The following is a 114,807-nucleotide window of genomic DNA, read 5'->3' as shown; positions in this document are numbered from 1 at the left end:
CAGCGCGTGCTCGACATCCTGCGTGAGACCTTCGAGCTCCACGGGTTCGGCTCGATCGAGACCCGGGCTGTCGAGCCGATGGACGTGCTGACCCGCAAGGGTGAGATCACCAAGGAGGTCTTCGTCGTGCGCCGCCTCCACGCCGATGAGTCGGACGCCCGGAACAACAGGGACGGTGGGGCCGGAGACATGGGCCTCCACTTCGACCTGACCGTGCCGTTCGCGCGCTACGTGCTGGAGAATGCCGGCCACCTGCAGTTCCCGTTCCGCCGCTACCAGATCCAGAAGGTGTGGCGCGGCGAGCGTCCGCAGGAGGGCCGCTACCGCGAGTTCTGCCAGGCCGACATCGACATCGTCGCCCAGGACACGCTCGCCGCACACTTCGACGTCGAAGCGCCGCTGGTGATGCTCGCGGCGCTCGAGCGTCTCCACACCGAGCTCGGCCTGCCGCAGGCACTGATGCACGTCAACAACCGCAAGCTGGCCGAGGGCTTCTACCGGGGTCTCGGCATCGAGAACACGCTCGACGTGCTCCAGCGCGTCGACAAGTTCGACAAGATCGGCGGCGAGAAGGTCGCCGGCCTGCTCGTGGACGAGTTGGGCCTGTCGCCCGAGGTGGCCGTCAAGTGCGTGGCGCTGGCGGGCATCTGCACGCCCGACACGTCGTTCGTCGAGCAGGTCCGCGCGCTGGGGGTCGAGCACGAGATGCTCGACGAGGGCCTGGCCGCGCTGGCCGAGGTCGTCGAGGCGGCCAACGCCGTCGTGCCCGGTCGCATCCTCGCCGACCTCAAGATCGCCCGCGGTCTCGACTATTACACGGGCACGGTCTACGAGACCGAGCTCGTCGGTCACGAGAAGCTCGGTTCGATCTCGTCGGGTGGCCGCTATGACGCGCTCGCCAGCGACGGCAAGACGACGTTCCCGGGTGTCGGCATCTCGTTGGGCGTCACTCGCGTGCTCGCCCCGCTGATCGCGAAGGGCGAACTGACCGCGTCACGCTCCGTGCCGACGTGCGTGCTCGTCGCGCTCGACAACGAGGCCCAGCGCCCGCGCGCCAACGCGACCGCCCAGAGGCTGCGTACGCGCGGCATCCCCTGCGAGGTCGCCCCGAAGGCCGATCGGTTCGGCAAGCAGATCAAGTACGCCGACCGCCGCGGCATCCCGTTCGTCTGGTTCGAGCACGTCGACGACGAGACCGGTGAGCCTCTGGGCAGCGAGGTCAAGGACATCCGCTCCGGCGAGCAGGTCTCGGCGCACGCCGACACGTGGTCGCCGCCCGTGGGTGACCTGCGCCCGGCGGTGGTGTCGTCGTGAACCCTCTGGTCTTCTCGTTCGACACGCCCGAGGAACGGCTCGCATCCGCCCGGTGGCGCTGGGTCGTCCTACCCGTACGCGGCATCGCCGCGGGTCTCATCGGGCTGTTCGGGTTGTTCGTGCTGATTGTCCACCTGCTCATCGGCAGGTTCACGCCTCTGGCGATCGTCGGCGCGCTGCTGCTCGTCGTGGGCGTCGGTCTGCTGGTCGTGTGGCGGTTGCGCAACCGCCAGTCGGTCGCCGGGCGTGGGCGCACGAAGGTGGTTCTGGACGACCGGGGGATCGCGACACACACGAAGTCCGGGACGACTGCGCTGGCCTGGGAGCGCTTCGAGCGCTGGCAGGAGGACGATGACGACTTCGTAGCCGTCTCCCGCGTCGACAAGGCCCGCGGGGTGGTGCTGGTGCCCAAGCAGGACATGGACGAGCCCACACAGGAGGAGGTCCGCATGTTGCTCGACGAGCGCATCGACCCCCACGCCGAGGCCCTGGAGGACGCGTTCGTCGAGGATGACGACGACAACGACGACGCGGGTGCTGGAACCGGCGCCTAGGCTGGGGGCATGGCTCTGACGAACAGGCATCACCGGCCCGTGCTGCGCGACCCCGCCGTACTCGAGGAGTTCGGGCGTTCCAGCGACCCCGTGGCCGAGATGCACGCGGCCCACGAGACCGCCGCGGTGCTGGTCCATGCAGGGCGGGCCAGCGACGACCCAGCCACGGTCGATCGGCTCGTCGAGCTCGTCGACGAGATCGGCCTGCCCACGGTGGCCGACCTGTGGTCGCAGCGTCCCGCCCGCTCGCTGCCCGGCGCGCTGTGGCGCCTGTACGCCCTGCGGGAGTGGGTTTCCCGCCATCCCCACGAAGCAGCCCACGAATACGCGGCCGGCATCCCGATCACCGAGCCCGACCACGCCGTGGCAGGTGTCGAGCCGCCCGGTCCCGACGAGATCCGCCGTGTCGCCGACCTCATCCTGCGCGGCGTCTACGCGGGCGACCTCGCCTTCGCGTTGGAGCGTGCGGCGGCGTTCTGCCAGGTGGTGTCCGCGGGGCGGGGAGACCTCGCCCAGGGGCGTACCGATCTCGCCCACGGCACCACGGCACTGGCGAGCTCGGCGAAGCTTCGAGAGGCGGGACGCGATCTCGCCGCGTGCGCCCGGATGTGGCGGGCCGGCGACCTCTCCTGATCTCCCCGGATTGGATTCGCCCGGGACGACGCCTAAACTTGGACGAGCGTCGAGCCGCGGTAGCCCCGGGCTCCAAAAATAGCCGCTGCGAGCGGCCCCGCGCCGAGAGGCGCTCCCGGCTCGGCGCCCCAATCCCTCAAGCTGTCGAGCACACCCCGCCAGTCTCCAGCACTGTCTCGACGTCGGGGGCGACACGGCTCGCGCCACGGGTGGGTCGAGCGCACAGGGGAACTCGTTCGACGGGAGGCGTACGCCCCCCTAGGATCGACGACGGACCCCGCACCGTCTATGCGGGGCCGACGACGAGAGGAATATCTGTGCTCCGCACCCATGAGGCCGGCACGCTCCGGGCCGAGAACATCGGCGAGACCGTCACCCTGGCAGGGTGGGTCGCCAAGCGACGTGACCATGGCGGCGTCGCCTTCATCGATCTCCGCGACGCCTCGGGCGTCTGCCAGATCGTGGTCCGCGACGAATACCTGGAGTCCGCCGGCATCCACGACCTCCGCAACGAGTTCTGCATCAGGGTCACCGGTGTCGTCGACGGACGTACGCCGGAGAACGTGAACCCGAAGATCCCCACCGGCGAGGTCGAGGTCGCCATTCGCGAGCTCGAGGTCCTGAACCCGGCCGCGCCGCTGCCGTTCCAGATCGACGAGCACACCACCGTCGGTGAGGACGCCCGCCTGAAATACCGCTACCTCGACCTGCGCCGCCCGCGGCTGCACGAGGCGATGGTGCTGCGCTCGAAGGTCACCCAGACGATCCGCGACACGCTCGCCGGGCGCGACTTCTACGACATCGAGACGCCCACGCTGACGCGCTCGACGCCCGAGGGCGCCCGCGACTTCGTCGTGCCGGCCCGCCTCCACCCGGGCTCGTGGTATGCGCTGCCGCAGTCGCCCCAGCTGTTCAAGCAGCTGCTGATGGTCGGCGGCATGGAGCGCTACTACCAGATCGCGCGCTGCTACCGCGACGAGGACTTCCGCGCCGACCGCCAGCCCGAGTTCACCCAGCTCGACATCGAGATGAGCTTCGTCGACCAGGACGACGTCATCGAACTCGCCGAAGAGGTCATGGCCGCCTGCTGGAAGCTCATCGGCGTCGACATGCCCCGCCCGATGCCGCGCATGACGTGGCACGACGCGATGAACGACTACGGCTCCGACAAGCCCGACCTGCGCTTCGACAACAAGATCCGCGAGGTCACCGAGCTGTTCGCCAACACGCCGTTCCGCGTGTTCCAGGCGCCCTACGTCGGCTGCGTCGTCATGCCCGGCGGCGCCTCGCTGCCGCGGCGCCAGTTCGACGCCTGGCAGGAGTGGGCCAAGCAGCGCGGCGCCAAGGGCCTGGCATACATCACCGTGGCCGATGACGGCACGCTCGGCGGCCCGGTCGCCAAGAACATCTCCGAGGACGAGAAGGCCCAGATCGCCGAGGCCGCCGGCGCGAAGCCGGGCGACGCGATCTTCTTCGGTGCCGGCGAGCGCGAGCAGTCCCAGGAGCTCCTGGGCGCCGCCCGTCTCGAGATCGGCAAGCGCTGCGGCCTGATCGACGAGGACGCCTGGTCGTTCGTGTGGGTCGTCGACGCCCCGATGTTCAAGTCGACCGCGCAGGCCCAGCGCGAGGGCGACGTTGCCGTCGGTGCCGGCAAGTGGACAGCCGTCCACCACGCCTTCACCTCGCCCACGCCCGAGTGCCTCGACACGTTCGACACCGATCCCGGGTCGGCGCTGTCCTACGGATACGACTTCGTGTGCAACGGCAACGAGGTCGGCGGCGGATCCATCCGTATCCACCGCCGCGACGTGCAGGAGCGCGTGTTCAAGGTCATGGGCCTGTCGGACGAGGAGGCCCAGGAGAAGTTCGGCTTCCTGCTCGACGCCTTCCAGTTCGGCGCCCCGCCGCACGGCGGCATCGCGTTCGGCCTCGACCGTCTCGTGATGCTGCTCGGCGGCTTCGAGACGATCCGCGACGTCATCGCCTTCCCGAAGTCCGGTGGCGGCTTCGACCCGCTGACGTCGGCTCCCGCGCCGATCACGCCGCAGCAGCGCAAGGAGGCCGGCGTCGACTTCAAGCCCGAGAAGAAGGACGAGAAGGACGCCAAGGCCGCCCCGAACGGCGAGGCTCCCGCCGAGGCCCTGTCCGCCGACAACTCCTGACGACGCACGAGGGCCCCGCCCGGTCGATGACCGGTGCGGGGCCCTCGTCGTGGGCTCAGTGACCGAACCGGGTCTGCAGGACCGCGCGTCCGATGACATGCTCGAAAGCCATGAAGCCGACCAGCGCGGGCGTTGCCGACTCGTCGACATCGAGCTTTTCGACATCGAGGGCCTGGACCACGAAGACGTAGCGGTGGTCGCCGTGGCCCTGCGGCGGCGCGGCACCCAGGTATCCGGGGAAGCCCGCATCGTTGTTGACCATGAACGCCTCGCCCGGGAGACGGTCGGCGTCCTGGTCCCCCGCGCCCGTGACGAGCTCGGTGGCATCGGCGGGCAGGTTGGCGACCGTCCAGTGCCACCAGCCCGACTGGGTGGGGGCATCGGGGTCGTACATCGTGACCAGGAACGACTTCGTCTCGGCGGGAAAACCGCTCCAGGACAGCTGCGGCGACACGTCCTCGCCGCCGCGGACCTGCATCTTGCCGGACCGCTGGGCCTCCGGCATGACCTCGCCGTCGGTCACGTCGGTGCTCGTCACCTGGAAGGACGGGACGTCCTTCAGCGCGGCGAACGGGTCGTTGCTCGTGGGCATGGTTCCTCCTTGGCTCGCGTACGCCCCGAGTCTAGGAAGGGGCGTACGCGAGCCCGCGAGGGGTGGGGTCAGCGTCGGCGGGGCGTGGCAAGGGCGGCGACCAGAGCGAGCGTGAGTGCCGCGGGGATGCCCAGCGACGCCGCGGCCCACGGCCCTTCACGACCACCCAGCCCCAGCGGGCCGAGGAGGTAGCCCTCCCACGCCAGCGCCGGGGTCCCGTTGCTGGTGACGAGCCCGAAGCCGAGGGCGCAGGCGGCGGCCATGATGGCCAGGGAGGTCCAGCGGACGCTCCCGTACCCGGTCGCGGACGCGTCGAAGAGACGGCTCTCGTCGTAGCCCGTTCGCCAGCGTCGGATCATGTCGGCGCCGAAGACGCCGGTCCACGCCGCCAGGGGGACGCCGAGGGTGATCAGGAACGCCTGGAAGGGCGTCAGGAAGTCCGGCGCCATCCAGACCACGTAGACGGTGCCGATCGTGGCGAGCACCCCGTCCAGCGCCACGGCCTGCCAGCGCTGCAGCGGCAGCCCGATCGCCACCAGGGCCAGGCCGGAGGAGTAGATGTCGAGGACCGCCGAGGCGATGAGGGCACCGAGGGTGATGGCCCAGAACGGGACGACGAACCAGCCCGGGAGCAGCCCCAGCAGCGCCCCGATCGGATCCTTGACCACGGCGTCGGACAGCGCCGGGTCGGAGCCGCAGAGCAGCAGGCCGTACCCGAGCAGGACGACGATCGGCAGCGAGCCGCCCAGCGTGGTCCACCCGACGATCCCGGCCTTCGAGGCGCTGCGGGGCAGGTAGCGGGAATAGTCGGCCGCTGCGCTCGTCCAGCCCACGCCGAATCCGGCGAGGACCATGACCGTCGCCCCCACCACGGCGGCGGGCGAGCCGGAGGGGTGTGCGAGCAGCGCGTCCCAGCGGACGGCGTGCAGGGTGAGTGCGATGTAGGCCGCGGTCGCGACGAGGATCGTGATGCTCAACCACTTCTGCGCGCGCATGACGGCGTCGAAGCCAAGGATGCCGAGCGTCATCACGACGCCCATGACGACCGCGAGCACGACCACCCGTGCCCCCGTCCCGACCTGTACGCCGAGGCGGGCCGCGATCGCGTCGGTCGACAGCACCGCCAGGGAGCACAGGACGATCTCCCACCCGATGAGCAGCAGGTAGGACACGATCCCGGGAACGGTGTTCCCGCGTACGCCGAACGCCGCCCGCGACAGGACCATGGTGGGCGCCGAGCCGCGCTGTCCGACCAGCGACACCACGCCGACCAGCGCGAAGGAGCCGACGGCACCCAGCACGACAACAAGCACCGCCTGGACCAGCGACAGACCGTACGCGAAGAGATATCCACCCCACGCGACGTTGAAGACCGACAGCTGGCCCGCCGCCCAAGGCCAGAACAGCGAGCGTGGGTGACCCCGGCGCGCCGACTCCTCGATGACGTCGATGCCGTTGGTCTCGATGCGCAGGCCCTGCTGCGCGCTGGATGCTTCAGACACGTCGGGTCAGTCTGCCAGTGGTTGCGGATAGGCTCGTGCGGTGACCGAAGATCTGTTCGGCAACGTCTCGCCGACCGACGCGCCCGCCGCGACCAGTGGGGGGTCGCTCGCCGACACCGACCACAGTGGTGCGCCGCTGGCCGTGCGCCTGCGCCCGCGCAGCGTCGACGAGATCGTTGGCCAGCAGCACCTGCTCGCCGCGGGCTCGCCGCTGCGCCGGCTCGCCTCTGGCACCGCGTCGATGTCGGTGTTCTTGTGGGGTCCGCCCGGTGTCGGCAAAACCACGATCGCCTCGGTCGTTTCGCGCTCGACCGATGCCAAGTTCGTGGAGATCTCGGCGGTCACCGCCGGCGTCAAGGACGTGCGTCAGGTCCTCGACACCGCCCGCAAGGATCTCGCCAAGGGCATCCACACGGTGCTGTTCGTCGACGAGGTGCACCGCTTCTCGAAAGCCCAGCAGGACGTGCTGCTGCCCGCCGTCGAGAACCGGATCGTCACCCTGATCGCCGCCACGACGGAGAACCCGAGCTTCTCGGTGATCTCGCCGCTGCTGTCTCGCTCGCTGCTGCTGACGCTCAAGCCGCTGACCGACGCCGACATCGACGCGCTGATCGACCGCGCGCTGACCGACGAACGTGGCGTACGCACCTCGGACGGCGGTACGTTCACCCTCGACGACGACGCGCGGGACACGCTGCGCCAGATGGCCAGCGGCGATGCGAGACGCGTCCTCACCTATCTGGAGGAGGCCGCCGCCGGCGCCGACTCCACGGGGGCGACGGTCATCGACGTCGCCACCATCGAGCGGGCGGTCGACCGGGCGGCGGTGCGCTACGACAAGGGCGGTGACCAGCATTACGACGTGACGTCGGCGTTCATCAAGTCGCTGCGCGGCTCCGACGTCGACGCGTCGCTGCACTACCTGGCGCGCATGATCGAGGCGGGGGAGGATCCACGCTTCATCGCGCGGCGGCTGGTGATCCTCGCCAGCGAGGACATCGGCATGGCCGACTCGTCGGTGCTCCAGACGTGCGTGGCGGCCGCGCAGGCGGTCCAGCTCATCGGCATGCCAGAGGCCCGCATCAACCTCGCCCACGCCGTCGTCGCGTGTGCGACGGCGCCGAAGTCGAACGCGGCGTACATGGGGCTGAACGCCGCATCCGCCGACGTGGCCGCGGGCAAGGTGGGGGAGGTGCCGATCCACCTGCGCGACGCGCACTACCCGGGGGCGAAGGGCCTGGGGCACGGCAAGGGATATATGTACGCCCACGACGCCGACCACGGGATCGCCCGGCAGCAGTACCTGCCCGACGTGCTGAAGGATGCCCGCTACTACGTGCCGACCGACCACGGGCACGAGGCCGCCATCGCGCGTCGCCTCGAGATTATCAACGACCTTCTCGGCAAGTAGCTTGCACAACAGGCCGACAACTTCACCGCGGGCGTTGGATCGCCTGTTGTGGAGTTTTCGGCCTGTTGTGTCAGCCCGTGCCGGCGCGGTTGATGACGGAGACGAGCTCGCCGACCTCGAGCTGCCGCGTGGCGCTCGTACGCGTGACCGGGATGGTGCCGCTCTGGCCGAGCGCCGACCAGGTCGCCGTCCACTCGCTCGTGGCCGACACCGGATAGGTCGTCCCGCGCCTCGGCTTCCGCTGGTACCGGTGGCCGCACGACGGCGACGGGGTCCCGGGCGGCGCCGCGCGGGTCCAGCGGTGCGTCGTGGCGCAGGTGAGGGTCGTGCCATCACCCATGCTGAACCTCGTGGTCGTACGCGTGGCCGTGATGGTGATGCTGATGCCTTGTGCCGTCACCGTGGTCGACGTCGTCACAGGGTCGTCGGTCCACAGCCAGATCGGGTAGCCCACCGCCACCATGTTCCACTCGTTCACCGACGGATCTGGGCCGACCTGTGGCGTGCCCGCCGGCAGTCGGAGCTCGGCCACAGCCTGCGCCGCGACCACCCTCGGGTCTGGGGGAGGCGGTGGAGCGACTGCACCGGCCGGTGCCTCGTTGTAGGAGACGCAGAGGGCATTGAGTCCTGGGTCGTTCCTGATGCAGGGTGTGGCGGCTGTCGCGCGGGCGCTGTTCGTCTCGCCCCGCCCCATGGGGCTCTGCGCGGAGCCTTGGCTCTGAGGGGCGCCCTTGGTTTGGGTCTGAGCCGTGACGACCGGACCGGTCGGGGTGGTCGTTGTGTTCACGCCGCCACTGCCATCAACAGCCGCGTGGGCGTGCGATGCTGCCAAACACAGACCGGCGGCCACTGCCGCGCTCCTCAGAAGTCGCACTGTGACACCTTGTTGATCTCCGCTTCGATGATCTTGATACGACCATCGGTAGGAGCCGCATACACCTTGCCCGATGCCAAGGTGTTCTCGACGACGCCTCCATCGCCAAGCTTCGCTCGGGATCCACGGCGGTCCTCACAGACCTCGAGCACAATCCGGGTTGAAGCCGCTGACACAACGCGGCTTCTCGCGGATGGCTTCTTCCCTTCGACCTTGTTGGCGCGCTTCTTCTGCTCCCGCAGGACGTACTCGAGTTCACTGAGATAGGTACCCGCGGCCACCTCTCGGAGCTGGGCGCTCGCTTCGTCGGCCCCGCCTGCCCAGGAGAGCCGTTCATACTCGTCGAAGGCTGACTGATAGGCGGCCTGCGCCTGGCTGAGGAGGTCATCCGTCGACGGCGTGGGGGACTCCACGGGAGTGGGAATGCCCTGGGTGATGCCCGGACCAGGGTCGGTGGCTGGAGGTTGCGGCGTACACGCGGTGGCGCCGCACACCGTGGAGACGCACAACATGGCGACGCAGGGCAGGGGCGAGAGTCGGGCGGGGGTTCCTGACCACGGGTTCAACACGTGCCACATTGTGGCGGCGGCCATGGCCCGGTCGCCATGTCAGGAGGGGAAACCTTCCGAGAACGCTGGGTGAACCCCGTGGCGGAGGGTTGTCGTCAGGGGGCGGGGGCGGGGGTGCGCTTGCGGCGCAGGCGCAGGCGAGACTCACGCTGGGCGCGGGGCACCGGCTGGGGCAGCAGCGCCGGCGGCGGGGGAGCCTCGGGGTCGGGATCGACGTGGAAGCGTGCCATCTCCAGCAGCCCGAGCACGAGGGCGAACAGCGCGTACCGTCCCATGACGAGCATGCCCTGCACGCTGCCGTTCTCGAGGTCGAAGGCGCCGGTGTCGCTGCCGAACCCGACGACCACCGAGGCGGTGCCGGCGGTCAGCAAGTGGGCGGCGAACAGCAGTGCGCGAGAGTCCATCGGGAAGCTGGGCGTGCCCTGGCGGGTGTACGCGCCGTCGGTGAGGACGCGCCACACCAGGCCGAACACCAGCGCGCCCGTGGCGCCCTCGCCGAACCCCGGGATCAGGTTGATGGGCTCCGCCAGCTCCTGGCGGTACGGCCACACCAGGACCGATGCCAGGCCGATCGACACGGCCACCCAGTGACCGGTGGTGAGGCGGTGGCGTACGCCCCACCAGACGAGCGCACCGACGAGGACCGCGGCCAGCACCGGGCCGTTGACGACGTCGCGGACGATGTTGGCGCGGAACCACACGAGCTGGTGCAGGAATCCCACGGCGAACACGGAGTGCAGCAGCGCGGGCGCCGTGCGCCCCGCGCGGATCGCCCGCACGCAGAAGACGAGGCAGACCAGCGTGACGACACCGTTCCACAGCCGGATGACGGTGTTCGTGTCGGGATACCACAGGAACAGCATCCAGCCGGCGGACACCAGCCCCAGCTGGAGTGCGGCCGCGCCGAGCGCGGTGGCGATGTCCTCCGGGCGCGGGGCGTCGACGGGCCCACGGGACCGGGCGAGCTGCAGGGCGAACCATCCGACGGCGAGGGTGGCCACGGCGATTCCGGCGGCAGCCAGGATGGGGCGGAGGTTGGCCGGGGTCACCGCGATCTGGCGCGTGGCGCGCCAGCCGATCACCAGCGCGAGCACCACGGTGTTGACGCGCCAGAACCAGGCCGGGACGGCGTCACGGAGCGCGACCATCGACCACGACACCGCTCGCGTGATGATCTCCGAGAACGCCACGCCCGACGCGATGGAGATCGGCATGGCGGCCAGGTGGAGGAGCGTGACGGTCAGGAAGATCATGAGCTGGCTCGTGTCGCCCTGATCGGGGTCGAGCACGATCGCCCACGCGTTGGGCAGGCCGTACGCGAGCAGCATCAGCACCGCGGACACGCAGAGGAATCGTCCGCTGAGGGGGCGACGACGCTGCCGGAACGCCAGCACCACCAGCAGCACCCACACGACGACCGACAACGGCGCCAGCACGAGGAAGAACAGCGTGGGGCCGATCCGACCCAACGCGTTGCCGACCATGAAGAGCGCCGCGAACGCCACCGCGATCGGCCCCGAGATGAACAGCCCGATCAGCAGCTGCAGCCACAGGCGCAGGTGCACCGAGGCGACGTACAGGCAGTACAGGACCATCGTCGTCCCGGCTGCGGCGAGCCAGCGCCCCGGGGGGGAGAGCTTGAACGTGCCCCGGGGCGGTTCGGGCCCGAAGTCCTTGAGCAGGGTCGCGACGGTGAGTGCGGCGAAGACGAGGGCCGCGAAGCCGACCACCACGCGAACCGGTCTGGCCCAGCGGAACGGCTGCGGACCCCCCTCGCGGACGGGGTCGATCACGACGTGGAGCAGGAACGTACGGACGGCGTACCAGACGGCGAAGACCACAGAGACCCGGGAGGTGCGGTCGTGCGTCATGGCGGAACAGTACAACCGCCCGGAGGCACTAGTCTTGGTCGAGCACGTGCCCGGTCGCGCCCGGGCCCAACACCACAGGAGCACCGCCATGACCGCAGGAGAGATCGCCGGCCTGATCGCCGCAGGCGCGTTCCTGGTGCTCGTGGGCCTGTGCGCCGTGCCCCTGGTGAAGCTCGGCCGCGTCTTCGACGAGCTGCGCGGGGTCGTCCGCGAGCTCGGTGACGGCACGACCCCGATCCTCACCGAGCTCCGGGGCACCGTCGAGGCGGCCAACGCCGAGCTCGAGAAGCTTGCCGTCGTCACAGAGGACGCCGCGACGGTGTCGGGACATGCGACCGCGGTCACCGAGCACGCGGCCCAGGTGTCGTCGCTGGTGTCTGCCGCGGTGTCGGTGCCCCTGCGGCCGCTCGCCGCGGTCGGCCGACGCCTGGGAGCCACCTCGGTGTCGCCGCGTACGCGCCGCACACCCCTATCCGGGCGCACCTCCAACAGCTCGACCACGACCACCACGAGAGAGCGAGACCGATGATCCGCAACCTGTTCTTTTTCCTGCTGGGCCTCGGGACGGGCGTGTACGCCACGCTGAAGACCCAGAAGAAAGCCCGTGAGGTCACGCCCGAGTCTGTCGGGCAGAAGGTCGGCCGCCAGGCCGCCGACCGCGGCGCCGACGTCGCCAAGCAGGCGTTCGCGTTCCTGAAGGCGGCCACCCAGGGCGCCCAGCAGCGCACCTCCGAGATGCTCGACGAGCACAACAAGTCCACCGGCACGCCCGCCTCCTGACCCCCCACCGAAGGAACACCATGAAGACCGCCGACATCCGACGCCGGTTCCTCGACTTCTTCGCCGCGCGCGGCCACGAGGTCGTCCCGTCCGCGCCGCTGCTGCACCACGACCCGACGCTGCTGTTCGTCAACGCCGGCATGGTGCCGTTCAAGCCCTACTTCTCCGGTGCCGAGGACGCGCCGTGGAAGCGCGCGGCGAGCGTCCAGAAGTGCGTGCGCACCCTCGACATCGAGGAGGTCGGCAAGACCACGCGTCACGGCACGTTCTTCCAGATGAACGGCAACTTCTCCTTCGGCGACTACTTCAAGGCCGACGCCATCGCGTACGCGTGGGAGCTCGTCACCGGCTTGCAGGCCGACGGCGGCTTCGGCTTCGACCCCGACAAGATCTGGGTCACCGTGCTGGGCCCGGGCCACCACCCCGACTACCCCGAGGGCGACACGAAGGCCATCAAGCTGTGGAAGAAGGTCGGCGTGCCCGCCGCCCACATCCAGATGCGTGGCTTGAAGGACAACTACTGGCACATGGGCGTTCCCGGTCCTGGCGGACCCTGCTCGGAGATCTACGTCGACCGTGGCCCCGAGTACGGTCCTGACGGCGGCCCCGAGGCCGACGAGGACCGCTACTTGGAGATCTGGAACCTCGTGTTCCAGACCGAGGAGCTCTCGGCCGTCCGCGCCAAGGACGACTTCGACATCGTCGGCCCGCTGCCCAGCAAGAACATCGACACCGGCATGGGTCTGGAGCGCGTGGCATACCTCCTGCAGGGCGTGGACAACCTCTACGAGATCGACGAGGTCTACCCGGTCATCGAGCGGGCCTCCGAGCTGTCGGGCAAGGCGTACGGCAAGGACGCCGACGACGACGTGCGCCTGCGCGTGGTCGCCGACCACGTCCGCTCGTCGCTGATGCTGATGACCGACGGCGTCACGCCCGGCAACGAGGCCCGCGGCTACGTGCTGCGCCGCCTGCTGCGCCGCTCGGTGCGTGCCATGCGGCTGCTCGGCGTGCAGGACCCGGTGCTGCCGGAGCTGCTCCCGATTTCGCGCGATCTGATGTCGGACTCCTACCCCGAGATCGCCGCCGGCTGGGAGCGCGTCTCCCAGGTGGCGTACGCGGAGGAGGAGGCGTTCCGCCGCACCCTCCAGGCCGGTACGCAGATGTTCGACCTCGCCGTCGCCGACGTGAAGAAGCAGGGCTCGAAGGAGCTCTCGGGCGACCGGGCCTTCCAGCTGCACGACACCTACGGCTTCCCGATCGACCTGACCCTCGAGATGGCTGCCGAGCAGGGCCTCAGCGTCGACCGCAACAAGTTCACGACTCTCATGCAGGAGCAGCGCGACCGCGCCAAGGCGGACGCGAAGGCGAAGAAGGGCGGCACGGTCGCCGTCGACGCCTACCGCCAGCTGCGCGCCCACGGCGAGACCCGCTTTCTGGGCTACAGCGATCTGACGGTCGAGTCGTCGGTGCTGGGCCTGGTCCGCGACGGCCAGCTCGTCGACCGCGCCGCCGCCGGTGACACCGTGGAGCTCGTGCTGTCCGAGACGCCGTTCTATGCCGAGTCGGGCGGCCAGGACGCCGACACAGGCACCATCACGACCGCCGATGGCGTCGAGCTGAAGGTCGTCGACGTCCAGAAGCCGATCCAGGGCCTCCACGTCCACCGCGTCGAGGTCGTCGGCGGTGAGCTCGCGACCGGTGCCGGTGTGACCGCCCAGGTTGACGCGTTCGCCCGCATGGGTGCCTGCCAGGCCCACTCGGCGACCCACATCGTGCACGCGGTGCTGCGCTCCCAGCTCGGCCCCACGGCCGTCCAGGCCGGCTCCTACAACAAGCCGGGCTACCTCCGCTTCGACTTCAACGCCACGTCCGGCCTGAGCGCCGACCAGCGTGCCGAGATCGAGGGCCTGTGCAACGAGGCCATCCGCGACGACCTGCAGGTCACGTCCCAGGAGCTCCCGCTGGCGAAGGCCAAGGAGATGGGGGCGATGGCGATGTTCGGCGAGAAGTACCCCGAGATCGTCCGCATGGTCGAGATGGGCGGCCCGTGGTCGCGCGAGCTCTGCGGCGGCACCCACGTCCAGCACTCGTCGCAGATCGGCCTGATGACGTTGCTCGGCGAGCAGTCCGTCGGCTCCGGCGTACGCCGCGTCGAGGCCTTGGTATCGACCGATGCCTTCCGTCACATGGCCGCCGAGCGCACCATCCTGAACAATCTGGCCACCGTGCTGAAGGTCCAGCCCGACCAGGTCTCCGAGCGCGTCGAGCGCATCATGGCCCAGCTCAAGGACGCCGAGAAGCAGATCGCGGCCTTCACATCGAGGGAGGTCCTCGGCAACGCTCAGGGCCTGGTCGACGCGGGCAAGGACATGTGGGGCGTCCAGTTCGTCGGCCGACACGTCGAGGGCGTGGGTGGCGGCGACCTGAGGACGCTCGCGATGGAGGTCCGCCAGCGCTTCGGCGACCGTGCGGCCGTCGTCGCGCTGATCGGAGGCACCGCCGAGAAGCCCGCTGTGGTCGTCGCGACCAACGAGGGTGCCCGTGGCCGCGGACTCAAGGCCGGCGCGCTGGTCAAGGAGGCCTGCGAGAAGCTCGGCGGCAAGGGCGGCGGCAAGGACGACCTGGCCCAGGGCGGCGGTTCCGACGGCTCGGCCGTCCCCGCGGCGCTGACCGCGGTCGAGCACGCCGTCGGCCACGTCGTCCAGTCCTGATGGGTGACCTGAGGCCCGGCGTACGCCTCGCGCTCGACTGGGGCGATGCCCGCATCGGTGTCGCCGCGTGCGACGCGATGGGGGTGCTGGCCTATCCGGTGGAGACGGTGCAGGCCGGGCCGCAGTCGCTCACACGTCTGCTGGCGCTCGTCGCGGAGTACGAGCCGGTCGAGATCATCGTCGGCCTGCCACGGAACATGAACGGGACCGAGGGCGGCTCCGCGGCCAAGATCAGGGAACACGCTGGATCGCTCGCCCGGGCCGTTGTGCCGGTTCAGGTACGCTTGCTCGACGAGAGACTGACCACCGTGACGGCCTCGCGCACCCTCACCCAGCAGGGGCGAAAGGCCAAGAAGCAGCGATCGGTGATCGATCAGGTCGCCGCGGTGACGATCCTTGAGCACGCGCTCGAGGCGGAACGTCGCACGGGGACGGCCCCGGGCGAGGCGGTCACCGAGAGCGGCGCCGAGGAGAGGAACGAACGTTGAGCAGTCTGCTGAGCCCCGACAAGGAGCCGCGCAACTGGGGCGACTACTCGCGCCTGGCGAAGAACGTCTTCGCGGTCGGTCTGTCGCTGCTGATCCTGGTCGGTGGTGGCCTGTACGCCTACAACAAGGCGTCCGCCGCCATCAGCGGCATCTTCGTCGCCGAGGACTACCCGGGCCCGGGTGAGGCCGACGTGACCGTCGAGGTCCCCGACGGTTCGACGGTCGACGAGATCGGCGGCATCCTCCACGACGCCGACGTCATCGCCTCCACCGACGCGTTCGACCAGGCCAAGGAGGAGTTCACCAACATCAACGACCTCCAGGCCGGCACCTACTCGCTCAAGACGAAGATGAAGGCGCGCGACGCGATCGACCAGATGCTGAAGGCCGGTCTCAAGGGCGGCAAGACCTTCACCGTCATTGAGGGCCTGCGCATCGCGGAGCAATACAAGGCGATCTCCGACAAGACGGGCATCCCGCAGGACAAGCTCGCCGAGGCCGGCGGGAAGGGCGCCGAGTACGGCCTGTCGCCGTGGGCCAACGGCAACCCCGAGGGCTTCCTGTTCCCCGACACCTACCAGGTGGCCGGCGAAGACCCGAAGGCACCGCTGAAGATCATGGCGTCGACCTTCCAGCGACGCGCCAACGAGATCAACCTCGAGGAGCGCGCCAAGGCCCTCGGCAAGTCGCCGCGCGACGTCGTCATCGTCGCCTCGATCATCGAGGCCGAGGTGCGTCGCCCCGAGGACCGGCCCAAGGTCGCCCGCGTCCTCTACAACCGTCTCGCCAAGGACATGCCGCTCCAGCTCGACACCACGGTCGACTACGCCAACAACCGCCAACGCGGCACGGGCGCGACGACGACCGACGAGCAGCGTCGAAACCCGTCGCCCTACAACACCTACGTCCACAAGGGTCTGCCGCCCGGTCCGATCAACGCCCCCGGCCGTCAGGCGCTGGAGGCGGCGGCGAACCCGGTGGAAGGAAACTGGCTGTACTTCGTAGCCATCAACCTCGACACGGGTGAGACCGCGTTCGCCGACGACTTCAACGGCCACCAGGCCAACGTGCAGCGCTGGCAGCAGTGGTGCAGCGCCAACCCGGGCAAGTGCTGACGCGCTGCGCCGTCCTCGGCTCGCCGATCGCCCACTCGCTGTCACCGACGCTCCACAACGCCGCGTACGCCCGCCTCGGTCTGACCGACTGGGACTACAGCGCGCGCGAGGTCGCCACGGGCCCCCAGCTCAACGCCCTGCTGCCTGAGGTCGGGCCGCAGTGGCGGGGGTTCTCGCTGACGATGCCGCTCAAGGAGGTCGCGGTCCACCGGGCCGCGTACGACGACCTCGTCCTGCAGGCTGGCTGCGCCAACACCGTGATCGTCCACCGGCCCGAAGGCAGGGACCCTGCCTTCGAGATGTTCAACACCGACGTGCTGGGCTTCGAGGACGTGCTGCGGGCCGGGGGAGTCGTGCCCGACCACGCCGTGCTCCTCGGCGGCGGTGCAACGGCGCGTGCGGCGTTCGTCGCGCTCGGCCGCCTCGGCGTCCCCCGCGTGTCGGTCGTGGCGCGTACGCCGGCCCGCGTACGCCCGTGGCAGCCCGTCGCGAAGAAGCTCGGTGTCGCGCTGGAGGTCGTGGAGTGGGGGAGCGTCCCCACCGGTGACCTGCTCGTGTCGGCGGTGACCGCCGGTGTCGTCGACGACCGCGCCGACGAGCTCGTGGCCTCGACCGGTGCGGTGTTCGACGTCATCTACGACCCGTGGCCGACGCCGCTCGCGGCCGCCGCCGAACGTGCGGGCCTGCCGACATTCTCTGGGCTCGACCTGCTCGTCGGCCAGGCGGTCCACCAGGTCCGGCTGATGACCGGGCGCTACGTCGACCCCGAGGTGCTGCTGACCGCGGGGCGAGAAGAACTGCGCCGCCGTGCAACCGACTGACAGGATGACCCCATGCTGCGCTGGATGACCGCCGGAGAGTCCCACGGACCCGCCCTCGTCGCGACGATCGAGGGCCTGCCCGCCCACGTGCGCGTGACGAGCGACGACATCGCCGACGCGCTGGCACGCCGCCGGCTCGGCGCGGGGCGTGGCGCACGCATGAAGTTCGAGCGCGACGAAGTGACATTCCTCGGGGGGCTGCGCCACGGCGAGACCCTCGGCTCCCCGGTCGCCATCATGATCGGCAACACGGAGTGGCCCAAGTGGGAGAAGGTCATGTCGGCCGACCCGGTCGACCCCGACGTGCTGGCCGAGCAGGCGCGCGCCAAGAAGCTGACTCGCCCCCGCCCCGGGCACGCCGACCTCGTCGGCATGCAGAAGTTCGACTGGGATGAGGCCCGTCCCATCCTCGAGCGCGCCTCGGCCCGTGAGACCGCCGCCCGCGTCGCGCTGGGCGCCGTGGCCATGGCCTTCCTCGAGCAGACCTGCGGCATCACCGTCCTGTCCCACGTCGTCGAGCTCGGCCCGGTGAGGGCGTCCTCCGACGTCGTGCCGACGATGGCCGACCTCGAGCGCATCGACGCCGACCCCGTGCGCTGCGCCGATGCCGAGGCGTCGGGGCGCATGGTCGCCGAGGTCGAGGCCTGCCACCGTGACGGCGACACGCTCGGCGGGGTCGTCGAGGTCGTCGCCCATGGCTGCCCGCCCGGGCTCGGCTCCCACACGCAGGGCGACCGCCGCCTCGATGCGCGTCTAGCGGGCGCGCTCATGGGTATCCAGGCCATCAAGGGCGTCGAGGTCGGCGACGGCTTCGACCTCGCCCGCAGCCGCGGCTCGCAGGCCCACGACGAGATCGTCCCCGGGGCCGACGGCATCGCCCGCGCCGGCCGCCGCGCCGGGGGCACCGAGGGCGGCATGTCCACCGGCGAGGTGCTGCGCGTACGCGCGGCCATGAAGCCGATCGCGACCGTGCCGCGGGCGCTGCGTACGCTCGACACGACCACCGGCGAGGAGGCCGTGGCCCACCACCAGCGCTCCGACGTGTGCGCCGTGCCCGCCGCCGGCGTGGTGGCCGAGGCGATGGTCGCACTGGTGTTGGCGGAGTGCGTCCTGGAGAAGTTCGGCGGTGACTCGGTGGGGGAGACCCGCCGCAACGTCGAGGCCTACCTGACCGACGTCGAGGCGCGCGGCCTGCGCATCGCCCCGCGCGGGGAGAACGCGTGATCGCCCTCATCGGTGCCCCCGGCGTCGGCAAGTCCACCGTCGGCGCGCGGCTGGCGCAGCGACTCGGCCTCGAGCTCGTCGACATCGACGGGCTGATCGAGCAGCGCGAGCAGATGGCCATCGCCGAGATCTTCGCCAACCATGGCGAGCCCCACTTCCGTGCCCTGGAGCAGGACGCGACGTGCACGGTGCTCGCCGAGCCCGACGAGTGCGTGGTCTCGCTGGGTGGTGGTGCTGTGATGAACCCCGCCATCCAGGAGGCCCTTCGCGGTCACGACGTGGTCTGGCTGGAGGCGTCCGCCTCGACCGCCGCCAACCGCGTCGGCCTGAACGTGGCGCGTCCGCTGCTCATCGGCAACGTCCGCGGCCGGTTGGCGAAGCTGCTGGCCGAGCGGCTGCCCGTCTACGAGCAGGTCTCGACCGTGCGCGTGAAGACCGACGACCTGACGCCCGAGCAGGTGTGTGACCGGGTGCTGGAGGAGCTGGGCCGTGGCTGAGATCCGTGTGAACGCCGAGAAGCCGTACGACGTCGTTGTCCGCGCGGGTGCGCTCGACCGCCTGCCTGGCCTGATCGAGGCCCGCGACCGCACGGCGATCTTGCACGCGCCGGCGCTGCGCGAGGTCGCCCACCGGTACGCCGACCTCCCCGGCGTCCTGCTCGTCGAGCTGCCCGACGCCGAGGCCGCGAAGACCGCCGACGCGCTCGTCGACTGCTGGGACCGCCTCGCCGACGCCGGGTTCACCCGCTCCGACCTCGTCGTCGGCATGGGTGGGGGAGCGACCACCGACCTCGCGGGCTTCGTCGCCGCGTCGTGGCTGCGCGGCGTCGACCTGGTGACCGTCCCGACCACCGTGCTCGGCGCCGTGGACGCGGCCGTGGGCGGCAAGACCGGCATCAACATCGCCGCGGGCAAGAACCTCGTCGGCGCGTTCCACGAGCCGATCGCCGTGCTGTGCGACCTCGACGTGCTCACCACGCTGCCCGACCGGGACCTGCGCGCCGGTCTGGCTGAGGTCATCAAGTGCGGCTTCATCGCCGACCCCGAGATCTTGCGTCTGGTCGCCGAAGATCCCGCCGACGCGTGCGACCCGCGCTCGCAACGGCTGGCCGAGCTCATCCGCCGCGGCGTTCAGGTCAAGGCCGACGTCGTGTCCGGTGACCTGCGCGAGTCCACCTCGGTGGGCTCGAAGGTCGGCCGCGAGCTGCTCAACTACGGCCACACGCTCGGGCACGCGATCGAGAAGCGCGAGGCCTACCGCTGGCGCCACGGCGACGCCGTGGCGGTGGGATGCGTGTACGCCGCCGAGCTCGCCCGCGGCCTCGGTCTCATGGCTGACGACCTCGCCGACCGCCACCGCACGGCGTTCGCATCGGTCGGGCTGCCCGTGGCGTACGACCCGGAGGCATGGACCGACCTGCGCGCGGCAATGAGCCTCGACAAGAAGGCCCGTGGCTCCCAGCTGCGGTTCGTGCTCCTGTCCGACATCGGTGCGCCCCGGGTCGTCGCCGGCCCGGACGAGCGCGAGCTCGAGGCGGCGTACGTGCGGCTCGGATGAGATCGATAGTCCCTGCTCGGCGATGACACGCCCAACATTGGGCGTGTCATGGCCACGTCTGGACAATTCGTCTCCGCTGACCGGCGGGCCTCCAGCATCCGGGCGCATGCAGCGCCAACCCATTCTGATGGCCTGAGCGGCCCTGGTCGGGCTGGTTCTCACACTGTGGCGCGGCCCGTCCCGGCCAGGCACAGCCCGCTCGACCAGACCGCCTAGGCGGGCTCGGCGTCGGTACGGCGGCCGGCGAGGAACCCCGACAGCACGAGCACACCGAGGGTCGCGGCCGGCATGACAATCAGGGCCACGCGGAAGCTCACGACGTCGGACAGTCGGCCGACCAGCGGCGGGCCGATGAAGAACGCGGCACGGAGCAGCCAGTTCACGACCGCCAGGCCGGCTCCGGGCGGTAGCCCGGGCAGGTGATGCGCGGTGTAGTAGACGCCGGGCACGATCGTCGCGACCCCCCAGCCGGCGCACGCGAACCCGACCATGGTCATGGGGATCGACGGGAAGAGCAGCGCCAGTCCCATACCGAGGGTGGCGACCCCACAGCCGAGACGGGCGGCCCCGCGGTCGCCGAGGGCGTCGACGAGCCGGTCACCGGTGAAGCGTCCGATGGTCTGGGCACCCACGACGCACACGACGCCGAGGCCTGCGATGGCGGGGGCGGCGTGCAGCGAGTCGCGCAGGTAGAGCGCACTCCACGTGAACCCGGCGTCCTCGATGCTCGCGCCGAAGGCGGCGACGAGGCCGAGGGCCACGAGCGGCACGAGCATGCCGCGCGGGATCTTGGTGGGTGGCCCCTCGTCCCCCTCGAGGGCGTCCGGGGTGTCGGGTCCCTTCAGCAGGAAGCGTCGTAGCGTCAGGTTGATCGTGAGGAAGATGGCGGCGCTGATGGCGGCGTGCAGCGGCAGTGCGAGGTTCATGCCGGCGAAGGTCGCGCCCAGCAGACCGCCGCACACGGCACCGAGGCTCCAGAACGCGTGGAAAGAGTTGTTGATCGAGCGCCCATACAGCTTCTGCACGCGCAGGCCGTGCACGTTCATCGCCACGTCGGTGTAGACGTCGGTGGTGCTCATCAGCACTATGCAGGCCGCGAACAGCGCGGGATGAGGCGCGTTCAGCACCAGACAGAACGCAAGGATCTGCATGACCTGGGCCCACGTCGCCACGCGCCCGGAGCCCCAGCGCTTCATCGCCCACGTGGTGAACATCCCGCCCACGAGACCGCCCAGGGGCCCGGCTGCGATCGCCAGACCGAGCAGCGAGTTGGACATCTCGAGGTTGTCCCGGATCTGGGGATAGCGCGGCACCAGCGAAGCCATGGTCGCGCCGTTGAGCCAGAACAGCGTCGCTACGGCCCAACGGGCCCGGCGTGCTTCGAGAGTGGGGCGGCTCATGCGCTCACCCTATCCATACCGTCCGGTAGGTGAAGAGTACGCGCTGGGTGTCCATCCCGCAGACGAGACCTGTGGATTCCTGACCACCGGGTAGAGTGCAGGACATGTCCCTCCCGTCCCGCCTGACCCGTGCCGTACGCTCCGGCATCGCCACCGACCCCGGCCACCGGGACGTCATCCCGCCGGTTCACCTGAGCACCAACTTCGCGTTCGAGGGCATCGACGGGCGGCCGGACCACGACTACAGCCGCTCGGGCAACCCCACGCGAGACGTGCTCGCCGACGCGCTCGCGACGCTGGAGGGCGGCGCCTCGGCAGTGGCGACCTCGTCCGGCATGGCGGCGGTGACCACCCTCGTCATGTCCGTGGTCGGGCCCGGGGGCCGCGTGATCGCCCCGCACGACGCGTACGGCGGGTCGCTGCGCCTGTTCCGCACGCTGGCCGCGCGCGGCTGGTTCACCCTCGACGTGGTCGACCTGACCGACACCGATGCCGCCACGGCCCACATCGCCGGGACGAGCCCCGACCTCGTGTGGGTCGAGACCCCATCGAACCCGCTGCTGCGCATCACCGACATCGCCGCGGTCGCCGACGCCACCCGAGCTGCCGGTGGTCACGTCGCCGTGGACAACACGTTTTGCACGCCGCTGCTGCAGCGTCCGCTCGAGCTGGGCGCCCACTCGGTGGTCCACTCGACGACGAAGTACGTCAACGGGCACTCGGACGTGATCGGGGGAGCGGTTGTCGCCGGTGAGGCAGGGCTGGGCGAGGAGCTCGCCGTCACGGCCAACTCCCTGGGCACCACCGCTGGTGCCTTCGACTCGTGGCTGACGATGCGGGGGCTGCGTACGCTGCCCGCGCGCATGCGCGTCCACCAGGACAACGCCGCGGTGATCGTCGACGCCCTGTCGCGTCACCGGGGCGTACGCGCCGTGCACCACCCGGGTCTGCCCGACCACCCTGGCCACGATCTCGCCGCCCGGCAGCAGTCGGGCTTCGGTGCCATGCTGAGCTTCGAGCTGCGCGACCGCTCCGCGGTCGATCGGGCGCTCGAAGGCCTCACGTGCTTCACGCTCGCCGAGTCCCTCGGCGGCACCGAGTCGCTGGTCTGTCACCCGGCGACCATGACGCACGCGTCGATGTCGCCCGAGGCCCAGGCCGCCGCCGGCATCACTGACGGGTTGATCCGGATGTCTGTGGGGCTGGAGGAGGCGGACGACCTCGTCGCCGACCTGCTCGAGGCGCTTGACCGGGCCGCCTGATGGCCGCACGCCCCGCCACCGGGCGCCCGCGGCCCCTCCGCGTCTGGGAACGTTCGTCGATCGTGGGCTGGGCCCCGACGACGTCACCGACGACCTGCTGCTGAGCGACGCCCGGACCCGCACAGACCTCACCGGCAGCCAGCGAAGCGGGGCCACACGTCGAGGACGTCGAGCTGATCGGCTGCCGGCTCACCGGTACCGAGATGTCCGCAGTCGGGGGCGGTCACCCGCGCACGCCTGGTCGGTGCGAGATCGCCGGCATGTCGAGACGGTCGCCTGCGCGGCGTCTTTGACGGCATCGACCCGCTGGAGATCGCCGAGCGGCTGGCGGTCGAGGCCGGGCCGCGGCTGGAGTGACCGTCAGCCCAGCGTCGCCAGCCGGCGTGCGGCCTCGTCGAGGATGTCGTGCTGCTTGGCGAACGTGAACCTCACGAGGTGGCGGGCGGTCGTCGGGTCGGCGTAGAAGACCTGCGCCGGGATCGCGGCCACGCCGATCTTCCCGGGCAGCATTCGGCAGAACTCGTAGCCGTCCTCGAACCCGAGCGGGCGGATGTCGGTCATCACGAAGTAGGAGCCCTCCGAGGGGTGCACGCACAGGCCGGCCGCCTCCAGGCCGGGGACAAGTCGGTCGCGTCCGTCCTCGAACTGGCGGCGGATCGCCTCGAACCGCTCCTTCGGGAGGCGGAGCCCGGCGGCCACGCCGTGCTGCAGCGGCGTGCCGTTGGTGTAGGTCAGGTTCTGCTTGACCGTGTGGATCGCCGCCAGCAGGCCGGCCGGGCCGGTCAGCCAGCCGATCTTCCAGCCGGTCACCGAGAACGTCTTGCCCGCCGACGAGATCGACACGGTGCGCTCGAACATGCCGGGCAGCGTCGCCAGCGGGGTGTGCGCGCGGCCGTCGAACGTCAGGTGTTCGTAGACCTCGTCGGTGAGCACGACGAGGTCGCGCTCGACGGCCACGTCGGCGATCGCCTGCATCTCTGCGGCGGTGAGCACGTGACCGGTGGGGTTGTGGGGCGTGTTGATGATGAGCAACTTCGTCCTGTCGTTCACCGCGGCGCGCAGCTCGTCGGTGTCGAGCGCGTACGTGGGCTCGTGGAGGCGTACGCGGCGCAGCACGCCGCCAGCGAGTGCGACGGCCTGCTCGTAGCAGTCGTAGGTGGGCTCGAGCACGACGACCTCGTCGCCTGCCTCGCACAGCGCGAGGATCGAGGAGGTCATGGCCTCGGTGGCGCCGGCCGACGCCATCACCTGGGTGTCCGGGTCGAGCTCGATGCCGTAGAACGCGCGCTGGTGGTGGGCCACGGCCTCGCGCAGCGCGGGTACGCCGATCCCCGGGGCGTACTGGTTGTCGCCACGTGCCATGGCCTCGGCGGCGGCGTCCAGCACCTCCTCGGGGCCGGCGGAATCTGGGAATCCCTGACCCAGGTTGATGGCGTCATGCTGCACCGCGAGACCGGTCATCTCGGCGAAGATGGTCGTGGTGAAGCCCTGCATGCGATGGATCAGCGGGTTGTTCATGGTCGTCGAGCCTAATCAACGGGGTAGAGTGAGCGGCCGTCGGTCCCGACCAGTGAACGAACAGCGAAAGGTACGCACGTGGTTGCCTCCACCAATGACATCAAGAACGGCATGGTCCTCGACCTGGACGGTCAGCTCTGGCAGGTGCTGTGGTTCCAGCACCACAAGCCGGGCAAGGGCAACGCCGTCGTGCGCACCAAGATCAAGAACGTCATGACGGGCAAGACCGTGGACAAGACCTTCAACTCCGACACGAAGGTCGACACCGCGACGGTCGACCGTCGCGAGATGCAGTACCTCTACCACGACGGCTCGGGCTTTGTGTTCATGGACCAGACGACCTACGACCAGATCACGATCCCCGACGACATCGTCGGTGACGCGAAGGACTACATGCTCGAGGAGCAGGTGGCCCAGGTCGCGCTCCACGAGGGCAATCCGCTGTTCATCGAGCTCCCGGCCTCGGTCGAGCTCGAGGTCACCTATACCGAGCCGGGCCTGCAGGGCGACCGCTCCACCGGCGGCACCAAGCCCGCGACGCTCGAGACCGGCAAGCAGATCCAGGTCCCGCTGTTCCTGACCCAGGGCGAGAAGGTCAAGGTCGACACCCGCACCGGCGACTACCTCGGTCGCGTCGGCAGCAACTGATGCAGCACGACCTCCCCGAGTACGAGCTCGTCGGGCCAGCCCCTGACCAGGGGCCGGCCCGCGTGCACGGCTCCCGCACCAAGGCCCGCAAGCGAGCCCTCGACCTGCTGTTCGAGGCCGACCTCAAGGGCGTCCCTGTGACGCGCGTGCTCGACGAGCGCCGCGCCGGCGAGCACCCGCTGCGCGAGTTCACCCTCGACCTCGTCGAGGGCATCGCCGACCATCGCGAGGAGATCGACCGCGCGCTGGTCGACGTCCTTGCCCAGGGCTGGACGCTGGAACGCATGCCGCGGGTCGACCGCAACGCGTGCCGCCTCGGCGCGTACGAGTTGCTGTTCACCGACATCGACCACCGCATCGCGATCTCCGAGGCCGTGGCGCTGGTCGAGGAGCTCTCCACCGACGACTCGCCCGCGTTCGTCAACGGCGTGCTGGCCAAGGTCGCCGAACGCCGCAAGGCCTGATCCCGACCGGGCGGTGGCCCCCCATGGTGGAGTGGGGCCATGCTCCCACGCGGAGGACGACGACCTGTTCGAGGACTGAGCCGGACCGCGCGGTGGCAGAATCGATCCGTGCTCCCCATCGACATGCCGCTCGCGCCGATGCTGGCGCGGCCCAGCGCGACGATCCCGCGCGGCATGGCGTACGAACCGAAGTGGGACGGTTGGCGCGCGCTGCTGGTGCGTGACGGCGACGAAGTACGCCTGTGGTCGCGCCACGGCACCGACCTGACCGTCTACTTCCCCGACCTGGTGGCCGCGGGCCGGTGGCTGCCCGAGCGCTGCGTCCTCGACGGCGAGTGCGTCGTGATCTCCGGGGACCGGCTCGACTACACCAAGCTCGCGTCCCGCCACGCCACCGCCGCGCGAGCCCACCAGCTGGCGCGAGAGATCCCGGCGTCGTTCGTGGCGTTCGACGTGCTCTGCTTCGACGACACGTCGCTGCTCGACCAGCCCTGGCAGGTGCGCCGCAGCGTGCTCGAGACCCTCGCCGACCACTGGGAGCCGCCCATCCTGCTGTCGCCGGTCACCTACGACCACGACGTCGCGCAGGAGTGGTTCGAGAACTTCGAGTCGGCCGGTCTGGACGGGGTGGTCGCCAAGCCGCTCGAGGGCAAGTACCTGCCCGGCGCCCGGGCCATCACGAAGATCAAGCACCGTCGCACCGCCGACGTCGTCGTGGGCGGCTTCCGCTACGACCGGAACTCCACCGAGGCCCACCCCAGCCTCGGGTCGCTGGTGCTGGGCCTCGTCGACGACGACGGGGGCCTCAACTGCGTCGGCGTGGTCTCCGGGTTCCCCGGTTCGCAGCGCAAGGAGCTCGCCCAGATGCTCGCCACGCTCGAGGTCGAGCGGGGCACGCCCGAGTTCCACGGACACCCGTGGTCGCCGGGGTCCGGGCGCGCCACCGGCGTACGCATGCCCGACGGCGTGGAGCGCTGGTCGGAGCCGCGGGAGCAGGTCCACCTCATCTCACCGCTGCTCGTGTGCGAGGTGACGTTCGACTACCTGCACGACGGCATCCGGTTCCGCTCGAACGCCGACTTCGTGCGTTGGCGTCCCGACCGCGAGCCCGCGAGCTGTGGCTTCGACCAGGTCGACACGCCTCCGGGGCTGAAGCTGAGCGACGTGCTGGCCCCCGAGTGACTTCCTTCCCCGTTAGCCTGCTGCGCATGACGAATCCGGGGAACCCGTGGGACCAGAACCAGGGCCAGTACGGCCAGCAGCCCGGCCGGGGCTACGGCCAGCAGCAGCCTCCCTACGCTCAGGGCGGCTACGGCCAGCCCGACCCCTACGGGCAGCAGGCCGGCCCCGGGCAGGCGGGTCAGGGCGGCTACCAGCAGGGCCCTTACGGCGCGGTCGGCCAGCCGGACCTGTTCGGCGGGCAGCGCCCGCTGGGTGCCCAGGACCAGCAGCAGAACCCATGGGGCCACGCTGACATGGGCCACAAGGGCATGGGCCCGCAGGGGATGAGCCAGGCGCCGATGGGCGGGCAGTTCCAGGCCTACGACCGTCTCGCCATCCGTCAGAAGCTGGCGCTGACGGTCAACCGCTACGAGGTCAGCGGCCTCGACCCGCAGGGCAACGCCGGCCCGGTCCTGGCCTTCGCCGAGCAGAAGCGCCTCGCGTTCAAGGAGCTCGTCACCTTCTTCACCGACGAGTCCCGCACCGTGCCCGTGTTCTCGTTCAAGGCCCGCCAGATGTTCGACCTGGGTGCGACGTACGACGTTTTCGACGCGAACATGCAGCCGATCGGGTGGTTCCGCAAGGACTTCGGCAAGTCGCTGATGCGCTCGACGTGGTATCTGGGCGACATGATGGGCAACGAGTTCCGTGGGACGGAGCGCTCGGCGTTCATCGCCATCCTGCGCCGTCTGGGCGACAGCGCGATCTTCGACACCTGGTACCACTTCGACTTCTCGACGCAGGACGGACAGAACGTGATGCACCACTCGCGTGCAGCCACGTTCCGCGACATGTACGCGGTGGACCTGCCGATGTTCAACGGTGGCCAGCGCCTCGACTGGCGCCTCGCCGCCGCGATGGGCGTGGCGCTCGATGCCCTCCAGGCGCGGTGACGGCCGGGAGTGGGTGACCTACCCCGGGCCGGGCGGCGGGCCTGACACCCCGCACCGTCCCGACACACCGGCGTGGCCGGTCTACTCCGGCGGCGACGGGGAGGTCTCGCGCCATGCGCGCATCCCGCCCGGTGCCCGCCGGCCGCTCGTGCGTACGCGCCCGGGTCCCCGCGACGTCGTCCAGATGGTCGTGCGCCTGCTGGCCGACGGGACGTACGAGGTCGACGGGTGCACGAGCAGGGGTGCCGAGCTGGACCCGCTCGCGGACGGGGTCGAGGCTGACGACGGCGCCCGCCACGAATTCGTCACCGTCCCGGCCGGACGATCGTTCACGGTTCGCGATGCGTGCTCCGACGACATCGAGCTCACCGTGGTCCAAAGCGGCGGCCCGCAACTGGGTGGGGTCGCCCGCCTCGGCGGGCCAGGCGCCGGCCAGCTGTGGGTCATCACCGACCGCTCCCGGGTCTGGCGGGAGCACGGTCCCGACCTGATGGAACGGCTCCTGGGCCTGGGCGACGACTCGCTCCGGTTCGCCGCCCACCCGTCCCACGTCGCAGAGGTCCGTGCCGTGCCCGTCCCGGGTTGCCGCACGTACTCGGTGGAGTTGCCGCGGGTCGACGGCTTCCGCCTCGACTGGCGCATCGGCGTGGCGCTGGCCATCGGCTGGGACGCCGGGCGCGGCGGTCGGCGCTGAAGGTCCCCGAGGGCACACCTGCTGCGGTCCCGTTCCCGACCAGCAGCCGCGACATCCCGCCCAGACGCGCATCCTGTGGATGCTCGGCGTGGCCCAGATCCTCGCCGGGCTCGGCGTGGGCATCTCGAACTCGATGGGGTCGATCGTCGCCCACCAAGTGATCGACGACGAGGCGGCGGCCGGGCGGCGGACAGCGAACCCGCTGGTAATGTCTGGCGTCGACAACCCAACCAACCTTTAAGTCCTGTCCAGTGAGGCAGGAAAGGACGGTCACATGAACGAGTCAGCAACCGCGGCCCACGAGTCGGGGGCCATCCTCGTGCTCGAGGACGGCCGCACCTTCCGCGGCAGCCGCTTCGGCGCCGCCGGCGAGACCTTCGGCGAGGCGGTGTTCGTCACCGCGATGTCCGGCTATCAGGAGACGCTCACCGACCCGAGCTACCACCGCCAGGTCGTCGTCGCCACCGCACCCCACATCGGCAACACCGGGTGGAACGACGAGGACGACGAGTCGCATCGCATCTGGGTCGCCGGCTACGTCGTCCGGGACGCGGCCCGCGTGCCATCGAGCTGGCGCTCCACGCGTACGCTCGCCGACGAGCTCGACAGCCAGGGGATCGTCGGCATCGGAGACGTCGACACCCGTGCCCTCACCCGTCACCTGCGTGACCGCGGCGCGATGCGTGTCGGCATCTCCACGACCGAGACCGACCCGAAGGCCCTGCTCGAGCGAGTGCTCCAGCAGCCGAAGATGTCCGGCGCCGACCTCGTCGCCGACGTGACCACGGCCGAGACCCGCGTGGTTCCGGCGGTGGGGGAGAAACGCTTCACCGTCGCCGCGATCGACCTGGGCATCAAGGCGATGACGCCCGAGCGCCTGGCTCAGCGCGGATGCGAGGTGCACGTGATGCCCGCCTCATCGACCCTCGACGACATCCGTGCCGTCGCCCCCGACGGTGTGTTCTTCTCCAACGGTCCGGGCGACCCCGCCGCCGCCGACGACGCCGTGGACCTGCTGAAGCAGGTGCTCGAGGCCGGCCTGCCCTATTTCGGCATCTGCTTCGGCAACCAGATCTTCGGCCGCGCCCTCGGCCTGGGCACCTACAAGCTGAAGTTCGGCCACCGCGGCATCAACGTGCCCGTGATGGACCTGACGACGCGCCGGGTCGAGATCACGTCTCAGAACCACGGCTTCGCCGTCGACGCCCCGATAGGTGAGGACATCGAGACGCCCTACGGCACCGCCCGCGTCTCCCACGTCTGCCTCAACGACGACGTCGTCGAGGGCCTCGAGCTGCGCCGTGACGGCGAGCTCGTCGGCTTCTCGGTCCAGCACCACCCCGAGGCCGCGGCCGGCCCCCACGACGCCGCGTACCTCTTCGACCGGTTCAACCAGATGATGCTGAGCGCGAAGGAGAACCGCTGATGCCCAAGCGCACCGACATCAAGACCGTCATGGTGATCGGGTCCGGCCCGATCGTCATCGGCCAGGCCTGCGAGTTCGACTACTCCGGCACCCAGGCGTGCCGCGTGCTGCGCGAGGAGGGCTTCCGCGTCGTCCTCGTGAACTCCAACCCGGCCACGATCATGACCGACCCCGAGTTCGCCGACGCGACCTACGTCGAGCCCATCACGCCCGAGTACGTCGAGAAGGTCATCGCGAAGGAGCGCCCCGATGCGCTGCTGGCGACCCTCGGCGGCCAGACCGCCCTCAACACGGCCGTCGCCCTGGCCGAGAACGGCGTCCTCGAGAAATACCACGTCGAGCTGATCGGCGCCTCGATCGAGGCCATCCAGCGCGGCGAGAACCGCGAGGAGTTCAAGGAGATCGTCCAGAGGCTCGACGTCCCCGGCGGGGCCGCCGAGGTGGCGCGCTCGGTCATCTGCCACTCGATGGACGAGGTGCTGGCCGCCGCCGACGAGCTGGGCTACCCGGTCGTCGTGCGCCCGTCGTTCACCATGGGCGGCGTCGGTTCGGGCTTCGCCCACACCGAGGAAGACCTGCGCCGCATCGCCGGCACCGGTCTGGCCGCCTCGCCGGTCACCGAGGTCCTCATCGAGGAGTCGATCCTCGGGTGGAAGGAGTACGAGCTCGAGGTCATGCGCGACAAGGCGGACAACGTCGTCATCGTGTGCTCCATCGAGAACTTCGACCCGATGGGCGTCCACACCGGCGACTCGATCACCGTCGCCCCCGCGATGACCCTGACGGACCGCGAGATGCAGCGCATGCGTGATGTCGGCATCGGCATCATCCGCGCCGTCGGCGTCGACACCGGCGGCTGCAACATCCAGTTCGCGATCAACCCCGTCGACGGCCGCATGATCGTCATCGAGATGAACCCGCGCGTCTCGCGCTCGTCGGCGCTGGCGTCGAAGGCGACCGGCTTCCCGATCGCCAAGATCGCCGCAAAGGTGGCCGTCGGCTACACGCTCGACGAGATCCGCAACGACATCACCCGCGAGACGCCGGCTGCGTTCGAACCGACGCTCGACTACGTCGTGGTGAAGGTCCCGCGCTTCGCCTTCGAGAAGTTTCCCGCGGCCGACTCGACGCTGACGACCCACATGAAGTCGGTCGGCGAGGCCATGGCCATCGGCCGCAACTTCACCGAGGCCCTCGGCAAGGCGCTGCGCTCGCTGGAGGACCCGCGGGCACGCTTCGACTGGTCCGCGCAGCCCGACCAGTCGGTCGAGGAGCTGCTGGAGATCGCCGGTCGTCCCCACGACAGACGCCTCCAGGTCGTCCTGCAGGCACTCGTCGCCGGGGCGACGGCCGAGCAGGTGTTCGAGGCCACGAAGATCGACCCGTGGTTCGTCGACCAGCTCGTGCTCCTGCACGAGGTTGCCCGCGCCGTCGGCGAGGCCCCCGAGCTCACGCCGGAGCTCCTGCGCCGCGCCAAGCGCCACGGCTTCAGCGACCCCCAGATCGCCCAACTGCGCCAGCTGCCCGAAGACGTGGTCCGTGGCGTACGCCACGCCCTGGGGGTGCGCCCCGTCTACAAGACCGTCGACACCTGCGCCGCCGAGTTCGCCGCCAGCACCCCGTACCACTACTCGTCCTACGACGAGGAGACCGAGGTGAGCCCGCGCGACAAGCAGGCCGTGATCATCCTCGGCTCCGGGCCCAACCGCATCGGTCAGGGCATCGAGTTCGACTACTCCTGCGTCCACGCGTCGATGGCGCTGGCCGACGCCGGCTACGAGACCGTGATGGTCAACTGCAACCCCGAGACGGTCTCGACCGACTACGACACCTCCGACCGCCTGTACTTCGAGCCCCTCACGCTCGAGGACGTGCTCGAGGTCGTCCACGCCGAACAGCAGGCTGGCCCGATCGCGGGCGTCATCGTCCAGCTGGGCGGCCAGACGCCGCTGAAGCTCGCCCAGGCGCTCAAGGACGCCGGCGTACCCGTCGTCGGCACGAGCCCCGAGGCGATCGAGCTGGCCGAGGAGCGCGGCGCGTTCGGACGCGTGCTCGCCGACGCCGGCCTGCCGGCGCCGAAGCACGGCATGGCGCGCTCGTTCGACGAGGCCCGCGCCATCGCCGACGAGATCGGCTACCCGGTGCTGGTCCGCCCGTCGTACGTGCTGGGCGGCCGCGGCATGGAGATCGTCTACGACGAGGCCTCACTCGAGGGCTACATCCAGCGCGCCACCGAGGTCTCGCCGGAACACCCGGTGCTGGTCGACCGCTTCCTCGACGACGCCGTCGAGATCGACGTCGACGCCCTGTACGACGGCGACGAGCTCTACCTCGGCGGGGTCATGGAGCACATCGAGGAGGCCGGCATCCACTCCGGCGACTCGGCCTGCGCCCTGCCGCCCATCACGCTGGGCGCGGAAACCATCGAGAGGATCCGTACCTCGACCGAGGCCATCGCCCGCGGCGTGGGCGTACGCGGCCTGCTGAACATCCAGTTCGCGCTGGCCGCCGACACGCTCTACGTGCTCGAGGCGAACCCACGCGCGTCGCGCACCGTGCCGTTCTCGTCGAAGGCGACGCACACCCAGCTGGCAAAGGCCGCGGCGCGCATCATGCTCGGCGCGACGATCGCCGAGCTGCGTGGTGAAGGCATCCTGCGCGCCGAGGGCGACGGCTCGGACACCCCTGACGGCGCACCGCTGGCGGTCAAGGAGGCCGTCATGCCGTTCAACCGCTTCCGCACGCCGGAGGGTTTCAACGTCGACACGCTGCTGGGCCCCGAGATGAAGTCGACCGGCGAGGTCATGGGCCTGGCCGACACGTTCGGCGTCGCGTTCGCGAAGTCCCAGGCGGCCGCGTTCGGCTCGCTGCCGCGCGAGGGCCGCGTCTTCTGCTCCGTCGCCAACCGCGACAAGCGCCACGCGATCTTTCCCATCAAGCGGCTGGCCGACATGGGCTTCGAGATCGTCGCCACGGCGGGCACCGCCTCGGTGCTGCGCCGCAACGGCGTCCCGGTCACGCAGGTGCGCAAGCACACCCAGGGCCGCGGCCCGGGAGGCGAGCCCACGATCGTCAACTTGATCGACGACGGCGAGATCGCGCTGATCTTCAACACCCCGCAGGGTGCGAGCTCGGCAGACGGGGCGCCGCGCAACGACGGCTACGAGATCCGCAACGCCGCGATCATGAACGACGTGCCGTGCGTGACGACCGTCCAGGGCCTCGCTGCCGCCGTCCAGGGCGTCGAGGCGATCCGCGGCGGCAACATCGGCGTACGCTCCCTGCAGGACTGGGCGAGCGCCCTGCAGGCCTGACGGCAGGACGAGGTGGCCCCAGGGCCCGGAGGAGGACCGATGAACGACCCACGTGACGTGCTGTTGGCAGCCGGCTACGAAGGAGTGCTGCAACGGGTGCTGTTCTCCCTCGGCGGCGGGGACGCCGAGGTGGCCCACGAGCGGACCCTCGGGGCCGTCAAGGTCCTCAACGACGTGCCCGCGCTGCGGGCGCCCGTCGCGGCCCTGCACGCGGGTCCGCGCGCGGTCGTCTCGCTCGCGGGGATCACGTTCCCCGGACGTGTCGGCCTGGCGGCCGGCCTCGACAAGTTCGCGGTCGGCCCCCGGGCGTGGGGGAGCCTCGGCTTCTCCCACGTCGAGCTCGGCACCGTCACCGCGAAGGGACAACCCGGCAATCCGAAGCCGCGGCTGTTCCGCGCCCGCTCGTCCGAGGGCATCCTCAACCGGATGGGCTTCAACAACCCCGGCGCCGACGCGATGGCGGAGTCTCTCGAGCGCAACGGCGTCCGGCGTGGCAACGGCGTGGCCGGCATCCCGCTGGGCATCTCGCTCGGCAAGTCGAAGGTGACCCCGCTGGAGGACGCCGTCGACGACTACCGCTACTCGTTCGACCGGCTCTCCCCGTACGCCGACTACGTGGCGGTCAACGTGTCGTCACCGAACACTCCGGGCCTGCGCAAGCTGCAGGACGCCGACGCGCTCGGCGAGATCGTGCGCGCGCTGGTGGCCGCCGCCGACGAGCAGGCCAAGGCCACGCGTACGTCGCCGGTGCCGCTGTTCGTCAAGATCGCGCCAGACCTCACGTTCGACGCCATCGACGACGTGCTCTCCGTATGCGCAGAGTCCGGAGTACGCGGCCTCATTGCGACCAACACCACCCTGTCGCGCGACGGCCTCGTGGGTGCCGACCAGGTGCTCGCCGACGAGGCCGGGGGCCTGTCCGGCGCACCCCTGACCCGGCGAGCGCTGGAGGTCGTCACCCACGTGTGCCGAAGCACCGACCTGCCCGTGATCGGGGTGGGCGGCATCATGACCGCGACCGACGCCGAGCGCATGTTCGACGCCGGGGCCCGGCTGGTGCAGGTCTACTCCGGCTACATCTACCGCGGGCCGGCGCTCGTGCGTGACATCAACGCGCTGCCGCTGCGCGCCGAGCTCGACGCCTGAGACCAGGAGGAACCATGACCGAGTCCTACGGAGCGCGGCTGCAGGCCGCCGTCGCCGCACGCGGCAACCTGTGCGTCGGCATCGACCCGCACCCGTCGATGCTGGAGGCCTGGGGTCTCGCGCTGGACCCGCCCGGCCTGGAGCGCTGCGCCCGCGGCATGGTCGAGGCGCTCGGCGACCGCGTGGCGGTCTTCAAGCCCCAGTCGGCCATGTTCGAGGCCTTCGGCTCGGCCGGCATCGCCGTGCTGGAGCGTGTCGTCGCCGACTGCCGCGAGGCGGGGGCGATGATCCTGCTCGACGCCAAGCGTGGTGACATCGGCTCGACCATGGCGGCGTACGCGTCCGCGTACCTGACGCCCGCCTCACCGCTCGAGGTCGACGCGCTCACGGTCAACCCGTTCCTGGGCTTCGGCTCGCTGCAGCCCGCGGTCGATGCGGCGAACGCCCACGGCAAGGGTCTGTACGTGCTGTGCCGCACCTCCAACCCCGAGGGTGGCGAGGTCCAGTCGGCCGATGCCGGTGGGCGCACCGTCGGCCAGGTCGTGGTCGACTCGTGCCGCGCGGCCAACGGTGACGCCGAGGTGGGCCCGTTCGGCCTGGTCGTCGGAGGCACGCACAGCGAGCTCGACGTCGACCTGTCCGGGTTCAACGGCTCGATCCTCGTGCCCGGGATCGGCGCGCAGGGCGGAACGCTGGAATCGTTGCAGGCCCTGTTCGGTGACGCGTACGCCCGCATCCTGCCGACCACCAGCCGCGACATCATGCGCGCCGGCCCCGACGCCGACGCGCTCCGCGCGCGGTTCGCCGAGGTGCTGGGCGCCTGAGATTTCTGCCACCCCGGCGGCCCCGACGAACGCGGCACTCGCGGCGCCCGGTGTCGCGGGTGCGACCGTGGCCTGCGGCGCGGACCCACGGCCGGTCACCGTCCGTCGACCCCCTTTCTCGTCGCCGGTCCCCGGCGGCGAGCCCGACCGGTTGGCCCAGCGGCAGGGGTATGGGTAGGTTGGCGTCGAATCGCAACCGATGAGGAGCCCTAGCGTGACGATCCCGCCGCTGAGCGACGAACAGCTCCAGGCCGCCCGCCAGGCGGCCACCCGCGCGCGCCGCCGTCGCGCCGAGGTCAAGGCCCAGCTGCGCACCGGCGAGCTCACGTTCGCCCAGGTGATGGAGGTCGCGGCGATCGACGACGTGGTCGCCCACATCAAGGTCGTCGACGTGCTCAAGACGATGCCCAGGGTGGGGGAGAAGCGCGCCGTCGACCTCATGGAACGACTCGACATCGCCCAGAACCGACGTCTGCGCGGCCTCGGCCCCCACCAGATCCGCGGGCTCATGGACGAGTTCGCCAAAAAGGGCCTGTGATGGCCGGTGTGTTCGTCGTCTCGGGCCCCGCGGGGGTCGGCAAGGGAACCGTGGTCGCCGGACTGATGGCACGCCACCCGGAGGTCTTCCACTCGGTCTCGCTGACCACGCGCGCCCGGCGTCCGATGGAGGTCGACGGCGTCCACTACCACTTCGTCGACGAGTCGCGGTTCGCCGAGCTGAAGGACAACGACGGCCTGCTCGAGTGGGCGTACGTCCATGGCGCGGCCTACTATGGCACCCCGCGCGAGCCGGTCGAGGAGGCGCTCGCCGCTGGCAGGAACGTGCTGCTGGAGATCGAGATCCAAGGCGCACGCCAGGTGCGCCAGACCATGCCCGAGGCCACCTCGGTGTTCATCGCCCCGCCTTCGTGGGCGGAGCTCGTACGCCGCCTCGAACTGCGCGGCACCGAGACGCCCGAGCAGGTGCAACGCCGCCTCCAGACGGCCCACGAGGAGCTGGCGGCCCAGTCGGAGTTCGACCACACCGTCGTGAACGACGAGATCGGCGATGCGGTCGACGAACTGGTAGGCTTGATGGGCTTGTAGGGTATTCGTCGAATCACCCTGTACTTTTTCCGTTCCCTGAGCGAAGGCTTGACTTGAGCACCAACATTCCCGAGGGCATCACCAACCCGCCGATCGACGAGCTGCTGACGCACGTCGACTCCAAGTACCGACTGGTCCTGTTCGCCGCCAAGCGCGCGCGCCAGATCAACGCGTACTACTCCCAGCTCGGCGAGGGCCTGCTCGAGAACGTGGGCCCGCTGGTCGACACCGGAATCCAGGAAAAGCCGCTGTCCATCGCCCTGCGCGAGGTCAACGCGGGCGTCCTGGAGTGCCACGAGGTCGATCCCGACGCCGAGCCGCAGGTCCACGCCGACGTGGTCGACCCGCAGTTCGGCTCTGACGACCTGGGCGACCCCGAGATCCCGACCGCCTGACCCGACGATGAGCCGCATCGTCCTCGGCGTGGCCGGCGGCATCGCCGCCTACAAGGCGTGCGAGCTGCTGCGTCGTCTGACCGAGGGCGGCCACGAGGTCACCGTCGTCCCGACGGAGGCCGCACTGAACTTCGTGGGCCGCACGACGTGGGAGGCCCTGTCGGGCAACCCCGTCGCCACCGCGGTCTTCGACGACACCCACGAGGTGCGACACGTCCGGCTGGGTCAGGAGGCTGACTTGGTGGTCGTCGCCCCGGCGACCGCCGACCTCCTAGCGCGCGCCGCGACGGGGCGTGCCGACGACCTGCTGACCAACGTGCTGCTGACGGCGCACGGCCCGGTCGTGATGGCCCCGGCCATGCACACCGAGATGTGGCACCACCCGGCGACGCGGGCCAACGTGGCGACGCTGCGCGAGCGCGGGGTGGTCGTCATGGATCCCGCCAGCGGGCGCCTCACCGGTGCCGACACCGGGCCCGGACGGCTCCCCGACGCGGCCGACATCCACGCGGTCGCGCTAGGGGTCCTCGGCGACCCGGCCACCGCGGCCGCGGCCAGCGCCCAGACCCTCGCCGGCCAGCACGTGGTGGTCTCCGCGGGTGGCACCCGCGAACACCTCGATCCCGTCCGATTCCTCGGCAACGACTCGTCGGGCCTGATGGGCCTGTCGATCGCTCGGGCCGCGCGTCTGCGCGGGGCCCGGGTGACGATCGTCGCCGCCCACGTCGAACACCCGTTCCCGTCGGGCTGCGACGTCGTACGCGTCACCTCGACCGGCGACCTGGAGCGCGAGATGACCCGGCTCGCCCCCGAGGCCGACGTGATCGTGATGGCCGTGGCCGCCGCCGACTTCACGCCGCGTACGGCTTCGGAGACGAAGATCAAGAAGCAGAATCCCGACGACGAGCTCGAGCTCGACCTCGTGCAGACCACCGACGTGCTCAAGAAGCTCTCCCACGAGCGTGCGCGCACCCAGGTGATCGTCGGGTTCGCCGCCGAGACCGCGGCCGACGACGCCGACCTGCTCGATCTCGGCCGCGCCAAGCTGTCGCGCAAGGGCTGCGACCTGCTGGTCCTCAACGACGTCTCCGGGGGTCAGGTCTTCGGCGCCGACGACAACCGGATCGTGATCATCAACGCCGACGAGATCGTGGGCCGCCACGCCGGAACCAAGAACGCGCTGGCCCATCGCATCATGGACGCCGCCGTGTGCGTCACACCCGCTCGCTAGAGTCGGACACCCCACAACAACGCCCCACGAGGGCTGCACGCGCAGCCGCGCAGAGGAGAACCAGTGCCGCACCACCTGTTCACGTCCGAGTCGGTCACCGAGGGCCATCCCGACAAGATCGCCGACGCGATCAGCGACTCCGTCCTGGACGAGATGCTGCGCCAGGACCCGCGCTCCCGCGTGGCCGTCGAGACGCTCGTCACGACCGGTCTCGTCGTCGTTGCCGGAGAGGTCACCACCAAGGCGTACGCCGAGATCCCCCACCTCGTGCGCGAGAAGGTCGTCGAGATCGGCTACGACTCGTCGAAGAAGGGCTTCGACGGCAACTCGTGCGGCGTGTCGATCTCGATCGGCCAGCAGTCGCCCGACATCGCGCAGGGCGTCGACACCGCGTGGGAGAAGCGCCTGGAGTCGTCGTTCGACGCGTACGACCTGCAGGGTGCCGGCGACCAGGGCCTGATGTTCGGCTACGCGTGCGACGAGACGCCCTCGCTGATGCCGCTGCCGATCGACCTGGCCCACCGCCTGTCCGAGCGCCTGACCGCCGTCCGCAAGGACGGCACGATGGACTACCTGCGTCCAGACGGGAAGACCCAGGTCACGATCGCCTACGACGACGACCGCCCGGTCGGCCTCGACACGGTCGTCGTGTCGTGCCAGCACCGCGACGACGTCGACCTGCAGGCCACGCTCGACCCCGACATCCGCCGCAACGTCATCGAGCCCGTGCTCGAGGCCTACGACCTGGCCCACCACGACTACCGCTGCTTCGTGAACCCGACCGGCAAGTTCGTCATCGGGGGCCCCATGGGTGACGCCGGCCTGACGGGTCGCAAGATCATCGTCGACACCTACGGCGGCATGGCCCGCCACGGTGGTGGCGCCTTCTCCGGCAAGGACCCGTCCAAGGTCGACCGCTCGGCCTCGTACGCGATGCGCTGGGTTGCCAAGAACGTCGTCGCCGCGGGCCTCGCGCGTCGCTGCGAGGTCCAGGTCGCGTATGCGATCGGGCGCGCCCACCCGGTGGGCTTCTACGTCGAGACGTTCGGCACCGAGAAGGTGCCCGTCGACCAGATCGAGGCCGCGATCCGCGAGGTCTTCGACCTGCGACCGGCCGCGATCATCGCCGACCTCGACCTGCTGCGCCCGATCTACGCCCAGACGTCGGCGTACGGGCACTTCGGCCGCGAGCTGCCCGACTTCACCTGGGAACGCACCGACCGCGCCGACGCCCTTGCGGCAGCCGTCAAGGGCTGACGATGGGGTGGCTGCGGGACATGATCGGCTGGCCGTCGCCCGACGGTCCTGCCGAACCCGCAGCCGACGAGCCCGCGGCGGTGGCCGCCGACGATGAGCGTCTCGTCGCCGCGACGGTCGGGTGGCTCGTCGACATGGGGCTGGAGCCCCGCCAGATCCCGCACGCACGCCACTTCGTCGCAGAGCTCGACGCACTGCGGGCCGAGCCCGAGCGCACCGTGCTGCGCGGTGGCGCGCTCGGTGACGACGTGTGGAGCCACCAGCTGTGGGTCGACCACGAGATGGTCGCCGACGACGACTCCTACCCGTCGCTGGTGCGCCGGCTCGCGCACGCGACGGGTCGCACCGCCGCGCTGGGCGAGGTCACGTCCCAACTCGACCACTGTGTCGGCACCGGCACGCTCGACTTCGTCCTCGACGGACGCGAGGTCCACCACGACATCACCCTCGACCGCGACTGGATCGACCCGCTGGTGCTGGTCGAGCTGACGATGGGCGACTTCTGTCCCGACGGGCGCGAGGTCGTCACCGCCCGCGAGGGCGACCTGGGGGGCCACTGGTGGGTGTGGTCCGACAAGGCCGACGAGTTCCGTGGACGTCTGCGGCTCGGCTGAGCCCCGAGACGCGACCGCTGCTAGGCACGCGGGCGGCGTACGCGACGGGCACGCTTGCCCGCCCGGACGACACCCCGTGCTACCGCCGAGCCCACGAGCAGGCCCAGCGCGATCGCGCAGATCACCGCTGCGACGCCGATCGTGGTCGAGATGGCCATGCCCGGGTCGACGCCGAGCTGGCTGACCGACATGAGTCCGAGGGTGCCGGGGACGAGCAGCCAGAACGACGGCAGGAACACGACCATGCGGGGCAGCTCGGGGCGCATGTGTTGGGCGAGCGCGGCACCGCAGGAGGCCACCGCGGCGCCGACGAACGCGCCGAGGGCGGGGGAGTCGGCGTACACCTGACCTGCGACCTGCACGGCGAACGTGGCGGCGAGCACCGCCACGACCCACGGCCACAGTCGTGGGCTGACCGACTCCATCAGCATGATCCCGATGCTGATGGAAAGCAGGCCAAGCGGGGCGAGCCACCAGCCGGGGGAGGTCACGCGGAAGTTCGCGTACTGCTCGGGTGGGACGTCGAGGACGAGCCCGGCGGTGACCACACCGAGGGTGAACAGCAAGAGCTGGACCGCGCCGAACACCAGCCGGGACGCGCCCGCGACCATGGCACCGGCGGCGAGCTCGGCCATGCCGGTGACCAAGAGTGCGCCGGGCAGCAGGATCGCGAGCGGGGGCAGGAGCGTGCGCAACGGCCCGAGCAGCAGGCCGTGCTGGGCGGCGGCGAAGATGATGAGGCCCACGATGAAGGCGGCCGTGGACGGGAGCAGCGTCTTCAGCAGCGGCCGTCGTGAGGCCAGGCGCGTCATCACCATCACGACCAGCCCGCACAACGCGGCCGCGAGGATGTTCACCCACCCGGGCTGCATGATGGCGGCGATGCCGGCGGGGACGGTGACGAAGCCGACCAGATCGCTCCAGTCGCCGTAGCGCCGCGGCCGCGTCCGCAGCAGCGAGAGCTCGGTGATGGCGTCGTCCTCGCTGAGCTCGCCGCTGATCAGACGGCGCCGGATCCGGTGGACCTCGGTGAGCTTGTCGAGCGACATCGAGCTGCGGACGTTCTCGTGCGTCGCCGCCTCACCGCTGCTGAGGCTGAGGGTGATGTTCGTCGGCAGCGGGGAGACCTGCAGGTCGGGGTAGCCGAGGAACCGCGCGACCTCGCGGAGGTCGTCAGAGACCTCGTGGGCGGGCTGGCCACCGGCGAGCATGGACGCGCCGAGGTATGCCAGCAGCCGCCGGCGGCGGACGTGGACGTCCTCGGCGCGATCGGTGGTCACGTCCCCGAACCCTAGCGCGCATTGCGGAGCCGGCCGCCGGTCGTGCCGGCGGCGCGGGCGGAACCTGTCGGAGGCGTTCCCTAGGATCGTCCCATGGTCGAGGCCCTGATCCCCCTGGAGCCCGTGCGCGTGGCGCGCGTGGCCGTGGAGGTCGCGCTCCCACACCTCGACCGGTTGTTCGACTACGAGGTGCCCGACGACCTCGACGTGGCCGCCCAGCCCGGCACGCGGGTGCGCGTACGCTTCGCCGGGCGCACCGTCGACGGCTTCGTGGTCGAGCGCGCCGAGGTCACCGACCCCGAGCACTCCCTGTCGCGCCTCGAGAAGGTCGTCTCCCCCGAACAGGTGTTGACGCCCGAGGTCGTCGCTCTCGTCCGCGCCGTGGCCGACCACTACGCAGGCGTCTTCGCCGACGTGGTGCGCCTGGCCGTCCCGCCGCGCCATGCCGCGACGGAGAAGGATGAACACCCCGATCATCCCGCTCCGGCGGCGGCCCTGCCGCAGACCTCGCCGTGGGACGACTACCCGACCGGCTCCGCGCTCGTCTCCGCGCTGGCGGAGGGCGGTTCACCGCGCGCCGCGTGGCAGGTCGTGCCGACGGCCGGCAGGGCCGGTGACTGGGCGACGGGTCTGGCTGTTGCCGCCCTGGCCACGATCCACTCGGGGCGCGGGGCCCTGCTGCTCGTGCCCGACGCCCGCGACCTGGCCCGCCTCCAGTCGGCCTGCGACGAGGTCGTGGGGGTGGGGGCGTACGCGGTGCTGTCCGCCGACCTCGGCCCAGCCGCGCGCTACCGTGCCTTCCTCGCCGCGCTGCGCGGCGACGTGCGCCTGGTCATCGGCACGCGTGCGGCCGCGTACGCGCCGGTGCGCGACCTGGGGCTGGTGGCGATCGTCGACGACGGTGACGACCTGTACGCCGACCCTCACGCGCCCTACCCGCACGCCCGCGAGGTCCTTGGCCTGCGGGCGCAGCAGGCCGGGGCGGCGATGATCACCGCGGCGCACGCCCGCTCGTGCGAGGTCCAGAACCTCATCGACCACGGCTGGCTCCGCCCGCTCGGCCTCGGGCCGCCCGATGCGCGGCTCGTGGCGCCCGCGGTGCGCATCGCGGCCGACTCCGACTGGTCGCTCGAGCGCGACCCGCTCGCCCGCTCGGTCCGAATCCCGCGCGAGCTGTTCCCGGTGATGCGCGGCGGCCTCGCCCAGGGGCCCGTGCTCGTCCAGGTGCCGCGCGCCGGATATCTGGTCGTGCTGACGTGCCAGACGTGCCGCGAACCCGTCCGCTGTCCCCACTGCGGCGGCCCGGTGCGGGCCGGCACCGACCGAGTGACGTGCGGGTGGTGCGCGCGCCCGGTCGTGAGCTGGCGCTGCGACGAGTGCGGCGGCTCCCGCTGGCGCGCCCCCGTCGTCGGCGCCGAGCGCACCGCGGAGGAGCTCGGTCGCGCCTTCCCCGGCACGAAGGTCGTCGCATCCCAGGGCAACCGCATCGTCGACGTCGTGGGCCCAGAACCGGCGCTCGTCATCGCCACGGCCGGGGGAGAGCCCCGCGCCGAGGGCGGATACGCCGCAGCCGTCCTGCTCGACACCGAACAGCTGCTCACGCGCCTGGACCTGCGCGCCGCCGAGGAGGCGTTCCGGCGCTGGTCCAACGCCGCCGCGCTTGTCCGCCCGGCGTCGGAGGGCGGCACCGTGGTCGCCGTGGGATCGACCCAGGCGGTGCCGCTGCAGGCCCTCGTGCGCCTCGACCCCGCGGGCTTCGCGTTCCGCGAGCTGACCGAGCGGCGCGAGACCCACCTGCCCCCGGCCGCACGCATGGTCACCGTCGAGGGAGACCACGCGGCGCTCGACGAGTTCCTGGCGCTGGCCGAGCTTCCTGAACACTGCGAGGTGCTCGGCCCGGTCGACGTGCCCCGGCCCGGGGACGTCCCGCTCGGCCGCGTCACCCTGCGTGCCCCGCGCGCGGAGACGAAGGCCCTCATCAAGGGCGTGCGCGGCGCGGTGGGCGTGCGCTCGGCGCGCAAGTCGGAGGGGGCGCTGCGTGTACGCGTCGACCCGGTTGTGCTCGGCTGGTGATGCTCCTCGTCTTGCTGGCGCTCGCTCGACGCAGGGGAAGGGCGCTTGATGCGGGTTCTGCTCTCCGAGCGAGGCAGCCCGCGGCCGAGACGGGGAGCACGTGACGCCGAGTAGCATGCCGGGGTGCGCCTCGTCTTCGCCGGAACGCCGGATGTCGCCCTGCCCAGCCTGAACGCCCTCGTGGAGTCCGATCACGAGGTCGTCGCCGTCGTCACGCGCCCGGATGCGCCCGCCGGACGTGGCAAGAAGTTGGTCGCGTCGCCGGTCGCGCAGCGCGCCGACGAGCTCGGCCTCGAGGTGCTCAGGCCCGAGAACCCGCGTGACCCGGAGTTCGTGGCACGCCTCACCGAGATCGCCCCCGACTGCTGCCCGGTGGTCGCGTACGGCGCGCTGGTGCCGCAGCACGTGCTGGACATCCCGCGTCTGGGCTGGGCCAACCTCCACTTCTCGCTGCTGCCCCGCTGGCGTGGCGCGGCACCCGTCCAAAGGGCGATCATGGCCGGCGACGCCGAGACCGGTGCCTGCGTTTTCCGGCTGGTCAAGGAGCTCGACGCCGGCGACGTGTACGCCACCTTGCGTACGCCCGTCGAGGCCGGCGACACCTCCGGCGACCTGCTGGGCCGCCTCGCCGAGTCGGGTGCCGGCCTGCTCGTCGAGGTGATGGACGCGCTCGCCGCCGGGACTGCGACCGCCACGCCGCAGCCCACCGACGGCATCACCCTCGCGCCGAAGATCACCGTCGCCGAGGCCGAGCTCGACCTGACCCACGACGCGACGGCCCTCGACCGGCTCGTCCGCGGCTGCAGCCCGGCCCCCGGCGCGTGGACCACGTTCCGCGGCGACCGGTTCAAGGTGCTGGCCACACGTCGCCTGGGCACGAGCGACCTCGCACCCGGCGAGCTGCGCGCCACGAAGAAGACCCTCGAGGTCGGGACGGGCGGGGGAGACCTGCTCCTCGACCAGGTCCAGGCCCACGGCAAGAAGCCGATGCGCGGCGCCGACTGGGCGCGCGGCGTCCACATCGAAGCCGGCGAGACGCTCGGGGCACAACGATGAGCGATCGCCGACGAACCCGCGGCGGCGGGCGCCCGAAGCGGCGCATCGATCCCGCGCGCCGGGCCGCGTACGACGGGTTGCGCGCGGTCAACGGGCAGGGCGCGTACGCCAACCTGGTGGGCCCCGACCTGCTGCAGGAGCGCCACATCTCCGCGCGTGACGCCGCGTTCGCGACCGAGCTGCTGAACGGCACCTGCCGCCTGCAGGGCACCTACGACCGCATCATCGAGGCCGCCTCCGGGCGCGCGCTCGGCTCGCTGCAGCCGAGCGTCGTGGACGTGCTGCGGCTCGGCGCACACCAGGCGCTGTCGATGCGCGTGCCCACCCATGCCGCCGTGACCGCCTCGGTAGATCTCGCCGGTGCGGCCATCGGCGAGCGCGTCACCGGCGTCGTCAACGCCATCACCCGCAAGGTCGCCGCACAGGAAATTGACACGTGGATCGCCCAGCTGTCCGAGGGCCTCGACGAGCGCGATGCGCTCGCCCTGCGCACCCACCATCCCCGGTGGATCGTCGACGCGTACGCAGAGGTGCTGCCCGCCGACGAGCTGGAGACCGCGCTGGAGGCCAACAACGTGCCCCCGACAACGGCGCTGGTCGTGAGGCCGGGGCTGGCGACGATCGACGAGCTGGTCGCGGCGGGTGCGGAGGCCGACCCGGCGGTGCCCATGGGCGCGTACCTCCACGGCGCACCCGGCGACATCGCCGCCGTGCGCGAGGGGCGTGCCGGCGTGCAGGACCCCGGCTCCCAGCGCGTGGCGCTCGCCCTCGCCGCCGACGAGCTCGAGGCTCCCGAGGGGCCGTGGCTCGACCTGTGCGCCGGCCCCGGCGGCAAGGCCGCGCTGCTCGCGGGCCTGGCGATCGAGCGCGGGACCACTCTGGTGGCCAACGAGGTCCAGCCCCACCGCGCCGACCTGGTACGCCGCGCCCTGCGCGCCTACACCGGCGACCTGGCCCCGACCGTCGTGTGCAGCGACGGCACCGAACCCCAGTGGGAGCCCCGCAGCTTCGCCCGCGTCATGGCCGACGTCCCGTGCTCGGGACTGGGCTCGCTGCGTCGGCGGCCCGAGTCGCGCTGGCGGCGTACGCCCGCCGATGTCGCCGATCTCGTCCCGCTGCAGCGTCGCCTGCTGGCCTCGGCGATCGGGTCGGCCGTCGACGGGGGCGTGGTGGCGTACGTGACGTGCTCACCCCACCGCGACGAGACGGCTGCCGTGGTCGACCACGTCCTGGCCGAGCGTCCCGAGGCGACCCGGGTGGCCGACGACACCCAGCTGTGGCCCCACCGCGACGGCACGGACGCGATGTTCTGCGCACTGCTGCGCGTCGCCCACTGACGACCGGCCGACCCGCCGCGTGCGCGCGGGCGACGACGGGGTTCTTCGCGGGCTAAGATCCGCCCGTGAAGATCACGCCGAGCGTCCTGAACTCCGATTTCGCCAACCTCGCCACCGAGATCGGGCGCATCCCGTCGTCGGACGCGCTGCACATCGACATCATGGACAACCACTTCGTCCCGAACCTGACCATCGGTCTGCCAGTCGTCGAGTCGATCCGGAAGGCCACGGACAAGATGCTCGACATGCACCTGATGATCGAGGACCCCGACCGCTGGGCTCCGGCGTACGCGGAGGCTGGTGCCGAGTCGGTGACCTTCCACGTCGAGGCCGCGAAGGCGCCGATCCGCTTGGCCCGCGAGCTGCGCGCGAAGGGTGCCCGTGCGTCGATGGGCCTGAAGCCGGCGACGCCGATCGAGCCGTACGCCGACATGCTTGGCGAGCTCGACATGGTACTCATCATGACGGTGGAGCCCGGCTTCGGCGGTCAGAAGTTCCTCGACCTGTGCCTGCCGAAGATCCGGCGCACGCGTGAGCTGCTCGGCACGCTCGACAAGGACATCTGGCTCCAGGTCGACGGCGGCGTGTCGGTCGAGACGATCGAGCGCTGCGTCGACGCCGGCGCCGACACGTTCGTCGCGGGGTCGGCCGTGTTCAACGCCGAAGACCCCGACGCGATGGTCAACACGCTGCGTGACATGGCCGTCGCACGCTGCCGCCACTGACGGCTCCGGCCGCCGCCGGGCACGCCTAGCGGTCGCGGCGGCGCAGATAGCGCTCGAACTCCTTGGCGATCGCATCGCCGGAGGCCTCGGGCAGGCTCGTCTCGTCCTGCTCGGCCTCCAATCCCTCGACGTAGTCGGCCAGCTCGTCGTCGGTCTCGACGAGCTCCGCCACGCCGCGCTCCCAGGCCCGGGCGAGCTCGGGGAGCTCGGTGAGGTCCACGTCGAGGCCCGCAGTGTCCTCGAGGCGCTGGATGAGGGCGAGCGTGGCCTTCGGGTTGGGCGGGGACGCGACGTAGTGGGGGACCGCCGCCCACAGGCTCACGACGTCGAAGCCGGCGGCGGCGCAGTCGGCCGCGATGACGCCCACGATGCCCGTGGGGCCCGCGTAGGTGCCGACCTCGACCTCCCGGCGATCGGCGATCCCACGCGTTGGCGCGGACGCCGAGACGGGGATGGGCCGCGAGTGGGGCGTGTCGGCGAGGAGGGCGCCCAGGACCACGACCAGCGACGGCCCCGTCGAACGGATCGCCGACAGCAGGGCGCGGCTGAACGATCGCCAGCGCATGCTCGGCTCGGGGCCGGTCACCAGCACGAGGTCGCGGCCGCCGATGTCGCCGACGAAGACGCGTGCGGTGTTCCACTCGATGGCGCGACCGCCGTCGTCGGTGGCGACGGACATGGGCCGGTTGACCTGGAAGTCGTAGTAGTCCTCGGGGTCGAGCTCGAACGCGAGCTCGGCCTGTGCGTTGTCGATGAGGTGGTTGACCGCGTCGGTCGCCGCCGATCCCGCGTCATTCCATCCGTCGAAGGCCATCACGACGACGGGGTCCGTGAGGCCGCGGAGGTCCGCGGCAGGGGAGTAGGGGTCGACCATGCGGGCCACTGTAGTCCGGCGGGGTTCGCGGGCGCGTCCAGTTGGGTCGCCGCGCGAACGTTTGAAAAGATGTGGGCGCTATGACTGCTCCCGAGACGTCCCCCGACACCACGCGTACGCCGGTGCCCGCCGCGGCCCTGTGGGACTTCGACGGCACTCTCGCCGACACGGAGCCGGTGTGGATGCGCGCGGAGTATGCGTTGGTCGAGTCCCTGGGCGGCCAGTGGAACGACGACCTCGCCCACCAGATGGTCGGCAACTCGCTGATCGACTCGGGCCAGATCGTGGTCGACCACCTGGGGCGCGACGACATCTCGGCCGAGTGGGTCGTCGAGAACCTGGTCCGCACGGTCGACGACGTGCTCCGCAGCGGTGACATCCCCTGGCGGCCCGGCGCCTTGGACCTCCTGGAATCCTTCCGTGCCGCCGGTGTGCCGTGCGCGCTGGTCTCGGCCTCCTATCGGTCGACCCTCGAGGCGGTCACCCAGCGACTTCCGGGCGCCTTCGACCTGGTGGTCGCCGGTGACGAGGTCGACCACGGCAAGCCCCACCCCGAGCCCTACCTGCGCGCCTGCCGCACCCTCGGAGTGGACCCGCGCGACTGTGTGGTCCTCGAGGACTCGGTGCCCGGCACCACCTCCGGCAACGCGTCCGGCGCGGTGGTGTTGGCCATCCGCAACCACGTCCCGCTCGAGCCGGCCCCGCGGCGCGTGCTGCTGGACACGCTGGTCGGGATCACCGCCGCCGACGTCGCGGGCCTGGCCGCCGGAGCGGCCGGGTGACACCGGGCCGCGGGGGCGTGCGCGCGCTCGCGGGGGCGTGCGCACTGCTGCTGGTGGCCGGGTGCGCCGATGCGCCCGATCCCCGCCCGCCGGGCCGACCACTGACGATCGTCACCTCGCTGCAGTTCCCGACCATCGACCCCGTCCTGGCGGCCGACGAGGGTTCGGCGACCCTGGCGTACCACGTGTTCCAGCGGCTGCTCACGTTCGAGCCCGGCACCGACACGGCCAAGCCCGACGCGGCCGAGTGCCTGTACACCGCGGCGCGCGTCTACACCTGCACGCTGGAGCGACGCGTCGCGTTCTCCGACGGCACCCCGGTCGTGGCGGCCGACGTGAAGTTCTCGCTCGACCGGGCCCGGGCGCTGGCGCGCCCCGGCACGCCCGCCTGGCAGCTGCGGACCATCGAGCGTGTCGAGACCTCGGGTCAGCGCGTCGTGCGCCTTCACCTGGGCGAACCCGATGCGAACCTCGCCCACGCGCTCGCCTCGCCGGCCGGGTCGATCGTCCGGGCCAAGGACTTCCCGGCCGACGGCCCGCGCACCGATCCCAGCCCGCCCGTGGGCTCGGGGCCGTGGTCGATCGCGGCGTACGCGGTGGACCAGGTACAGCTGGAGAGATGGGACAAGTATGTGGGGCCGCTGCCGGACGACCGCGCCGGGAGCGTCATGTTCCAGTCGGCCGTGAGCCCCGAACTCGTCCAGCGCTACGTCGCGACCGACACCGCCGACGTCCTGTGGCAGGTGAGCACCCCGACGCCCGAGCCCGGCACGACGTCGCGGTGGCACTCGATCACCTATGCCGGCGCCCGGCGCAGCCGGCTCTCGTGGAACCCGGACTCGACCCGGCGCGGCGACGCCGCCCTGCGGGCCTGGGTGCGCGACGCGACAGCGGGCCTGCGCACGCAGCCGTCGAACAGGCCCGCCCCATTGACCCCCCAGCCGCGCGAGCTCCCAACCGGTGCCGACGCGCCGGCCACCCCGCCCGCCGAGGGGGTCACGCTCACCCTCGGTCACCCGGCCCGGGACGCGCGGGCCGCCCTGCTCGCCGACCGCGTACGCCAGGCCCTCGAGCGTGCGCCCGGCGTCCACGTCGATGTGCATCCCGACGACCGTGGTGCCGACCTGTGGCTGACGTACGACCACGTGGCCACCACCGGCCAGCTCGGCCTGCTGCAGCCGTGGACCGACTTCCCGCTGCCGGGCCGGGAGGAGGCCGTACGCGGCCTCGTCGAGCAGTACCGGCGGGCACGTACCGCCGCCGAGCGGGACACGGCCACCACCGCCCTGCTCGAGGGGGCCGCCCACGACGCCGTTGTGGTGGCACTCACCCAGGACGACCAGACCTTCACCGCCCGCAAGCCCCTCGCCGCCCGGGGCGAGGACGTGCCCGCCGCGGGCCCTGACCACCAGATCGGAAGTTGGAACCTCACATGGTGAACGACGAGCACTCCGCCGACCTCTCCGGCGTACGCACCGGAGCCCTGCGCGAAGGCGAGTGGGTGACATTGACCGACCCCAAGGGCAAGCGCCACTCGGTCAAGCTCGTGGCCGGCAAGTCCTTCCACACCACCAAGGGCGGTGTGGCCCACGACGACATGATCGGCGGACCCGACGGCTCGGTCGTGACGTCTGTGGGCGGCATGAGCTTCCTGGTGCTGCGCCCGCTGCTGAGCGACTACACGGTGACGATGCCGCGCGGTGCGGCGATCATCTACCCGAAGGAGGCCATGCAGATCGTCGGCCTTGCCGACGTCTTCCCGGGCGCACGCGTGCTCGAGGCCGGCGTGGGCTCGGGCGCCCTGTCGCTGTCGCTGCTGCGCGCCGTCGGCCCGACCGGCCGCCTGGTCTCGGTCGAGCGACGCGAGGACTTCGCCGAGATCGCCGGCAAGAACGTCGAGAGCTGGGTAGGCGCGCCCCACCCGGCCCACGAGATCGTCGTCGGCGACCTCGTCGACGTCCTGACGCGCACCGGTGACGACGACGTCGTCGGCGAGGTCGACCGTGTAGTGCTCGACATGCTCGCGCCCTGGGAGTGCGTCGACGCCGTCGCCGAGCGCCTGGTGCCCGGCGGCGTGCTGCTCTGCTACGTCGCCACCACCACCCAGCTCGGCCGCACCATGGACCAGATCCGCGTCCACGAGGGCTTCACCGAGCCGGAGGGCCTCGAGACGACGATCCGCGGCTGGCACGCCGAGGGGCTCGCGATCCGCCCGGCCCACGGCTCAACCTCCCACACGGGCTTCCTCATCATCGCCCGCCGCCTCGCCCCGGGCGTGACCACGCCGATGCGCAAGCGTCGCCCGGCGCCGGGGGCGTACGGCGCCGACTACACCGGCCCGCGACCGGCCTGGGCGATCGACCCCAACGCCGGCCGGCTGCCCGTCGAGTAGTCTCGGAGAATGACGAACGACGCCGTCGACCCCCGCGAGCTCCAGGCCCGCGTGGCGGCGCTGCGCGAGGAGGTCTCCGACCTGCGCGGGCGCGTCGCACGCCACCCGGGCGACATCGCCCGCCTCGAGAAGCGCCTGTCCGAGGCCCGTCAGGACGCGCGCTCGGTCGCCGCCCAGAACGAGCGGCTTTCCCGCACGCTGGCGGAGGCCCGCACCCGGCTGGTTGACATGAAGGCCCAGCTCGACGCGCTGGGCGACCCTCCGCTGACCTTCGGCATTGTGGAGAAGGTCATCGCGCCGTCGCGTCCGGGAGAGACACTCCAGGCTGACGTCCAGGCCGCGAGCCGCCGCGTACGCACCGTCGTCCACAGCGACATCGCCGTCGGCCACATCACCGCCGGGTCGCAGGTGCTCGTCAACGACTCGATGATCGTCGTCCACGTCCTCGACCGGCCCGAGCAGGGCGAGGTCATGGTCGTGAAGGACCTGCTGGCCGACCGCCGCCGCGCGCTGGTGGTCGCCCGTTCCGACGACGAGCTCGTCGTCCGCCTCGCCGACCTCCTCGACCCCGAGACCGTACGCCCGGGCGACCAGCTGCTCGTCGAGCGCAAGACGGGCTTCGCGTACGAGGTCGTGCCGAAGCTCGACGTCGAAGAGCTCGTCCTCGAGGAGGTTCCCGACATCGACTACGGCGACATCGGCGGCCTGACCAGCCAGATCGGGCTTATCCAGGACGCCGTCGAGCTGCCGTTCCTGCACGGGGACCTCTACCGCGACTACGAGCTCGCGCCGCCGAAGGGCGTGCTGCTCTACGGCCCGCCAGGCTGCGGAAAGACGATGATCGCCAAGGCCGTCGCGAACTCGCTGGCCCGCAAGGTCGCCGAGACCACCGAGGAGGAGGGGCGGGCGTACTTCCTGAACGTCAAGGGCCCCGAGCTGCTGAACAAGTACGTCGGCGAGACGGAGCGCCACATCCGCCAGATCTTCCAGCGCGCCCGTGCTAAGGCTTCGCAGGGCATGCCGGTGATCGTGTTCTTCGACGAGATGGATTCGCTGTTCCGCACCCGCGGCTCGGGCGTCTCGTCCGACGTCGAAACGACGATCGTGCCGCAATTGTTGTCCGAGCTCGACGGCGTGGAGGGGCTGGCGAACGTCATCGTGATCGGCGCCTCCAACCGCGAGGACATGATCGACCCGGCGATCCTGAGGCCCGGACGCCTCGATGTGAAGATCCGCATCGAGCGGCCCGACGCCGAGGCGGCGCGGGAGATCTTCGCGAAATACCTGACGCCGTCACTCCCGCTCCTGGACGCCGACCTGGCGGAGTTCGACGGCTCGGCCGAGCGCTGCCGCCGCGCGATCGTCGACGCGGTGGTCGACCACATGTACGCGGCGGTCCGCGAGAACGAGTTCCTCGAGGTGACGTACGCGGGAGGCGACCGCGAGGTCCTGTACTTCAAGGACTTCGCCTCCGGCGCGATGATCCGCAACATCGTCGACCGCGCCAAGAAGGCCGCGATCAAGGACCGGATCGCCGGCGGCTCCGGCGGCATGGGCATCGACCTGCTGCTGCGGGCGTGCGACGACGAGTTCGCGGAGAACGAGGACCTGCCCAACACCACCAACCCGGACGACTGGGCGAAGGTGTCTGGCCGCAAGGGCGAGCGGATCGTGAACATCCGTACGATCTACACGTCGAAGAAGGCCACCGAGCGGGTCGAGACCGCCTCGGCCCTCGGCCAGTACCTCTGAGGCGTCCATGGACGGGCGAGCGCTGCAGAGGCGCGCGGCGGTGCGTACCGACGAGCTGCCAGCCTCCGTGCTCACCCGGGCCGTTCGGGTTCGGCTGGGACGTGCAGTGGGTCTGCGCAAGGTGTTCATGCTGCAGAGCTCCGGGCTCTTTGACCCGCGCGGCGATCCGGCCGCGGGCTTGACGCTTGGGTAGTGTCACGTGGGTGAAGAAGGTGATCGCGGTGCTGCTCGATCTGGCACTGGTCGTCGCGTTCATCGGGATCTCCCGCATCTCCCACCAGCGATCCCTGACCCCCACGGGCGTCTGGGACGACGTGTGGCCGTTCCTCGTGGGCGTGCTCGTCGGGTGGCTCGTCACGCGAGCGTGGCGCGACCCGCTGACGGAGGTCTCGGCGTTGGGTGTCTGGGCCTGCACGATGGTCGGCGGCTTCATCCCGCGGTTCTTCTCACCACCCCACCCGCGGTTGGCCGACACCGTCGTGGCGGGCATGGTCCTGGCGTTCGTGCTGGGGGGCTGGCGCCTGTACGCGTTCCTGGTCCACTCGCTGAGGCGGCGCCGGGCCAACGGGCTCCCGGTGGACTGACGGCGCCCTGGCGGGGGTGGCGGCGTGGGCGAGGTGTCGGATCGCTGGCTAGGGTCGGACCATGATCTCCCTGTTCGGCCTCGAGACGGAGTTCGGCATCGCCGTGAGCGGCGAGGGACCGGCGAGCGACCTGCACCCCCTGCACTGGTCGAACGCGGTGGTACGCGCCTACCAGCGCCTCACCGACAGCGAGGCGGGCTGGGATTACGCCACGGAGGCACCGCTCGACGACGCGCGGGGGTTCACCGTCGCCCGCGAGGAGGCCCATCCGAGCCAGCTCACCGACGACGAGTCGATGGCCAACCTGGTGATCGCCAACGGCGCGCGGCTCTACGTCGACCACGCCCACCCCGAGTACTCGGGGCCCGAGACCACCTCCGCGCGCGAGGCCGCCCGGTTCGACGCCGCGGGTGACCGGATCGCCCACCTCGCGGCCACCGAGGCCTCGCGCATACTTGGACAACCGCTGCGCCTGTGGAAGAACAACACCGACGGCAAGGGCCAGTCCTACGGCACCCACGAGAACTACCTCGTCGCCCGGTCGACGCCGTTCTTCCACTTCGTCACCCAGTTCACCGGGTTCCTGGTCACGCGCCAGGTCTTCACCGGCGCGGGCCGCGTCGGCATCGGCCAGCGTTCCGAGACCGCCGGGTTCCAGATCGCCCAGCGCGCCGACTTCTTCGAGGCCGAGGTCGGGCTCGAGACGACGCTGAACCGGCCGGTCATCAACACCCGCGACGAGCCGCACGCCGACAAGCACGTCCACCGGCGCCTCCACGTGATCACCGGCGATGCGAACCAGTCGACCTGGCAGACCTGGCTGAAGGTCGGCACCGCGGCGTTGGTCCTGCGCGCGATCGCGGCGGGGGAGTGCGACAACGGGTGGCGTCCCGTCGACGCCGTGCAGGCCATGCACGACGTCAGCCACGATCTGGGCCTGACCCATGCTTTCCTGCTGGAGTCCGGCGACACGACGACCGCACTGGGCCTGCAGGAGTCGTACGCGGAGGCGGTGGCCCGCACGCTGGACCGCGAGGGCGGCACCGACGAGGAGCGTGAGCTCCTGGCCGCATGGACCGACGCGATCGACGTTCTGCGCCGCGACCCCATGGAGCTGGCTGACCGGCTCGACTGGGTCGCCAAGCGCGCCCTCATGGAGCGCTACCGCGAGCGCGACGGCCTGGTCTGGGACCACCCCAAGCTCGCCCTGGTCGATCTCCAGTACGCGGAGCTCGACCCTGCCCGCAGCCTGTTCCACGCGCTGGTTCGGACCGGCCGCATGCGGACGCTGTTCACCGAGGCCGAGATCGAGGACGCCCGGCTCAACCCGCCGGTCGACACGCGCGCATACTTCCGCGGCGAGCTCATGAAGCGCCACGGCCACCACGTCCGTGCCGCCAGCTGGGACTCCGTGATCCTCGACGTGCCGGGCCGGCGGGCCCTGCTGCGCCTCCCAATGCCCGACCCGCTGCGCGGCACGCGCGAGCACGTCGGCGCGGCCCTGGCTGCCAGCGCCGACCTCGCGGACCTCGTCCGTCGGCTCGGCGTCGACTGATGCGTACGCCATCCGGCACGCCCGCGTGCTGTCGGAGCGGCGGGATAGGCTGGTCCGCATGAGCGAATCGCGTCAGGAACGCCACTCCCGTCACGAGGAGGAGCAGGAGGTCGAGGCCCCGCAGGTCCAGGCCCACGGCGAGCAGGTCGAGATCGACGACATCCTCGACGAGATCGACGGGGTGCTCGAGACGAACGCCGAGGAATTCGTGCGGTCGTTCGTGCAGAAGGGCGGCCAGTGAGCTCCCGCGACTTCGGCATCCCCGCGCCCTACCTCCGCGCCGGCACCTCGTCGTTCACCGAGTTCCTCGGCCAGGTGGCACCCGAGCTGCTGCCACGCACCGGGCCCGGTGACGCCTCGGGGCTCGCGCCGCACGGCACGACCATCGTCGCCGCCACGTTCCCCGGGGGCGTGATGATGGCCGGCGACCGCCGCGCCACGATGGGCAACATCATCGCCCAGCGCGACATCGAGAAGGTCTTCGCCGCCGACGAGTTCTCGCTGGTCGGCATCGCCGGCACCGCTGGCCTGGCCGTCGAGATGGTCCGGCTGTTCAAGGTCGAGCTCGAGCACTACGAGAAGATCGAGGGCGCACCGTTGTCGCTGGACGGCAAGGCCAACCGCCTGTCGGCGATGATCCGCGGCAACCTCGGCATGGCCATGCAGGGCCTGGCCGTCCTCCCGCTGTTCGCCGGCTGGGACCACGCGCGTTCCGAGGGTCGCATCTTCTCCTACGACGCCACCGGCGGCCGCTACGAGGAGACCGCGTTCGACTCGGTCGGGTCGGGCTCGATGTTCGCCCGCGGTTCGCTGAAGAAGCTCTACCGCCCCGACCTGTCGCCGATGGAGTGTGCGACCGCGGTCGTCCAGGCGCTGTACGACGCCGCCGACGACGACTCCGCCACGGGCGGTCCCGACCTGCAGCGCCGCATCTTCCCGGTCTGCATGACCGCCACCGCCGAGGGCATCCACCGCCTCGACGACGACGAGATCGGCGACCTCGTCGACCGCATCGTCGAGGGACGCCGCGTACGCCCCGACGGGCCCGCCGCACCGCTCACCTGAGGCCTGCTCGCCCGAGCCGCCCGACCCACCGCAACGAGGAGATCCCGCGATGAGCATGATGTACGTCGCCCCCGAGCAGCAGATGAAGGACCGCGCCGATTTCGCGCGCAAGGGCATCGCCCGCGGTCGTTCGGTGGTGGTGCTGCGCTATGCCGACGGCATCTGTTTCGTCGCCGAGAACCGGTCGCAGGCGCTCCACAAGGTCAGCGAGATCTACGACCGCATCGGTTTCGCCGCCGTCGGCCGCTACAACGAGTTCGAGAACCTGCGCATCGCGGGCATCCGCCACGCCGACACCCGCGGTTACTCCTACGACCGTGCCGACGTCACGGGCCGCGGTCTGGCGAACGCGTACGCCCAGCTCCTCGGCACGATCTTCTCCTCCAGCGGCGAGAAGCCCTACGAGGTCGAGCTGATCGTGGCCGAGCTCGGCCACGACGCTTCGGGTGACCAGATCTACCGGCTCACCTACGACGGCTCGGTCGGCGACGAGCAGCACCTCGCCGTCATGGGCGGCACGGCCGACGAGATCGCGAAGCTGATCTCCGAGGGCCACCGCGACGACATGTCTCTGGGCGAGGCCGTACGCCTGGCCGTGACCGGCCTGTCCAACGGGGGCGAGCGTCTCGACGTGAACGCCCTCGAGGTCGCCGTGCTCGACCGCGCGCGCACCAGCCAGCGCAAGTTCCGCCGCCTGTCCGCCGACGCCCTCGGCGAGCTCCTCGGAGCGGGGGAGTGAGCGACGAGCTGGGCCCCGTCCTCGTCATCGGCGCCGGTCTGGTCGGCGCGTCGCTGGGCTGCGCGCTGGTCGCCGCCGGCGAGGAGGTCCACCTGCGCGACGCCGTCGCGGCCCACGTCCAGGTCGCGGCCAGCCGCGGTGCGGGCGTGCCCGAGGACATCCCGCCCGAGGCGGTCGCCCTCGTCGTCGTCGCCGTGCCCCCGCGCGCACTGGCCGACGTCGTCGCCGACGCGCTGGCGGAGTTCCCCAACGCGGTAGTGACCGACGTGGGCTCGGTGAAGCTTCGCGTGCTGACCGCCCTGCAGGCCCGCGGCATCGAGCTCGGCCGCTATGTCGGTTCGCACCCGATGGCTGGCTCCCACCTGGCGGGCCCCGTCAGTGCGCGTCCCGACCTCTTCGTCGACCGCACCTGGGTCATCGCACCCCAGCCCGCCGCCACGCCGGGAGCGGTCGAGACCGTCCACTGCCTCGCAGTGACCTGCGGCGCGCGGGTGGTGACGATGCCGGCCGACGAGCACGACGTCGCCGTCGCCGCGGTCTCCCACCTGCCGCACGCCGTCTCGGCGCTCGTGGCGGCCGGGCTCAACGACGTCGCCTCCGACCACCTGGCACTCGCGGGGCAGGGCGTACGCGACGTCACCCGCATCGCCGGCGGCGACCCCGGGCTGTGGGAGCAGATCCTCACCGAGAACGCCGAGGCGCTCGGCCACCAGCTCGACGCGTTGTCCACGCGTCTGACCGACCTGGCGACCGCCCTGCGGCGCCGGGAGGTACGACCGCTGCTCGAGGCCGGCGTCGCTGGCACGCGCATGATCCCGGGCAAGCACGGTGCGGCCGCGGTCGATTATGACCACGTCGTGATCGAGATCCCCGATGCCCCCGGCATGCTCGCCAAGCTGTTCTCCGACGCCGAGACCGAGGGCGTCAACATCGAGGACATCGCCATCGAGCACGACCCGGTGCGTCACGTCGGCCACCTCCAGCTCGCCGTCGACCCGAAACGGTCGGACGAGCTCGCCGAGACCATGCGCGGTCGCGGCTGGGTCGTCGACCTGACGCGTGGATGACGCGTTCCAGACGCAGAAGTGATGCGGCGTGAACGCTGCATGACATGTTGGTGTGCGCGGCGCCCGCGGGCGCGGCGGACCGGAAAGGGATGATTACTGTGACCAGCGTGAACACGGCCCGCGAGACGAGCACCTCCCTGGTGATCGCCATCGACGGACCCAGCGGTTCCGGCAAGTCGAGCACGTCGCGCGGCGTCGCCGAGCGCCTCGGCCTGGCCTACCTCGACACCGGTGCGATGTATCGCGCCGCCACCTGGCTGGTGCTCCGCGACGACGTCCACGACGCCGACGCGATCGCCGCCCTCGTCGTCTCCACGCCCATGACGTTTTCCACCGATCCGACCGCGTTCGCGATCAGCGTCGACGACACCGACGTCACCGAGGCGATCCGCGAGCCCCGCATCTCCGCCGCCGTCAGCCGTGTCGCCGGGGTCCAGGCCGTCCGCGACCACCTCATCGCGCTGCAGCGGTCCGCCATCGCCGGGGCGTGCCGTCGCATCGTCGTCGAGGGACGCGACATCACGACCGTCGTGGCGCCCGAAGCCGAGGTGCGTGTGCTGCTTGTCGCCGATCCCGCCGCCCGCGTGGCCCGCCGCCAGGCCGAGCTCGGCGATGCGGTGGACGCCGCGCAGGTCACCGACCAGGTCATCCGCCGCGACCGCGACGACTCCGCCGTCACCAGTTTCACCGAGGCGGCACCCGGCGTGACGGTCGTCGACTCCACCCATCTGGACCTCGCAGAGGTCATCGACGTCATCTGCGGTCTCGCCGAGGAGCCCGCCTCCACCACCCCGGGGCACCAGCCCTAGTCCGAGAAGAGAGTGCCGTGACCGACAGCCTGGACCTGAAGCCCGCACCGAGCGCCACGCTCGCCACCATCAGCCCCGACCTGCCGCACGTCGCACTCGCCCACACCCCCGCCCGCGCTCAGGTGCTCGGCGGCGTACGCCGGTTCGGTGCGTGGCTGTTTCGGCGCTACTACCGGGTGCAGGACCACGGCTTCGAGAACGTCCCCGACGGCCCGGTCATCCTGGCCGCCAACCACGTCGGCGTGCTCGACGGCCCGCTGCTGGTCGCCATGACCCGTCGCCTCACGTTCGCCATGGCGAAGAACGAGCTGTTCTCCGGCGCGGTGGGGGAGTTCCTCGAGCTGGTCGGCCAGATCCCCGTCGACCAGAACCACCTCGACACCCACGCGCTGAAGCGGGCCATCACGGTCCTGCGCGAGGGGTACGCGTTCGCGATCTTCCCCGAGGGCGGGCGCGACGACGGCGAGATGGAGGTCATCAAGGGCGGCGTGGCCTACATCGCGATGGTCACCGGCGCCCCCGTCGTGCCGGTGGCGATCCTCGGCTCCCGCGAGCCCGGCCACAACATCCGCCAGCTGCCGCGACGTGGATCCACGATCCACATCGTGTACGGTGAGCCGGTTGACGTTCCGCAGGTCGCCTGGCCGCGTACGCAGGCCGCGGTCGCGGAGAAGACCGAGGAGCTGCGTCAGGTCATGGTGGGCCACCTGGCCCGCGCCCAGGCCGAGTGCGGGATGCAGTTGCCGGGCAAGCCGGCGTCGCTCGAGCTGACGGCGTGAGCGCGCCTGCCCGGTGGTCCACGAACCGACCGGGCAGGATGGAACCATGAGTGAGCACGAGGGCATCGCGTCGAACGACCCCGAGGGCGCGGCGATCAAGCCCGTCGTCGCCGTCGTCGGGCGGCCGAACGTCGGCAAGTCCACCCTGGTCAACCGCATCATCGGCCGCCGCGAGGCCGTCGTCCAGGACACCCCTGGGGTCACCCGTGACCGCGTCTCCTACGACGCGACGTGGAACGGCAAGGACTTCGTCGTCGTCGACACCGGCGGCTGGGCGTCCGACGCGCAGGGCATGGCTGCACAGATCGCCGAGCAGGCCGAGCTGGCCATCGCCGCCGCCGATGCCGTGCTGTTCGTGGTCGACGCGACCGTGGGCACCCTCGACGAGGACGAGGCCGTCGTGCAGGTGCTGCGCCGTTCGAAGAAGCCCGTCGTGCTGGCCGCCAACAAGGTCGACGACGCCCGCACCGAGGCCGAGGCCGCGTCGATGTGGAACCTGGGCCTGGGCCAGCCGTGGGCGGTCTCGGCGATGCACGGCCGCGGCACCGGTGACCTGCTCGACGCGCTGCTGGAGGTGCTGCCGGACGCACCCGACGAGGCGTACGACACCGTTGGCGGGCCCCGCCGCATCGCGCTGGTCGGCAAGCCGAACGTCGGCAAGAGCTCGCTGCTGAACAAGCTCGCGGGCCAGCAGCGTGTGGTGGTGGACAACGTCGCCGGCACCACCGTCGACCCGGTCGACGAGCTGGTCGAGGTCGACGGCGAGGTCTACCGGTTCATCGACACCGCGGGCATCCGCCGCCGCGTCAAGGAGGCATCGGGCCACGAGTACTACGCGAGCCTGCGTACTCAGGGGGCCATCGAGCGCGCCGAGCTGTGCATCATGGTGATCGACTCGTCGGAGTCCATCACCGACCAGGACCTGCGCATCCTCACGATGGTCGAGGAGGCGGGCCGCGCGCTGGTGATCGCCTACAACAAGTGGGACCTGACCGACGAGGAGCGCCGCCACTACCTGGAGCGCGAGATCGAGCGTGACGTGCAGGCGTTCGGCTGGAGCGAGCGGGTGAACATCTCCGCGCTGACCGGCCGCAACGTGAACCGCCTCGGCAAGGTCATCGAGCAGGCGCTGGGCGCGTGGGAGACCCGCATCTCGACCGGCAAGCTCAACGCGTTCCTCGGACGTGTGGTCGCCGCCCACCCCCACCCGGTGCGTGGTGGCAAGCAGCCCCGCATCCTGTTCGGCACGCAGGCCCAGAATTGCCCGCCGACGTTCGTGCTGTTCACCTCGGGCAAGCTCGACGACGGCTACGTGCGCTTCGTGGAGCGTCGCCTGCGCGAAGAGTTCGACTTCACGGGTACGCCGGTGCACGTGGAGGTACGCGCCCGCGAGAAGCACAAGAACCGCTCGTGAGCGCCGCCGTCGAGCAGGCGCCGACCCGGCGCTGGCTGTGGCCGGCGCAGTTCATCGCACTGTGCCTGGTGTGGGGTTCGAGCTTCCTGCTCATCAAGGTGGGCCTGTCCGCGCTGCACCCGCTGCAGATCTCGACGATGCGGATGATCTGCGGCGCGCTGGTGCTGATCGGTTTGGCCGCCGCCATGCGTACGCAGTGGCCGCGTGAGTGGTCGACTTACGCGCACATGTTCGTCACCGCCGCGATCCTGTGCTCCATCCCGTACTCTCTGTTCGCGCTCGCGGGCCAGCGGGTGCCCTCCGGTCTGTCGGGCATCGGCAACGCGTCGACACCGCTGTGGACGGCCGTTCTGTCGACGTTGTTCCTGCCGTCGGACCGGTTGACCCGGCGCAAGGCGTTCGCGCTGCTGGTGGGCATAGTGGGCGTGCTGGTGATCCTCCAGCCGTGGGCGACCATCGGCAAGCCCGACCCATCGGCTTCGGCATGGTCCTCACCGCGTCGTTCTGCTACGGCCTGGGCTGGGTCTACAACCGTCGCTTCGTCGGGCACCGCGACCTCGGCGGACTGGCGCAGCCCACGATCCAGCTGGTTCTCGCGAGCGTGCAGATGGTGCTTGTCTACACCGTCGCGTACGCGCTGCGGATCGTCCCGCCGCCGTTCTCGTTGGCCGCCGGGGGAGCGACCGCCCGCAACGCGCTGATCGCGATCCTCGTGCTGGGCGCGCTGGGCACGGGTATGGCCACGTGGCTCCACTACGACATCATCCGGGCCGCAGGGCCGACCGTCGGCACGATGGTGACCTATGTCATCCCTGTGGTCGCCGTCGTGCTGGGTGTGATGCTCCTCCACGAGCGGCTCACGCCCATGGAGGTGCTGGGCTCCGTGCTGGTGATCTCCGCACCGGTGATGATGTACCTCAGCCCACGCAGACGCGAAACGTCGGAGAACAACGGCTGAACGTTCGGTGGCGGCCACCGGGGTTGTCCACAGCCGGCGCGAGTGGTTCTTCCGTGGCCTGCTGGTCGCCGGTTGGCTGGGTGGCATGAGACGTTCTCGCGCGCTGGCCGCGCTGATCCTGCCATTGACCGCATGCACCGTGGACCTCTCTCCCGGATCGGCCGCTCCCACGGGTACGCCGGCCACGACGGTGCCGCCTGTGACCACGACGCCGTCGCCCGGCCCGAACCAGAATGCCCCCACCCCCGCAGCCACGTCGATGGAGACCCTGCCGACGTTGGCGCCGGTGGCTCGCAGTGAGGCCGTCGTGGGCGAGACGCGGACCGCGGTGGAGGTGTTTCCCGTCAACCGGGAGCCGAAGGCCACCTTGGTCACAGTGCGGGTGAGCGTGCTGGACGGCAACGGAACGCTGGCCCACCTCGCTGCCGGGCCGCTGCATCGGACCGTGGCGGGGCAGGTGCGTGTCGTGGACCACGCAGCCGGCCAGATACTCATTCCGTCGTTGGTGGACGGCGATCCGGCGTGCAGCCCGCGGTTGCCGACGAGCGTGAGGAGCGGCGACGTGATCTGGTCGTCGTGCGTGTTCGGCCCGCTCTCGCCGGCGGCCACGAAGGTGTCGGTGCAGGTCGGGGGCTACGGGGGATTCGATGACGTCCCGGTCCGCTGAGGCAGCCGCCGTGCTGGCGGTGTTGCTGGCATCGGCCTCGAGCCCGGCGTACGCGCAGACCTTCTTGCCGGAGCCGTTGCCGCGGGGCGGGCGGCCCATGGCGTACGCGGTGGGACCGAGGCATGATCCTCGGCACCGCTCGGAGTCGCTCGACGGCACCAGACAGATGGACGAGGACTCGAAGCAGGTCGATGTCGTGGTTGAGGCGAGCGTGCTTTTCGGCAAGGACTCCGACGTGCTTCAGCCGCGGGGTCTGGACGAGCTGGACCGGATCGCCGCGCGGCTGGCCCCCAGGCAGAAGGGCTTGCTCGAGGTGGTCGGCCACACCGATGACCTCGGTCCGTCCGAGCACGGCCTCGACCTGTCCCGCAGGCGCGCGGCCCGGGTCGCCTCCCATCTGCGCCCGCGGCTCCCGGCCGGAATCACGCTGAAGGAGAGCGGGATGGGGGAGGCGCAGCCCCGCGTACCCAACGACTCGGAGGTCAACCGGGCGAAGAACCGGAGGGTGGAGCTGCACCTGCGGTGAGTCGATGCGACAAAGCGGAACGGATCCGCTAGTGTTCTTCCTCGGCTGGCCTTCTGGCCAGCCGGGGTAAGAACGGGCTGTAGCGCAGCTTGGTAGCGCACTTGACTGGGGGTCAAGGGGTCGCAGGTTCAAATCCTGTCAGCCCGACAGAGCAGGGGCCCCGCCGCGAGGCGGGGCCCCTGAAGTTCTCATCGAGATGATGACTCCTCCAGCGTCACCCCGTCTTGTCGAGCGACCTGATCGGACGCCGGTCGAACGCGCCTTGATGCCCCGCGTGCCCGCCTACCTGCTCGTCAGCGGCGCGCTGCGCCGGAAGCCAAGCCTCGGGCCCTGGCCGTGTTCGTCCTGGGCCTCGCCGCCGTGCTGGTCGATCGCAGGGGAGGCGAAGCTGATGGCGATTCTGAGGGTTGTCAACGACAGCGCGTCGCGCCCGGACAGCTAGAGGCCACCCGCACAGATGGGGAAACCGTACGGGTGGCCTCGGACCGGGGAATCAGGCCGCGCGACGGAGGTGCCCGAGGATGCCGGGCAGGTCAGCCTTGAAGTTGATGATCAGGTTGGCCCCGTGCCCGCCGGGATGGACCACGTGCGAATGGGCGATCCCCGCGCGGGAGAGCGCGGCGGCGAACTCGTACTGGCCGGCACGCACCTGGTTCTCCTGCGGGTCATTCGCGGAGCCGCAGTACAGCGAGACGCGCTTGTGGCGGTAGCGCTCGATGTTCTCCATCGGGTTGTCCATCGTCACCCTGCGCTCGTCCCACGGGGCGCCGTAGATACCACCGACGACGCCGTTGTCGACCGCTCCCGTCGAGTTGATGTAGTGGGTGAGGAAACCGAAGTCGCGGCGCAGGCTGGCGGGTCCCGAGAACGAGGTGACCGAGCTGAAGTGGCCGTAGTACTTCGCCGTGTACTTCAGGGCGCCGAAGCCGCCCATCGAGAAGCCGGCGATGGCGCGACCCGCGTACTCCGCGTGGGTGCGGTAGGTCGCGTCGACCCAGGGGACCAACTGGGCCATGTGGAACGACTCCCAGTTGCGGGGGCCCACCGTCGAGCGGACCGGGTTGCAGTACCAGCCAGCCTTGCCGCCGTCGGGCATCACGACGATCACGTCGGCGTTGGCCGTGGCCTCGATGACCCCGCTGCGGTGCCACTGGATGAAGTCGCCACCGCCACCGTGGAGCAGGTAGAGCACGGGGTAGCGCTTGCCGGAGCTGTAGCTGCTGGGGAGCAGCACGTTGACACCGGGGTTCCAGCCGATGTTGGCGGTGCGGAAGCGCCAGTAGACCAGCCGACCGTTGACCTGGGGGACGCCGGGGATGGGCTCGAGGCCGAAGCGGGAACTGGCGCGGGCGACGTCGAGGCCGGCCAGCGACGCGGCTCCAAGCGTGGCGGCACCGGCCGATCCAAGCAGGAGCGAGCGGCGGGAGATGCTGGTGGACATGGGGTTTCTACCTCTCGGTTTTCTTGGGGGGGGTCCTCCTGACCATAACTCAGCTGGGTTCTTCACAGCCGCGTGATCGTGGACGAACATTTCACATTCAACTTGGGTGCGGGGACATGCCACGATGTGCGCATGACCGTCGTCGACCACGTCTTCTTGGGTGCGCTACGCCCCCTGCCGCCCGAGGGTCAACAGACCGGCATCTACAAGCAGCCGGCCGAGGGGCAGGTGCGTGTCGAGCACGAGGGGATCGTCGGCGACCACCAGGGGGACCGACGCGTCCACGGCGGCCCCGAGAAGGCGCTCCACCTGTTCCCGGCCGACCACCACGCCACGCTGGCCTGGGCCCGGCCCGAGCTCGCGCCGATCCTCGCCCCGGGCGTGCTGGGGGAGAACCTCTCGACCCGGGGCCTGCTCGAGTCCGACGTGTGCGTAGGTGACGTGTACGCGCTCGGCTCCGCCACCATCCAGGTCAGCCAGCCGCGCCGGCCCTGCTGGAAGATCGACAACCGCCTCGCCTCGCCCGGGGCGAACCGGCTGCTCGTCGAGCACGGCTGCCCCGGCTGGTACTTCCGCGTCCTCCAACCGGGCACCATAACCGCCGGTGACGAGCTCGACCTCATCGAACGGCTGTCGCCGGGACTCACCCTGTCTGGCCTCCTCGCGATCGACCGCGAGCACCGTCCGGACCCCGAGCGGGCCATGGCGTACGCGGCCGCGCCCGGTCTGAACCCCGACTGGGCGGCCCGCCTGCGCCGCCGCGCCGACTGGCTCAGCGCCCGCTGATCTCCGCCGCGACCAGGTCGCGCAGGCGTTCGTCGCGTACGACGACGCGTACCTCCTCGACCGAGGTGGGAGTCACGGCGACCGTGCCGACGGCACAGGCGATCGCGTCGTCCATCGGCCAACCGTAGACGCCCGCGCTGATGAGCGGGAACGCCACGCTGGTCGCGCCGAGCTCGTCGGCGACCGCCAGGCTCCGGCGATAGCACGACTCGAGCAGCGTCCGGTCGGTCTGGCCAGCGCGATGGTTCGGGCCGACGGTGTGGATCACCCAGCGCGCCGGCATGGCACCGGCCGTTGTCCACCCGGCGTCGCCGGTGCGCAGTCCGTCCGGGAACCGTCGTACGCAGTCGGCCAGGACCTCTGGGCCACCCGCCCGGTGATCGCGCCGTCGACCCCTCCGCCACCACGCATCGCGTTGTTCGCGGCGTTGACGACGGCATCGACCTCTTGGGTGGTGATGTCGCCCAGGACGGGCACGATGTGCGGGGACATGGGCCTAGGGTACGCACCGGCCTGTCACCCAACGCCGACGTGGGCTGGAGCCATCAGCCACAGGCCGTGGCCGGCGTACACCCCGCCGCCTCGTCGGAGGTCCCCCAGCGATCGTCGTCGAGGGTGACGACCCGGGGCACTGATCATCAGCAGTGCCGGTCCCTCGTCGACGGCGACCTGCAGGTGAGCTGCTGATCCCCCTCAGTCGTGCCGCTCGAGCCCGAGCATGCGCGGGAACAGGCGGTGGCGCCAGGCCGTACGCAGCGTCACGAACCACAGGGGCACGGCCACGGCGTACACCTCCCACTCGGGGCCGTGGGGCGTCAACAGACCGAAGTACGACGCTGTCACCTCCACGTGCAGCACGACGAGGTAGACGACCGCCAGGGCAAGCGCCAGCCAGGCGGGTCGCTTGTCGGGGCTGACCCCGCTCCAGCCGGTGAACAGCTTGATCGGGGGTTCGACGAACAGGATGAGCCCGAAGGCGCAGAACGCGACGAACGTCGACATCGCGGTCTGGGCGATGATCGTCGCGGCGGCCTCCCTGAAGTCGGCGGTGTCCACCGCGACCCCCGTGTACGCCGACCATGCCTCCGCCGCGCCGGGCGGGATGTGATTCGACTCGATGCTGGTGGCGATGATCTCGTGGAAGAACGCATAGATCGATGTGGCGAAGATGGCGGTCACGATGCCAGCCGGCAGCGCGAACTCCACGATCCTCCGCAGCACGTGGGGCCGCACCGGGTCGGGGCGCGCCCACGCGGTCAGCGCGAGCGACGGGATGCCGACCGTGAACAGCGTCAGCGCGACCTGAGCGGGGGAGTAGGGGAAGCCGAACCCGAGCATCGTGGTGAACACGATGACAAGGATCGACGTGATGACGCGCGGCAAGAACAGGAAGACCGACTTCGTCAGCCCGTCGACGATGCGGCGGCCCTCGACGATCGCCGGCCCGATGGCTGCGAACGAGTCCTTGAGCAGCACCATGTCGGCCACGTTGCGCGTGATCTGGGCGCCGGACTCCATGGCGATACCGACGTCGGCCCGCTTGAGCGACAGCGCGTCGTTGGTGCCGTCGCCGAGCATGGCGACGCTGCGCCCCTGCGCCTTGAGGGCCAGGACCAGCCGCTCCTTGTGCGCGGGGGTGGCGCGGCCGAAGATCGTCGCCGTCTTCGCGGCCTCGGCGAGCTCGCCGTCGCTCATGGCGTCGAGCTCGGGGCCGGTGACGAGCCGGATGTCGGGGCCACGGTCGGCCTGACGGGCGAGCGCGGCGACGGTTCGTGGGGAGTCGCCCGAGATGATCTTGATGTCGACCCCTCCGGTCTTCAGCATCTGCAGCGTCTCCAGCGCGTGTGGGCGCAGCTCGTCCTTCAGCGCGAGGAGGGCCACGGGCACCAGGGCGCGCGGGGTGAAGCCCTCAGCGGCCCGTTCCGTGCTCGCCGCCAGCAGCAGCACGCGCAGGCCCCGGTCGCTCCACTCGCCCTGACGTACGCCCCCCGCGGCGGCGAAGCCCGCAGGATCGGCCAGCAGGGGAGCGAGGACCTCCGGGGCGCCGAGCACCAGCGTGGCCCAGTCGGCGGCGCGGTCGCCGAGCACCTCGGCGGGCAGCGACTGGGCCGACCACTTCGTCGCCGACGTGAACGGGACCTCGACGACCTCGACGGCCGTACCGGGCAGGCCCGTTGCCAGGGCTTCGGACGTGCCGTTCGGGGCGGTGGTCGAGTGGGCGTACGCACCGAGGACGCGTCGGACCTCCTCGTCGGTGCCACCGAGGGCGACGAGCTCGGCGAGCTGGAGCCGGTTGGTCGTCAGCGTGCCGGTCTTGTCCAGACAGATCGTGTCGATGTTCGACAACGCCTCGACCGCGTTCGTCTGCTGGACCAGCGCCCCCTTCTTCGCCAGGGTCGCCGCGCCGACCGCGTACGCCAGGGCGATCAGGAAGAACAGCCCGTAGGGGATCTGCCCTGAGAGCACGGCGACCACCTGCACCACGCGCGTCAGCGAGAACCCCTCCAGAGCGGCCTGGAACAGGATCGCGAACGACATGAGCGCTACGACGAACGTGATGACGCGTACGACGATGTCGACCTGCCGCTGCAGCGGGGTCTGCGTCGGGACGAACTGCCGGGCCGAGGCGGTGAGGGCGTGGGCGTAGGAGTCCTCGCCCACGCCCGTCGCCACATAGCATCCCTCGCCCTTGACGACCACGCTGCCGGACAGCACCGACGCCCCCGGAGCCTTGACGAGGACGTCCGCCTCGCCGGTGAGCAGCGACTCGTCAAGGCCCAGGACCGCGTCACCGGTCACCTCGCCGTCGACCAGGACCTGGTCTCCCGGACCCACGACGAGCACGTCGCCGAGGACGATCTCCTCCGGGGGGATCTGCTGGCGTACGCCTTCCCGAACGACGGTGGCCGGGACCCGGGTAGTCAGCGAGATCTGGTCGAGCTGGCGCTTGGCGCGCACCTCTTGGGCGGTGCCGATCAGCGCGTTGACCAAACCCAGCCCCACCGACGTGAAGGCGTCGTTGTAGCGGCCAAGGGCGACGAGCCCGGCGCCGATGACGAACAGGATGTTGTTGAAGAGGTTGAACAGGTTCGTGCGCAGGATGGTCCAGACCGACCGCGTCGGCCCAGCTGCGCCGGCGTTGGTCTTCCCCTCGGCCTGGCGGGCACGGACCTCGTCTGAGGTGAGACCCGTGAGGGCCGTCACAGGTGCGGTCGGTGAATCCATGGAGGAACTGTAATGGTCACTTACCGCTCACAAAGGGGAATCCGACACGGGCGTAGGCTTGAGTCATGAAGCGTGCCGAACCGCAGTGCCCCGTGCGGGCCGGGGACGCCTGCAGCCTTTGCTACCCGGGGGCCACCGGGCCTCAGGACTGCGGCCTGGTCTGGCTCGTCCGCGAAGACCCGGAGCTCTTCGCCGAGATGCAGCGCCTGCGCCGCGAGGAGCGCAAGGAGCGGAACGCGCGCGCGTCCGCCGACCGCTGACTCGGACGCCCGAACCGCCGATAGCACCTCAGTTGTGGGAAAGAGCGGGGTTGGCTCAGGGAGCGGCCAGGACGTCGGCGATCGCGTAGGGGGCGGGACGCTCGAGCTGGGCGAGGGTGCAGCTGGCGGGGTCGCGGTCGGGGCGCCACCGCACGAATTGCGCCGTGTGGCGGAACCGGTCGCCCTCCATGAAGTCGTAGCGCACCTCGACGACGAGCTCGGGGCTCAACGGCACGAACGAGGCGTCCTTGCCCGCGCTCCAGCGTGACTGCGCGGCCGTCCCGGCACCCTCGGCCCAGGCCCACGGGTGACCGGCGAAGTCGGTGACCAGCGGCTGCAGCTCAGTGAAGAGCTCCTCGCGGCGCCTGGCGGTGAACGCACCGATCACGCCGACGGGTCGGAGGTTCCCCTCGTCGTCGTGCAGCCCGAGCATGAGAGACCCGACGCGGCCGGGACCCGACTTGTGGACGCGGTAGCCGGCCACCACGCAGTCGGTGGTGCGTACGTGCTTGATCTTGGTCATGACGCGCTTGTCGGGCTGGTACGCCAGACCGGGGTCCTTGGCGATGAGCCCGTCGAGGCCCGCCCCCTCGAAGTCGGCGAACCACCGGGCGGCGGCCTCCTCATCGGAGGTCAGCGGGGTCAGGTGCACGGGTGCCCTCACCTCGGCGAGGCCCTCCTCCAGGCGGGCGCGTCGGACGTCGAACGGCTCGGACATCAGATCGTCGTCCCCGAGGGCGAGCAGGTCGAAGGCGATGAACGAGGCCGGGCTGGCCTCGGCCAGCATGCGTACGCGGGACTCCGCCGGGTGGATCCGCTGGCCCAGCGCCTCGAAGTCGAGCTCGCGGCCCGTCGCATCGATGCAGACGATCTCGCCGTCGACGACGCACCGCTGCGGCAGCTGGGCGAGCACCTGGTCGACGACCTCCGGGAAGTAGCGCGTCAGCGGCTTCTCGTTGCGCGAGCCCAGCATCACCTCGTCACCGTCGCGGAAGATGATCGTGCGGAACCCGTCCCACTTGGGCTCGTAGCGCCACCCCGGTGGCAGCTTCGCCGCGGGCTTGGCGAGCATCGGCTTGAGCGGCGGCATCACGGGCAGGTCCATGGCCGAGAGCCTAGGGCGTACGCCCGTCTGTTCGCGCGTCAGTCGCGCAGGCCCGAGACGGTCTGCATGAGGGCCCGGTCAAGCGCGTCGATGCTGCGCCAGGGGGCGTACGCCGACCTGTCGAACGCGCCGAACAGCAGGGCGCCGAGGTAGGAGACCGCGACCGACTCGAGGTGCTCGTCGTCGGGCTCGAGCCGGGTTGCCCCGGACGCGCGTCGGTCGGCTTGGACCTCGCGGAGGATGTCCACGAGCGGGCTGAGCAGTGACCGGCGCAGCGCCGGCAGCTCGGCCTCCCACGGGCGGCCGCGGCGGAACATCTCGGTCGCGAGCACCTGACCGAGGTCGGGGGAGGTGTCGAACAACGACAGCAACGCCAGCGAGACCGCGTCGAGCGCGTCCCAGCCACGGTGGCCGTCGCGCGCGGTGGCGATCGCGTCGACGATCTGGTCGACGCCACTTTGGACGACAGCGCGGCAGAGCGCATCCTTCGACCCGAAGTTGTAGAAGACCGATCCCTTAGCGACACCGGCCCGCGCCGCGACGTCGTCGATGGTGGTGCCGCTGATGCCGCGGTCGGCCATCAGCCCGGCCGCGGCGGTGAGTATGCGGGCGCGGGTCTGCGTACGCCGCGCCGTGCGTCCGTCGACGCGGTCGGGAGACGTATGTGTCATGGGGGAGTCCTTCGAATCGTGGCGGGTCACAGCGAGATGGCGGGGTGCAGGCGACTGATCGACCACACGCGCTTGCGGGCGGCGGCGGCCGTCGAGACAGCCAGCGCGGCGAGCGCGAGCACCACCAGATACGCCACGGCGTACCAGAACTGGTGGTTGAGGTCACCGGTGATGGAGCATCGCAGGCCGTTCACGACCTGGGTGAGCGGCAGGGTGGCGTTGAGTGTCTGGAAGAACTGGGGCGTGGTCTCGGCGGGATAGGTGCCGCCCGACGAGGTGATCTGCATGGTCAGCACGACCAGCGTCACGACGCGGCCGACCGACGAGCCGAGCACGACGTTGAACGTCTGCTGCAGCGAGACGTACGCCAGCGAGACCAGCGCGGCGAAGGCGAGGGTGACGAGCAGGTGGACAGGCTCCAGGCCCAGGCCGAAGATCAGCACCGCCAGCAACAGCATGGCCTGCCCGAGTCCGAGCACCACGGCCGGCAGCCAGTTGGACAGCACGACGCGCAGGGCGGTGACGGGCGCGGCGAGCGAGCGGTTGGAGACCGGGCGCAGCAGCATCCACAGGATCATCGCGCCGACGTAGAGCGCGAGCCCGATGAAGTAGGGCGCGAAACCCTCGCCCTGGCTCTCGGCCTGGTGCTGCCACGACTGCTCGAGGCTGACCGGCGCCGAGATGACCTTGGCGTTGGCCTCGCGTTCGGTGTCGCTCAGGTTCGGCACCTTGTCGACGGCCTCGCCGAGCTTGGTGGCGAGCTCGTGGGCGCCGTCGTCGAGCTTGACGATGCCGTCGCGCAGCTCGACCGCGCCGTCCTTGAGTCGGCCGGCCCCGTCACGCAGCTCGCCGGTCTTGGTCGCCAGGAGCGATGCCCCGTCGCGGAGCTGGCCCATGCCGGTGTCGAGCTGGGCGGCACCTTGGTCGAGGGTCACGAGTCCGCTGGCGAGCTGGTCGGCGGCCGACGACAGCTTCTGTGCGCCGTCGCGCAGCTCACCGGTCTTCGTGGCGAGCGTGGAGGCGCCGCCGGACAGGGTCTTGAGGCCCGTGTCGAGCGACGAGGCCCCCGTGGCGGCCTGCTGGATACCGCTGGCCAGCTGGGGTGTGGCGTCGGCCAGCGCCCGGTTGCCCTGGGCGACCTTGTCGGCGCCGTCGGCGAGCTGGTTGACCTGCGACTGGACCGACGTCGAGCGGCCCCGGGCCGTCTCGAGGCCCTGCAGGATGCGGGCCTTGTTGGGGTCGGAGTCGGGCAGCTGCTCGGCGATCCGCTTGACGTCGTCGAGGCCGGTGTTCAGGGTCGTGGTCACCGTGGTGACCTTCGTGGCGATCTCGCGGTCGCCCGCGGCGACCTTCTCGGCGCCGTCGGCGAGCTGCGCCGTCTTGGTGGGCAGGTCCTTCGTGCCCTGCGCGAGCTGCGAGAGGCCGTCGTTGAGCTTGGTCGCGCCGTCGGACGCTGACTTCGCACCCGTGGCGAGCTGGGCCGCACCGGTCGCGAGCTGCGACGAGCCGGTGGCGAGCTGGCCAGCGCCGGTGGCCAGGGTCTTGGCTCCCGTGGAGGCCTGGGTGGTCCCGTCGTGGAGCTTGTGAGCGCCGTCGGCGGCCTCACCGGTCTTGGTGGCGAGCGTGGTCGCGCCGGTGGCCAGCTGGGCCGAGCCATCGGCGAGCTGGGTGGCCCCGTCGGCGAGCCCCGCGGATCCGTCGCGGGCCTTGGCGGTGCCGTCGGCCAGCTCATTGGCGCCGTCGTGGGCCTGGACGAGGCCGGAGTGGATGTCGCTGAAGCCGACGAAGAGCTTGTCGACGGCTTCCTCCCCGATCGCATCGGCGGCGGCCGTGCGCACCTCGCGCATGACGGAGGCCAAGATGGTGCGGGCCGTGTAGCCCTGGGCGTCGTCGTAGGTCACCTCGAGCGGGGCGTGCACCGGGTTCTCGGTCCCCATGGTCGTGACGGCCTTCGAGAAGTCAGCCGGGATGGTGAGGACGGCGAAATAGCGTCCTTCTTCCAGGCCCTGCTGGGCCTCGGTGGGAGAGGTCTTCGTCCAGGCGAGGTTGTTCTTCTTGACGAGCTCGTCGGTCAGGTCGTCGCCCGCGGTGACGCGCGTGTCGTCCTTCGTCGCGCCGGTGTCGACGTTGACGAGCGCGACGGGGACGCGGTCGAGGTGCTCGGTGGGGTTCCAGAACGCCCACAGGTAGAGGGCGCCGTAGAGGAGCGGGATGCAGATCGCGGCGATGATCGCGAGCCGCGTCATGCGGGTGCGGCCGAAGCGGCGCAACTCGGTGCCGAAGCGGAAGGTCCTGAACACGGTCGGGTTCCTCAGATCGCGTGGGTGGGGGAGTGGTGGTCGAGGTGCTCGCCGGTGGCCAGCGCGTACGCGCGGGCCTCGGGCGGCACGGCGTCGACGGTGGTCGAGGCGGCCACGACGGTCGTGCCGGCGGTGCGGGCGACGCGAGCCAGGCCGTCCCAGACGACGCGCTGCTCGTCGGGGTCGGTGAGCGTGTCGATGTCGTCGACGACCAGCAGCCGGGGGCGCCCCATGAGGGCGAGCGAGATCTGGAGGAGGGTCACGTCGAGCGGTGCGAGGTGCCAGATCTTCTCATTGGCCGGAGGGGTCGTCCGGGTGCCGAAGACAGGCCGGCAGATCTCCTGGATGCCCTCGTCGTCGGTGGCCGGGGGACGGCGCCACAGCGGGGTTATGAGGCCCGCGCGCTCGGCGAGGACCTCGTGGACCGTCAGGCCCTCGTCGAGGTCGTCGATGCCCGCGAAGTGGGCGAGCGTGGACTCCTTGTGAAGCGTCCGCCGCCCCCGCGGGAGGTGGTGGTCGAGGACGACGAGGTCTCCGGCGGTGGGAGCCATCCGTCCGCAGAGCGTCAGGAGCAGGCACGTGCGACCCGAGCCCTCAGGTCCGGCAAGGACCGCGAGCCCCCCGTACGGGAGGTCGAGGTCGAGGGGTCCGAAGACTGGGCCACGGTCGCCGGTGAGGCGGAGGCCGCGGGCGAGGATCGCAGAGCCGGCGTCCCGCGGCGGCGCGGGGTCGCCGGGCCCATCCGGGCTTTCGGGCCCGTCCGGCCCGGGGCGGACTGCGTGGGTGGGGAGATCGTCGGACAGGTCATCGCTCACCCATCTATTTATACTGACCGGCCAGCCCAAAAACAAGTCGGCTCGCCGTGGGACGATGGTGACCATGGGTTCACGAATCTTCGCCGCGGTCTATCCGACCCCGGCCGCACGAGAAGAGATGGAGGAGTTCTTCGCGCCCCGCAGGGATGCTGACGTCCGCCTGCGCTGGGTGCCCGACCACCACTGGCACCTCACGACCCTGTTCTGCGGTGACGTGGCCGAGCACGACGTCGAGCCGCTCATCGACGAGCTGGCCGGGGTCGCGGCCGGTGTGCCGACGTTCGACGTCCGGCTCGCCGGGGCGGGGGCCTTCCCCGACCCGATCGCCGTCAGGCTGCTCTACCTGGCCGTGACCGAGGGTGGGCAGGGGCTGGGCCGGCTCGCCCGCAACAGCCGATCAGCCGCCAGCCGCGTGGGCGCCGAGCCCGACGGCTCGCGCTTCGTTCCCCACCTCTCGCTCGCCCGGACGTCGGCACGCTTCGACGCCACCCACTGGATGCGCGTGGTCGACGCGTTCCCCGGCGTGAGGTTCGCCGCCGACGAGCTGGTCGTGGTCGAGTCGTTCACCACCGAGGGGCGGGGCAATCGCGTACGCCACGAGATCCTGGCCCGACATCCGCTCGCGCCGAGGAATGAGACGGGGTAGTGGCAAATCGAATAGGTCGTTAGGTTTAGCCTATGACTTTTCGACCTGAGACCCTCGCCGTCCATGCCGGGCAGGAGAACGCGGACAGCGCGACAAACGCCCGGGCCGTCCCGATCTACCAGACCTCGTCGTTCGTTTTCGACGACTCCCAGCACGCGGCCGACCTGTTCGCCCTCAAGACCACGGGCAACATCTACTCCCGCATCATGAACCCGACCCAGTCGGTGTTCGAGGAGCGCATGACGGCGCTCGAGGGCGGTGTCGGGGCGCTGGCGACCGCCTCGGGAGCCGCCGCCATCACCTACGCCGTCCTCAACGTCGTCAACGCCGGTGACAACATCGTCGCGCTGTCGACGCTCTACGGCGGCACGTTCGCCCTGTTCGCCCACACGCTCAAGCAGTTCGGCGTCGAGGCCCGCTTCGTCGATCCCGAGAAGCCCGAAGAGCTGGGGGAGGTCGTCGACGAGAAGACGCGGCTGGTCTTCGGCGAGACGCTGTGCAACCCGAAGATCAACGTCATCGACCTCGACGCGTGGTCGGAGGCCGCCCACAGCCACGGCCTGCCGTTCATCGTCGACAACACGGCGCCCACGCCCTACCTGTGCCGCCCCTTCGAGCACGGCGTCGACGTCGTCGTCCACTCCGCCACCAAGTACATCGGCGGCCACGGCACGAGCATCGGCGGCATCATCGTCGACTCCGGGAGGTTCGACTGGACCGCCCACGCCGAGCGCTTCCCGGGCCTGACCGGGCCCGACCCCGCGTACCACGGCGTCGTGTGGACCGAGGCTGCCGGCGAGGCGGCGTACATCATGCGCGCGCGCACCGTGCTGTTGCGCAACACCGGCGCGACCTCGGCACCGATGAACACGTGGCTGTTCCTGCAAGGGCTGGAAACGCTGCACCTGCGCATGCAGCGCCACTCCGAGAACGCGCTCGCCGTCGCACGGCACCTCGCTGACCACCCGGCCGTCTCCTGGGTCAACTACCCGGGCCTCGACGACTCGCCCTACAAGGAGGTCGCCGACCGCGTACTGTCCGGCGGCTACGGCGGCCTCGTGTCGTTCGGCCTGAAGGCGGGCCGCGAGGGTGGCTCGAGATTCGTCGAGTCGCTACAACTGTTCAGCCACCTGGCCAACATCGGCGACGCCAAGTCGCTGGTCATCCACAACGCGACCACCACCCACTCGCAGCTGTCCGACGAAGAGCTGGTCGCCGCCGGTGTCCCGGGTGACATGGTCCGGCTGTCAATCGGCATCGAGCACATCGACGACATCGTCGCCGACCTCGACCAGGCACTGGATGCCGCTTCGGCCTGAGTCTGGACTGCGGCAGAATTGAGCGCGTGGATGATCGAGGAGTGGGCACGGTCAAGACGCGCTCGGTACGCCTGTTCACGCCCGAGGCGCCGCTGGAGCTGACCAGCGGCGCCCGGTTGGGCACCGTGGACGTGGCGTACGAGACCTATGGCGAGCTGTCGCCCGAGCGCGACAACGCCGTGTTCGTCTGCCACGCCCTGACCGGCGACGCCCACGCGGCCGGCTTCCACGACGGGGCGCGCAAGCCCGGGTGGTGGGACAACTTCATCGGCCCCGGACGCCCCCTCGACACCGACCGCTTTTTCGTGGTCTCGGCCAACCTCCTGGGCGGTTGTCAGGGCACGACCGGGCCTTCATCGACCGATCCGGCCACCGGAAAGCCGTACGGTCTGGACTTCCCCTTGCTGCAGATGCGCGACTTCGTCACCGTCCACCGGGCGCTGGCGCGCCACCTGGGTGTTGAACGGCTGCTGGCCTGCGTGGGCGGGTCACTCGGCGGCATGCAGGTGCTCGACTGGGCGCTCGAGTACCCCCACGAGGTCGCCAACGCCGTCGTGATAGCCAGCTCGTCGCGGCTCACCGCCCAAAACATCGCCTTCTCGGCGGTCGCGCGCGAGGCGATCATGCGCGACCCCGGCTTCCACGGCGGCCAGTACGCCGTCGCCGGCACCAGCCCCGAGATCGGCCTGTCCATCGCGCGGATGATGGCCCACATCACCTACCTGTCGGAGGAGGCGATGTCGGAGAAGTTCGGCCGCCGCTTCCAGGACTCCGAGACCCCACGCCACGGCTTCGGCGTCGACTTCGAGGTCGAAAGCTATCTCGCCCACCAGGGCGAGGTCTTCCTCAACCGGTTCGACGCGCTGAGCTACCTTTACCTGACACGCGTCATGGACTACTTTGACCCGTTCTCGGCGTACGAGTCGCTCGACCACGTGGTGGACGCGGGTACGCGTTTCCTCGTCGCCAGCTTCGACACCGACTGGCGCTTCGACACCAGCCATTCACGACGCATCGTGCGGCTCCTGGAGGCCGGGGATGTGCCCGTGAGCTTCCGCGAGATCTCCTCGCCGTGGGGCCACGACTCGTTCCTGCTGGAGCTGCCCGAGTACCACCGCACGGTGCGGGCCTTCCTCGACCGTGCCGCCTCGGAGGTGCTGTGATGCTGCGTACCGACCTCGCGCTCGTCTCCGACCTGGTTCCGCGCGGTTCTCGGGTGCTCGACCTGGGCTGTGCCTCCGGCGAGCTCCTCGACCACCTGATCACGCTGAAGGGTTGCACCGGCACCGGCGTGGACACCGACCCCGACGAGGTCGTGCAGGCGATCCGGCGAGGGGTCCCGCTGGTGGAGCTCGACATCGACTCCGAGCTGGGGGAGTTCGCCGATGGGTCCTACGACACCGTGGTGCTCTCGCGGACGCTGCAGACCTTGCGCCACCCGGCACGCGTGCTGCGCGAGATGGGGCGCATCGGCGGCCGCTGCATCGTGTCGGTGCCGAACTTCGGCCTGTGGCGCAACCGCCTGTCGGTGGTCCGCGGCCGCATGCCCGTGTCGAAGGACCTGCCGCACTCCTGGCACGACTCGCCGAACGTCCGCTACACCACGCTGGCCGACCTCGAGGACTTCTTCGACGGCGAGGGGTTCGTCGTCGAGCAGCGCATCCCGCTCGATGACCGCGGCCGGGTGCTGAGCGGGCGGCGCGCCCGGGCGTACAACCTGTTCGCGGGTGCCGCGGTCTACGTCCTGCACCGCTGAACGCGTCGGGCGACGAACCGGCCGGTGTCGTCGTGCCAGCGGCACCTCCACGTCGGGCAACGGTACGCCGAGCAGGATCACGATGGCGCGGGACGACGACTCGGCGTGCGCCTGATCGACGCCCCCAGGATGAACCTCGACGGACGGCTCCGGTCCGCTATCCCGCCGGACGTGCCACAGCGGCAACACCCGGTGGGCTCACCCGCGCAGACACGACTCACCCCTGCGCACGGGTGTGTCCCGCAGACAGGGGTGAGTGCGCTTCAGCGGGCATTGAGCTCGGCGCGCGAGGGGGTGTACGCGCGGAACCGCAGGGCCATGCCGGCCTCCTCTGGCGTGCGGTCGGCCTTGGCCAGGTTGCACGGACCGCACGCGGCGACGGTGTTGGTCCACGAGTTCGGACCGCCGCGCGAGCTGGGCAGCAGGTGGTCGACCGTGCTGGCGTACGCGCCACAGTAGGCGCACGTGTGGCGGTCACGCTTCAAGACGCCCCGCTTGGTCCAGCCCGGGGACCGGCCGTACAGGAACGCCGTCTTCACGTAGCGCACGAGACGCAGGACGAGGGGCCAGGGGTAGGGGCCGATCGCGCGACCCTCCTGGGCCTCCTCCACGATCGCGACCTCACGGACCAGCATCCCGATGGCATGCTGGACCGAGACACGGTGCAGCGCCGTGTTGTCGGCGTTGAGCACGAGCACTCCGCTCATGGTGTTCCTCCCTCCCTCTGACGAGCCGACACAAAACAAAGACCGCCCCGCGCAGGCAGCACGCAGGACGGTCCGGGGTCGATCGCTGACCGGAGGGCTCAGCGACGACATCCGTCGATCGTGCGCCTGCGCAGGCACGGACGGAACGGGGCCTCCGCGAGGGCGGCCCAGCTGGTGTGGCACTTGTTCACGTCGGCTCCTTTCCTGTCTCGAGGTCCTGCGTCGCTGGTTCAGCGTCCTGCGTCGCCGTGGCGCGACGGAGAACAGATTAGTTGCGTTTCGGCAAACTGTCGTGGAATTTTTGGGGCGAGGCCTCAGGCGGTGAGGGCCGCCACGACGCGCTCGCCCGCACTGCCCAGACCCAGCCTCTCGGCAAGCGGGGCGAAGGCCGGGGTGGGGGAGCCCTCCAGCGAGAGGTCGTCCAGCGTCACGCCGAGGTCGAGGTCACGGCGCGTGCGCACCACCTCCATCGCCACCGCCAGGTAGTCGGCGGCCCCGTCGAGCTTCCTGCGGATGGTCGGGGACAGGGCCGAGGTCGGGTCGAGCGCCGCGGCGACGATCTCGTCGAGCCCACCCCACTGCTTTACGAGCGTGGCGGCCGACTTCTCGCCGATGCCCTTGACGCCCGGGATGCCGTCGGACGTGTCGCCGCGCAGCGCGGCGAGGTCGGCGTAGTGGCGCGCGTCGACGCCGTACCTCGCGTGCACCCACGCCTGGTCGACCGACTCGAGGTTTGCCATGCCCCGGCCGGGGTAGAGGACGCGCACGGGCTTGGCGTCGTCGACCAGCTGGAACAGGTCACGGTCGCCGGTGACGACGTCGACCGGGCAGTCCATCGTCGTCGCCAGCGTCGCGATCACGTCGTCGGCCTCGAAACCGTCCGCCCCCACGATGCGCACGCCCAGCGCGTCGAGCGCCTCGATGATCATGGGCACCTGGATGCCCAGGCCGTCGGGGGCTTCCTCGCCGACGCCCGACTGCGCCCCCACGCCACCGGCGCCCACGATGGTGGAGGGGGCGGTCTCGGCGACGCGATGAGTCTTGTAGGACGGCAGCAGGTCGACGCGCCACTGCGGCCGCCAGTCGTTGTCCCAGCACGCGGCCAGGTGGGTGGGCCGGTGTTCGGTCACCAGCCGTCCGATGAAGTCCATGAGTCCGCGCACGGCGTTGACGGGCCGGCCGTCCGGCGTCTTGAGGGGGGCCCGGATCCCGTAGTACGCACGGAAGTACAGGCTCGCCGTGTCGAGCAGCATGAGACGTGTCATGGCCACAGTCTGCCGCGTGAAACCATCGACGCCATGGAAGACCTCGACGTACGCATCCTTGAGCTCCTCAGCAAGGACGGGAGGATGTCCTACACGGAGATCGGCCGCATCACCGGGCTGTCCACGTCGGCGGCCCAGCAGCGCGTACGCCGCCTCGAGCAGCGCGGCGTGATCGAGGGCTATGGCGTTCGCATCAACCCCACCGCGTTCGGCCACCTGCTCACGGCGTTCATCGCGATCTCGCCGTTCGACGCCTCGCAGCCCGACGACGCTCCGGAGCGGCTGGCCCACCTGCACGAGATCGTGTCGTGCTGGTCGGTGGCCGGCGAGTCGAACTATCTGCTGAAGGTTGAGGTCACCTCGCCGGAGCACCTGGAGAACCTGCTCGCCGAGATCCGCGCCGCTGCACACGTGTCCACGCGCACGACGCTGGTTCTGTCGGTACCCTTTGCCGACCGACCGAACCTGCATCCCGGACAGAACAGAAGTGACATCGACTGACCCCACGCCAGCACGGGTCGCCCTCACCGGCGTCGCCCTGCTCGACCGCCCCGGAAGGTGGGCCGTCGCCATCTCCCACGGCGCCGTCGTCGCCGTCGTGCCCGCCGCCATGGCCGGCACCCTCGGCCTGCCCGTCGCCGACGTCCGCCCACTGGTAGGTGAGCGGGCACTCCTGACCGCCGCCTTCGTCGACGCACACGCCCACGTGCTGCTGACGGGACGGGCGATGGCGGGCATCGACCTGGCGGCCTCGCGATCGGTCACCGACCTGCTGGCCGCGGTCGCGGCACGCCGGGCCCGTGACGGCCAGGTGCTGATCACCGGCCAGGGCTGGGACCACACCGACTGGCCCGAGGGCCGCCCGCCGACCATGGCGGAGATCGACCGGGCGGCGGCCGGCGGCCCGGTCTTCCTCACGCGCGTGGAGGTCCACTCTGCCCTCGTGTCATCCGCTCTGGTCGACCGGGTGCCGGGGCTGCGGGACGCCGACGGCTTCGACCCGTCGGGCTGGATCACGCGCGAGGCGTACGGCATGGCCGGCCGGGCGGTCGCCGGGATGTTCACAGACGGCCAGCGTGGCGACCAGGTCGAGGCGGCGCTCCGAGCCGCGGCGGCCCAGGGGATCGCATCGGTCCACGAGATGGGAGCGCCCCACCTCAACACCGTCCACGAGCTCGAGCTCACCCGCCGGGTGGCGGCCGGGCTCGGCATCGACCTGCCCGCTTACTGGGGCGCCGAGGCCACCGACGAGATCATCGAATGGGCGCTGGCCGAGGGCGTACGCGGCCTCGCCGGCGACCTGAACGCCGACGGCGCGATCGGCTCGCGCACCGCCTCGGTGTCGACGTGCTACCACGACGCCACCGGGGCCGACGGCTACCTCTACCTCGACGAGGACCGGGCGGCCGCCCACGTGATCGCGTGCACGCGCGCCGGCCTGCAGGCGGGATTCCACTGCATCGGCGACCGCGGCGTGACGACCTCGGCACGTGCCATGCGACGCGCCGCCGACGAGCTCGGCGCCGGCGTGGTGCGCCGTGCCCGGCACCGACTCGAGCACGTGGAAATGGCCTCCGACGAGGCGATCGCGACGATGGCCGAGCTTGGTGTGTGGGCCAGCATGCAGCCGCTGTTCGACGCCTGGTGGGGCATGCCCGGGGGTCTGTACGAGCAGCGGCTGGGCGAGCGCTACAGCACGCTCAACCGGTTTCGGACGATGCAGGAGGCCGGCGTACGGCTCGCCTTCGGGTCGGACTCGCCGGTGACCCCGTTCCACGGCTGGGATGTCGTCCGCGGCGCCGTCCACCACTGGCAGCCCGAGCAGCAGCTCGACTGGCGTGACGCCTTCCACCACACGACCGCCGCGGCCCGCGTGCTGGCCGACGGGCCGGCGCCCGCCGCTTATCCGGGCCACGGCGAGATCGCCGTGGGTGCCCCCGCCGACCTGGCGCTGTGGGCGTGCGAGGAGCTCACCGACGACGGCTGGCCGGTGCTCGACAAGTACGCCACGCTGCCCGCGTGCGCCGCCACGCTATCGGGTGGCAGGCTGGTCCACGACGACCGAGGGCTGGGCGAGGAGCTGGTGTGAGCACGACCGTCGACGACGCCACCACGACCGCCGCCGGCCCCACGGTCGCGTGGCCACGACTCCTCCGACCGCTGGCGACCTTCGTCGCCGGCGCCCTCACCGGCCTCGCCTTCGAGCCCACCAACCTGTGGCCCCTGGCCGTTCTCGGCCCGGCCGTGTTCCTGTGGCTGCTCCACCCGGCGAGCGGTGCACCCGCGCACGGGGCGGGGGAGCGCTGGTTCCGCCATCGCGGGCTCGGCCCCGGCTACCTGTTCGGCCTCGGACTGTGCGCGGTGACGTTGAGCTGGTTGCAGGTCCTCGTGCCGGGAGCCGGGCCGGTCATCGCCGCCGTGCTGATCGTCTTCGAGGCGGTCTTTTTCTCCCTGCTCGGCGCCGTGGTGCGCCTCGTCCAGCACGTCCCCTGGTGGCCGGTCGCAGTCGCCGGGGTGTGGGGGAGCATCGAGTGGCTCTACGGCCACGCGCCCTTCGGCGGTTTCGGGTGGATCCGGCTGGCGTACGCGGTCGTAGACGCTCCGTACGCGGGGCTCCTGCCCTTCCTGTCGGTGTCCGGCGTCTCCGTCGGCGTCGCCCTCGTCGCCGCCTCCCTCGCCTGGGCGGCGCTGCACCGGACGCGGGCCGGGACGGTCGTGGCGCTGGTGGCCGTCGTCGTGCCGGCGCTGCTCGGGCTGGCCGGCCGGTCGTGGACGCCGGCCGGCACGGGACAGAACGGCACCGTCGCCATCGGCATGGTCCAGGGCAACGTCGACGGGGTCGGTGTGGGCGGCATGGGTCGCGCCCGCTCGGTGACCAACAACCACCTGTCGGAGACGGTGACGCTGATGGCGCGCTCGCGGGCCGGCGTCCAGCCCATGCCTGACTTCGTGCTGTGGCCCGAGAACTCGACCGATATCGACCCGCTCCAGGACGCCGAGACGCGCCGGACCGTCAGTGCTGCGAGCGCCGTCGCGGGCGTGCCGATCTTCGTGGGTGCGGTGATGGACGGGCCGGGCACCGACGAGCGGCAGACCTCCGGCCTGTGGTGGATGCCCGACCAGACCGTCGCGGCCCGCTACGACAAGAGCAACCTGGTGCCCTTCGGCGAATACATCCCTTTCCGCGCCCAGCTCAAGCCGATGCTGCCGATCCTCGAGCTCGTGGGCGCCCAGTCGGTCGCGGGGACGACCCCCGGCTCGCTCGACGTGCCGCTCGCCGACGGCCGCCGCCTGCGCGTGGGTGACGTGATCTGCTTCGAGCTCGCGTACGACTCCACCGTCCACGAGGCCGTACGCGGGTCCGAGGTGGTCGTGGTCCAGTCGAACAACGCGACCTACCGGGGGACCGCGCAGCCGCGGCAGCAGTGGGCCATGACCCGCGTACGCGCCATGGAGGCCCGCCGCGACATCGTCGTCGCGACGACGAACTCGCTCTCGGGCCACATCGACGCCCGTGGCCGGGTCCTTGACCAGACCCGCGAGATGGTCCCGGCCTCCCGCACCTATGTGGTGCCGCGGCAGACGGGGATCACCCCCGCCATGCGATACGCCGGGCTCGTCGACCTGGCCGTGGGTCTGGCGGCGCTGGCCGGCCTCCTGGCGGCCTTTTCCGCGAAACGCGGACGCCCCAAGGCCGAGTGCCGGGGGTGATGCGCGATGATGGATCGCGCAACGAAGACTGCACCCCTTTGCACATCGACGAAAGAGCGACAGTGACCAACGACAACGAGGTGTACCCCGGCCTCGGCCGAGTACTGGTGATCATTCCCACGTACAACGAGGCCGAGAACGTCCCGTTGATCGTGGGTCGGCTGCGCACGGCGGTCCCGGCCGCCCACGTGCTCATCACCGACGACAACTCGCCCGACGGCACCGGTGACATCGCCGACCGGATCGCTGCCGACGACGACCATGTCCACGTCCTCCACCGCAAGGGCAAGGAGGGCCTCTCGGCCGCCTACCTCGCCAGCTTCCGCTGGGGCCTCGACGAGGGCTACGACGTGTTGGTCGAGCACGATGCCGACGGCTCCCACCAGCCCGAACAGCTCCACCGCCTGCTCGACGCGCTCGCGGCCGGGGCCGACATGGTCAAGGGCTCGCGTTGGGTCAAGGGCGGCTCGGTCATCAACTGGCCGATGCAGCGCGAGCTCCTTTCGCGAGGCGGCTCCCTCTACACGCGCCTGATGCTGGGCATCCCGATCAAGGACATCACCGGCGGCCTCAACGCCATGAGGGCCGAGCTGGTTCGCGCCATCATCGACGACATCGCCGCCAAGGGCTTCGGCATCCAGCGCGACCTGACGTGGTTCGCCTACCGCAAGGGGTTCAAGGTCGTCGAGGTCCCGATCGACTTCAAGGAGCGCGAGATCGGCAACTCGAAGCTCGGCAAGGACGTCTTCGTCGAAGCGCTCAAGCAGACCACAGTCATGGGCCTGCAGCACCGCGGTGGCCAGCTCAAGGACCTGGTCTCCAAGGGATCGTCCGCCGTCAAGAAGCGCAAGGCCGGCTCGAAGCGTTGATGGTCGACACTCCGTCGCGTCGGCGCTGGCTCATGCCGGCGCTCATGGTGCTGTTCGTCGCGGTGCCGCTGGCCGAGGTGTGGCTGCTGCTGCGCGTCGGCGACCTGCTGGGGCTGTGGCCCACCGTCGGGCTCCTCGTCCTGGCAGCGGTCGCGGGCTCGTGGCTGTCGAAGCGGGAGGGCACGAAGACCTGGCGTGCGCTCAAGGATGCCATGCGGTCGGGTCAGATGCCACAGGGCGAGCTCGCCGACGCTGGGCTCGTGCTGGCCGGTGGCATCATGCTCGTCTTCCCGGGTTTCTTCACCGATGTCGTCGGCATGTTCTTCCTGCTGCCGTTCACGCGACCGCTCGCGCGGAGGCTCCTGGGATGGCTGCTCAAGGCCCAGCTGGCGAAGATCAAGCCGGCTGCCCCCCTGGGCACGGGCCCGATGGGCATGCCCTACGGCGAGCAGCCGCAGCGACCGACGAGCCGCGACGGACGCATCGTGGTCGACGGCGAGGTCATCGACGTCGACCCCGACCAGCCCTGAGCCGGACGGGTCCCCAGGACATGACAGCGCCCCCGCCTGATGGCGGGGGCGCTGTCGTCGGGACTCACTTGGAACGGAGCAGGTCCAGGCGCTCGGCCAGGAGATCCTCCAGCTCGGCGATGGAGCGTCGTTCGAGGAGCATGTCCCAGTGCGTACGCTGGGGCTTGGTCTCCTTCACCTCCATCGGCACCCCGTCGGCGCGGACCGACTCCTGACCGCACCGTGGGCACTCCCAGCTGGTGGGGAGCTCCGCCTCTTCGGAGAAGGCACACGTGAAGCGGTGGCCTCGAGGACAGTCGAAGCCGATCTCCTGGCGGGGTGCGAACTCGATGGACTTCTCGTCCTCGAAGCTCTTCGCGCCCAGCCCGGAGCCGCGCAGTGATCGATCGGCCATGGTTTACCTCCGCTGTAGGGACATCCATCAGAACGCTCTTGCGGGTGGACTTGTTCCCACGACCTTAGCGGGCCTTTGACAACAGGCCTCCGCCGGGGTTAGAAATTGCGTTTCCGACATGGCGGAACCCCGTCGTGGCTGGCCCCGGACGGATATGGTGACCGCGTGACCGCCACCACCGTCGACCCCGCTGCACGGGGTCGCACCGCGCCGATGCGTACGCTCCTGTCGTGGATCTCGTGGGACTTCGGGTCCAACGCGTTCAACACCGTCATGTGGTCGTTCGTGTTCAGCGTGTACGCCACGTCCGGCCTCGTCGCCCCCTCCAAGGAGGTGGGCCAGCAGGTCTGGGCCAACATGCAGACCGCGAGCGGGTTCCTTCTCGCCGTGCTCGCCCCGTTGATGGGGGCCTGGGCCGACCGCGTGCAGAACCGCCGTCTCATGCTGACGGTTTCCACCCTGATCGTCGTGGTCTCGATGGCCTCGTGCTGGTATGTGCGGCCCGGCCACTCGATGTTCTACGTCGTGCTCGGCACCGGACTGCTCGCCCTGACCAACCTCGTTCAGGAGATCGCGGGCGTGTTCTACAACGGCATGCTGCTGGAGATCTCCAGCCCGCGCACCATCGGGCGCATCTCCGGAGCGGGCTGGGGTGCCGGATACTTCGGTGGCGTGCTGTGCCTGGCCATCGTCCTGTTCGGCTTCGTCCAGGGTGGTCCCGGCGGCACCGGCCTGCTGGGCCTGCCCGGGGACGACTCGCTCAACCTGCGGGCCATCGCCCCCTTCTGTGCACTGTTCCTGCTGGTGTCCTCCCTGCCCATCATGATCTGGGGTCCGAAGGGGGCCTCGGTGGTCCGCGCCGACCCGTTCAACCCGGTTCGGGCGTACGCCGACATCTTCCAGCGCATCATCCGCATGTGGCGCGACGAGCGCTCCCTGCTGCACTTCCTGCTCGCCTCCGCCGTCTATCGCGACGGGCTCGCGGCGGTGTTCGCGTTCGCCGGCACGATCGCCGCGAGCGAGTACGGCTTCAGCCCGGCCGAGGTGATCGTCTTCGGTCTGGCCGCCAACTTCATCGCAGCCGTGGGGACCTGGGTGCTCGGCCTGGTCGACGACCTCGTCGGCCCCCGCACCGTCATCATCGGTGCGCTGGTCACCATGGTGACCGCGGGTGTGGTTGTGGTCGTCGCCCACGACAAGCTCGTGTTCTGGGTGGGCGGCATGGTGATCTCGTCGATGGTCGGTGCCGTCCAGTCCAGCTCGCGCACGCTCCTGACACGCGTGATCCCGCCGGGCGAGGAGAACGAGACCTTCGGCCTGTACGCGACCGTGGGCCGCGCCGTGTCATTCATCGCTCCGGGGCTGGTCGCCATCATCACCGCGGTCGCCGGGGCGCGCTACGGCCTCCTGGGCGTCGTGCTGACGCTCCTGCTCGGGCTGGCGCTCTTCGTGCCGCTGCGCATCGACGGCGTCACCCACGGGCACCGCCGGGACCGCGACCGCGACGCGGGCTGAGCCCAGGCTCAGCCGGGCCAGATCCCGCGTTCCCGACAGACTTCCCGCAGGGTGTCGGTGCGATCGGTGACGATCCCGTCGACGCCCATGTCGATGAGGTCATGCATGACCTCGGGATCGTCGATCGTCCAGACATGGACGACCTTGCCCGCGGCGTGGGCCCGGTCGACCATCGCCGGGGTGAGTACGCGTACCTCCAGGCCGCCGAGGCGATGGGTGATCGGCATCTGGAAGGCCACGCCCGCATCGTTCAACAAGGCCGGGACCACCGGCACGAAGGAGGTCCAGGCGACTCCGAGCGTGCTGACAGACGTGGCGACCCGTGCCCCCATGAGGCGACGGAACGCCCGGATCCGGTCCATGCCGAACGAGCCAACGCACACCCGGTCGTGTGCACGGTGGGCGACGATGGCGTCGACCAGCGGCTCGACGGCCCCGGGCGCCTTGATGTCGATGTTGAAACGCACGTCGGGAAACGTCTCGAACAGCTCGTCCAGCGTGGGGATGGCGTCCTGGCCGCCGATGCGTACGTGCTCCAGCTCCGACCAGGGGAGGTCGGCGACGAGCCCCGTCGCCTCGCTGACGCGGTCGAGGCGGTCGTCGTGGAAGGCGATGAGCCGGCCGTCGGCGGTGGCGTGGACATCCGTCTCGAGCCACCGGTAGCCCAGCGCGACCGCCTGGGCGAACGCGTGCACGGTGTTCTCGCGACCCACGTTGGGTTCGTGGAGGGAGCCGCCGCGGTGGGCGAGCGGGATGAAGGGGGCGTCGAAGTAGGCGAAGTCGGACGCTCGGCGGCGCTGGTTCATGGCGCCAGTCTGGCAGGGCGCGCGGTCAGAGCCCCGGCAGGTACGCCAGCCACTCCCGGGCCACGGCCGGCAGCCACGGCGGGGGCCCGAACACGAGCATCATCAGGTAGGCCATGAGCCAACAGCACAGCGCGAACACGACCCAGAACAGGAGTCGCTGTGGCCAGCGCCAGCCCCGGTAGCGGCGGAACTGGGCCTTGAACCACAGCATGAGGTCCTGTGCCCACTCGAACTCACTGGCCCAGACCGCCAGCCCGAGCAGGAACAGCGGGATGCCGCCGGGCCCCGGCAGCGGACCCGTCAGGGCGGCGCCGACCATGAGCAGCAGGCCGACGACGGCCACGCCGATGCGGTAGAAGAACAGCTGGGTGGGGTTGCGCCGGATCTTGGCGCGCCACCTCCAGCGGTCCTCGTCGGCGTCGATGAGGTGGGGATGGTGGTCGTGCCGCAACGGGGTCGAGCCGGTCGGCTCGTGTTCGTCTACCCGGGGCATGGGGGCATCCTAGGCCCACCGGTCAAGTGTGGCGACTCAGGAGACGAGGAGGATTCCCCCCAGCGAGACCGCGGAGATGAAGACGGTGGCTGCGGCCCCGGTGAGGATGGTCCGTCCGCCGGTGGTCACCAGGTTGCGCAGGTGTACGCCGGCTCCCAGCGCGAACATCGCCAGGGCGAGGAGCAGGGTCTGGGCGACCTTCACGGTGTCGAGGACCTGGGCCGGGACGGGGACGAACGACCGGACGGCGACGGCGACGAGGAACCCGAGGACGAACAGCGGGACGAGAGGGGGACGCGTACCATCGTCGGCGCGACGGCGGTTGAGGGCGGTGACGCCCGCGACCATCGGGGCGAGCAGCAGGACGCGGGTGAGCTTGACGATCACCGCGACCGACAGCGCCGCACCGCCGACCGTGCCGGCGGCCGCCACCACCTGCGCGACCTCGTGGATCGAAGCCCCCGACCACGCCCCGAAGACCTCGGGCGGGAGCCGGAGGAGACCTGACAGCAGAGGGATCGCGGGGATCGCGAGGAGACCGAAGAACGTGATGATGCCGACGGCGGAGGCGACGTCCTCCTCCTCGGCGTCCACGGCACCGTTCATGCCGGCGATGGCCGCCGCGCCGCAGATCGAGCAACCGGCGGCGACGAGCAGGCCGAGCTCGGGCCGCAGCCCGAGGCGGCGCGCCAGCACGGTGGTGAACAGGAACGTCAGGAACGTCGCCACCACCACGACGCCCAGCAGCGGCAGCCCGAGGGCCCACACCGCGCCGAACGAGATCTGCAGACCCAGCAGGACGATCCCCAGACGCAGCAGGGGCTTGGCCGCGTACATCAGACCCGGCTTCAGCCCGTCGGGGAGGCTCAGGAGGTTGCCGGCGAGGATACCGAGCACCAGCGCGATGAGCAGGGGACTGAGCAGCGGCACGTAGCTGGTGACGAGCATGCCCGCCACCGCGACGGCGAGACACAGGAGCACACCCGGCGCGCGCTGGATCCAGACGGAGGTGCGGTCGGTTGTCGTCACACCTGCGAGTCTAGGGCGATCGTCAGCCGATGCCGATGACGTCGAAGCCCGTGGACGGCTCGGCGATCTCGTCCTGGGCGCCGACCACGTGGAGCTCGGGATCGCCGACCTCCACCGTGCGGCGCAGCACGCCGTAGACGATCGACGCCGTGCGTCCCAGCGCCTCGGCCGGAGATCCCGTGTCGAGGAGACCGGTGAGGAACATGGCGGCGGTGAGGTCACCAGAACCGGTGAAGCTGCGCTCGAACCGCGGCGTGGTGACCTTCCAGGCACCCGTGCCATCGACGGCGACCATGTCGATGGTGTCGGGCTCGGCCGCATCGTGGACGACCGAGGTGACGAGCACTGTCTCGGGACCACGCTCGCGAAGGGCCCGGGCTGCCGCGACGACCTCGTCGAGCGTCGTGCTCTCGGAGGCCGTGAGGAAGTCCAGCTCGAAGTGGTTGGGCGTCATCACATCGGCGGCCGGCGTGACGCGGTCGCGCATGAGCTCGGGGATGCCCGGGCGGCAGTAGAACCCGCGTCCCACGTCGCCCATGACGGGGTCGCAGCAGTAGAGGGCCTTCGGGTTGCGCTCCTTGACCAGCGCGACCGACTCGAGGATCGCTCCGGCGACGTCCTCACCACCCTGGTAGCCAGACAGCACGGCGTCGGCTCGACCCAGCACCCCGCGGTCGTCGATGCCTCGCACCACGTCGGCGATGTCTGCCGCCGCCAGCAGCGGCCCGCGCCAGGCGCCGTAACCGGTGTGGTTGGAGAACATCACCGTGTGGACCGGCCACACGTCATTCCCGCGCCGCTGCATGGGGAAAACGGCGGAGGAGTTACCCACGTGACCGTAGGCGACCGCGGACTGTATCGAGAGAATCGTGTGCACCGGGGAAGACTAGCGCTGCCGTCCCTGCTCCCGTGGCCCGTGTCGTCCCACGGAAGGGATCAGGTCTCGCTCTCGCCAGACTTGGTGCGCTGGGTCATCCGATGGTGGGCACGGGCGAGCATGTGGGACGACGCCGGGACGGTGAAGAGCTGGAACACCCCGACCAGGAACAGCATCCCCAGGTCGAAGGGGGAGCGAAGGCGCAGCGCCAGGCCCGCAAGGACCAGCAGGACGCCGAGCACCTGCGGCTTCGAGGCGGCGTGCATGCGCATGAACAACCCGTCGAGGCGGACGATGCCGATGGCGGATGCCAAGCACAGGAGGGCGCCGAGGAAGAGGAGGGCCAGGCCGACGACGTCGGCGACGCCGGTCCAGGAGAGGGTCGTGAGCACTGTCATCGGTCCTCCTGGTCGCGTCCGACGAAACGGGCGACGGCGACGGACGAGAGGAACCCGACCAGCGACAGCGAGACGAGGATCGGAACGGTGGAGACGTGTCGGGTGATCGCCGCCTCGACGCCGAGCGCGCAGATCATGGTCGCCACGAGCACCTCGTTGGCCACCGCCCTGTCGGCCACCGACGGGCCGCGGACGATGCGGTGGACGGTGAGCGCGGCGGCCACGGTCAGCATCACCCCGATGACCACGAGCACGACGTCTTCGATCATGCGTCCCCCTCCTTCGTCGGCCCCTCGTCCATCAGCTCGGCCGTGATGGCCGGATCGGGTTCCGGGGCGGGCTGGGCCACCAGCTGGTCGTAATGGGCGGCAAGCGCCTTCAGCACGCGCTGCTCCTGCGCCAGCACGCGTTCCCGCACCCGGTCGGACTCGTCTTCGTCGCGCAGGTCGAACACGTGCAGGAGAAGGTGGCGGCGCTCGGGATCGAGGTCGATCACGATGGTGCCCGGCACCAGTGCGGTCATCTCCGCAGTGATGACGGCGAACAGGTCGTCCGAGCACCGCAGCGTCACCGGCACCAGTCCGCCGCGCGGGTGGGACCACGGTGCGACGGCGGCGTACGCCACCCGGCAGCTGGCCACGACCAGGTCGACGTTGAAGCGCAGGAACAGCACCAGCAGCGACCACGGGCGTACGCGCAGCCCCAGCGACAGCGGCGGCAGCGGGAACACGACGAGGATCGCAGCGCCCACGAGCAGACCCCCGATGGCCGTCGCCCAGGTGAGGCGTCCCCACAGGAGCACCCAGACGACGGCCAGCAGGAACATCGGACCGGGCTGGAGGCGGCGCAGCGTGCGCGTCAGCGGGCTCATTCGATGCCTCCCGGGAACACGGCGCCGATGTAGGTGTCACGGTTGCGCAGCTCGGCGGCGGAGCGCTCGGTGATGGCGTACAGCGGTCCCGCGACGACCGAGAGCGCGATGCCGACCGCGACGAGCACCATGGTGGGCACGAGCATCCCGCGGGGGATCCGGCGCTCGCCGTGGCGTTGGAGCTCGCGCAGGCGTGCGGGGTCGAGGTCGGACTCGGTGAGCTCGGCGACGGGCTTGCTCCAGAAGGCGCGCGCCCACACGCGGGCTACCGCGTACAGCGTGAGCAGGCTGGTCAGGGCTGAAGCGGCCACGAGCGCGTACGCCATGGGCGTGCCCGCGCGTACGCCGCCCTGCATCAGCGCGACCTTGCCGAGGAAGCCGGAGAAGGGCGGGATGCCGGCGAGGTTGATGGCGGGCAGGAAGAACAGCACCGCCACCATCGGCGCGGTGCGTGCGAGACCACCCAGCTCGGTCAGGGACGTGGTGCCGCGACGCCACTGGACCAGACCGACGACCAGGAACAGGGTGGTCTGGATGAGGATGTGGTGGGCCACGTAGAAGATCGCGCCGGACAGGCCGATCGTGTTGCCGACGGCCACGCCGAACAGCAGGTAGCCGATGTGGCTGACGAGAGTGAACGACAGGAGACGTTTGATGTCGTCCTGGGCGATGGCGCCGAGGATGCCCGCGAGCATCGTCAGTGCTGCGGCGACCAGGAGGATGGGGTCCAGCCTGCCGTGGGGGAAAAGCAGGGTCTCGGTGCGGATGATCGCGTACACGCCGACCTTGGTGAGCAGGCCGGCGAACACCGCGGTGACGGGTGCGGGGGCGGTGGGGTAGGAGTCGGGCAACCACCCCGACATGGGGAACACTGCCGCCTTGACGGCGAAGCCGAGCAGAAGCAGCAACTGCAGGGTGAGCTGGGTCCCCGGCGGCAGCCCGTCGAGCCGTACGGCGAGCTGGGCGAGGTTGACCGTGCCCGTCGCGGTATAGATGAAGGCGATGGCGGCGAGGAAGAACATCGACGACAGCAAGCTGACGAACACGTAGTTCACGCCCGCGCGTACGCGGTCGCTCGAACCACCGAGCGTCAGCAGCACGAAGCTCGCGACCAGCAGCATCTCGAAGCCGACGTAGATGTGGAACAGGTCGCCGGAGACGAACGTCGTCGAGACGCCCGCCAGCAGCACCATGAGCGTCGGGTGGAAGATCGGCAGCGGGGCCTCGCCGTCACGCTCGTCGTCGGACGAGGCGCCCTGGCCGATGGCGTACATCGTCACGCCGAGGGTCACCGTCGTGGAGACCACGAGCATCAGCGCGGCCAGCCGATCGACCACGAGGACGATGCCGGTCGGGGCGTGCCAACCGCCCACCTCCACGACCAGCGGTCCCTGGATGTCGGACAGCGCGAGGAGGCCGAGGGACGCGGCCAGGACGCCGCCGAGGACCGCCAGTGTCACCACGCGCTGCCACAGGTCGCGGCGGGACAGGACCAGTGTCAGGCCGGCACCGACCAGCGGGAGGACGACCGGCAGGGGGACGAGCATGGACGACAACGTCATGAGTCCCTCCTCGGCTGCTCGTGGTCGATGACGGGCACGTCTCCCTCGTGGGGCTCGTCCTCGTGGGGCGGTGGGACGTACTGGCGGGAGTGGCCGCCGGGGTCCGGGTCGTCGTCGGGCTCGGCCGCGGCGTCCTCGGTGAAGTCGGAGCCGGACATGTCGTTGGCCTCAGCCCTGGCGAGGATGCGCACGTCCTCGGTGTCGTCGACGATGACGTCGCTCTGGTCGAGCTGCCACGACCGGTGCGAGAGCGCCATCACGAAACCGGTCAGCGCGAGCGTGATGACGATGGCGGTGAGCACCATCGCCTGCGGCAGGGGATCGCTCATCTCCTCGACGGGGGCGGTCCCGACAATGGGGGCGCGCCCCGCGGGGCCGCTCGCGATGAGGAACAACAGGTTGATGCCGTTGCTCATGAGCAGGACGCCCAGGAAGGCGCGGACGATGCCGCGGGACATGAGCAGCGTCACCCCGGTGCCGACGAGCACGCCGACGAGGATCGCCAGGGTCAGGTTGGCGGTCATCGGCCCACCTCCTCGCCGTAATGGGAGTCGGAGTGGGCCGGCGAGTCGTCAAGCGTACGCCCGGGGCCGGATTCGATCTGCTTGTCGATGGCGCCACCGAGGCTGCGGAGGATGTCGAGCATGAGCCCGATGACCACGAGGTAGACGCCGATGTCGAAGACCAGAGAGCTGACGACGTGGATCTTGCCGACCAGCGGGATGTGGAGGTAGGTGTGCCAGGTCTGCAGCACGTCGCCACCGGCGAGCATGGACACCAGCCCGTTGCCGGCCGACAGGAACAGCCCGGTGCCGAGTAGCACGCCGGGCATGACGGGCGCGGCGGCACGCATCTCGTCACGCCCACCGGCGAGGTAGCGCACGACGATGGCCAGGCCCGCCACGAGGCCGGCCGCGAAGCCGCCGCCCGGCGCGTTGTGGCCCGACAGCAGCAGGAACACCGACCACACCATCACGACGTGGAAGATCAGCCGAGCGACGACCTCGAGGATCACCGAGCGGCGCTCGGGCATCAGGTCGCGGCCCTCGGCCAGCCAGCGCGGGTGGTCCTTGGCGTGACGGCGACGCCGCAGGCGGATCTCGTCGAGCTTGCGGCGGGCCGAGTCGACGTTCGATTCCTCGAGGAAGATCAGCGAGGCGATGCCGGTCGCGGCGGCCAGCACCACCGACAGCTCGCCCATGGTGTCCCAGGCCCGCGTGTCGACGAGGATGACGTTGACGATATTGGTGCCGCCGCCGAACTCGACGGCGCTGCGGTCGAGCCCGGTCGACGCGGGTGGTGCGGTCCGCATGGAGGGCAGGACGAGGGCCAGCCCCGTCATCACGACGCCCACGAGCACGCCGAAGACGGCCCGAACGCCGCGGCGCAGACGGGGCGTGTCGTCGTTGAACCGCGGGGACAGGCGTCGCAGCACCAGCACGAACACGATGATGGAGACGGTCTCGACGAGCACCTGGGTGAGCGCGAGGTCCGGGGCGCCGTGCAGCAGGAACAGGTAGGCGCAGGCATAGCCCGTTCCGCCGACGAGGATGACGGCGCGCAGGCGGCGGCGGGCGCGTACGGCGCCCACGGCCATCAGGGTGGCCAGCACGGCGACCGCGACCTGGGCCGGCGTGTCGTAGGCGCGGATGCGGGACTCGGACAGTGCGTACCCGCCGACGAGCAGCGAACCGCCGGGGAGCACCACGAACACCAGCAGGATGAGTGCCAGCGACAGCGGGAGCGAGCCGCGCTGGATGAGGCCCGTTGTCTCGAGCGACAAGCGGTCGAGAAGACGCATGCCGAAGCGGTAGGCGCGCTCGGCCAGCGGCTGGTCGGTCGGATCAGTCAGCAGGCGCGCCACGGGGCGCCGGGCCGCGTCGAGGGCGAAGCCCAGCCCCCACGTGAGGAACGACAGCAGCAGCGCGGTGTTGACCCCGTGCCACAGCCCGAGGTGGGTGTGGGCGGGCGTGGCACCGACTGTGTCGGCGTACGCCCGCAGCGCCGGTTCCAGCAGGGGCGACGCCACGGCGAGCGCGAGCGTCCCCAGCGAGAGGACGAACGGCACGCCCTGCAGGAGCACGCCGGGGCGGTGGACCTCACAGCGGTCGACGGCGGGACTGTTGCGGAAGGCACCGCGGACGAATCGCAGCGAGTAGGCCAGAGTGAGCGCAGATCCGAGGACGAGGACGAGCAGGACCCACGGCGCGTACGCGGCGTCGGATCCGGCGTACGCGGCGTACGCGGTCTCCTTGCCGACGAAGCCGAGCAGCGGCGGGAGGCCTGCCATCGATGCGGCGGAGACCGTGGCCGCGGCGGCCAGCCACGGCATCTCCTGGCGCAGGCCGGTCAGCAGGCGCAGGTCGCGAGTGCCGGTCGAGTGGTCGATGGCACCGACGGTGAGGAACAGTGCGGCCTTGAACAGCGCGTGCGCCAGCAGCATCGTCACGCCGGCCAGCGCGGCGTCGGCGGTGCCGGTGCCGACGAGCACGACGAGGAAGCCCAGCTGGCTGACGGTGCCGTACGCCAGCAGCAGCTTCAGGTCGTACTGGCGCAGGGCCTGGACAGCGCCGAGCACCATCGTCGCCCCGCCGAGCACGAGGACGGTCGGCAGCCAGCCGGGGACGTGGGCGTACGCGGGGGCGAGGCGCGCCACCAGGTAGACGCCGGCCTTGACCATGGCTGCGGCGTGGAGGTACGCGCTGACCGGGGTCGGGGCTGCCATCGCGCCCGGGAGCCAGAAGTGGAAGGGGAGCAGGGCCGACTTCGAGACCGCACCCGCCAGCACGAGGACGACGGCGATCGAGGTGAGCGTGCCGGGCTCGACACGCGCGAGCACGGCGGACAGGCGGTAGGTTCCGGCCTGCTCACCGAGCACGATGATGCCGATCAGCATCGCGAGGCCGCCGAGCGTGGTGACGACGAGGGCCTGCATGCCGGCCGCGCGGCTGGCGCGGCTCTCGGGCCGGTGGCCGATGAGCAGGTACGACAGGATCGTCGTGGCCTCCCAGAACAGGTAGAGCACGAGCATGTCGTCGCTGGTGACCAGGCCCATCATGGCCCCGGCGAAGGCGAGGAGGCAGGCCGCGAAACGGCCGAGCCCGGGCTCGTCGTCGTCGAAGTACGCGGCGCAGTAGACCAGCACCAGCGCGCCGATGCCGCCGACCACCAGGCACATCAGCCACGACAGCGGGTCGAGCCGGAACGCCAGCTCGAGGCCGAGGGCGGGCACCCATCGCACCCGCTCGGTGGGTGGGGTGGGGGAGAGCGCGGCACCGGTTCTGCTGAGCGCCCAGACGAAGGTCGCCGCCGGCGGCACGGCCAGGGCGAGGAATGCGCGGGGGCCGAGGCGCCGGATGAGGGCTGGGGCGACGAGGGCCACCAGAACGTGGCAGGTCACCAGCAAGCCCACGCGGTCTCCTCGGAAGGTCGTCGAAACTAGGTCGTCGGTCGCCACGACGTGGCGGGGACGGTGTGGGCGCCAACACCTGCGATCGCAGCTGGTCCACCGGCACGCCGTCAGGCACAGCCTATCGATGATGACGAAGGGCCGCCCCACGGGGGCGGCCCTTCGTGCTGATCGACGACTCAGTCCTGGAAGACCTCGATGTTGGCGCCGACCTTGTTGAGGCGGGTGGCCAGGTCCTCGTAGCCGCGGTTGATGACGTAGACGTCGCGGAGGATCGAGGTGCCCTTCGCCGCGAGCATGGCGAGCAGGATGCACACGGCCGGCCGAAGCGCGGGCGGGCAGACGACCTCCTGGTAGCGCCAGCGCGTCGGCCCGCGCACGATGACGCGGTGCGGATCGAGCAGCTGGACGTTTGCACCGAGACGGTTGAGGTCCGTCATGCGGATCGCACGGTTCTCGTAGACCCAGTCGTTGATCAGCGTCTCGCCGTCGGAGCACGCAGCGATCACGCCGAAGAACGGCAGGTTGTCGATGTTGAGTCCCGGGAACGGCATCGGGTGGATCTTGTCGATCGGGGCGCTCAGCACGGACGGGTGGACCGTCAGGTCGACCAGACGCGTCTTGCCGTTCGCCGAGAAGTACTCGTCGGTGGTCTCGTATTCCAAACCCATCTCGCGCAGGATCGACAGCTCGATCTCTAGGAACTCGATGGGGGCGCGCTCGATGGTCAGCGTCGAGCGGGTCACGATCGCCGCCGTCAGCAGGCTCATCGCCTCGATCGGGTCCTCGGACGGCGCGTACTCCACGTCGGTGGCGATCGACTCGACGCCCGTGATGGTCAGGGTGGTCGTGCCGATCCCCTCGATCTTCACGCCGAGCTGCTGCAGGAAGAAGCACAGGTCCTGGACCATGTAGTTGGACGAGGCGTTGCGCAGCACGGTCGTCGCCGGGGTCATCGCCGCAGCCATCAGGGCGTTCTCGGTCACGGTGTCACCGCGCTCGGTGAGGATGATCGGCTTCTCGGGGGCGCTCGGCTGGGCCGTGCACTGGTAGAAGCCCTCCGTCGCGACGACCTCGAGGCCGAAGTGGCGCAGCAGCTGCAGGTGGGGCTCGATGGTGCGCGCGCCGAGGTCGCAGCCACCGGCGTACGGCAGCTGGAACTCGGGGTAGAAGTGCATGAGCGGTCCGAGGAACATGATGATGGAACGCGTACGCCGCGCCGCAGCCACGTCCATCTGGTCGAGGCGCAGCTCGTCGGGACGCGTCAGGACGAGATCGGCCTTGTCGTCGGACCAGCGGGCCTCGACGCCGATCGAGGTGAGCACCTCCACGATGCGGTTGACCTCCTCGATGCGCGCGATGCCGCGCAGCGTGGTCGTGCCGCGGTTGAGCAGCGAGGCGCACAGCAGTGCGACGGCCGCGTTCTTCGAGGAGCGGACTTCGATGGAGCCCGACAGCGTGGTGGGTCCCTCGATGCGCAGGTGTTCTGGTCCCGAGCCGCCCACGGTGATGAGCTCGCTGCCCAGTGCCGTGGCGATCCGGTTGATCATCTCGAGACTGAGGTTCTGGTTGCCGGCCTCGATCCGGTGGACGGCGCTCTGTGAGGTGCCGAGGAGGTCGGCCAGCTGCTGCTGGGTCAGCCCCCGGTGCTTGCGCGCGTCACGGATGAGTCCGCCGATACGGTCAGGTGAAGTTTCAGTCACCGGTCCACGGTAACTCATGGACGATATTTTTCAACTTCGCGCGTAGGCGTTTCGGAGGGCTGGCGCGAAGCGGCGCGGCGGGGGCCATAGAGTTGGGTGCATGAGTTCACATTTTGACGTCGTCGTGCTGGGCGCAGGGCCCGGCGGTTATGTGGCAGCCATCCGCGCCGCCCAGCTGGGCAAGAAGGTCGCGGTCATCGAGAAGCAGTACTGGGGCGGTGTCTGCCTCAACGTGGGCTGCATCCCGACCAAGGCCCTGCTGCGCAACGCCGAGCAGGCCCACTTCGTCACGAAGGAGGCCAAGTCCTTCGGCATCAACGGCGAGTTCACCCTCGACTACGGCGTCGGCCACAAGCGTTCGCGCGGCGTCGCCGACCGCATGGTCAAGGGCGTGCACTATCTCATGAAGAAGAACAAGATCACCGAGCTGGACGGCTGGGGAGAGTTCGTCGACGAGAAGACCATCAAGGTCTCGGGCGGCAAGGACGAGCAGACGGTCACCTTCGACTCGTGCATCATCGCGGCCGGCTCGGTCACCCGTATGCTGCCCGGCGTCGAGGTCTCCGATAACGTCCTCACCTACGAGGAGCTGATCCTCGCCAACGAGATCCCCGAGAAGATCATCATCGCGGGCTCGGGCGCCATCGGCATCGAGTTCGCGTACGTCCTCCAGGCCTACGGCGTCGACGTCACCGTGGTGGAGTTCCTCGACCGCATCGTCCCGATGGAGGATCCGGAGGTCTCGGCCGAGCTCGCCAAGGCCTACAAGAAGCTGGGCGTGAAGCTCATGACGTCCACCAAGGTCGAGTCCGTCGAGGACACCGGCTCGGGTGTCAAGGTGAAGGTCTCGTCCGAGAAGAACGGTGAGCAGACCCTCGAGGCCGACAAGCTGCTGTCGGCCATCGGCTTCGCCCCGCGTACGCAGGGCTACGGGCTCGAGAAGACCGGCGTGAACCTCACCGAGCGCGGCGCCATCGAGATCGACGACTACATGCGCACCAACGTCGACGGCATCTACGCCATCGGCGACGTCACCGCCAAGCTCATGCTCGCCCACACCGCCGAGGCCCAGGGCGTCGTCGCCGCCGAGACCATCGCGGGTGCCGAGACCATGCCGATCAACTACGACATGATCCCCCGCGCGACCTACTGCCAGCCGCAGGTCGCCTCGTTCGGCTACACCGAGCAGCAGGCCAAGGACAGGGGCTACGACGTCAAGGTCGCCAAGTTCCCGTTCTCGGCCAACGGCAAGGCCCACGGACTGGGTGACGCCACCGGCTTCGTCAAGGTGGTCGCCGACGCGAAGTACGGCGAGCTGCTCGGCGCCTCGATGATCGGCCCCGACGTCACCGAGCTGCTGCCCGAGCTCGTCCTCGCCCAGATGTGGGACCTCACGGCCGAGGAGGTGGGCCGTTCGATCCACGCCCACCCGACCCTCTCCGAGGCGCTGAAGGAGGCCGTCGAGGGCATCGCGGGGCATATGATCAACCTCTGATGACAGACCCCGAGACCACCACGGAGCCCACCCGGCCGCGTCCGCGCGGCGGGTGGGTTCCCGTCTTCATCTCCCTCGCCGTCGCCCTCGTGGTGGTCGCCGGGGGAGTGGCCCACCAGTTCACGCTGCCGCCGCTGCGCGGCCGCGAGAACGCCGACCCGATGACGGTCCAGCTGGCCGGTCTCGCCCACCTCGTGGCACGAGTCGCGATGGTGGGCACCTTCGGCCTGCTCTTGGCTGGGGCGTACTTCACGCCCGTGGTCAGGCGCCACCACGAGCTCTCCGAGCGGGGGCGACAGGTGGTGGGCCTGGCGACGCACACCGCCGCGGCCTGGTTCGGCGCTTCGGTGCTCGAGGTCGTCCTGGTGGCCGGCGAGAACAACGGCGTCCCGGTGACCGAAGCGGTCCGGGCGCTGCCCGCGTTCATCTCGGCCACGCAGGCGGCCTCCGCCTGGATCGTCCCTGCGGCCATCGCTCTGGTCGTGATGCTGACGGCCCGCCACCTGCGGTCGCTCGGTGCGGTCGCTGCAATCCTCGGGCTCGGCGTGGTGTGGCAGCTCGCGCCCGTGCTGACCGGCAACGTGTCCGTGGGTGCCGACCACGACTTCGGCTCCGACATGGGGGCCATCGCCTCGATCACGTCGACCGCGCTGCTGGCGGCAGGCATCGCCTGGCTCGCCGGCGACGCCGACGACGACCAGGCCTCGCCGCGCTACCACCTGATCGCGGCCATCACCGTGCCGTTCGTCGTCCTTTCGTACGCGGTGGTGCTCTGGTACGAGATGGCCGGGACGTCCCTGTGGGCCTCCGGCTACGGTCTGCTGCGCCTCGCCGCGATCGTCCTGTGGGCGCTGGTCGGCGTGCGCGTCCTCACCGCCGTCCGGCGCGGGTCGACGCGCCGGCTCGTCGGCTGGGACCTCGCGCTGGGACTCGTGGCCTCCGCCGCAGACGTGGCGACCGCCCACATGGCGCCGCCGCGGTTCTTGGTGCCCCAGACCTCGGCTCAGATCAACTACCTCGGCTACGAGGTCCCGAACCCTCCGACGATCCCCACGCTGCTGGCCCCGGGACGCCCGAACCTCCTGCTGATGACGCTGGTCCTGCTGGTGATCGTCGCCTACTGGGCCGGCGTTGTCGTCCTGCGCCGTCGCGGTGTCGCCTGGTCGTGGGTGCGTACGGCCTCGTGGACCGTCGGCTGGCTCGTCCTCGGCTGGATCGCGACCGCGGGAATCTGGTCCTACTCGTCGGCGACGTTCTCCAAGCACATGCTCGTCCACATGACGATCAACATGATCGGCCCGGTGCTCATCGTCCTCGGCGCGCCGTCGACACTCGCGCTCCGCGCCCTGCCGACCCACCGCGACGGCCAGCTCGCAGGTGCGCGCGAGATCATCCTCGGCGTGCTCGACTGGAGGCCGATGGAGGTCTTCCTCCACCCGATCCTCGTGGGCATCAACTTCGTGGCCTCGTTCTACGTCATCTACTTCTCCGACCTGTTCGGGTTCCTGATGCGCTACCACTGGGGCCACCAGCTGATGACGTTCCACTTCCTCATCTCGGGACTGGCGTTCTTCGGGCTGGTCGTCGGCGCCGACCGGATGCCCAAGGAGCTGCCCCACATCGCGAAGCTCGGCTTCCTGTTCGCGGCCATGCCCTTCCACGCGTTCTTCGCGGTCGCGATCCTGTCGGGTGACGACCTGATCGCCCCCGACTTCTACCGATCGCTCGACCTGCCCTGGATGCACGACCTCCTCGAGGACCAGCGCATCGGTGGACAGTTCACCTGGGCGCTCGGCGAGGTGCCGATGCTGATGGTCGTGATCGCGCTCGTCATCCAGTGGTTCGTCCACGACAACAAGGAGGCCAGGCGTCGTGACCGGGCCATGGACGAGGGCCACGACGATGCGTACGAGGCCTACAACGACATGCTGCGCCAGCTCTCCGAACGCTCCGAGAAGTGAGAACCCCGTGACCGCTACCGATCCCGTCGCCGAACCGGTCCTCGAGGAGACCCTCGAGCTGGCCGTGGGCGGCATGACCTGTGCCGCCTGCGCCAACCGCATCGAGAAGAAGCTCAACAAGATCGAAGGCGTGACCGCGACAGTGAACTACGCCACCGAGCGCGCCCACGTCGTCGGTCCGGTCTCGGCCGCCGACGCGATCGCCGTCGTGACCAAGGCCGGCTACACGGCTGTCGAGGCCACCGGGGACGACTCGGAGCTGGGGCGCATCTCCGCGGACCGAATCTCCTCGCTGCGCCGACGCCTGGCCGTCGCCGCGATCCTCACCATGCCGCTGGGGAACCTGGCGATCGTGCTGGCGCTCGTGCCCCGGCTCCGCTTCCCGGGCTGGGAGTGGCTGTGCATCGCCATCGCGGCGCCGGTCGTGTTCTGGTGTGCCAAGCCGTTCCACGTCGCGACATGGCGCAACCTGCGCAACCGCTCGTTCTCGATGGACACGCTGGTCTCGCTGGGTGTGCTGTCCGCGTACTTGTGGTCGGTGATCACCGTGCTCATCGGCGCCTCCGACGAGGAGGGCTACTGGCTCGGCTACGGCATCACCCCGGCGGGCGCCGACGCGATCTACGTCGAGGTCGCCGCCGCCGTGACGACCTTCCTGCTGGCCGGGCGTTACTTCGAGGCCAGGGCGCGACGTACGGCCCAGAACGTCCTGGGTGCCCTGAACGCGCTGGCGCCCAAGGAGGTGCGCCGGCTCGAGCCCGACGGCCGGGAGGTCGTCGTGCCCGTCACCGAGATCCGTCGTGGCGACCGGTTCGTCGTCTGGGCGGGGGAGCGCGTCGCCGTCGACGGCACGGTGGCCGAAGGCGCGTCCGCCATCGACACCTCGATGATGACAGGCGAGTCGGTCCCGGCCGAGGTCACAGTCGGCTCCAACGTTCTCGGCGGCACCGTGAACCTCACCGGACGGCTCGTCGTCACCGTGGAGCGCGTCGGGGCCCACACCCAGCTCGCCCAGATGGCCGCGCTCGCCGAGCAGGCCCAGATGCGCAAGGCGAAGGTCCAGCACCTGGTCGACAGGGTCGTCGAGGTCTTCGTCCCCGCCGTGCTCATGATCTCCGCATTGACGCTGGCGGCCTGGCTCCTGACCGGTCACGGCCCGCGTTCGTCGTTCAGCGCCGCCCTGTCGGTGCTGATCATCGCCTGCCCGTGCGCGCTCGGCCTGGCCACCCCCACTGCGCTGATGGTAGGCGTGGGTCGGGGAAGCCAGCTCGGCATCCTCATCAAGACCCAGGAGGCGCTGGAGACCTCGGGTGCCATCGACACGGTCGTGCTCGACAAGACCGGCACCCTCACCGAGGGGGCGCTGACTGTCGAGTCGCTGCGGTCCGTCGGCGCGCTGCCCGACGACGACGTACGCCGGCTCGCCGCCGCCGTGGAGGCCAGCTCGGACCACCCGCTGGCGAGGGCGATCGCGGCCGAGGTGCCCGCCGACGACCGGCTCCCCGTCACTGACTTCGAGACCGTCCCCGGGCGCGGGGCCTTCGGCGTGGTCGACGGCCGGCGCGTGGGCGTCGGCAACGACGCCCTGCTGGCCGACCTCGGCGTACCGGTGCGCGACGACGTGGCCGCCCTGCTCGACGAGGCCCGGGCTGGGGGAGCGACCGCCGTCCTCGTGGCCGTGGACGGCGCCGTCGCGGGCGTGTACGTGCTCACCGACCGGATCCGCGCCAGCGCCGCGGAGGCCGTCGCGCGGTTGCGGCGGCAGGGTCTGCGTACGGTCCTGCTCACCGGCGACCACGAGCGCGCCGCGGCGGCGGTGGCCTCCCGCATCGGCGTGGACGAGTTCCGCGCCGGCGTCCTGCCGGCCGACAAGGCGACCGTGGTCGCCGAGCTCCAGCAGCAGGGCCGCCGGGTGGCGATGGTCGGTGACGGCATCAACGACGCGGCCGCGCTGGCGACCGCGGACCTGGGGATGGCGATGGTGACGGGGACCGATGTCGCCATGAAGTCGGCCGACATCATCCTCGTGCGCGACAACCTCGTGGTCGTGCCGGAAGCCATCAACCTCGCCCGCGGCACGGTGCGCACAATCCGGGGCAACCTCGTGTGGGCCTTTGGCTACAACATCGCGGCGATCCCGCTGGCAGCGTTCGGGTTGCTGAACCCGCTGATCGCCGGCATGGCGATGTCGTTGTCGTCGCTGTTCGTGGTCGGCAACTCTCTGCGCCTGAGGAATCGCCGCCTGGACCGGTGACGCCCCGGGTCCGGCTGTGCCACCATGTCGACAACGACGAGGAGGCCCCATGCCGAACACCCTGTCCGCGCAGAGCGCGGGCTCGCAGGTACAGAACAACTCCGTCTACCAGGGCCTGGTCACCGTCGGGCTCGTCGCCTACGGGATCATCCACCTGCTCATGGCCTGGATCTGCGTCCAGCTCGTGACCGGTGGGGGAGGCCAGGAGGCCTCCAACCAGGGGGCGCTGCGCGAGCTGGCCTCCCAGCCGCTGGGCGGCGTACTCCTGTGGGTGATCGCTGTCGGCATGGTCGCGCTGGCCGTCTGGCAGGCGATCGAGGCCGCCATCGGCCACACCCAGTTCGACGACAAGAAGCGGATGCGCAAGCGCATCTCGTCGGTGGGGCGGGCCGTCCTCTACTTGGCGCTCGCGTTGACCGCCGGCCGCATTGCGATGGGCGGGCAGGCGCAGAACTCCAACCAGGCGCCCCAGGACGCGTCCGGCACCCTGATGGGCATGCCCGGCGGCCCGCTGCTGGTCGGGCTCCTCGCGGCGGCGGTCGTGGCCATCGGCGTCAGCCAAGTGGTCAAGGGCGTGAAGCGGAAGTTCGTGGAGGAGGACCTCGACGGCGGCGTGCCGGAGTGGGCGAAGAAGCTCGGCACCGTCGGCTGGGTCGCCAAGGGCGTCTCGCTCGGGCTGGCCGGCCTGCTGATCGCGTGGGCGGCCGTCACCTTCGACCCGAAGAAGGCCGCCGGGCTCGACGGTGCGCTCAAGACGCTGGCCGCCGCCCCGTTCGGGGGAGTGCTGCTCGTCGCGATGGCCCTGGGTTTCCTCGCGTTCGCCGGCTACTGCTTCGTCTGGTCGCGCAACGCCCGCCACGCCCGGGGCTGAGCGTCAGGACGCAGAACGGCCGCCGGACCAGAGGGTCCGGCGGCCGCGATGCGTACGGGGTCAGCTGACCTGGGAGTCACCCGCACCCTTGGCGTGGCGCAGCCCCAGGAAGCCGAGGACCGCCATCACAAGCGCGCCGACGAAGGCCGCGGCGGAGGCGATGCCGGCGATCAGGCCCATCGTGCCGAAGGCGTACGCGTTCAGCAGCATGCCGCGCAGGGCGTTGCCCATGAACAGCGACTGGCGCAGGTCGCCGAGCTTCTTGGCCTCGGGGGTTGTCTTGTCCTGCATCTTCATGTACTCGCCGGAGACCTCCTCGTAGGTCTTGCCGTTGGAGGACTTGTTCATGTGGACGAGGATGTAGTTGTCGGCGAAGGCCTTGGCCTGGGCTCCGGTCGACATCTCCTGGCCGGCGAACTTCTCCAGCTTGGCCTTGTCCGCGGCGGGCAGCGCGTCGAGCGCGGCGCCTGACGGCATCGTGATCTTCTGCTGGCTGAGCTGGTCGTGGACCTGCTGGTTGACGAAGCTGCTGGCCCAAGCGAGCAGCCCGCCGGCGACGAGGAGGAGGGCGGCCAGCGCGAGGCCGACGTAGGAGATGAGCTTGTCGAGGACGCTGCGACGCATCGGGGACTCCTTGGGGGATCAACGTACGTACCGGTTGGTACATTCACCATTCAAGCACCTTTCCTACACTGCGTAGTAGTTGAACACTTGAGAGTTGGATCACAGCGTGCCCCGTGCTGCGAGAATGCGGGAGTGATGTCGAATCGATCCGACGACACGCCCTGCCAGGCCCCTCTGGCGCTCGCCCTGCCGCGGGCCGAGGTGGAGTCGGCCATTCCCTGCGGCGCCGACGGCGTACGCCGGGGATCGACACAGCCACGCTCGGCATGGGTGCGGCGGCGACGGTGGTGAGTGCGGCAGACTGGCCCCATGCTGGAGGCGAAGTGGTGGCCGGTGATCATCCTCCCGTCGATCGGTCTGTTCATGCTGATCGCGGGAGTGACGATGCTCGTCGACGGCCGCGACGAGGCCGCCATGAAGCGACGCCACGGCGTGATCCTCGCGGGCGTGGGCGCCCTACTCGTGGTGACCGGCGGCCTGACCGGTGCGCTCATGTCCGTCTAGCGGAATAGTTTTGATTTCAATCATGTTGTGCCCTGCATGACCACCGAGTCCATGCGTCCCCCCGTGCTCTTCCTCAGCCATGGGGCGCCCCCGCTCGCCGACGATGCCACCTGGACCGACCAGCTCCATGCGTGGTCGGCCGAGCTGCCGCGTCCGAAGGACATCCTCATGGTGTCAGCTCACTGGGAACAGGCGCCGACCACGTTGAGCTCGTTCGAGGCGAGAGTGCCGTTGGTCTATGACTTCTGGGGCTTCCCCGAGCACTACTACGAGGTCACCTACGACGCGCCACTGGCGCCCGAGCTCGCCCAGGGCGTGGCCCGCCTCATCTCGACCGTGGACAACCCCGTCCGCCACGATCCGGCACGCGGGCTCGACCACGGCGCGTACGTCCCCCTGGTCGAGTTGTTCCCCGAGGCGGACGTCCCGGTGCTGCAGATGTCCCTGCCCACGCTCGACCCGCAGGAGCTGTTCCGCCTGGGTCAGAGGCTCGGCGCCCTCCGGGACGAGGGCACCATGATCGTCGGATCGGGCTTCACCACCCACAACCTCCGTTGGTTCGACCCGCGGCGTGCCGCTGATGGCACACCCCCGTCGGCCTCGGCGGATTTCGACGCATGGGCCGCCGAGGCTATGGCCCACGGCAACGTCGACGCCCTCCTCGACTTCGAGCGTCGGGCACCCGCCCCGCACGAGGCCCATCCGCGTGCCGAGCACTGGGCGCCGCTGTACGTCGCCCTCGGCGCGGCCGACGCCACCGGCGGGATCGAGAACCGATCGGTGATCGACGGCTTCTGGTATGGCCTGTCGAAGCGGTCCTGGCAGCTGGGCTGATCTGGGGAACCTTCCGACCCCTGTCGGGGCCGCAGGCGAGCCGTACTCACCTACCGTGGAAGCGTCGAGACATCCGAGGCGAGGGGAGTGGACATGGCTACACCGCTGCGCACCGCTCTCGGCGCGCTCATCGCCCTCTCGACCGTCGTGCCGACTCTTGTGATCGGTTCGTCCTTGGGTCGCAGCGAGACGACGGCCGCTCCGGTGACCGCGGTTACCGCCGCGCCCCACCCGGAGGGCGACCATCCCGACGCCGTTCCCGTCGGGGAGCCGGCCGAAGGGGTCGAGACCCCGGAGCCGACCACCAGCACGGCGCCCTCGCCCAAGGCGACCGTACCCACGCGGCCTCCTGCGCCCCCCGCACCGCCGAAACCGTCTGCCCCGGCAACGCCGCAGCGCCAGAAGGCGTCGCGCACAGCGACGGCCGGCTGCACGCCCAACCCCGGGGCGATCCGTCCGGCGCGCTTCCAGATCTCCCGCATGGGCGTCGACGTGCCCATGATCACCGTGGGCAAGGACAAGGACGGCAACCCCGGCGCGTCCCCGTTGTCGCAGATGTACACCGCCGCCTGGTACAAGGGCTCGCCCGCGCCGGGCACCACACGCGGCAACGTGGTGGTCAACATCCACTCGTGGGCCAGCGGCCCTGCGTTGGGCAACGACCTGCGCACGAAGATGCGCACGGGTGATGTCATCCGCGTGGTTGGCACCGGCGGAACGGTCGCCTGCTACCGCTTCCGAGAGGCGATCAAGATCAAGGTGGCCACCTACGACCCGTCGTCGGGGGTCTACCTGAACCCGACCGGCAAGCCGCAGCTCGCCATCCTGACCTGCTGGGACCGCAACCCGCGGACCGGCGTCTACGAGTCTCGGATCCTGTTCTACGCCGATCCGATCCGCTGACTCGGCACCGATCGTCAGAGATAGTCGCGCGCGTCGATGCCGTGTTCCCGCAGCACGCCTCGCCCCGGTGCAGGTCGCAACGCTGGCTCGACTCGTAGCGACCGTGTCTGGCCTTGATCGCGTGGACGAGCAGGGGATGTGTGGCGAGGATGGCAACGCGCACGAGCCCCGGTGACGGCCCCCGGCGGTCACACGTAGGGTTACGACGTGACCACTCACCCCACCCTGAGCCAGACCGTCCTCGACGCGCGCGACATCCGCACGCTGGCGGAGTTCTACCGCGAGCTGCTGGGGCTGGTGTATCGGCCCGGCGACGAGCCCCCGGCCGCGGGAAAGCCCGACGACAAGGAGTGGCTGGTGCTGCGTACGCCCGACGGCGCGGCGGCGCTGGCGTTCCAGCTCGACGAGGACCTGACCGCGACCACCTGGCCCGACCCGGACGTGCCCATGCAGCTGCACCTCGACATGACCGTCCCCGACAAGGACGCCCTGACGGCGGTCCGTGAGCGCGCCCTGGCGCTCGGCGCCACGGAGATCCTGGACGAGTTCGACGACCCCGACGAGCCCCTGTACGTCTTCAGGGATCCCGCCGGGCACCCCTTCTGCGTGTTCGTCGGCTGACTTCCCCTGCTCGGCGGTTGGTTCGCGCGGGAACCGGTGCGAGCACCCGTAACTGGTCGCCTACCGGAGCTGCCGACAGCGGGACGGTCGGACGTCAGCGATCTACACGCGAAGCCAACAGTCCTTCCGGGTACCCTCCCTTCATGGAGTTTGCGCCGGGCCGATGGTGGACCAGCCCGCTTGATGTCGAGCGCCTCGCCTGGTCATCCGTGAATCTCACCAGAGTGGCAGCACAGGCGCTGGCCGATCAGCGGCAGGCGGGTGTCCACGTCGAGACCAGTCCCGAGCTGATCGCGGCCTCCTTCGCAGCGATCGAGCACCTGCGTGTGGATGGGCGTGAACCCCAAGGGTGGGCTCCCTTGTCGGGATTCTTCGAGACGGGGGAGGGCTGGGTGCGCCTCCACGCCAACTACCCCCATCACGCCGCCGCCATCACTCGGGCCCTTGGTGTCGAGACCCGGGACGAACTGCAGTGCACCCTGCGTGAGCGAAGCGCTCTGGACGTGGAAGAGATCGTCACCGCACAGCAGGGGATCGGGGTCGCGGTACGCACGGTGTCAGAGTGGCGGGCCCACCCGCACGGACGCGCCACCGCCAACGAGCCATGGGTCGCCGTTCGGGAGGGTGCCGATCGTCCAGCGCTGCCACCGGTGGAGGACGCGCCGCCGCTCGCCGGCGTACGCGTTCTTGATCTGACGCGTGTCATCGCAGGGCCCACGTGTTCGCAGCTCCTGGCCTGCCTGGGAGCCGATGTGCTGCGCATCGATCCGCCAGCCATGCCGGAACTCCTCGACCAGCACCTGTCCAACGGCATGGGGAAGCGCAGCGCGACTCTCGATCTGAATGTCCATCGCAACAAGCTGGAGGCGCTGGTCCCCGCCGCGGACGTCGTGCTCCTTGGATACCGCCCCGGTTCACTGACTCGATTCGGCCTCGACCCCGACGATCTGCTCGCCCGACATCCTCATCTCATCATCGCGTCGCTGTCAGCATGGGGGACAGACGGGCCATGGTCGCACCGCGCTGGCTTCGACTCCATCGTCCAAGCCGCCTGTGGGATCGCCGCCGAGTGCAGGAACCACGAGCGTCCCGGCGCCCTACCCGTTCAAGCTCTTGACCACTCGACCGGTTACCTCATGGCCGCGCACGTTCTCCAGCTCCTGAGGAACGCGCGGGCAGGCGTGATGCGCGCCAGCCTCCTGGGCGCGGCCCGTACTCTTCTTGCTTATCCGCCGCCTCCCGCCGAGCCGCCCGAGCTCCTGCGCGTGGACACGGTTGCGGTTGCTTCGCCCCACGGCCAGCTGACACTCACCCCGCCACCGCTGACACTTGACGGGGCCACGCTGGCACCGCCCGTCGCGGGGTACGCACAGGCCAACCCTGCATGGATTACCACGGCAGCCGGCTGAACGGCTGTCACTCATCTCGAGCCGTTGCTTCGTCCGAGAGATGGGGCAGGAGGGAATTCGATAGGGGCTTAGTGGCCCAGCGACTATCTGTCGCCCCTCGACCACGCCACGAGGCTGGCGATGTTCCCGCGGGAACTCGCCGACGCAGTCAAGCCCAGCGTCGGCCGGCTGGGGGTCGACCTGCTGGTGCTGTTCGGCAGCGTACGCAAGAGGCCAGGATCCGCCGGGGACGTCGACGTGGCGTACTCGTTCAGGCACGGTCACGCGGGCCACGACCTCGCCGTGGTGAACGCGCTGGGCGAGGCGTACGGGGACTCTCTTGACATAATGACGCTGGACCGCGCCCGGGTCGTGGCCCGGTATGCCGCGCTGGGCGAGGGCGAGGTCCTGGCCGAGCTGACGCCCCAGAAGTTCGCGAACAGCCAGACGGCGGCGTTCGGCGAGTACTGCGACACCCAGCACTTCAGGGACGCCGACCTGGAGGCGATGCAGCGATGACCCGAAGGACCTGTCGTCGGCGCCGGTCGGCGTGGCGTTCTGGCTCTCCGCCGGCCCCTAGAGGCGTGTCCGATAAGTGACATTATGTCACTGTGAAGCGATGGACCGAGCCCCGGCGCTCCTCCGCGGGGTCGGCGGCCGTGTCAGGTTTCATCGAACCTGAGGCATTGCACCGTACATGAGGCACCGTGTCCGTTTCGTTCATCCAACCTCCGTGACTACGACGGGCAGCGCTACTGGCTCTGCTGCCCAGGCTGCGGACCGACCTTCGACTCCGATCCAGCCAAGTACGCCGCCAACATGGCCTGATCCTTCGACGCACCCGGGGCTGCAGCATCACTGCTGCCGCCCGGGGTCGACTGGATCGTCGCTGAGCGATTCCACGCCGCCGATCGACATTTGGAAGATACCCCAGAGGGGTATAGTTTGCTCGGACCAGCTCGGACCAGAATCAATAGGAGGCTTTATGCGTAAGCGCCTCACGACCACCGTCGCCGCAGGAGTGCTCGGAGGAGCACTCGTGCTCACTGGCTGCAGCACCGGAGGAGACCAGGACCAAGCGACCCCCTCGTCGACCAGCCAGCACGAGGGCCACGGAAGCAGTGGCAGCAGCTCTGACAGCGGCGGGATGGAGCACCCGATGGACGGCGGGCCTGCTCCCGCGGGCATTGAGAAGGCTGCGTCTGCCAAGTACCCCGTCGGCACCGAGGTCACGCTCACTGCTGACCACATGGAGGGCATGGATGGCGCGAAGGCCACGATCGCCGGGGCATTCGACACCTTCACCTACGCGGTGAACTTCACACCCACCTCCGGCGGGGAGCCGATCACCGACCACAAGTGGGTTGTCCAGGAGGAGATCAAAGACGCCGGCGACCAGCGCCTGGCCGACGGCACCGAGGTCACCCTGGAGGCCGAACACATGAAGGGCATGAAGGACGCGAAGGCCACCATTGCCTCCTCCACCGACGAGACCGTCTACATGGTCGACTACGAGGCTGACGGAATGAAGATGACCAACCACAAGTGGGTCGTCGAGAGCGAGATCAAGCCGGCCTCCTGAGCCGTCCGTCGGAGCCCCAGAAGGCCCGTGGCGAGATAGACCAGACCCGATCGAGGGGAAGCGAGAGCAATGACGAACCCGTCCACGCACCACCACGGCGACGCCGACGAGGCCGTGCACGGCGAGCCCGACGCCGTCACGGCGACCGACGGCGCGCACGCGGCGCACGACGGCCATGGCATGGACCACGCCGGACACGACGATCACGGCAGCGGCCATGGCGGACATGCCGGGCATGGGGACCACGTGGGCCAGTTCCGCCGGTTGTTCTGGATCAACCTCGTCATCGCGGTCCCCGTGGTCGCGCTCTCCCCCATGTTCGCCATGCTTCTGGGGTACTCCGTGCCCGGCTGGGCGGGCTGGGCCGCTGCGGTGCTCGGCACCGTCATGTACGCCTGGGGCGGCACGCCGTTCCTCACCGGTGCTTGGAGCGAACTCAAGAGCCGTCAGCCCGGGATGATGTTGCTGATCGCGCTCGGCATCACCGTGGCGTTCCTCGCCTCCTGGGCCGCCACCGTCGGGCTCGTTCACCACGAGCTCGAGTTCTGGTGGGAGCTGGCGCTGCTGATCGTCATCATGCTCCTCGGCCACTGGATCGAGATGCGCTCCCTGGCCCAGACCACCTCCGCGCTCGATTCCCTCGCCGCACTGCTGCCCGACGAGGCCGAGCGCGTCGAGGGCGACGACGTCATCAAGGTCGACCCAACTGACCTCCGCATCGGCGACGTCGTCATCGTCCGCCCCGGCGGCAGCGTTCCCGCCGACGGCACCGTCGTCGACGGCCGCGCCGACATGGACGAGTCCATGATCACCGGAGAGTCACGCCCGGTCGCCCGCGGCGAGGGCGACCAGGTCACCGCCGGCACCGTGGCCACCGACTCCGGCCTACGCGTGGAGATCACCGCCACCGGCGACGACACCGCACTGGCCGGCATCAACAGGCTCGTCGCCGAGGCGCAAGGCTCCTCCTCCCGCGCGCAGCGCATCGCCGACCGCGCCGCCGCCCTGCTGTTCTGGTTCGCCCTCGGAGCGGCCCTGATCACGGCAGTCGTCTGGACGCTCTTCGGGCTGCCTGATGAGGCCGTAGTGCGCACCGTCACCGTGCTGGTCATCGCCTGCCCCCACGCCCTGGGCCTGGCGATCCCACTGGTCGTGTCCATCGCCACCGAGCGCGCCGCGCGCGGCGGTGTCCTGATCAAGGACCGCCTCGCCCTGGAATCGATGCGGCAAGTCGATGCAGTTCTGTTCGACAAGACCGGCACGTTGACCCGGGGCGAGCCCATCGTCACCGGCGTCGAGCCGACCGAAGACCAGGACGCCGACCAAGTGCTCGCCCTGGCCGCCTCCGCCGAGGCCGACAGCGAGCACCCCCTCGCCCGGGCCATCGTCGCCGCCGCCAAGGAACGCGGTCTCGCCCTCAAGCCGGCCGGCGGGTTCACCTCCTCGCCTGCGGTCGGCGTCACCGCGACCGTGGCCGGCCAGGAGATTCGCGTCGGCGGACCTCGACTGCTCGAAGAGACCAGGCAGAACGAGATCGATGCCGCCGAAATCTGGCGAACCGAGGGCGCGATCATCCTGCACGTCCTGCAGAACGGCGACGTGATCGGCGGCCTCAAGCTCGCCGACGAGGTCCGCCCGGAGTCCAGCGACGCCGTCGAAGCGCTGCACCGGCTCGGCGTCGAGGTCGTCATGATCACCGGCGACGCCGAGGCCGTCGCGAACGAGGTCGGCCAGGAACTCGGCATCGACCGCGTCTTCGCCGGGGTCCGCCCCGAAGACAAGTCCGCCACGGTCGCCGCGCTGCAGCACGAGGGCAAGAAGGTCGCCATGGTCGGCGACGGCGTCAACGACGCCCCCGCACTCGCCCAAGCCGACGTCGGCATCGCCATCGGAGCCGGAACAGACGTCGCCATCGCCTCCGCCGGCGTCATCCTCGCCAGCTCCGACCCGCGCAGCGTCCTCTCGGTCATCCAGCTCTCCCGCGCCGCCTATCGGAAGATGAAGCAGAATCTGTGGTGGGCCGCCGGCTACAACCTCATCTCCGTCCCGCTCGCGGCCGGCGTCCTCGCCCCCATCGGGTTCGTCCTGCCCATGTCGATCGGCGCGATCCTGATGTCCCTGTCCACCGTCGTCGTCGCGCTCAACGCCCAGCTACTGCGGCGCATCGACCTCACCCCAGAAGCCAGCACCCGCTCCGTCCTGGAGCACCACAAGTGAAGGACACCCCCATGAACACCGACACCACCGAGATCGGGTCCGACACCGGGACTCATCAACACGGCTACACCAGCGACAAGGACCGCTACCGCAGCCGAATGAAACGCATCGAAGGCCAGGCTCGCGGCATCGGCAAGATGATCGACGACGAGAAGTACTGCATCGACATTCTCACCCAGGTCTCCGCGCTCACCCGGGCCCTGCAGGGCGTGGCGACCGGCCTACTCGACGACCATCTCAAGCACTGCGTCCTCGACGCCGCCAAGCAAGGCGACAACGACGCCGCCATCGCCAAGATCCAGGAAGCCACCGACGCCATCAACCGCCTCGTCCGCTCCTAAGAACCAAGCCCACCCGTCACGCCCCTGGCGGCGGACTCGACCAAGGGTTACGCAAGGCTCGCCAGCGGCGCCACATCGACCAATTCTCAACCAATCGAACTGGCCATATTCGATCCGGCCCCCACCCGCTATGAAGCGTGCGAAGCAGAATCCCAAGTATCCAGTGGGGGCTCCCAAGTCAGTTTGCCTCAGGTTGGATGCAAAATATCCGTCGCTGTGGTTGCATCCAACCTGAGGCACCGCGTCAGAATCGACGCTCGTGCCTCATCATGGATGCAACCTGACAGGCCGCCCCTTGGACGACTAGGCTCCCGCGCATGGACGCCTACACCGTCGGACAGCTGTCGCCGGAGACGTGGGGCGACTTCGCCGAGCTCGTGGAACGGAACAACGGGGTCTACGGAGGCTGCTGGTGCATCGCGTACCACTCCCGTGAGGAACGCGTTGGTTCGGACAACCGAGAGGCGAAGTTCCAGCTGGTGCAGCGTGATCGTGCGCACGCCGCGCTGGTCTACGACTCCGAGGGCAAAGTCCAGGGATGGGCGCAGTACGGGCCGCCCGCCGAGCTCAAGGGTTTCAAGCACAAGCGTGCCTACGACAAGGAGCCTCCCCCGCGGCCAGACTGGCGGATCGCGTGCGTCTTCGTCGACAAGCAGCATCGTGGCCAGGGTGTCGCCCGAGCGGCGCTTGCCGGAGCGCTCGAGCAGATCGGGGCTGCCGGTGGCGGGCTCGTCGAGGCCATCTCCGAGACGACCGATGGACGGGTGGCTCAATCACGATTCCTCTTCACCGCGACGGCCGAGCTCCTGGAGGACCTCGGTTTCGCCCGGACGCGACAGGTGGGCAAGCACGCCTGGATCCTCAGCCGTCGCGTCAAAGGCCGCTGAGCGGCCCATGGGCCAGTGCCCGGACGGCGCAGGGCCACCAGCCGTGCCATGATCACCGCATGACCGACAGCCGCCGGGAAGCGCGCCTCGCCGAGCTGGTCGCGCTGCGTCGCGTGCGCGACCGCATGGACCGCGAGTACGCGAGCCCCCTCGACGTGGAGTCGCTGGCCCAGGACGTCCACATGTCGGCCGGACACCTGAGCCGACGCTTCAAGGTCGCCTACGGGGAGTCTCCGTACGCATACCTCATGACCAGGCGCATCGAGCGGGCAATGGCACTGCTGCGCACGACCGACCTCAGCGTCACCGACGTGTGCTTCGCCGTTGGCAGCTCGTCGCTGGGCACGTTCAGCACGCGGTTCAGCGAGCTCGTCGGCATGAGCCCCAGCCGCTACCGCGAGCAGGCGGTCAGCCAGCTCGACGACTCGCTGCCGTGCATCGGGATGCGCGTCGACAGACCGATCAGGAATCGAGAAGCGGCCGCCCACGAGGGCGCCTAGCGTGGTGGTCATGGCACTCACCATCCACTCCAGCTTCCTCCCCCACCGCGACCCCGAGGAATCGCTTGCGTTCTACCGCGACGTCCTCGGCTTCGAGGTGCGTCTCGACGTCGACCAGGGCGACCTGCGCTGGATCACCGTCGGCCCCGCCGACCAGCCCGACACCAACGTCGTCCTCCAGCCGCCGGTGTGCGACCCGACCATCAGCGAGGCCGAGCGCACCGTCATCGAGGACCTGATGGCCAAGGGCACGTACGCCGCCCTGAACCTCGCGACCGATGACCTCGACCAGACCTTCGACTCACTCGTCTCGCGCGGCGCCGATGTCGTCCAGGAGCCGAAGGACCAGCCGTACGGCCTGCGGGACTGTGCGGTCCGCGACCCTGCCGGCAACCTGATCCGCATCAAGCAGAACTGAGGAGCCCCGATGGCGACGACGAAGAAGACCACGCCGGCCAAGAAGCCAGCAGCGAAGAAGGCCGCCGAGGCCACGGCCGATCAAGGCTTCTCCACCGAGGAGAAGGCGGCTGTCAAGCAGGCCGCGGCTGAGAAGCGGCGTACGAGCAGCGGCAAGAACACCGAGGCCGACGTGCTGGCGGCGATCGAGGCCATGGACGCCCCCGACAAGCAGATCGCCACGGGCCTGCACGCCCTGGTCAAGAGGATCGCCCCCGAGCTGCACGCCCGCACCTGGTACGGGTTCCCCGCGTACGCGAAGGAGCCCAAGGGTCCGGTGATCTTCTTCTACCAGTTCGCCGGCAAGTTCAAGACCCGGTACGGCACGCTCGGCTTCAACCACGACGCAGCCCTCGACGACGGCACGATGTGGCCGGTGACGTACGCGCTGACGACCTGGGACGACGACATCGAGAAGAAGGTCGCCGCGCTCATCGAGCAGGCCATCGCCTGATGGCTCCCCCGCACGATCAGTCCGCCGGACGCGCCACTAGTATCGACATGTTGATGCACGCGGACGTTCCGTCGTGCGTCCCGTCGGATGTCCAAGGAGGATCCCGTGCCTGCACAGAAGGATTCGATCGCCGCGGGCCGTCGCACCGCGCCCGCCCGCCTCGTTCTGGTCCGCCACGGCCAGAGCCTGGGCAACGTGGCGGACGTCGAGGCGCGCAAGGCCGGTCGGGGCCACCTCGAGCTCGATTACCGCGACGCGGACACCCCGCTGTCCGACCTCGGACGCGAGCAGGCCACCGCCCTCGGCCGGTTCCTCAAGGGTCTCCCCGAAGACGAGTGCCCGCAGGTCGTCCTCGCCTCCCCCTACGAACGCGCCCGTCGGACCGCCGAGACCGCCCTCACGACAGCTGGCCTCGACCACACTCTGGTCCTCGACGAGCGCCTC

110 protein-coding genes, 1 tRNA gene and 3 pseudogenes (2 of these 114 cut by a window edge) are annotated in these 114,807 nt (G+C 70.4%); 83 read left to right on the top strand and 31 right to left on the bottom strand.

Features of this window, described 5'->3' with window-relative positions; translation table 11 throughout:
- From hisS to aspS, 4 genes are all read left to right on the top strand, one after another.
- Positions 1–1,314, top strand: the 3' portion of a protein-coding gene (hisS, locus tag ACYVGD_RS06420) for a histidine--tRNA ligase (RefSeq protein ID WP_460742189.1). 63 nt of this gene lie to the left of the window's left edge; the window shows 1,314 of its 1,377 coding nt (coding positions 64–1,377); its start codon lies beyond the left edge, outside the window; its stop codon occupies positions 1,312–1,314.
- On the top strand, positions 1,311–1,868 hold the full coding sequence (locus tag ACYVGD_RS06415; protein ID WP_460742188.1) for a YcxB family protein: 558 nt from the start codon (positions 1,311–1,313) through the stop codon (positions 1,866–1,868). Before hisS ends, ACYVGD_RS06415 begins: the two co-directional genes overlap by 4 nt.
- 9 nt (positions 1,869–1,877) lie before the next feature.
- A complete protein-coding gene (locus tag ACYVGD_RS06410) occupies positions 1,878–2,501 on the top strand; it encodes a hypothetical protein (protein ID WP_460742186.1) in 624 nt (207 codons plus the stop codon).
- Positions 2,502–2,818: 317 nt separating this feature from the next.
- Entirely contained in the window at positions 2,819–4,663 is a 1,845-nt protein-coding gene (aspS, locus tag ACYVGD_RS06405) for an aspartate--tRNA ligase (protein ID WP_460742185.1), read from the top strand.
- Positions 4,664–4,718: 55 nt separating this feature from the next.
- On the opposite strand, the gene ACYVGD_RS06400 is transcribed toward aspS, so the two are convergent.
- Both ACYVGD_RS06400 and ACYVGD_RS06395 read right to left on the bottom strand, forming a co-directional pair.
- Positions 4,719–5,255, bottom strand: coding sequence for a YbhB/YbcL family Raf kinase inhibitor-like protein (locus ACYVGD_RS06400; RefSeq protein WP_460742184.1), 537 nt, complete (start codon positions 5,253–5,255; stop codon positions 4,719–4,721).
- Between the two features lie 68 nt (positions 5,256–5,323).
- A complete protein-coding gene (locus tag ACYVGD_RS06395; RefSeq protein WP_460742183.1) occupies positions 5,324–6,757 on the bottom strand; it encodes a purine-cytosine permease family protein in 1,434 nt (477 codons plus the stop codon).
- Positions 6,758–6,797: 40 nt separating this feature from the next.
- On the opposite strand from ACYVGD_RS06395, the gene ACYVGD_RS06390 reads away from it, so the two are divergent.
- A complete protein-coding gene (locus ACYVGD_RS06390; RefSeq protein WP_460742182.1) occupies positions 6,798–8,168 on the top strand; it encodes a replication-associated recombination protein A in 1,371 nt (456 codons plus the stop codon).
- 70 nt (positions 8,169–8,238) lie between these two features.
- Here ACYVGD_RS06390 and ACYVGD_RS06385 read toward each other — a convergent pair whose 3' ends face one another.
- The 3 genes from ACYVGD_RS06385 to ACYVGD_RS06375 all read right to left on the bottom strand — a co-directional run bounded on the left by ACYVGD_RS06385 (position 8,239) and on the right by ACYVGD_RS06375 (position 11,482).
- Positions 8,239–8,646, bottom strand: a complete 408-nt coding sequence (locus tag ACYVGD_RS06385) for a hypothetical protein (RefSeq protein ID WP_460742181.1) — start codon at positions 8,644–8,646, stop codon at positions 8,239–8,241.
- Positions 8,647–9,029: 383 nt separating this feature from the next.
- Positions 9,030–9,455, bottom strand: coding sequence for a hypothetical protein (locus ACYVGD_RS06380; RefSeq protein WP_460742180.1), 426 nt, complete (start codon positions 9,453–9,455; stop codon positions 9,030–9,032).
- Between the two features lie 251 nt (positions 9,456–9,706).
- On the bottom strand, positions 9,707–11,482 hold the full coding sequence (locus ACYVGD_RS06375) for a hypothetical protein (RefSeq protein ID WP_460742179.1): 1,776 nt from the start codon (positions 11,480–11,482) through the stop codon (positions 9,707–9,709).
- 88 nt (positions 11,483–11,570) lie between these two features.
- Here ACYVGD_RS06375 and ACYVGD_RS06370 point away from each other — a divergent pair, with 88 nt between their 5' ends.
- Genes ACYVGD_RS06370 through aroB form a run of 9 tightly spaced genes read left to right on the top strand, consistent with a single transcriptional unit; the run spans position 11,571 to position 20,181 of the window.
- Complete coding sequence (locus tag ACYVGD_RS06370; protein ID WP_460742178.1) at positions 11,571–12,011, top strand: DUF948 domain-containing protein; 441 nt, start codon at positions 11,571–11,573, stop codon at positions 12,009–12,011.
- Positions 12,008–12,262, top strand: coding sequence for a hypothetical protein (locus tag ACYVGD_RS06365; RefSeq protein WP_460742177.1), 255 nt, complete (start codon positions 12,008–12,010; stop codon positions 12,260–12,262). The genes ACYVGD_RS06370 and ACYVGD_RS06365 overlap by 4 nt, the downstream gene beginning before the upstream one ends.
- A gap of 20 nt (positions 12,263–12,282) precedes the next feature.
- Positions 12,283–14,976 carry an alanine--tRNA ligase gene (alaS, locus tag ACYVGD_RS06360; RefSeq protein WP_460742176.1) on the top strand — a complete coding sequence of 898 codons (2,694 nt, stop codon included), beginning with the start codon at positions 12,283–12,285 and terminating at the stop codon, positions 14,974–14,976.
- Complete coding sequence (gene ruvX / locus ACYVGD_RS06355) at positions 14,976–15,464, top strand: Holliday junction resolvase RuvX (protein WP_460742175.1); 489 nt, start codon at positions 14,976–14,978, stop codon at positions 15,462–15,464. Before alaS ends, ruvX begins: the two co-directional genes overlap by 1 nt.
- Positions 15,461–16,579, top strand: a complete 1,119-nt coding sequence (gene mltG, locus ACYVGD_RS06350) for an endolytic transglycosylase MltG (RefSeq protein WP_460742174.1) — start codon at positions 15,461–15,463, stop codon at positions 16,577–16,579. Before ruvX ends, mltG begins: the two co-directional genes overlap by 4 nt.
- The gene (locus tag ACYVGD_RS06345; protein ID WP_460742173.1) at positions 16,573–17,400 is read left to right on the top strand and encodes a shikimate dehydrogenase family protein; all 828 of its coding nucleotides are present in this window, start codon (positions 16,573–16,575) and stop codon (positions 17,398–17,400) included. The genes mltG and ACYVGD_RS06345 overlap by 7 nt, the downstream gene beginning before the upstream one ends.
- Before the next feature lie 12 nt (positions 17,401–17,412).
- The gene (gene aroC / locus ACYVGD_RS06340; protein WP_460742172.1) at positions 17,413–18,624 is read left to right on the top strand and encodes a chorismate synthase; all 1,212 of its coding nucleotides are present in this window, start codon (positions 17,413–17,415) and stop codon (positions 18,622–18,624) included.
- Positions 18,621–19,121 (top strand): shikimate kinase, encoded by a 501-nt coding sequence (locus tag ACYVGD_RS06335; RefSeq protein ID WP_460742171.1) that lies wholly within the window; start codon positions 18,621–18,623, stop codon positions 19,119–19,121. Before aroC ends, ACYVGD_RS06335 begins: the two co-directional genes overlap by 4 nt.
- Positions 19,114–20,181, top strand: coding sequence for a 3-dehydroquinate synthase (gene aroB, locus ACYVGD_RS06330; protein ID WP_460742170.1), 1,068 nt, complete (start codon positions 19,114–19,116; stop codon positions 20,179–20,181). Before ACYVGD_RS06335 ends, aroB begins: the two co-directional genes overlap by 8 nt.
- Positions 20,182–20,393: 212 nt before the next feature.
- Here the strand turns inward: aroB and ACYVGD_RS06325 are convergent, their stop codons facing one another.
- The gene (locus tag ACYVGD_RS06325) at positions 20,394–21,581 is read right to left on the bottom strand and encodes an MFS transporter (RefSeq protein ID WP_460742169.1); all 1,188 of its coding nucleotides are present in this window, start codon (positions 21,579–21,581) and stop codon (positions 20,394–20,396) included.
- 104 nt (positions 21,582–21,685) lie between these two features.
- On the opposite strand from ACYVGD_RS06325, the gene metB reads away from it, so the two are divergent.
- Entirely contained in the window at positions 21,686–22,843 is a 1,158-nt protein-coding gene (metB, locus tag ACYVGD_RS06320; RefSeq protein WP_460742168.1) for a cystathionine gamma-synthase, read from the top strand.
- A gap of 360 nt (positions 22,844–23,203) precedes the next feature.
- On the opposite strand, the gene ACYVGD_RS06315 is transcribed toward metB, so the two are convergent.
- Complete coding sequence (locus ACYVGD_RS06315; RefSeq protein ID WP_460742167.1) at positions 23,204–24,361, bottom strand: pyridoxal phosphate-dependent aminotransferase; 1,158 nt, start codon at positions 24,359–24,361, stop codon at positions 23,204–23,206.
- Between the two features lie 78 nt (positions 24,362–24,439).
- On the opposite strand from ACYVGD_RS06315, the gene efp reads away from it, so the two are divergent.
- The 16 genes from efp (at position 24,440) to ACYVGD_RS06235 (ending at position 39,574) form a co-directional block, all read left to right on the top strand.
- The gene (gene efp, locus ACYVGD_RS06310) at positions 24,440–25,009 is read left to right on the top strand and encodes an elongation factor P (protein WP_460742166.1); all 570 of its coding nucleotides are present in this window, start codon (positions 24,440–24,442) and stop codon (positions 25,007–25,009) included.
- Entirely contained in the window at positions 25,009–25,473 is a 465-nt protein-coding gene (gene nusB, locus ACYVGD_RS06305; protein WP_460742165.1) for a transcription antitermination factor NusB, read from the top strand. The genes efp and nusB overlap by 1 nt, the downstream gene beginning before the upstream one ends.
- A 108-nt stretch (positions 25,474–25,581) precedes the next feature.
- Positions 25,582–26,655, top strand: coding sequence for an ATP-dependent DNA ligase (locus ACYVGD_RS06300; RefSeq protein WP_460742164.1), 1,074 nt, complete (start codon positions 25,582–25,584; stop codon positions 26,653–26,655).
- A gap of 26 nt (positions 26,656–26,681) precedes the next feature.
- On the top strand, positions 26,682–27,587 hold the full coding sequence (locus ACYVGD_RS06295) for a hypothetical protein (protein ID WP_460742163.1): 906 nt from the start codon (positions 26,682–26,684) through the stop codon (positions 27,585–27,587).
- A complete protein-coding gene (locus ACYVGD_RS06290) occupies positions 27,568–28,281 on the top strand; it encodes a hypothetical protein (RefSeq protein WP_460742162.1) in 714 nt (237 codons plus the stop codon). Before ACYVGD_RS06295 ends, ACYVGD_RS06290 begins: the two co-directional genes overlap by 20 nt.
- Before the next feature lie 88 nt (positions 28,282–28,369).
- Positions 28,370–28,522: a hypothetical protein gene (locus ACYVGD_RS06285; protein ID WP_460742161.1), complete on the top strand. Its 153-nt coding sequence runs from the start codon at positions 28,370–28,372 to the stop codon at positions 28,520–28,522.
- 33 nt (positions 28,523–28,555) lie between these two features.
- Positions 28,556–29,707, top strand: a complete 1,152-nt coding sequence (carA, locus tag ACYVGD_RS06280; RefSeq protein ID WP_460742160.1) for a glutamine-hydrolyzing carbamoyl-phosphate synthase small subunit — start codon at positions 28,556–28,558, stop codon at positions 29,705–29,707.
- Positions 29,707–33,021 carry a carbamoyl-phosphate synthase large subunit gene (gene carB / locus ACYVGD_RS06275; RefSeq protein ID WP_460742159.1) on the top strand — a complete coding sequence of 1,105 codons (3,315 nt, stop codon included), beginning with the start codon at positions 29,707–29,709 and terminating at the stop codon, positions 33,019–33,021. Before carA ends, carB begins: the two co-directional genes overlap by 1 nt.
- Before the next feature lie 39 nt (positions 33,022–33,060).
- A complete protein-coding gene (locus ACYVGD_RS06270) occupies positions 33,061–34,167 on the top strand; it encodes a quinone-dependent dihydroorotate dehydrogenase (RefSeq protein WP_460742158.1) in 1,107 nt (368 codons plus the stop codon).
- Between the two features lie 14 nt (positions 34,168–34,181).
- Positions 34,182–34,991 carry an orotidine-5'-phosphate decarboxylase gene (pyrF, locus tag ACYVGD_RS06265; protein WP_460742157.1) on the top strand — a complete coding sequence of 270 codons (810 nt, stop codon included), beginning with the start codon at positions 34,182–34,184 and terminating at the stop codon, positions 34,989–34,991.
- A gap of 214 nt (positions 34,992–35,205) precedes the next feature.
- Positions 35,206–35,529, top strand: a complete 324-nt coding sequence (gene mihF / locus ACYVGD_RS06260) for an integration host factor, actinobacterial type (protein ID WP_460742156.1) — start codon at positions 35,206–35,208, stop codon at positions 35,527–35,529.
- On the top strand, positions 35,529–36,077 hold the full coding sequence (gmk, locus tag ACYVGD_RS06255) for a guanylate kinase (protein WP_460742155.1): 549 nt from the start codon (positions 35,529–35,531) through the stop codon (positions 36,075–36,077). The genes mihF and gmk overlap by 1 nt, the downstream gene beginning before the upstream one ends.
- Positions 36,078–36,130: 53 nt before the next feature.
- Positions 36,131–36,472 (top strand): DNA-directed RNA polymerase subunit omega, encoded by a 342-nt coding sequence (rpoZ, locus tag ACYVGD_RS06250; protein WP_460742154.1) that lies wholly within the window; start codon positions 36,131–36,133, stop codon positions 36,470–36,472.
- Between the two features lie 7 nt (positions 36,473–36,479).
- Positions 36,480–37,703 (top strand): bifunctional phosphopantothenoylcysteine decarboxylase/phosphopantothenate--cysteine ligase CoaBC, encoded by a 1,224-nt coding sequence (coaBC, locus tag ACYVGD_RS06245; protein ID WP_460742153.1) that lies wholly within the window; start codon positions 36,480–36,482, stop codon positions 37,701–37,703.
- Positions 37,704–37,766: 63 nt separating this feature from the next.
- Entirely contained in the window at positions 37,767–38,960 is a 1,194-nt protein-coding gene (gene metK, locus ACYVGD_RS06240) for a methionine adenosyltransferase (RefSeq protein WP_460742152.1), read from the top strand.
- A 2-nt stretch (positions 38,961–38,962) separates the two neighbouring features.
- Positions 38,963–39,574: a hypothetical protein gene (locus ACYVGD_RS06235; protein ID WP_460742151.1), complete on the top strand. Its 612-nt coding sequence runs from the start codon at positions 38,963–38,965 to the stop codon at positions 39,572–39,574.
- A gap of 20 nt (positions 39,575–39,594) precedes the next feature.
- Here the strand turns inward: ACYVGD_RS06235 and ACYVGD_RS06230 are convergent, their stop codons facing one another.
- Positions 39,595–40,854 carry a threonine/serine exporter family protein gene (locus ACYVGD_RS06230; protein ID WP_460742150.1) on the bottom strand — a complete coding sequence of 420 codons (1,260 nt, stop codon included), beginning with the start codon at positions 40,852–40,854 and terminating at the stop codon, positions 39,595–39,597.
- A gap of 93 nt (positions 40,855–40,947) precedes the next feature.
- On the opposite strand from ACYVGD_RS06230, the gene ACYVGD_RS06225 reads away from it, so the two are divergent.
- The 4 genes from ACYVGD_RS06225 (at position 40,948) to rpe (ending at position 46,045) form a co-directional block, all read left to right on the top strand.
- A complete protein-coding gene (locus tag ACYVGD_RS06225; RefSeq protein WP_460742149.1) occupies positions 40,948–42,927 on the top strand; it encodes a primosomal protein N' in 1,980 nt (659 codons plus the stop codon).
- A gap of 123 nt (positions 42,928–43,050) precedes the next feature.
- Complete coding sequence (gene fmt / locus ACYVGD_RS06220; RefSeq protein WP_460742148.1) at positions 43,051–43,983, top strand: methionyl-tRNA formyltransferase; 933 nt, start codon at positions 43,051–43,053, stop codon at positions 43,981–43,983.
- Positions 43,980–45,320, top strand: a complete 1,341-nt coding sequence (locus ACYVGD_RS06215; protein ID WP_460742147.1) for an RsmB/NOP family class I SAM-dependent RNA methyltransferase — start codon at positions 43,980–43,982, stop codon at positions 45,318–45,320. The genes fmt and ACYVGD_RS06215 overlap by 4 nt, the downstream gene beginning before the upstream one ends.
- 65 nt (positions 45,321–45,385) lie before the next feature.
- Positions 45,386–46,045 (top strand): ribulose-phosphate 3-epimerase, encoded by a 660-nt coding sequence (rpe, locus tag ACYVGD_RS06210; protein ID WP_460742146.1) that lies wholly within the window; start codon positions 45,386–45,388, stop codon positions 46,043–46,045.
- Positions 46,046–46,070: 25 nt separating this feature from the next.
- Here the strand turns inward: rpe and ACYVGD_RS06205 are convergent, their stop codons facing one another.
- Complete coding sequence (locus ACYVGD_RS06205) at positions 46,071–46,919, bottom strand: PAC2 family protein (RefSeq protein ID WP_460742145.1); 849 nt, start codon at positions 46,917–46,919, stop codon at positions 46,071–46,073.
- Positions 46,920–46,999: 80 nt separating this feature from the next.
- On the opposite strand from ACYVGD_RS06205, the gene ACYVGD_RS06200 reads away from it, so the two are divergent.
- The 18 genes and pseudogenes from ACYVGD_RS06200 (at position 47,000) to ACYVGD_RS06115 (ending at position 62,155) form a co-directional block, all read left to right on the top strand.
- Positions 47,000–47,701, top strand: coding sequence for an HAD family hydrolase (locus ACYVGD_RS06200; RefSeq protein WP_460742144.1), 702 nt, complete (start codon positions 47,000–47,002; stop codon positions 47,699–47,701).
- Entirely contained in the window at positions 47,698–49,140 is a 1,443-nt protein-coding gene (locus ACYVGD_RS06195) for an ABC transporter substrate-binding protein (protein WP_460742143.1), read from the top strand. The genes ACYVGD_RS06200 and ACYVGD_RS06195 overlap by 4 nt, the downstream gene beginning before the upstream one ends.
- Positions 49,141–49,142: 2 nt before the next feature.
- Positions 49,143–50,093: pseudogene (locus ACYVGD_RS06190) on the top strand (tRNA (adenine-N1)-methyltransferase); the annotation flags it as partial.
- Positions 50,094–50,102: 9 nt separating this feature from the next.
- The gene (gene arc, locus ACYVGD_RS06185) at positions 50,103–51,845 is read left to right on the top strand and encodes a proteasome ATPase (protein ID WP_460742142.1); all 1,743 of its coding nucleotides are present in this window, start codon (positions 50,103–50,105) and stop codon (positions 51,843–51,845) included.
- A gap of 203 nt (positions 51,846–52,048) precedes the next feature.
- Complete coding sequence (locus ACYVGD_RS06180; RefSeq protein ID WP_460742141.1) at positions 52,049–52,429, top strand: DUF3054 domain-containing protein; 381 nt, start codon at positions 52,049–52,051, stop codon at positions 52,427–52,429.
- A 61-nt stretch (positions 52,430–52,490) separates the two neighbouring features.
- Entirely contained in the window at positions 52,491–53,984 is a 1,494-nt protein-coding gene (gene dop / locus ACYVGD_RS06175; protein WP_460742140.1) for a depupylase/deamidase Dop, read from the top strand.
- Positions 53,985–54,042: 58 nt separating this feature from the next.
- A complete protein-coding gene (locus tag ACYVGD_RS06170) occupies positions 54,043–54,225 on the top strand; it encodes a ubiquitin-like protein Pup (protein WP_460742139.1) in 183 nt (60 codons plus the stop codon).
- Positions 54,222–55,049, top strand: a complete 828-nt coding sequence (prcB, locus tag ACYVGD_RS06165; protein ID WP_460742138.1) for a proteasome subunit beta — start codon at positions 54,222–54,224, stop codon at positions 55,047–55,049. The genes ACYVGD_RS06170 and prcB overlap by 4 nt, the downstream gene beginning before the upstream one ends.
- A 49-nt stretch (positions 55,050–55,098) precedes the next feature.
- Entirely contained in the window at positions 55,099–55,788 is a 690-nt protein-coding gene (gene prcA / locus ACYVGD_RS06160; protein ID WP_460742137.1) for a proteasome subunit alpha, read from the top strand.
- Positions 55,785–56,855: a prephenate dehydrogenase gene (locus ACYVGD_RS06155; protein ID WP_460742136.1), complete on the top strand. Its 1,071-nt coding sequence runs from the start codon at positions 55,785–55,787 to the stop codon at positions 56,853–56,855. Before prcA ends, ACYVGD_RS06155 begins: the two co-directional genes overlap by 4 nt.
- Before the next feature lie 107 nt (positions 56,856–56,962).
- Positions 56,963–57,664 (top strand): (d)CMP kinase, encoded by a 702-nt coding sequence (gene cmk / locus ACYVGD_RS06150; RefSeq protein ID WP_460742135.1) that lies wholly within the window; start codon positions 56,963–56,965, stop codon positions 57,662–57,664.
- Positions 57,665–57,681: 17 nt separating this feature from the next.
- Positions 57,682–58,443, top strand: a complete 762-nt coding sequence (locus ACYVGD_RS06145) for a lysophospholipid acyltransferase family protein (RefSeq protein ID WP_460742134.1) — start codon at positions 57,682–57,684, stop codon at positions 58,441–58,443.
- Positions 58,444–58,489: 46 nt separating this feature from the next.
- Complete coding sequence (gene der / locus ACYVGD_RS06140) at positions 58,490–59,857, top strand: ribosome biogenesis GTPase Der (RefSeq protein WP_460742132.1); 1,368 nt, start codon at positions 58,490–58,492, stop codon at positions 59,855–59,857.
- A pseudogene (locus ACYVGD_RS06135) lies at positions 59,854–60,285 on the top strand (DMT family transporter); the annotation flags it as partial. The gene der and the pseudogene ACYVGD_RS06135, both read left to right, overlap by 4 nt.
- 17 nt (positions 60,286–60,302) lie before the next feature.
- Entirely contained in the window at positions 60,303–60,815 is a 513-nt protein-coding gene (locus ACYVGD_RS06130; protein WP_460742131.1) for a DMT family transporter, read from the top strand.
- 7 nt (positions 60,816–60,822) lie between these two features.
- Entirely contained in the window at positions 60,823–61,482 is a 660-nt protein-coding gene (locus ACYVGD_RS06125) for a hypothetical protein (RefSeq protein WP_460742130.1), read from the top strand.
- Positions 61,463–62,008 (top strand): OmpA family protein, encoded by a 546-nt coding sequence (locus tag ACYVGD_RS06120; RefSeq protein ID WP_460742129.1) that lies wholly within the window; start codon positions 61,463–61,465, stop codon positions 62,006–62,008. The genes ACYVGD_RS06125 and ACYVGD_RS06120 overlap by 20 nt, the downstream gene beginning before the upstream one ends.
- Positions 62,009–62,081: 73 nt before the next feature.
- Positions 62,082–62,155, top strand: a tRNA-Pro gene (locus tag ACYVGD_RS06115).
- Positions 62,156–62,501: 346 nt separating this feature from the next.
- Here ACYVGD_RS06115 and ACYVGD_RS06110 read toward each other — a convergent pair.
- The gene (locus ACYVGD_RS06110; RefSeq protein WP_460742128.1) at positions 62,502–63,449 is read right to left on the bottom strand and encodes an alpha/beta hydrolase; all 948 of its coding nucleotides are present in this window, start codon (positions 63,447–63,449) and stop codon (positions 62,502–62,504) included.
- Between the two features lie 132 nt (positions 63,450–63,581).
- On the opposite strand from ACYVGD_RS06110, the gene ACYVGD_RS06105 reads away from it, so the two are divergent.
- Positions 63,582–64,235 (top strand): MOSC domain-containing protein, encoded by a 654-nt coding sequence (locus ACYVGD_RS06105; protein ID WP_460742127.1) that lies wholly within the window; start codon positions 63,582–63,584, stop codon positions 64,233–64,235.
- Here the strand turns inward: ACYVGD_RS06105 and ACYVGD_RS06100 are convergent.
- Both ACYVGD_RS06100 and ACYVGD_RS06095 read right to left on the bottom strand, forming a co-directional pair.
- Positions 64,222–64,727: pseudogene (locus ACYVGD_RS06100) on the bottom strand (O-acetyl-ADP-ribose deacetylase). The gene ACYVGD_RS06105 and the pseudogene ACYVGD_RS06100 overlap by 14 nt on opposite strands.
- 201 nt (positions 64,728–64,928) lie before the next feature.
- The gene (locus tag ACYVGD_RS06095) at positions 64,929–67,460 is read right to left on the bottom strand and encodes an HAD-IC family P-type ATPase (protein WP_460742126.1); all 2,532 of its coding nucleotides are present in this window, start codon (positions 67,458–67,460) and stop codon (positions 64,929–64,931) included.
- Between the two features lie 65 nt (positions 67,461–67,525).
- On the opposite strand from ACYVGD_RS06095, the gene ACYVGD_RS06090 reads away from it, so the two are divergent.
- Positions 67,526–67,720: a DUF6767 domain-containing protein gene (locus ACYVGD_RS06090; protein ID WP_460742125.1), complete on the top strand. Its 195-nt coding sequence runs from the start codon at positions 67,526–67,528 to the stop codon at positions 67,718–67,720.
- A gap of 55 nt (positions 67,721–67,775) precedes the next feature.
- Here ACYVGD_RS06090 and ACYVGD_RS06085 read toward each other — a convergent pair whose 3' ends face one another.
- From ACYVGD_RS06085 to ACYVGD_RS06070, 4 genes are read right to left on the bottom strand one after another with little or no spacing between them, the layout of a single operon-like run.
- Positions 67,776–68,825: an ATP-dependent DNA ligase gene (locus tag ACYVGD_RS06085; protein ID WP_460742124.1), complete on the bottom strand. Its 1,050-nt coding sequence runs from the start codon at positions 68,823–68,825 to the stop codon at positions 67,776–67,778.
- Positions 68,826–68,863: 38 nt separating this feature from the next.
- The gene (locus ACYVGD_RS06080; RefSeq protein WP_460742123.1) at positions 68,864–69,496 is read right to left on the bottom strand and encodes a TetR/AcrR family transcriptional regulator; all 633 of its coding nucleotides are present in this window, start codon (positions 69,494–69,496) and stop codon (positions 68,864–68,866) included.
- A 26-nt stretch (positions 69,497–69,522) separates the two neighbouring features.
- Positions 69,523–71,796, bottom strand: a complete 2,274-nt coding sequence (locus tag ACYVGD_RS06075; protein ID WP_460742122.1) for a YhgE/Pip family protein — start codon at positions 71,794–71,796, stop codon at positions 69,523–69,525.
- 11 nt (positions 71,797–71,807) lie between these two features.
- The gene (locus ACYVGD_RS06070) at positions 71,808–72,611 is read right to left on the bottom strand and encodes an ATP-binding cassette domain-containing protein (protein WP_460742121.1); all 804 of its coding nucleotides are present in this window, start codon (positions 72,609–72,611) and stop codon (positions 71,808–71,810) included.
- 64 nt (positions 72,612–72,675) lie between these two features.
- On the opposite strand from ACYVGD_RS06070, the gene thpR reads away from it, so the two are divergent.
- Genes thpR through metW form a run of 4 tightly spaced genes read left to right on the top strand, consistent with a single transcriptional unit; the run spans position 72,676 to position 76,332 of the window.
- Positions 72,676–73,257, top strand: a complete 582-nt coding sequence (gene thpR / locus ACYVGD_RS06065) for an RNA 2',3'-cyclic phosphodiesterase (protein WP_460742120.1) — start codon at positions 72,676–72,678, stop codon at positions 73,255–73,257.
- A 32-nt stretch (positions 73,258–73,289) separates the two neighbouring features.
- Positions 73,290–74,576, top strand: coding sequence for an O-acetylhomoserine aminocarboxypropyltransferase/cysteine synthase family protein (locus ACYVGD_RS06060; protein ID WP_460742119.1), 1,287 nt, complete (start codon positions 73,290–73,292; stop codon positions 74,574–74,576).
- 26 nt (positions 74,577–74,602) lie between these two features.
- Positions 74,603–75,739, top strand: coding sequence for a homoserine O-acetyltransferase MetX (metX, locus tag ACYVGD_RS06055; RefSeq protein ID WP_460742118.1), 1,137 nt, complete (start codon positions 74,603–74,605; stop codon positions 75,737–75,739).
- A complete protein-coding gene (gene metW / locus ACYVGD_RS06050; RefSeq protein ID WP_460742117.1) occupies positions 75,739–76,332 on the top strand; it encodes a methionine biosynthesis protein MetW in 594 nt (197 codons plus the stop codon). Before metX ends, metW begins: the two co-directional genes overlap by 1 nt.
- Before the next feature lie 263 nt (positions 76,333–76,595).
- Here metW and ACYVGD_RS06045 read toward each other — a convergent pair whose 3' ends face one another.
- Both ACYVGD_RS06045 and ACYVGD_RS06040 read right to left on the bottom strand, forming a co-directional pair.
- Positions 76,596–77,039, bottom strand: coding sequence for an HNH endonuclease (locus ACYVGD_RS06045; RefSeq protein WP_460742116.1), 444 nt, complete (start codon positions 77,037–77,039; stop codon positions 76,596–76,598).
- A 314-nt stretch (positions 77,040–77,353) separates the two neighbouring features.
- Complete coding sequence (locus tag ACYVGD_RS06040) at positions 77,354–78,304, bottom strand: 5'-3' exonuclease (RefSeq protein WP_460742115.1); 951 nt, start codon at positions 78,302–78,304, stop codon at positions 77,354–77,356.
- Between the two features lie 33 nt (positions 78,305–78,337).
- On the opposite strand from ACYVGD_RS06040, the gene ACYVGD_RS06035 reads away from it, so the two are divergent.
- From ACYVGD_RS06035 to ACYVGD_RS06015, 5 genes are all read left to right on the top strand, one after another.
- A complete protein-coding gene (locus tag ACYVGD_RS06035; protein WP_460742114.1) occupies positions 78,338–78,805 on the top strand; it encodes an Lrp/AsnC family transcriptional regulator in 468 nt (155 codons plus the stop codon).
- On the top strand, positions 78,792–80,393 hold the full coding sequence (locus ACYVGD_RS06030; RefSeq protein ID WP_460742112.1) for an amidohydrolase: 1,602 nt from the start codon (positions 78,792–78,794) through the stop codon (positions 80,391–80,393). The genes ACYVGD_RS06035 and ACYVGD_RS06030 overlap by 14 nt, the downstream gene beginning before the upstream one ends.
- Entirely contained in the window at positions 80,390–82,015 is a 1,626-nt protein-coding gene (gene lnt, locus ACYVGD_RS06025; protein ID WP_460742111.1) for an apolipoprotein N-acyltransferase, read from the top strand. The genes ACYVGD_RS06030 and lnt overlap by 4 nt, the downstream gene beginning before the upstream one ends.
- Positions 82,016–82,077: 62 nt before the next feature.
- On the top strand, positions 82,078–82,884 hold the full coding sequence (locus ACYVGD_RS06020) for a polyprenol monophosphomannose synthase (RefSeq protein ID WP_460742110.1): 807 nt from the start codon (positions 82,078–82,080) through the stop codon (positions 82,882–82,884).
- The gene (locus ACYVGD_RS06015) at positions 82,884–83,414 is read left to right on the top strand and encodes an FxsA family protein (RefSeq protein WP_460742108.1); all 531 of its coding nucleotides are present in this window, start codon (positions 82,884–82,886) and stop codon (positions 83,412–83,414) included. Before ACYVGD_RS06020 ends, ACYVGD_RS06015 begins: the two co-directional genes overlap by 1 nt.
- A gap of 64 nt (positions 83,415–83,478) precedes the next feature.
- On the opposite strand, the gene ACYVGD_RS06010 is transcribed toward ACYVGD_RS06015, so the two are convergent.
- Positions 83,479–83,808 carry an RNA polymerase-binding protein RbpA gene (locus tag ACYVGD_RS06010; RefSeq protein ID WP_460742107.1) on the bottom strand — a complete coding sequence of 110 codons (330 nt, stop codon included), beginning with the start codon at positions 83,806–83,808 and terminating at the stop codon, positions 83,479–83,481.
- Positions 83,809–83,973: 165 nt separating this feature from the next.
- Between ACYVGD_RS06010 and ACYVGD_RS06005 the strand changes: the two genes are divergently transcribed.
- Positions 83,974–85,323, top strand: a complete 1,350-nt coding sequence (locus ACYVGD_RS06005) for an MFS transporter (protein ID WP_460742106.1) — start codon at positions 83,974–83,976, stop codon at positions 85,321–85,323.
- An 8-nt stretch (positions 85,324–85,331) separates the two neighbouring features.
- Here ACYVGD_RS06005 and ACYVGD_RS06000 read toward each other — a convergent pair whose 3' ends face one another.
- The 11 genes from ACYVGD_RS06000 to ACYVGD_RS05950 all read right to left on the bottom strand — a co-directional run bounded on the left by ACYVGD_RS06000 (position 85,332) and on the right by ACYVGD_RS05950 (position 96,489).
- Positions 85,332–86,129, bottom strand: coding sequence for a glycerophosphodiester phosphodiesterase (locus tag ACYVGD_RS06000; protein WP_460742104.1), 798 nt, complete (start codon positions 86,127–86,129; stop codon positions 85,332–85,334).
- A 25-nt stretch (positions 86,130–86,154) separates the two neighbouring features.
- Positions 86,155–86,622 carry a PGPGW domain-containing protein gene (locus ACYVGD_RS05995; protein WP_460742103.1) on the bottom strand — a complete coding sequence of 156 codons (468 nt, stop codon included), beginning with the start codon at positions 86,620–86,622 and terminating at the stop codon, positions 86,155–86,157.
- A gap of 36 nt (positions 86,623–86,658) precedes the next feature.
- Positions 86,659–87,651, bottom strand: coding sequence for a YeiH family protein (locus tag ACYVGD_RS05990; RefSeq protein WP_460742101.1), 993 nt, complete (start codon positions 87,649–87,651; stop codon positions 86,659–86,661).
- Between the two features lie 22 nt (positions 87,652–87,673).
- A complete protein-coding gene (pdxY, locus tag ACYVGD_RS05985; protein WP_460742100.1) occupies positions 87,674–88,528 on the bottom strand; it encodes a pyridoxal kinase PdxY in 855 nt (284 codons plus the stop codon).
- Between the two features lie 59 nt (positions 88,529–88,587).
- Complete coding sequence (gene mnhG / locus ACYVGD_RS05980; RefSeq protein ID WP_460742099.1) at positions 88,588–88,926, bottom strand: monovalent cation/H(+) antiporter subunit G; 339 nt, start codon at positions 88,924–88,926, stop codon at positions 88,588–88,590.
- A complete protein-coding gene (locus ACYVGD_RS05975; protein ID WP_460742098.1) occupies positions 88,923–89,195 on the bottom strand; it encodes a monovalent cation/H+ antiporter complex subunit F in 273 nt (90 codons plus the stop codon). The genes mnhG and ACYVGD_RS05975 overlap by 4 nt, the downstream gene beginning before the upstream one ends.
- Positions 89,192–89,797 (bottom strand): Na+/H+ antiporter subunit E, encoded by a 606-nt coding sequence (locus ACYVGD_RS05970; protein WP_460742097.1) that lies wholly within the window; start codon positions 89,795–89,797, stop codon positions 89,192–89,194. The genes ACYVGD_RS05975 and ACYVGD_RS05970 overlap by 4 nt, the downstream gene beginning before the upstream one ends.
- The gene (locus ACYVGD_RS05965; protein ID WP_460742096.1) at positions 89,794–91,359 is read right to left on the bottom strand and encodes a Na+/H+ antiporter subunit D; all 1,566 of its coding nucleotides are present in this window, start codon (positions 91,357–91,359) and stop codon (positions 89,794–89,796) included. The genes ACYVGD_RS05970 and ACYVGD_RS05965 overlap by 4 nt, the downstream gene beginning before the upstream one ends.
- Complete coding sequence (locus tag ACYVGD_RS05960) at positions 91,356–91,883, bottom strand: Na(+)/H(+) antiporter subunit C (protein WP_460742095.1); 528 nt, start codon at positions 91,881–91,883, stop codon at positions 91,356–91,358. The genes ACYVGD_RS05965 and ACYVGD_RS05960 overlap by 4 nt, the downstream gene beginning before the upstream one ends.
- Entirely contained in the window at positions 91,880–94,771 is a 2,892-nt protein-coding gene (locus ACYVGD_RS05955) for a Na+/H+ antiporter subunit A (protein ID WP_460742094.1), read from the bottom strand. Before ACYVGD_RS05955 ends, ACYVGD_RS05960 begins: the two co-directional genes overlap by 4 nt.
- Positions 94,772–94,947: 176 nt before the next feature.
- Positions 94,948–96,489, bottom strand: coding sequence for a helix-turn-helix domain-containing protein (locus ACYVGD_RS05950; RefSeq protein WP_460742093.1), 1,542 nt, complete (start codon positions 96,487–96,489; stop codon positions 94,948–94,950).
- A gap of 82 nt (positions 96,490–96,571) precedes the next feature.
- Between ACYVGD_RS05950 and lpdA the strand changes: the two genes are divergently transcribed.
- Genes lpdA through ACYVGD_RS05930 form a run of 4 tightly spaced genes read left to right on the top strand, consistent with a single transcriptional unit; the run spans position 96,572 to position 103,052 of the window.
- Positions 96,572–97,966 (top strand): dihydrolipoyl dehydrogenase, encoded by a 1,395-nt coding sequence (lpdA, locus tag ACYVGD_RS05945; RefSeq protein WP_460742092.1) that lies wholly within the window; start codon positions 96,572–96,574, stop codon positions 97,964–97,966.
- Entirely contained in the window at positions 97,966–99,927 is a 1,962-nt protein-coding gene (locus ACYVGD_RS05940; protein WP_460742091.1) for a cytochrome c oxidase assembly protein, read from the top strand. Before lpdA ends, ACYVGD_RS05940 begins: the two co-directional genes overlap by 1 nt.
- Positions 99,928–99,934: 7 nt before the next feature.
- Entirely contained in the window at positions 99,935–102,181 is a 2,247-nt protein-coding gene (locus ACYVGD_RS05935; protein WP_460742090.1) for a heavy metal translocating P-type ATPase, read from the top strand.
- A gap of 49 nt (positions 102,182–102,230) precedes the next feature.
- Complete coding sequence (locus tag ACYVGD_RS05930; protein ID WP_460742089.1) at positions 102,231–103,052, top strand: DUF1206 domain-containing protein; 822 nt, start codon at positions 102,231–102,233, stop codon at positions 103,050–103,052.
- A 60-nt stretch (positions 103,053–103,112) separates the two neighbouring features.
- On the opposite strand, the gene ACYVGD_RS05925 is transcribed toward ACYVGD_RS05930, so the two are convergent.
- Entirely contained in the window at positions 103,113–103,676 is a 564-nt protein-coding gene (locus ACYVGD_RS05925; protein ID WP_460742087.1) for a hypothetical protein, read from the bottom strand.
- A gap of 309 nt (positions 103,677–103,985) precedes the next feature.
- On the opposite strand from ACYVGD_RS05925, the gene ACYVGD_RS05920 reads away from it, so the two are divergent.
- The 14 genes from ACYVGD_RS05920 to ACYVGD_RS05855 all read left to right on the top strand — a co-directional run.
- Complete coding sequence (locus ACYVGD_RS05920; protein WP_460742086.1) at positions 103,986–104,180, top strand: hypothetical protein; 195 nt, start codon at positions 103,986–103,988, stop codon at positions 104,178–104,180.
- A 36-nt stretch (positions 104,181–104,216) separates the two neighbouring features.
- On the top strand, positions 104,217–105,014 hold the full coding sequence (locus ACYVGD_RS05915; protein WP_460742085.1) for a dioxygenase family protein: 798 nt from the start codon (positions 104,217–104,219) through the stop codon (positions 105,012–105,014).
- A gap of 93 nt (positions 105,015–105,107) precedes the next feature.
- On the top strand, positions 105,108–105,917 hold the full coding sequence (locus ACYVGD_RS05910) for a class F sortase (protein ID WP_460742084.1): 810 nt from the start codon (positions 105,108–105,110) through the stop codon (positions 105,915–105,917).
- Between the two features lie 207 nt (positions 105,918–106,124).
- On the top strand, positions 106,125–106,538 hold the full coding sequence (locus tag ACYVGD_RS05905; RefSeq protein WP_460742083.1) for a VOC family protein: 414 nt from the start codon (positions 106,125–106,127) through the stop codon (positions 106,536–106,538).
- Between the two features lie 143 nt (positions 106,539–106,681).
- Entirely contained in the window at positions 106,682–107,947 is a 1,266-nt protein-coding gene (locus ACYVGD_RS05900; RefSeq protein ID WP_460742082.1) for a CoA transferase, read from the top strand.
- 120 nt (positions 107,948–108,067) lie between these two features.
- Positions 108,068–108,445, top strand: coding sequence for a hypothetical protein (locus ACYVGD_RS05895; RefSeq protein ID WP_460742080.1), 378 nt, complete (start codon positions 108,068–108,070; stop codon positions 108,443–108,445).
- 466 nt (positions 108,446–108,911) lie between these two features.
- On the top strand, positions 108,912–109,508 hold the full coding sequence (locus tag ACYVGD_RS05890) for a YdhK family protein (protein ID WP_460742079.1): 597 nt from the start codon (positions 108,912–108,914) through the stop codon (positions 109,506–109,508).
- 69 nt (positions 109,509–109,577) lie between these two features.
- A complete protein-coding gene (locus ACYVGD_RS05885) occupies positions 109,578–111,725 on the top strand; it encodes a heavy metal translocating P-type ATPase (protein ID WP_460742078.1) in 2,148 nt (715 codons plus the stop codon).
- An 11-nt stretch (positions 111,726–111,736) separates the two neighbouring features.
- A complete protein-coding gene (locus ACYVGD_RS05880) occupies positions 111,737–112,066 on the top strand; it encodes a metal-sensitive transcriptional regulator (protein ID WP_460742077.1) in 330 nt (109 codons plus the stop codon).
- Positions 112,067–112,383: 317 nt separating this feature from the next.
- The gene (locus ACYVGD_RS05875; RefSeq protein WP_460742076.1) at positions 112,384–112,953 is read left to right on the top strand and encodes a GNAT family N-acetyltransferase; all 570 of its coding nucleotides are present in this window, start codon (positions 112,384–112,386) and stop codon (positions 112,951–112,953) included.
- Positions 112,954–113,012: 59 nt separating this feature from the next.
- Entirely contained in the window at positions 113,013–113,453 is a 441-nt protein-coding gene (locus ACYVGD_RS05870; RefSeq protein ID WP_460742075.1) for a helix-turn-helix transcriptional regulator, read from the top strand.
- Between the two features lie 10 nt (positions 113,454–113,463).
- Complete coding sequence (locus ACYVGD_RS05865) at positions 113,464–113,871, top strand: VOC family protein (RefSeq protein ID WP_460742074.1); 408 nt, start codon at positions 113,464–113,466, stop codon at positions 113,869–113,871.
- 9 nt (positions 113,872–113,880) lie between these two features.
- A complete protein-coding gene (locus ACYVGD_RS05860; protein WP_460742073.1) occupies positions 113,881–114,363 on the top strand; it encodes a hypothetical protein in 483 nt (160 codons plus the stop codon).
- 105 nt (positions 114,364–114,468) lie between these two features.
- A protein-coding gene (locus ACYVGD_RS05855) for a histidine phosphatase family protein (protein ID WP_460742072.1) crosses the window boundary here: on the top strand, positions 114,469–114,807 show its beginning. Its footprint extends 438 nt past the window's final position; only the first 339 of its 777 coding nucleotides appear in the window; the start codon lies at positions 114,469–114,471; its stop codon lies off the right edge, out of view.

The organism is Mariniluteicoccus endophyticus, from assembly GCF_054780035.1.
The sequence above is the reverse complement of the archived record's forward strand: the minus strand, read 5'-3'. Positions and strand labels throughout refer to the sequence as shown.

Excerpts from the sequence above, each read along its gene's own strand:
- ACYVGD_RS06410 (WP_460742186.1), top strand. The coding sequence starts at position 1,878 with ATGGCTCTGACGAACAGGCATCACCGGCCCGTGCTGCGCGACCCCGCC.
- ACYVGD_RS06400 (WP_460742184.1), bottom strand. The coding sequence starts at position 5,255 with ATGCCCACGAGCAACGACCCGTTCGCCGCGCTGAAGGACGTCCCGTCC.
- ACYVGD_RS06375 (WP_460742179.1), bottom strand. The coding sequence starts at position 11,482 with ATGACGCACGACCGCACCTCCCGGGTCTCTGTGGTCTTCGCCGTCTGG.
- ACYVGD_RS06370 (WP_460742178.1), top strand. The coding sequence starts at position 11,571 with ATGACCGCAGGAGAGATCGCCGGCCTGATCGCCGCAGGCGCGTTCCTG.
- ACYVGD_RS06365 (WP_460742177.1), top strand. The coding sequence starts at position 12,008 with ATGATCCGCAACCTGTTCTTTTTCCTGCTGGGCCTCGGGACGGGCGTG.
- alaS (WP_460742176.1), top strand. The coding sequence starts at position 12,283 with ATGAAGACCGCCGACATCCGACGCCGGTTCCTCGACTTCTTCGCCGCG.
- ruvX (WP_460742175.1), top strand. The coding sequence starts at position 14,976 with ATGGGTGACCTGAGGCCCGGCGTACGCCTCGCGCTCGACTGGGGCGAT.
- aroC (WP_460742172.1), top strand. The coding sequence starts at position 17,413 with ATGCTGCGCTGGATGACCGCCGGAGAGTCCCACGGACCCGCCCTCGTC.
- ACYVGD_RS06325 (WP_460742169.1), bottom strand. The coding sequence starts at position 21,581 with ATGAGCCGCCCCACTCTCGAAGCACGCCGGGCCCGTTGGGCCGTAGCG.
- metB (WP_460742168.1), top strand. The coding sequence starts at position 21,686 with ATGTCCCTCCCGTCCCGCCTGACCCGTGCCGTACGCTCCGGCATCGCC.
- ACYVGD_RS06315 (WP_460742167.1), bottom strand. The coding sequence starts at position 24,361 with ATGAACAACCCGCTGATCCATCGCATGCAGGGCTTCACCACGACCATC.
- nusB (WP_460742165.1), top strand. The coding sequence starts at position 25,009 with ATGCAGCACGACCTCCCCGAGTACGAGCTCGTCGGGCCAGCCCCTGAC.
- ACYVGD_RS06295 (WP_460742163.1), top strand. The coding sequence starts at position 26,682 with ATGACGAATCCGGGGAACCCGTGGGACCAGAACCAGGGCCAGTACGGC.
- ACYVGD_RS06290 (WP_460742162.1), top strand. The coding sequence starts at position 27,568 with ATGCCCTCCAGGCGCGGTGACGGCCGGGAGTGGGTGACCTACCCCGGG.
- carA (WP_460742160.1), top strand. The coding sequence starts at position 28,556 with ATGAACGAGTCAGCAACCGCGGCCCACGAGTCGGGGGCCATCCTCGTG.
- carB (WP_460742159.1), top strand. The coding sequence starts at position 29,707 with ATGCCCAAGCGCACCGACATCAAGACCGTCATGGTGATCGGGTCCGGC.
- ACYVGD_RS06270 (WP_460742158.1), top strand. The coding sequence starts at position 33,061 with ATGAACGACCCACGTGACGTGCTGTTGGCAGCCGGCTACGAAGGAGTG.
- pyrF (WP_460742157.1), top strand. The coding sequence starts at position 34,182 with ATGACCGAGTCCTACGGAGCGCGGCTGCAGGCCGCCGTCGCCGCACGC.
- gmk (WP_460742155.1), top strand. The coding sequence starts at position 35,529 with ATGGCCGGTGTGTTCGTCGTCTCGGGCCCCGCGGGGGTCGGCAAGGGA.
- coaBC (WP_460742153.1), top strand. The coding sequence starts at position 36,480 with ATGAGCCGCATCGTCCTCGGCGTGGCCGGCGGCATCGCCGCCTACAAG.
- ACYVGD_RS06235 (WP_460742151.1), top strand. The coding sequence starts at position 38,963 with ATGGGGTGGCTGCGGGACATGATCGGCTGGCCGTCGCCCGACGGTCCT.
- ACYVGD_RS06225 (WP_460742149.1), top strand. The coding sequence starts at position 40,948 with ATGGTCGAGGCCCTGATCCCCCTGGAGCCCGTGCGCGTGGCGCGCGTG.
- ACYVGD_RS06215 (WP_460742147.1), top strand. The coding sequence starts at position 43,980 with ATGAGCGATCGCCGACGAACCCGCGGCGGCGGGCGCCCGAAGCGGCGC.
- ACYVGD_RS06205 (WP_460742145.1), bottom strand. The coding sequence starts at position 46,919 with ATGGTCGACCCCTACTCCCCTGCCGCGGACCTCCGCGGCCTCACGGAC.
- ACYVGD_RS06200 (WP_460742144.1), top strand. The coding sequence starts at position 47,000 with ATGACTGCTCCCGAGACGTCCCCCGACACCACGCGTACGCCGGTGCCC.
- arc (WP_460742142.1), top strand. The coding sequence starts at position 50,103 with ATGACGAACGACGCCGTCGACCCCCGCGAGCTCCAGGCCCGCGTGGCG.
- dop (WP_460742140.1), top strand. The coding sequence starts at position 52,491 with ATGATCTCCCTGTTCGGCCTCGAGACGGAGTTCGGCATCGCCGTGAGC.
- ACYVGD_RS06170 (WP_460742139.1), top strand. The coding sequence starts at position 54,043 with ATGAGCGAATCGCGTCAGGAACGCCACTCCCGTCACGAGGAGGAGCAG.
- prcA (WP_460742137.1), top strand. The coding sequence starts at position 55,099 with ATGAGCATGATGTACGTCGCCCCCGAGCAGCAGATGAAGGACCGCGCC.
- der (WP_460742132.1), top strand. The coding sequence starts at position 58,490 with ATGAGTGAGCACGAGGGCATCGCGTCGAACGACCCCGAGGGCGCGGCG.
- ACYVGD_RS06120 (WP_460742129.1), top strand. The coding sequence starts at position 61,463 with ATGACGTCCCGGTCCGCTGAGGCAGCCGCCGTGCTGGCGGTGTTGCTG.
- ACYVGD_RS06110 (WP_460742128.1), bottom strand. The coding sequence starts at position 63,449 with ATGTCCACCAGCATCTCCCGCCGCTCGCTCCTGCTTGGATCGGCCGGT.
- ACYVGD_RS06105 (WP_460742127.1), top strand. The coding sequence starts at position 63,582 with ATGACCGTCGTCGACCACGTCTTCTTGGGTGCGCTACGCCCCCTGCCG.
- ACYVGD_RS06095 (WP_460742126.1), bottom strand. The coding sequence starts at position 67,460 with ATGGATTCACCGACCGCACCTGTGACGGCCCTCACGGGTCTCACCTCA.
- ACYVGD_RS06090 (WP_460742125.1), top strand. The coding sequence starts at position 67,526 with ATGAAGCGTGCCGAACCGCAGTGCCCCGTGCGGGCCGGGGACGCCTGC.
- ACYVGD_RS06085 (WP_460742124.1), bottom strand. The coding sequence starts at position 68,825 with ATGGACCTGCCCGTGATGCCGCCGCTCAAGCCGATGCTCGCCAAGCCC.
- ACYVGD_RS06080 (WP_460742123.1), bottom strand. The coding sequence starts at position 69,496 with ATGACACATACGTCTCCCGACCGCGTCGACGGACGCACGGCGCGGCGT.
- thpR (WP_460742120.1), top strand. The coding sequence starts at position 72,676 with ATGGGTTCACGAATCTTCGCCGCGGTCTATCCGACCCCGGCCGCACGA.
- ACYVGD_RS06060 (WP_460742119.1), top strand. The coding sequence starts at position 73,290 with ATGACTTTTCGACCTGAGACCCTCGCCGTCCATGCCGGGCAGGAGAAC.
- metW (WP_460742117.1), top strand. The coding sequence starts at position 75,739 with ATGCTGCGTACCGACCTCGCGCTCGTCTCCGACCTGGTTCCGCGCGGT.
- ACYVGD_RS06045 (WP_460742116.1), bottom strand. The coding sequence starts at position 77,039 with ATGAGCGGAGTGCTCGTGCTCAACGCCGACAACACGGCGCTGCACCGT.
- ACYVGD_RS06040 (WP_460742115.1), bottom strand. The coding sequence starts at position 78,304 with ATGACACGTCTCATGCTGCTCGACACGGCGAGCCTGTACTTCCGTGCG.
- ACYVGD_RS06035 (WP_460742114.1), top strand. The coding sequence starts at position 78,338 with ATGGAAGACCTCGACGTACGCATCCTTGAGCTCCTCAGCAAGGACGGG.
- ACYVGD_RS06015 (WP_460742108.1), top strand. The coding sequence starts at position 82,884 with ATGGTCGACACTCCGTCGCGTCGGCGCTGGCTCATGCCGGCGCTCATG.
- ACYVGD_RS06010 (WP_460742107.1), bottom strand. The coding sequence starts at position 83,808 with ATGGCCGATCGATCACTGCGCGGCTCCGGGCTGGGCGCGAAGAGCTTC.
- ACYVGD_RS06000 (WP_460742104.1), bottom strand. The coding sequence starts at position 86,129 with ATGAACCAGCGCCGCCGAGCGTCCGACTTCGCCTACTTCGACGCCCCC.
- ACYVGD_RS05995 (WP_460742103.1), bottom strand. The coding sequence starts at position 86,622 with ATGCCCCGGGTAGACGAACACGAGCCGACCGGCTCGACCCCGTTGCGG.
- mnhG (WP_460742099.1), bottom strand. The coding sequence starts at position 88,926 with ATGACAGTGCTCACGACCCTCTCCTGGACCGGCGTCGCCGACGTCGTC.
- ACYVGD_RS05975 (WP_460742098.1), bottom strand. The coding sequence starts at position 89,195 with ATGATCGAAGACGTCGTGCTCGTGGTCATCGGGGTGATGCTGACCGTG.
- ACYVGD_RS05970 (WP_460742097.1), bottom strand. The coding sequence starts at position 89,797 with ATGAGCCCGCTGACGCGCACGCTGCGCCGCCTCCAGCCCGGTCCGATG.
- ACYVGD_RS05965 (WP_460742096.1), bottom strand. The coding sequence starts at position 91,359 with ATGACGTTGTCGTCCATGCTCGTCCCCCTGCCGGTCGTCCTCCCGCTG.
- ACYVGD_RS05960 (WP_460742095.1), bottom strand. The coding sequence starts at position 91,883 with ATGACCGCCAACCTGACCCTGGCGATCCTCGTCGGCGTGCTCGTCGGC.
- ACYVGD_RS05950 (WP_460742093.1), bottom strand. The coding sequence starts at position 96,489 with ATGAGTTACCGTGGACCGGTGACTGAAACTTCACCTGACCGTATCGGC.
- lpdA (WP_460742092.1), top strand. The coding sequence starts at position 96,572 with ATGAGTTCACATTTTGACGTCGTCGTGCTGGGCGCAGGGCCCGGCGGT.
- ACYVGD_RS05940 (WP_460742091.1), top strand. The coding sequence starts at position 97,966 with ATGACAGACCCCGAGACCACCACGGAGCCCACCCGGCCGCGTCCGCGC.
- ACYVGD_RS05930 (WP_460742089.1), top strand. The coding sequence starts at position 102,231 with ATGCCGAACACCCTGTCCGCGCAGAGCGCGGGCTCGCAGGTACAGAAC.
- ACYVGD_RS05925 (WP_460742087.1), bottom strand. The coding sequence starts at position 103,676 with ATGCGTCGCAGCGTCCTCGACAAGCTCATCTCCTACGTCGGCCTCGCG.
- ACYVGD_RS05920 (WP_460742086.1), top strand. The coding sequence starts at position 103,986 with ATGCTGGAGGCGAAGTGGTGGCCGGTGATCATCCTCCCGTCGATCGGT.
- ACYVGD_RS05915 (WP_460742085.1), top strand. The coding sequence starts at position 104,217 with ATGACCACCGAGTCCATGCGTCCCCCCGTGCTCTTCCTCAGCCATGGG.
- ACYVGD_RS05910 (WP_460742084.1), top strand. The coding sequence starts at position 105,108 with ATGGCTACACCGCTGCGCACCGCTCTCGGCGCGCTCATCGCCCTCTCG.
- ACYVGD_RS05900 (WP_460742082.1), top strand. The coding sequence starts at position 106,682 with ATGGAGTTTGCGCCGGGCCGATGGTGGACCAGCCCGCTTGATGTCGAG.
- ACYVGD_RS05895 (WP_460742080.1), top strand. The coding sequence starts at position 108,068 with ATGTTCCCGCGGGAACTCGCCGACGCAGTCAAGCCCAGCGTCGGCCGG.
- ACYVGD_RS05890 (WP_460742079.1), top strand. The coding sequence starts at position 108,912 with ATGCGTAAGCGCCTCACGACCACCGTCGCCGCAGGAGTGCTCGGAGGA.
- ACYVGD_RS05885 (WP_460742078.1), top strand. The coding sequence starts at position 109,578 with ATGACGAACCCGTCCACGCACCACCACGGCGACGCCGACGAGGCCGTG.
- ACYVGD_RS05880 (WP_460742077.1), top strand. The coding sequence starts at position 111,737 with ATGAACACCGACACCACCGAGATCGGGTCCGACACCGGGACTCATCAA.
- ACYVGD_RS05875 (WP_460742076.1), top strand. The coding sequence starts at position 112,384 with ATGGACGCCTACACCGTCGGACAGCTGTCGCCGGAGACGTGGGGCGAC.
- ACYVGD_RS05870 (WP_460742075.1), top strand. The coding sequence starts at position 113,013 with ATGACCGACAGCCGCCGGGAAGCGCGCCTCGCCGAGCTGGTCGCGCTG.
- ACYVGD_RS05865 (WP_460742074.1), top strand. The coding sequence starts at position 113,464 with ATGGCACTCACCATCCACTCCAGCTTCCTCCCCCACCGCGACCCCGAG.
- ACYVGD_RS05860 (WP_460742073.1), top strand. The coding sequence starts at position 113,881 with ATGGCGACGACGAAGAAGACCACGCCGGCCAAGAAGCCAGCAGCGAAG.